General features: G+C 51.6%; 103 protein-coding genes, 2 tRNA genes, 3 rRNA genes and 3 pseudogenes (1 of these 111 running past the window's edge). 30 read left to right on the top strand and 81 right to left on the bottom strand.

The features are described from left to right. Window positions 1-219 carry the end of a quinone-dependent dihydroorotate dehydrogenase gene (locus ACR64Q_RS00555; protein WP_313733249.1) on the top strand. Its footprint begins 795 nt before the window's first position, so only the last 219 of its 1,014 coding nucleotides appear in the window; its start codon lies off the left edge, out of view; it ends in the stop codon at window positions 217-219. A 128-nt stretch (window positions 220-347) separates the two neighbouring features. Here ACR64Q_RS00555 and ACR64Q_RS00550 read toward each other — a convergent pair whose 3' ends face one another. The 7 genes from ACR64Q_RS00550 to ACR64Q_RS00520 form a co-directional block, all read right to left on the bottom strand. After that, complete coding sequence (locus tag ACR64Q_RS00550; protein WP_313733248.1) at window positions 348-1,109, bottom strand: ABC transporter permease; 762 nt, start codon at window positions 1,107-1,109, stop codon at window positions 348-350. Further along, a complete protein-coding gene (locus tag ACR64Q_RS00545) occupies window positions 1,106-2,050 on the bottom strand; it encodes an ABC transporter ATP-binding protein (protein ID WP_313733247.1) in 945 nt (314 codons plus the stop codon). The genes ACR64Q_RS00550 and ACR64Q_RS00545 overlap by 4 nt, the downstream gene beginning before the upstream one ends. A 108-nt stretch (window positions 2,051-2,158) precedes the next feature. Then, window positions 2,159-3,625 (bottom strand): efflux transporter outer membrane subunit, encoded by a 1,467-nt coding sequence (locus ACR64Q_RS00540; protein WP_313733246.1) that lies wholly within the window; start codon window positions 3,623-3,625, stop codon window positions 2,159-2,161. A gap of 120 nt (window positions 3,626-3,745) precedes the next feature. After that, window positions 3,746-6,832: an efflux RND transporter permease subunit gene (locus ACR64Q_RS00535; protein ID WP_313733245.1), complete on the bottom strand. Its 3,087-nt coding sequence runs from the start codon at window positions 6,830-6,832 to the stop codon at window positions 3,746-3,748. Continuing rightward, window positions 6,829-8,010: an efflux RND transporter periplasmic adaptor subunit gene (locus tag ACR64Q_RS00530; protein WP_313733244.1), complete on the bottom strand. Its 1,182-nt coding sequence runs from the start codon at window positions 8,008-8,010 to the stop codon at window positions 6,829-6,831. The genes ACR64Q_RS00535 and ACR64Q_RS00530 overlap by 4 nt, the downstream gene beginning before the upstream one ends. Before the next feature lie 144 nt (window positions 8,011-8,154). Then, on the bottom strand, window positions 8,155-8,610 hold the full coding sequence (locus tag ACR64Q_RS00525; protein WP_313733243.1) for a PaaI family thioesterase: 456 nt from the start codon (window positions 8,608-8,610) through the stop codon (window positions 8,155-8,157). 96 nt (window positions 8,611-8,706) lie between these two features. Then, window positions 8,707-9,522 (bottom strand): oxidoreductase, encoded by an 816-nt coding sequence (locus tag ACR64Q_RS00520; RefSeq protein WP_313733242.1) that lies wholly within the window; start codon window positions 9,520-9,522, stop codon window positions 8,707-8,709. A 102-nt stretch (window positions 9,523-9,624) separates the two neighbouring features. Here ACR64Q_RS00520 and ACR64Q_RS00515 point away from each other — a divergent pair, with 102 nt between their 5' ends. Next, window positions 9,625-10,068, top strand: coding sequence for a winged helix-turn-helix transcriptional regulator (locus ACR64Q_RS00515; protein WP_313733241.1), 444 nt, complete (start codon window positions 9,625-9,627; stop codon window positions 10,066-10,068). Window positions 10,069-10,160: 92 nt separating this feature from the next. Continuing rightward, window positions 10,161-10,886 (top strand): glutathione S-transferase family protein, encoded by a 726-nt coding sequence (locus ACR64Q_RS00510; RefSeq protein ID WP_313733240.1) that lies wholly within the window; start codon window positions 10,161-10,163, stop codon window positions 10,884-10,886. Here the strand turns inward: ACR64Q_RS00510 and ACR64Q_RS00505 are convergent. Continuing rightward, window positions 10,847-11,803 carry a LysR family transcriptional regulator gene (locus tag ACR64Q_RS00505; RefSeq protein WP_313733239.1) on the bottom strand — a complete coding sequence of 319 codons (957 nt, stop codon included), beginning with the start codon at window positions 11,801-11,803 and terminating at the stop codon, window positions 10,847-10,849. The two genes, ACR64Q_RS00510 and ACR64Q_RS00505, sit on opposite strands and share 40 nt — an antisense overlap. Window positions 11,804-12,233: 430 nt before the next feature. On the opposite strand from ACR64Q_RS00505, the gene ACR64Q_RS00500 reads away from it, so the two are divergent. Continuing rightward, window positions 12,234-12,713, top strand: a complete 480-nt coding sequence (locus ACR64Q_RS00500; protein WP_026603078.1) for a tautomerase family protein — start codon at window positions 12,234-12,236, stop codon at window positions 12,711-12,713. Between the two features lie 102 nt (window positions 12,714-12,815). Here the strand turns inward: ACR64Q_RS00500 and pmbA are convergent, their stop codons facing one another. Genes pmbA through ACR64Q_RS00470 form a run of 6 tightly spaced genes read right to left on the bottom strand, consistent with a single transcriptional unit; the run spans window position 12,816 to window position 18,655 of the window. Next, entirely contained in the window at window positions 12,816-14,147 is a 1,332-nt protein-coding gene (gene pmbA, locus ACR64Q_RS00495; protein ID WP_026603077.1) for a metalloprotease PmbA, read from the bottom strand. A 58-nt stretch (window positions 14,148-14,205) separates the two neighbouring features. Next, complete coding sequence (gene tldD, locus ACR64Q_RS00490) at window positions 14,206-15,645, bottom strand: metalloprotease TldD (protein ID WP_313733238.1); 1,440 nt, start codon at window positions 15,643-15,645, stop codon at window positions 14,206-14,208. 43 nt (window positions 15,646-15,688) lie between these two features. Further along, window positions 15,689-16,153 (bottom strand): hypothetical protein, encoded by a 465-nt coding sequence (locus ACR64Q_RS00485; RefSeq protein ID WP_313733237.1) that lies wholly within the window; start codon window positions 16,151-16,153, stop codon window positions 15,689-15,691. Between the two features lie 2 nt (window positions 16,154-16,155). Then, entirely contained in the window at window positions 16,156-17,022 is an 867-nt protein-coding gene (locus ACR64Q_RS00480) for a 23S rRNA (adenine(2030)-N(6))-methyltransferase RlmJ (RefSeq protein ID WP_313733236.1), read from the bottom strand. A gap of 38 nt (window positions 17,023-17,060) precedes the next feature. Continuing rightward, window positions 17,061-17,411, bottom strand: a complete 351-nt coding sequence (locus ACR64Q_RS00475) for a DMT family protein (RefSeq protein ID WP_036278996.1) — start codon at window positions 17,409-17,411, stop codon at window positions 17,061-17,063. Then, window positions 17,408-18,655, bottom strand: a complete 1,248-nt coding sequence (locus ACR64Q_RS00470) for a multifunctional CCA addition/repair protein (protein ID WP_313733235.1) — start codon at window positions 18,653-18,655, stop codon at window positions 17,408-17,410. Before ACR64Q_RS00470 ends, ACR64Q_RS00475 begins: the two co-directional genes overlap by 4 nt. A gap of 45 nt (window positions 18,656-18,700) precedes the next feature. Here ACR64Q_RS00470 and ACR64Q_RS00465 point away from each other — a divergent pair, with 45 nt between their 5' ends. From ACR64Q_RS00465 to pqqE, 7 genes are all read left to right on the top strand, one after another. Continuing rightward, entirely contained in the window at window positions 18,701-19,537 is an 837-nt protein-coding gene (locus ACR64Q_RS00465; protein WP_483823258.1) for a sulfite exporter TauE/SafE family protein, read from the top strand. Window positions 19,538-19,691: 154 nt separating this feature from the next. Beyond that, window positions 19,692-19,766, top strand: a complete 75-nt coding sequence (gene pqqA / locus ACR64Q_RS00460; protein WP_054760176.1) for a pyrroloquinoline quinone precursor peptide PqqA — start codon at window positions 19,692-19,694, stop codon at window positions 19,764-19,766. Window positions 19,767-19,875: 109 nt separating this feature from the next. Then, window positions 19,876-20,787 carry a pyrroloquinoline quinone biosynthesis protein PqqB gene (pqqB, locus tag ACR64Q_RS00455; protein ID WP_313733233.1) on the top strand — a complete coding sequence of 304 codons (912 nt, stop codon included), beginning with the start codon at window positions 19,876-19,878 and terminating at the stop codon, window positions 20,785-20,787. 11 nt (window positions 20,788-20,798) lie between these two features. Continuing rightward, window positions 20,799-21,527, top strand: a complete 729-nt coding sequence (pqqC, locus tag ACR64Q_RS00450; RefSeq protein ID WP_026603069.1) for a pyrroloquinoline-quinone synthase PqqC — start codon at window positions 20,799-20,801, stop codon at window positions 21,525-21,527. Further along, a complete protein-coding gene (locus tag ACR64Q_RS00445) occupies window positions 21,527-22,090 on the top strand; it encodes a Uma2 family endonuclease (RefSeq protein WP_026603068.1) in 564 nt (187 codons plus the stop codon). Before pqqC ends, ACR64Q_RS00445 begins: the two co-directional genes overlap by 1 nt. Before the next feature lie 33 nt (window positions 22,091-22,123). Further along, a complete protein-coding gene (pqqD, locus tag ACR64Q_RS00440; RefSeq protein WP_313733232.1) occupies window positions 22,124-22,396 on the top strand; it encodes a pyrroloquinoline quinone biosynthesis peptide chaperone PqqD in 273 nt (90 codons plus the stop codon). Then, window positions 22,374-23,498, top strand: a complete 1,125-nt coding sequence (gene pqqE, locus ACR64Q_RS00435; protein ID WP_313733231.1) for a pyrroloquinoline quinone biosynthesis protein PqqE — start codon at window positions 22,374-22,376, stop codon at window positions 23,496-23,498. The genes pqqD and pqqE overlap by 23 nt, the downstream gene beginning before the upstream one ends. Here the strand turns inward: pqqE and msbA are convergent. Then, complete coding sequence (gene msbA / locus ACR64Q_RS00430; RefSeq protein WP_313735058.1) at window positions 23,495-25,279, bottom strand: lipid A export permease/ATP-binding protein MsbA; 1,785 nt, start codon at window positions 25,277-25,279, stop codon at window positions 23,495-23,497. The two genes, pqqE and msbA, sit on opposite strands and share 4 nt — an antisense overlap. A 78-nt stretch (window positions 25,280-25,357) precedes the next feature. Between msbA and ACR64Q_RS00425 the strand changes: the two genes are divergently transcribed. The 5 genes from ACR64Q_RS00425 (at window position 25,358) to ACR64Q_RS00405 (ending at window position 30,081) form a co-directional block, all read left to right on the top strand. Next, window positions 25,358-26,461, top strand: coding sequence for a glycosyltransferase family 9 protein (locus tag ACR64Q_RS00425; RefSeq protein WP_036277739.1), 1,104 nt, complete (start codon window positions 25,358-25,360; stop codon window positions 26,459-26,461). Window positions 26,462-26,551: 90 nt separating this feature from the next. Then, window positions 26,552-27,277 (top strand): glycosyltransferase family 25 protein, encoded by a 726-nt coding sequence (locus ACR64Q_RS00420; protein ID WP_026603063.1) that lies wholly within the window; start codon window positions 26,552-26,554, stop codon window positions 27,275-27,277. Between the two features lie 62 nt (window positions 27,278-27,339). Then, entirely contained in the window at window positions 27,340-28,509 is a 1,170-nt protein-coding gene (locus tag ACR64Q_RS00415) for an O-antigen ligase family protein (RefSeq protein WP_313733230.1), read from the top strand. Beyond that, window positions 28,502-29,251 carry a glycosyltransferase family 2 protein gene (locus ACR64Q_RS00410; protein WP_313733229.1) on the top strand — a complete coding sequence of 250 codons (750 nt, stop codon included), beginning with the start codon at window positions 28,502-28,504 and terminating at the stop codon, window positions 29,249-29,251. The genes ACR64Q_RS00415 and ACR64Q_RS00410 overlap by 8 nt, the downstream gene beginning before the upstream one ends. Next, window positions 29,248-30,081 (top strand): glycosyltransferase family 2 protein, encoded by an 834-nt coding sequence (locus ACR64Q_RS00405; RefSeq protein WP_313733228.1) that lies wholly within the window; start codon window positions 29,248-29,250, stop codon window positions 30,079-30,081. Before ACR64Q_RS00410 ends, ACR64Q_RS00405 begins: the two co-directional genes overlap by 4 nt. Here the strand turns inward: ACR64Q_RS00405 and ACR64Q_RS00400 are convergent. From ACR64Q_RS00400 to hxlA, 29 genes are all read right to left on the bottom strand, one after another. Beyond that, complete coding sequence (locus tag ACR64Q_RS00400) at window positions 30,078-30,500, bottom strand: DUF2802 domain-containing protein (RefSeq protein WP_313733227.1); 423 nt, start codon at window positions 30,498-30,500, stop codon at window positions 30,078-30,080. The genes ACR64Q_RS00405 and ACR64Q_RS00400 overlap by 4 nt on opposite strands. Beyond that, complete coding sequence (locus ACR64Q_RS00395; protein WP_313733226.1) at window positions 30,500-30,664, bottom strand: hypothetical protein; 165 nt, start codon at window positions 30,662-30,664, stop codon at window positions 30,500-30,502. The genes ACR64Q_RS00400 and ACR64Q_RS00395 overlap by 1 nt, the downstream gene beginning before the upstream one ends. A 28-nt stretch (window positions 30,665-30,692) precedes the next feature. Continuing rightward, window positions 30,693-31,166: a chemotaxis protein CheW gene (locus ACR64Q_RS00390; RefSeq protein WP_020483661.1), complete on the bottom strand. Its 474-nt coding sequence runs from the start codon at window positions 31,164-31,166 to the stop codon at window positions 30,693-30,695. 21 nt (window positions 31,167-31,187) lie between these two features. Continuing rightward, on the bottom strand, window positions 31,188-31,919 hold the full coding sequence (locus ACR64Q_RS00385) for a chemotaxis protein CheW (protein WP_313733225.1): 732 nt from the start codon (window positions 31,917-31,919) through the stop codon (window positions 31,188-31,190). Beyond that, window positions 31,916-32,719: a ParA family protein gene (locus tag ACR64Q_RS00380; RefSeq protein ID WP_020483663.1), complete on the bottom strand. Its 804-nt coding sequence runs from the start codon at window positions 32,717-32,719 to the stop codon at window positions 31,916-31,918. Before ACR64Q_RS00380 ends, ACR64Q_RS00385 begins: the two co-directional genes overlap by 4 nt. Next, window positions 32,716-33,597, bottom strand: a complete 882-nt coding sequence (gene motD / locus ACR64Q_RS00375; RefSeq protein ID WP_313733224.1) for a flagellar motor protein MotD — start codon at window positions 33,595-33,597, stop codon at window positions 32,716-32,718. Before motD ends, ACR64Q_RS00380 begins: the two co-directional genes overlap by 4 nt. Before the next feature lie 10 nt (window positions 33,598-33,607). Next, complete coding sequence (locus ACR64Q_RS00370; RefSeq protein ID WP_020483665.1) at window positions 33,608-34,354, bottom strand: flagellar motor protein; 747 nt, start codon at window positions 34,352-34,354, stop codon at window positions 33,608-33,610. Continuing rightward, window positions 34,354-35,448, bottom strand: coding sequence for a protein-glutamate methylesterase/protein-glutamine glutaminase (locus ACR64Q_RS00365; RefSeq protein WP_313733223.1), 1,095 nt, complete (start codon window positions 35,446-35,448; stop codon window positions 34,354-34,356). Before ACR64Q_RS00365 ends, ACR64Q_RS00370 begins: the two co-directional genes overlap by 1 nt. A 9-nt stretch (window positions 35,449-35,457) precedes the next feature. Continuing rightward, entirely contained in the window at window positions 35,458-37,662 is a 2,205-nt protein-coding gene (locus ACR64Q_RS00360; protein WP_313733222.1) for a chemotaxis protein CheA, read from the bottom strand. A 10-nt stretch (window positions 37,663-37,672) separates the two neighbouring features. Further along, on the bottom strand, window positions 37,673-38,395 hold the full coding sequence (locus ACR64Q_RS00355) for a protein phosphatase CheZ (RefSeq protein WP_020483668.1): 723 nt from the start codon (window positions 38,393-38,395) through the stop codon (window positions 37,673-37,675). 17 nt (window positions 38,396-38,412) lie between these two features. Then, window positions 38,413-38,787, bottom strand: a complete 375-nt coding sequence (locus ACR64Q_RS00350; RefSeq protein WP_033193930.1) for a chemotaxis response regulator CheY — start codon at window positions 38,785-38,787, stop codon at window positions 38,413-38,415. A 99-nt stretch (window positions 38,788-38,886) separates the two neighbouring features. Beyond that, on the bottom strand, window positions 38,887-39,633 hold the full coding sequence (locus ACR64Q_RS00345) for an RNA polymerase sigma factor FliA (RefSeq protein ID WP_313733221.1): 747 nt from the start codon (window positions 39,631-39,633) through the stop codon (window positions 38,887-38,889). Then, window positions 39,630-40,463 carry a MinD/ParA family protein gene (locus tag ACR64Q_RS00340; RefSeq protein ID WP_062329866.1) on the bottom strand — a complete coding sequence of 278 codons (834 nt, stop codon included), beginning with the start codon at window positions 40,461-40,463 and terminating at the stop codon, window positions 39,630-39,632. Before ACR64Q_RS00340 ends, ACR64Q_RS00345 begins: the two co-directional genes overlap by 4 nt. 31 nt (window positions 40,464-40,494) lie before the next feature. After that, window positions 40,495-41,901 carry a flagellar biosynthesis GTPase FlhF gene (gene flhF / locus ACR64Q_RS00335; RefSeq protein WP_026603051.1) on the bottom strand — a complete coding sequence of 469 codons (1,407 nt, stop codon included), beginning with the start codon at window positions 41,899-41,901 and terminating at the stop codon, window positions 40,495-40,497. A 15-nt stretch (window positions 41,902-41,916) separates the two neighbouring features. Continuing rightward, window positions 41,917-44,022, bottom strand: coding sequence for a flagellar biosynthesis protein FlhA (gene flhA / locus ACR64Q_RS00330; RefSeq protein ID WP_026603050.1), 2,106 nt, complete (start codon window positions 44,020-44,022; stop codon window positions 41,917-41,919). 19 nt (window positions 44,023-44,041) lie between these two features. Beyond that, window positions 44,042-45,169: a flagellar biosynthesis protein FlhB gene (flhB, locus tag ACR64Q_RS00325; protein ID WP_026603049.1), complete on the bottom strand. Its 1,128-nt coding sequence runs from the start codon at window positions 45,167-45,169 to the stop codon at window positions 44,042-44,044. Next, window positions 45,170-45,946, bottom strand: a complete 777-nt coding sequence (gene fliR, locus ACR64Q_RS00320) for a flagellar biosynthetic protein FliR (RefSeq protein ID WP_026603048.1) — start codon at window positions 45,944-45,946, stop codon at window positions 45,170-45,172. Then, window positions 45,943-46,215, bottom strand: coding sequence for a flagellar biosynthesis protein FliQ (fliQ, locus tag ACR64Q_RS00315; RefSeq protein ID WP_020483676.1), 273 nt, complete (start codon window positions 46,213-46,215; stop codon window positions 45,943-45,945). Before fliQ ends, fliR begins: the two co-directional genes overlap by 4 nt. Window positions 46,216-46,224: 9 nt before the next feature. Further along, entirely contained in the window at window positions 46,225-46,944 is a 720-nt protein-coding gene (gene fliP / locus ACR64Q_RS00310; protein WP_409521203.1) for a flagellar type III secretion system pore protein FliP, read from the bottom strand. A 19-nt stretch (window positions 46,945-46,963) separates the two neighbouring features. After that, entirely contained in the window at window positions 46,964-47,407 is a 444-nt protein-coding gene (gene fliO, locus ACR64Q_RS00305) for a flagellar biosynthetic protein FliO (RefSeq protein ID WP_026603046.1), read from the bottom strand. After that, window positions 47,407-47,859, bottom strand: coding sequence for a flagellar motor switch protein FliN (fliN, locus tag ACR64Q_RS00300; protein WP_409521148.1), 453 nt, complete (start codon window positions 47,857-47,859; stop codon window positions 47,407-47,409). The genes fliO and fliN overlap by 1 nt, the downstream gene beginning before the upstream one ends. A gap of 18 nt (window positions 47,860-47,877) precedes the next feature. Beyond that, the gene (fliM, locus tag ACR64Q_RS00295) at window positions 47,878-48,858 is read right to left on the bottom strand and encodes a flagellar motor switch protein FliM (protein WP_020483680.1); all 981 of its coding nucleotides are present in this window, start codon (window positions 48,856-48,858) and stop codon (window positions 47,878-47,880) included. Further along, window positions 48,859-49,407: a flagellar basal body-associated FliL family protein gene (locus ACR64Q_RS00290; RefSeq protein WP_026603044.1), complete on the bottom strand. Its 549-nt coding sequence runs from the start codon at window positions 49,405-49,407 to the stop codon at window positions 48,859-48,861. Window positions 49,408-49,690: 283 nt separating this feature from the next. Then, a complete protein-coding gene (fbaA, locus tag ACR64Q_RS00285; RefSeq protein ID WP_020483682.1) occupies window positions 49,691-50,770 on the bottom strand; it encodes a class II fructose-bisphosphate aldolase in 1,080 nt (359 codons plus the stop codon). A 103-nt stretch (window positions 50,771-50,873) separates the two neighbouring features. Beyond that, on the bottom strand, window positions 50,874-51,860 hold the full coding sequence (locus tag ACR64Q_RS00280) for a transaldolase (RefSeq protein ID WP_020483683.1): 987 nt from the start codon (window positions 51,858-51,860) through the stop codon (window positions 50,874-50,876). Window positions 51,861-52,144: 284 nt separating this feature from the next. Further along, window positions 52,145-52,825 (bottom strand): hypothetical protein, encoded by a 681-nt coding sequence (locus tag ACR64Q_RS00275; protein WP_313733220.1) that lies wholly within the window; start codon window positions 52,823-52,825, stop codon window positions 52,145-52,147. A gap of 71 nt (window positions 52,826-52,896) precedes the next feature. After that, complete coding sequence (gene tkt / locus ACR64Q_RS00270; protein ID WP_026603043.1) at window positions 52,897-54,912, bottom strand: transketolase; 2,016 nt, start codon at window positions 54,910-54,912, stop codon at window positions 52,897-52,899. Window positions 54,913-55,114: 202 nt separating this feature from the next. Beyond that, complete coding sequence (hxlB, locus tag ACR64Q_RS00265; RefSeq protein WP_020483686.1) at window positions 55,115-55,648, bottom strand: 6-phospho-3-hexuloisomerase; 534 nt, start codon at window positions 55,646-55,648, stop codon at window positions 55,115-55,117. A gap of 3 nt (window positions 55,649-55,651) precedes the next feature. After that, window positions 55,652-56,299 carry a 3-hexulose-6-phosphate synthase gene (hxlA, locus tag ACR64Q_RS00260; RefSeq protein WP_033159179.1) on the bottom strand — a complete coding sequence of 216 codons (648 nt, stop codon included), beginning with the start codon at window positions 56,297-56,299 and terminating at the stop codon, window positions 55,652-55,654. A 433-nt stretch (window positions 56,300-56,732) separates the two neighbouring features. Here hxlA and thpR point away from each other — a divergent pair, with 433 nt between their 5' ends. Beyond that, entirely contained in the window at window positions 56,733-57,239 is a 507-nt protein-coding gene (gene thpR / locus ACR64Q_RS00255) for an RNA 2',3'-cyclic phosphodiesterase (RefSeq protein WP_026603040.1), read from the top strand. A gap of 23 nt (window positions 57,240-57,262) precedes the next feature. Further along, window positions 57,263-57,610, top strand: a complete 348-nt coding sequence (locus ACR64Q_RS00250; RefSeq protein ID WP_026603039.1) for a phenylpyruvate tautomerase MIF-related protein — start codon at window positions 57,263-57,265, stop codon at window positions 57,608-57,610. Between the two features lie 95 nt (window positions 57,611-57,705). On the opposite strand, the gene ACR64Q_RS00245 is transcribed toward ACR64Q_RS00250, so the two are convergent. The 4 genes from ACR64Q_RS00245 to ACR64Q_RS00230 form a co-directional block, all read right to left on the bottom strand. Then, entirely contained in the window at window positions 57,706-58,032 is a 327-nt protein-coding gene (locus tag ACR64Q_RS00245; RefSeq protein WP_026603038.1) for a ComEA family DNA-binding protein, read from the bottom strand. 133 nt (window positions 58,033-58,165) lie between these two features. Next, the gene (gene cmoB / locus ACR64Q_RS00240; protein WP_313733217.1) at window positions 58,166-59,137 is read right to left on the bottom strand and encodes a tRNA 5-methoxyuridine(34)/uridine 5-oxyacetic acid(34) synthase CmoB; all 972 of its coding nucleotides are present in this window, start codon (window positions 59,135-59,137) and stop codon (window positions 58,166-58,168) included. Continuing rightward, window positions 59,134-59,865 carry a carboxy-S-adenosyl-L-methionine synthase CmoA gene (gene cmoA, locus ACR64Q_RS00235; RefSeq protein WP_313733216.1) on the bottom strand — a complete coding sequence of 244 codons (732 nt, stop codon included), beginning with the start codon at window positions 59,863-59,865 and terminating at the stop codon, window positions 59,134-59,136. The genes cmoB and cmoA overlap by 4 nt, the downstream gene beginning before the upstream one ends. Before the next feature lie 61 nt (window positions 59,866-59,926). Next, window positions 59,927-60,574 carry an MlaC/ttg2D family ABC transporter substrate-binding protein gene (locus tag ACR64Q_RS00230; protein ID WP_231499629.1) on the bottom strand — a complete coding sequence of 216 codons (648 nt, stop codon included), beginning with the start codon at window positions 60,572-60,574 and terminating at the stop codon, window positions 59,927-59,929. 139 nt (window positions 60,575-60,713) lie between these two features. Between ACR64Q_RS00230 and hemB the strand changes: the two genes are divergently transcribed. The 8 genes from hemB (at window position 60,714) to ACR64Q_RS00190 (ending at window position 69,599) form a co-directional block, all read left to right on the top strand. Continuing rightward, a complete protein-coding gene (gene hemB / locus ACR64Q_RS00225; RefSeq protein WP_313733214.1) occupies window positions 60,714-61,730 on the top strand; it encodes a porphobilinogen synthase in 1,017 nt (338 codons plus the stop codon). A 22-nt stretch (window positions 61,731-61,752) separates the two neighbouring features. After that, window positions 61,753-62,328: a hypothetical protein gene (locus ACR64Q_RS00220; protein WP_313733213.1), complete on the top strand. Its 576-nt coding sequence runs from the start codon at window positions 61,753-61,755 to the stop codon at window positions 62,326-62,328. Then, on the top strand, window positions 62,315-63,163 hold the full coding sequence (aroE, locus tag ACR64Q_RS00215) for a shikimate dehydrogenase (protein WP_313733212.1): 849 nt from the start codon (window positions 62,315-62,317) through the stop codon (window positions 63,161-63,163). Before ACR64Q_RS00220 ends, aroE begins: the two co-directional genes overlap by 14 nt. 73 nt (window positions 63,164-63,236) lie before the next feature. After that, window positions 63,237-64,517 (top strand): HDOD domain-containing protein, encoded by a 1,281-nt coding sequence (locus ACR64Q_RS00210; protein ID WP_026603032.1) that lies wholly within the window; start codon window positions 63,237-63,239, stop codon window positions 64,515-64,517. A gap of 4 nt (window positions 64,518-64,521) precedes the next feature. Next, window positions 64,522-65,811: an HDOD domain-containing protein gene (locus ACR64Q_RS00205; protein ID WP_313733211.1), complete on the top strand. Its 1,290-nt coding sequence runs from the start codon at window positions 64,522-64,524 to the stop codon at window positions 65,809-65,811. 1 nt (window position 65,812) lies between these two features. Then, window positions 65,813-67,177, top strand: coding sequence for an HDOD domain-containing protein (locus ACR64Q_RS00200; protein WP_313733210.1), 1,365 nt, complete (start codon window positions 65,813-65,815; stop codon window positions 67,175-67,177). A gap of 34 nt (window positions 67,178-67,211) precedes the next feature. Next, window positions 67,212-69,251 (top strand): oligopeptidase A, encoded by a 2,040-nt coding sequence (gene prlC / locus ACR64Q_RS00195; protein WP_313733209.1) that lies wholly within the window; start codon window positions 67,212-67,214, stop codon window positions 69,249-69,251. A 60-nt stretch (window positions 69,252-69,311) separates the two neighbouring features. Next, complete coding sequence (locus tag ACR64Q_RS00190; protein ID WP_313733208.1) at window positions 69,312-69,599, top strand: hypothetical protein; 288 nt, start codon at window positions 69,312-69,314, stop codon at window positions 69,597-69,599. A gap of 63 nt (window positions 69,600-69,662) precedes the next feature. Here ACR64Q_RS00190 and tssJ read toward each other — a convergent pair whose 3' ends face one another. Next, window positions 69,663-70,169 carry a type VI secretion system lipoprotein TssJ gene (tssJ, locus tag ACR64Q_RS00185; RefSeq protein ID WP_313733207.1) on the bottom strand — a complete coding sequence of 169 codons (507 nt, stop codon included), beginning with the start codon at window positions 70,167-70,169 and terminating at the stop codon, window positions 69,663-69,665. 198 nt (window positions 70,170-70,367) lie between these two features. Between tssJ and ACR64Q_RS00180 the strand changes: the two genes are divergently transcribed. Next, window positions 70,368-70,664: an antibiotic biosynthesis monooxygenase gene (locus ACR64Q_RS00180; protein ID WP_026603026.1), complete on the top strand. Its 297-nt coding sequence runs from the start codon at window positions 70,368-70,370 to the stop codon at window positions 70,662-70,664. A 2-nt stretch (window positions 70,665-70,666) separates the two neighbouring features. Next, entirely contained in the window at window positions 70,667-71,863 is a 1,197-nt protein-coding gene (locus tag ACR64Q_RS00175; protein WP_313733206.1) for an iron-containing alcohol dehydrogenase, read from the top strand. A gap of 614 nt (window positions 71,864-72,477) precedes the next feature. Here the strand turns inward: ACR64Q_RS00175 and ACR64Q_RS00170 are convergent. The 22 genes and pseudogenes from ACR64Q_RS00170 to ACR64Q_RS00065 all read right to left on the bottom strand — a co-directional run. Continuing rightward, a complete protein-coding gene (locus tag ACR64Q_RS00170) occupies window positions 72,478-73,116 on the bottom strand; it encodes a hypothetical protein (protein WP_152428861.1) in 639 nt (212 codons plus the stop codon). Further along, entirely contained in the window at window positions 73,106-77,476 is a 4,371-nt protein-coding gene (locus tag ACR64Q_RS00165) for an RHS repeat-associated core domain-containing protein (protein ID WP_313733205.1), read from the bottom strand. Before ACR64Q_RS00165 ends, ACR64Q_RS00170 begins: the two co-directional genes overlap by 11 nt. Before the next feature lie 151 nt (window positions 77,477-77,627). Next, the gene (locus ACR64Q_RS00160; RefSeq protein WP_313733204.1) at window positions 77,628-79,580 is read right to left on the bottom strand and encodes a type VI secretion system Vgr family protein; all 1,953 of its coding nucleotides are present in this window, start codon (window positions 79,578-79,580) and stop codon (window positions 77,628-77,630) included. A 46-nt stretch (window positions 79,581-79,626) separates the two neighbouring features. Then, entirely contained in the window at window positions 79,627-79,875 is a 249-nt protein-coding gene (locus ACR64Q_RS00155; RefSeq protein WP_026603021.1) for a PAAR domain-containing protein, read from the bottom strand. A gap of 55 nt (window positions 79,876-79,930) precedes the next feature. Beyond that, entirely contained in the window at window positions 79,931-80,524 is a 594-nt protein-coding gene (locus ACR64Q_RS00150) for a DUF6931 family protein (RefSeq protein ID WP_020483712.1), read from the bottom strand. 77 nt (window positions 80,525-80,601) lie between these two features. Then, window positions 80,602-81,135: a papain-like cysteine protease family protein gene (locus ACR64Q_RS00145; protein WP_313733203.1), complete on the bottom strand. Its 534-nt coding sequence runs from the start codon at window positions 81,133-81,135 to the stop codon at window positions 80,602-80,604. A gap of 469 nt (window positions 81,136-81,604) precedes the next feature. Beyond that, the gene (locus ACR64Q_RS00140) at window positions 81,605-82,165 is read right to left on the bottom strand and encodes a hypothetical protein (protein WP_026603018.1); all 561 of its coding nucleotides are present in this window, start codon (window positions 82,163-82,165) and stop codon (window positions 81,605-81,607) included. A 36-nt stretch (window positions 82,166-82,201) separates the two neighbouring features. Then, window positions 82,202-84,898 (bottom strand): type VI secretion system ATPase TssH, encoded by a 2,697-nt coding sequence (gene tssH, locus ACR64Q_RS00135; protein ID WP_026603017.1) that lies wholly within the window; start codon window positions 84,896-84,898, stop codon window positions 82,202-82,204. Window positions 84,899-84,931: 33 nt separating this feature from the next. Further along, window positions 84,932-85,987 (bottom strand): type VI secretion system baseplate subunit TssG, encoded by a 1,056-nt coding sequence (gene tssG, locus ACR64Q_RS00130; RefSeq protein ID WP_020483715.1) that lies wholly within the window; start codon window positions 85,985-85,987, stop codon window positions 84,932-84,934. After that, window positions 85,969-87,855, bottom strand: a complete 1,887-nt coding sequence (tssF, locus tag ACR64Q_RS00125; protein ID WP_026603016.1) for a type VI secretion system baseplate subunit TssF — start codon at window positions 87,853-87,855, stop codon at window positions 85,969-85,971. The genes tssG and tssF overlap by 19 nt, the downstream gene beginning before the upstream one ends. 2 nt (window positions 87,856-87,857) lie before the next feature. After that, a complete protein-coding gene (gene tssE, locus ACR64Q_RS00120) occupies window positions 87,858-88,361 on the bottom strand; it encodes a type VI secretion system baseplate subunit TssE (RefSeq protein ID WP_026603015.1) in 504 nt (167 codons plus the stop codon). Beyond that, window positions 88,361-89,167 carry a type VI secretion system accessory protein TagJ gene (locus ACR64Q_RS00115; RefSeq protein ID WP_313733202.1) on the bottom strand — a complete coding sequence of 269 codons (807 nt, stop codon included), beginning with the start codon at window positions 89,165-89,167 and terminating at the stop codon, window positions 88,361-88,363. The genes tssE and ACR64Q_RS00115 overlap by 1 nt, the downstream gene beginning before the upstream one ends. Before the next feature lie 60 nt (window positions 89,168-89,227). Beyond that, a complete protein-coding gene (locus ACR64Q_RS00110; RefSeq protein WP_026603013.1) occupies window positions 89,228-89,710 on the bottom strand; it encodes an Hcp family type VI secretion system effector in 483 nt (160 codons plus the stop codon). Window positions 89,711-89,876: 166 nt separating this feature from the next. Continuing rightward, window positions 89,877-91,364, bottom strand: coding sequence for a type VI secretion system contractile sheath large subunit (tssC, locus tag ACR64Q_RS00105; RefSeq protein ID WP_026603012.1), 1,488 nt, complete (start codon window positions 91,362-91,364; stop codon window positions 89,877-89,879). 3 nt (window positions 91,365-91,367) lie between these two features. Next, complete coding sequence (tssB, locus tag ACR64Q_RS00100; protein WP_026603011.1) at window positions 91,368-91,898, bottom strand: type VI secretion system contractile sheath small subunit; 531 nt, start codon at window positions 91,896-91,898, stop codon at window positions 91,368-91,370. Between the two features lie 45 nt (window positions 91,899-91,943). Continuing rightward, window positions 91,944-92,975, bottom strand: coding sequence for a type VI secretion system protein TssA (tssA, locus tag ACR64Q_RS00095; RefSeq protein ID WP_020483722.1), 1,032 nt, complete (start codon window positions 92,973-92,975; stop codon window positions 91,944-91,946). A 713-nt stretch (window positions 92,976-93,688) separates the two neighbouring features. Further along, window positions 93,689-95,236 carry a type VI secretion system-associated protein TagF gene (gene tagF, locus ACR64Q_RS00090; RefSeq protein WP_313733201.1) on the bottom strand — a complete coding sequence of 516 codons (1,548 nt, stop codon included), beginning with the start codon at window positions 95,234-95,236 and terminating at the stop codon, window positions 93,689-93,691. Further along, the gene (tssM, locus tag ACR64Q_RS00085) at window positions 95,233-98,745 is read right to left on the bottom strand and encodes a type VI secretion system membrane subunit TssM (protein WP_231499628.1); all 3,513 of its coding nucleotides are present in this window, start codon (window positions 98,743-98,745) and stop codon (window positions 95,233-95,235) included. Before tssM ends, tagF begins: the two co-directional genes overlap by 4 nt. Window positions 98,746-98,790: 45 nt before the next feature. Continuing rightward, a complete protein-coding gene (gene icmH, locus ACR64Q_RS00080; protein ID WP_231499694.1) occupies window positions 98,791-100,047 on the bottom strand; it encodes a type IVB secretion system protein IcmH/DotU in 1,257 nt (418 codons plus the stop codon). A 70-nt stretch (window positions 100,048-100,117) separates the two neighbouring features. Continuing rightward, entirely contained in the window at window positions 100,118-101,458 is a 1,341-nt protein-coding gene (gene tssK, locus ACR64Q_RS00075; RefSeq protein ID WP_036276097.1) for a type VI secretion system baseplate subunit TssK, read from the bottom strand. Window positions 101,459-101,537: 79 nt separating this feature from the next. After that, a complete protein-coding gene (gene tagH, locus ACR64Q_RS00070) occupies window positions 101,538-102,905 on the bottom strand; it encodes a type VI secretion system-associated FHA domain protein TagH (RefSeq protein WP_197026973.1) in 1,368 nt (455 codons plus the stop codon). Between the two features lie 397 nt (window positions 102,906-103,302). Continuing rightward, window positions 103,303-103,455 (bottom strand): annotated as a pseudogene (locus tag ACR64Q_RS00065) (IS3 family transposase); the annotation flags it as partial. A 400-nt stretch (window positions 103,456-103,855) separates the two neighbouring features. Here ACR64Q_RS00065 and ACR64Q_RS00060 point away from each other — a divergent pair. After that, a pseudogene (locus ACR64Q_RS00060) lies at window positions 103,856-104,017 on the top strand (IS3 family transposase); the annotation flags it as partial. A gap of 12 nt (window positions 104,018-104,029) precedes the next feature. Next, window positions 104,030-104,197 (top strand): annotated as a pseudogene (locus tag ACR64Q_RS00055) (IS5/IS1182 family transposase); the annotation flags it as partial. Between the two features lie 14 nt (window positions 104,198-104,211). Here ACR64Q_RS00055 and ACR64Q_RS00050 read toward each other — a convergent pair. The 10 genes from ACR64Q_RS00050 to ACR64Q_RS00005 form a co-directional block, all read right to left on the bottom strand. Then, a complete protein-coding gene (locus ACR64Q_RS00050) occupies window positions 104,212-104,616 on the bottom strand; it encodes a hypothetical protein (RefSeq protein ID WP_313733200.1) in 405 nt (134 codons plus the stop codon). Between the two features lie 115 nt (window positions 104,617-104,731). After that, the gene (gene amoB / locus ACR64Q_RS00045; protein ID WP_026603003.1) at window positions 104,732-105,976 is read right to left on the bottom strand and encodes a bacterial ammonia monooxygenase, subunit AmoB; all 1,245 of its coding nucleotides are present in this window, start codon (window positions 105,974-105,976) and stop codon (window positions 104,732-104,734) included. A gap of 89 nt (window positions 105,977-106,065) precedes the next feature. Continuing rightward, a complete protein-coding gene (gene amoA, locus ACR64Q_RS00040) occupies window positions 106,066-106,815 on the bottom strand; it encodes a bacterial ammonia monooxygenase, subunit AmoA (RefSeq protein WP_026603002.1) in 750 nt (249 codons plus the stop codon). Window positions 106,816-106,932: 117 nt separating this feature from the next. Further along, window positions 106,933-107,685: a bacterial ammonia monooxygenase, subunit AmoC gene (amoC, locus tag ACR64Q_RS00035; RefSeq protein ID WP_256606984.1), complete on the bottom strand. Its 753-nt coding sequence runs from the start codon at window positions 107,683-107,685 to the stop codon at window positions 106,933-106,935. A gap of 1,473 nt (window positions 107,686-109,158) precedes the next feature. Beyond that, a complete protein-coding gene (gene grxD / locus ACR64Q_RS00030) occupies window positions 109,159-109,479 on the bottom strand; it encodes a Grx4 family monothiol glutaredoxin (protein WP_026603000.1) in 321 nt (106 codons plus the stop codon). A 132-nt stretch (window positions 109,480-109,611) separates the two neighbouring features. Further along, a 5S ribosomal RNA gene (gene rrf, locus ACR64Q_RS00025) occupies window positions 109,612-109,727 on the bottom strand. A 153-nt stretch (window positions 109,728-109,880) separates the two neighbouring features. Beyond that, window positions 109,881-112,776: ribosomal RNA gene (locus tag ACR64Q_RS00020) — 23S ribosomal RNA — on the bottom strand. Window positions 112,777-113,098: 322 nt separating this feature from the next. After that, window positions 113,099-113,174: transfer RNA gene (locus tag ACR64Q_RS00015), tRNA-Ala, on the bottom strand. A gap of 118 nt (window positions 113,175-113,292) precedes the next feature. After that, window positions 113,293-113,369, bottom strand: a tRNA-Ile gene (locus tag ACR64Q_RS00010). A gap of 60 nt (window positions 113,370-113,429) precedes the next feature. Then, window positions 113,430-114,963, bottom strand: a 16S ribosomal RNA gene (locus ACR64Q_RS00005). The 16S, 23S and 5S rRNA genes sit together here with 2 tRNA genes alongside, the layout of an rRNA operon. Window positions 114,964-115,343 lie beyond the last annotated feature (380 nt).

Here is a 115,343-nt window from a genome sequence, read left to right as displayed (position 1 = left end):
GGTTTGAGTGGTGCGCCGGTCAAGGATAGTTCGACTCGGGTAGTGAAAGGTTTGGCGACGGAATTGAACGGCAAACTGCCGATTATCGCGGCCGGCGGCATTCTCAGTAGCGCAGACGCCCAGGAAAAGCTCGCAGTCGGCGCCAGCCTGGTGCAAATCTATAGTGGCTTAATCTATAGAGGCCCGGCATTGATCGAAGAGATATTGAGCGCCATCTGATGAGTTAGTCAACCAACAGGCGGTAAGCCATTGGTTGCGAACCGGCCCAGCCGAAAGCTACGCGGTGCGTACCCTAGCAAGCTATTTCCTTGGTGGAGTGATCAATTGCCGTCTACGTTGCTTCCGACTTAATGTCTAATCTTGTACCCGGTCTTAAACACCCACCAGACAAAAATCAAACAGACGGTCAGAAAGCCAAACGTCATGCCTATGCTCATCGCCACATCCACGTCGGCCATGCCGTAAAAGCTCCAGCGAAAGCCGCTAATCAAATACACCACCGGATTGAACAAGGTGACTTTCTGCCACAAGGGCGGCAGCATATTGACCGAATAGAACGCGCCGCCCAGGAAAGTCAGCGGTGTCACAACCAACATCGGCACCACCTGCAGCTTCTGAAAACTGTCAGCCCACAGGCCGATAATGAAACCGAACAGACTGAAAGTCACGGCCGTCAGCAGCAAAAAGCCGATCATCCACAGCGGATGGGCAATCTCGTAGGGCACAAATAGACGGGCGGTTCCCAAAATCAGCAGGCCCAACAGCACCGACTTGGTCGCCGCCGCTCCCACGTAACCCAGCAGCACTTCGATCCAGGACACCGGCGCCGACAGCAACTCGTAAATCGTACCCGCCCATTTAGGCATGTAAATGCCGAACGAGGCGTTGGAGATGCTTTCGTTGAGCAAATTCAGCATCACCAGCCCGGGGATAATGAAGGCGCCATAGCTAACGCTGTCGATGTCGCCCATCCGCGAGCCAATGGCTTTGCCGAAGACGATGAAGTACAGCGAAGTGGTCAGCACCGGCGCGGCGATGCTTTGCGCCAGCGTGCGAAAGGTGCGGGCCATTTCGAAACGGTAAATGGCGCGGATGCCGTAGATGTTCATGATTGCGTCCCTTGTGATTGGTGGACCAGGCTGACGAAAATGTCTTCCAGTGAGCTTTCGCTGGAGCTAAGGTCTTTGAAATCGATACCGTGCTCGCTTAGCCGGCGCAGCAGCTCGGCAATGCCGGTCTCTTCTTCCTGAGTGTCGAAGCTATAGACCAAGCGTTGGCCGTCTTCTGTCAGCGTTAACGCCCAGGCGTCAAGCTCAACCGGGATCTCGGTCATGGGCTGGCGCAAAGTCAGCGTGAGTTGTTTCTTGCCAAGCTTATGCATCAGTACGGCTTTGTCTTCCACGACGATCAGTTCGCCCTTATTGATGACGCCGATGCGGTCCGCCATATCTTCGGCTTCTTCGATGTAGTGGGTAGTTAAAATGATGGTGGTGCCATTGGCGCGCAGTTCGCGCACCATGCGCCACATGTCGTGGCGCAACTCCACATCGACGCCGGCGCTAGGCTCATCCAAAAACAATATCGTCGGCTCATGCGCCAGAGCCTTGGCTATCAGCACGCGGCGTTTCATACCGCCCGACAGCGACATGATTTTCGCATCGCGCTTGTCCCACAACGATAAATCGCGCAGCACTTTTTCCACATAAGCGTGGTTGGGCGGCTTGCCAAACAGTCCGCGGCTGAAATTAACCGTGGCCCACACCGACTCGAAGGCGTCGGTGTGCAGTTCCTGAGGCACCAGGCCGATGGCGGCGCGCACGGCGCGGTAGTCCCGCACGGTGTCGTGGCCGTCGGCGATGATGCTGCCGGCACTGGCGTTGACGATGCCGCAGATGACGCCGATCAACGTGGTTTTGCCGGCGCCATTGGCGCCGAGCAAAGCAAATATCTCACCGCGCTTTATGTCCAGGTTGATGTTTTTCAGGGCTTGCAAACCGCCGGCATAGGTCTTGTTTACGCCGCGTATGGAAATAATGGGGTCGGCATTCATGGACAGTTCGAATTTAAGGGTTGCCGATAAGGTTTCGTCATGTGGTTTTCCTGTATATATGTTCTTGAGATGACTTTCGTTGATATTGCTATTACTGGTAACGGCTAGCTATCGAGACCTTGTCGATCCGCCCACCGATGAATCGACCGTCCAACCACCCCCAAAAGCTCGGTAAAGCGACACCATGGCGACGCGCACCGCCGTTTCGGCTTTGGCGCGTTCGTCGCTGATCGCCAGTTTGCTGCGCTGGGCATCCAGGACGGCGAGATAATTCCCCGCTCCGCGACTATACAACGCATCGACCAACCGGTAAGCTTTTTCCGCCGAGGCTTGCGCTTCGGTTAGTTTTCCTAAACTATCGTTCGCGGAACGGTGCGCGACGAATGCGTTCTCGACGTCTTCCAGGGCCAGCAAAAAAGTCTTCTCGTAATTGGCCGCGACTTGCTCCAGCCGAGCATCGGCGGCGGTAATCTGGGCGCGGATGCGACCGGCATTGAAGATAGGCGCCGAAAGGCCCGAGCCCAGCGCATAAACGCTATCGGCCAGACTCGGAAAACCGCCGACCGCCAATGCGCCGACGCCGCCACTGACCGACAGCACCAGCTTCGGATAGAGATCGGCCTGCGCCGAACCCAGGCTGGCTGCTGCCGCACTGACTTCGGTTTGTGCCAGGCGTAAATCGGGACGTTGCGCGAGTATATCGGCCGGCAGCAGATTTGGCATGGTCGGCGCTTGTTTCGGTAACAGGCCAACAGCGGCCAAGCGGCTTCCTAGGCTTTCCGGCGGCTCGCCCAATAAGACGCCCAAACGATGGATCAGGTTTTGCTCGGCGTTGGTCAGTCCCGGCAACGTCGCTTCGGTGCCCTGCAATAACATTTCCTGGCGGGCAAGGTCCGCCTCGTTAGCCAGTCCGGCTTTAACAAATACCTGCAAAGTCCTTAGCCGTTCGCGCTGCAAGGCGATATTGTTTTGCAGAATGCCGGTGCGTTGCTGCACGCCGCGCAGTTCCAGATAATTGGTCGCCACCTGAGCCAGCAGACCGACTTGCGCCGCATGCAAACCTTCCCTGCTGCCTTCGGCTTGCGCGGCGGCGGCTTCCGCTTCCAGATGCCGACTGCCGAACAAGTCGATTTCCCAGCGTGCCGCCAAGCCGCCGCTGACGGCATCGGCGGTAGGTGTAATCAATTTGATGCCCTGCCCGCTTGGTACGCCGACGATGCGGTCGATGCGTTTTTCCCGGCCGCCGAACAGCGAGAAATCGAGGCTGGGATACAGCGCCGCTTCGGCGACGGTGACCATCGCGTTGGCTTCGCGGACGCGAGCGGTGGCGATCTTCAGATCGTGGTTGGCGGCCAAGGCTTGGTCTATCAACTCGTTCAGCAAGGGATCGTTGAAACCTTGCCACCAAGTCTTCAGGTCCGCCGTTTCGGCGGTTTGGGCGGTTTCAGCATTAGCCGCGTGTTGCCATGTTGCCGGGCTATTGAGCACTACCTGGTCCCCGACGCGGGTCGGCGTACAGGCGATTAGACTAGCCAGGGACAGTATGGTCAGTGGTGTTAAATATCGATTATTCATTGTAAAACTCCGTGGCCGCATCGCGCGGTATCCGCGAGGATTATCGTAAAAGCGGGGTTTATTCCTTCTCCCCTTGGGAGAAGGTTAGGATGAGGGCATATAAAACAAAGCCTTATCCCCTCACCCCAACCCTCTCCCGGCGGGAGAGGGAGTTTTTGCGTCGGTACGCGCCACTCTGAACCAAGCCGCATACAACGCCGGCAGGAAGAACACCGTCAACGCGGTCGCCACCGTCAGCCCGCCCATGATGGCGATAGCCTGCGGGCCGAAGAAATCGTTGCGCGACAGAGGTATCATCGCCAGGATGGCCGCAGCCGCGGTCAGCATGATCGGTCGGAACCGCCGCACCGTCGATTCGACGATGGCCGACCAGGTGTCGAGCCCTGACTGTTCGTCCTGATCGATCTGATCCACCAAAATCACCGAGTTGCGCATGATCATGCCGGCCAGCGCCAGGATACCAAGCAGGGCCATGAAACCGAACGGCGCGCCGAACAGCAGCAAGGCGAAGGCTGCGCCGATCACCCCCAACGGCGCGGTGCTGAACACCATGAACGTCCTGGACAGGTTCTGCAACTGCATCATCAACAAGATCAGCGTGACGATCAGTACCAGCGGAATCCAGATTAAAATCGATTTTTGCGCGGTCCAGGCATCTTCCTTGGCCGCGCCAGTCTCGATGAAATAGCCGGCCGGCAACTGCTTTTGTATGGCCTCAAGTTGGGGAACGATTTGCGCCGCCACATCGGGTGCCAGCATGCCGTCGGCCACATCGGCGCGCACCGAGATGGCTGGGAAGCGGTTGCGCCGCCAACGCACGCCGTCCTCGAACACGGTCTCGAACTTGACGAACTGCGACAGCGATACCGACTTGCCATTGGCCGTACGCACCGCGACGTCCGGCAATTCGTCGGCTGCGCTGCGCAATTCGGGGCTGGCCCGCCAGACGATGTCGATCAACTTATCCTGCTCGCGCAGTTGCCCGACCGGTATGCCGGCGTAATGCGCCTGCAAGGCTTGCGACAGGCTGGCGGTCGACACGCCAAGCGCCCGGGCTTTGTCCTGGTCCAACATCAGGCGAAATGAAGGCATGCGCTCATGCCAGTCGTCGTTGACGTCCACGGTATTAGGATTGGCGCGCACGACCTCGGCTACCCGGTCGGCAATGCCGCGCACGATGTTGGGGTTTTCGCCGAGCACGCGGAACACCACCGGATAATCCATCGGCGGCCCGACATTCAGGCGCATCACCCGGCCGCGCACGTTCGGGAAATCCGTGGTTAATGCCCGCCGGACGCGCTGCATCACGCGCTCGCGGGCCACGTTATCCTTGGTCATCACCACCAATTCGGCCAGATTGGTATTCGCCAGTTGCTGCACGATCAGTAGGAAAAACCTCGGCGTACCGCTGCCGACATAGCTGGCGACATGTTCCACGTCCTCGTCCTTGGCTAATAGCGCTTCCATCCGCTTGGCTGCTGCTTCAGTTTGTTCGAAGGAACTGCCCTCCGGCAACCACAAATCGACGATGACTTCCGGCCGATTCGACAAAGGGAAGAACTGCTCGGGAACATGAGCTAAGGTCACGATACCGAGGCCGAACAAAGCCAGCGTGGCGACAATGACTTTTTTGCGGTGTGCTACGCAGGCATCCACCCAGCGGCGCAACCGGTTATAAAAAGGCGTATCGAACAAGTCGTGAACCGGACCGTCGGCGTTGCTGTGTGTCTTGAGGATGAGAAATCCCAAATACGGGGTAAACACCACCGCCCCTATCCATGACAGCAGCATCGAAATACCCACCACCTGAAAGATCGACACCGTGTATTCGCCGGCTTGCGACTTAGCTAAACTAACCGGCAAGAAACCGGCGATGGTGATCAAGGTGCCGGTCAGCATCGGAAAAGCGGTAGCGCTGTAGGCATAGGTCGCCGCACGAATCCGGTCCCAACCTTCTTCCAGCTTACGGGCCATCATCTCAACGGCAATCATCGCGTCGTCCACCAACAGGCCCAGCGCGAGGATCAATGCACCCAAGGAAATCCGTTGCAAATCGATACCGCACAGCAGCATGACCAGCAAGGTGGCGGCCAGCACCAGCGGCACGGTCAGCGCCACCACGGAACCGGTGCGCCACCCCAGGCTCAAGAAGCTGACCACCAACACGGTGGCCAGAGCTTCGAAGAAGGTTCGGCCGAATTCCGCCATCTGGTTTTTCACCACATGCGCTTGATTGGCGACTTGCTCCACGTCCATGCCCAACGGCAATTCGTTTTTGATGCCGGCCAGCGTGTCCTCCAAGTTTTTTCCGAGACCGATCACATTGCCTTTCTTATTCATCGTCACGCCCAGGCCAAGGGCCGGCTTGCCGTTGAAACGCATCTTGAATTCGGCGGGATCGACATAGCCGCGCGTTACCTGGGCGAAATCTTTGACCTTGAAGGTCCGATTTGCGATGCGTACCGCCATATTGGCGACGCTGTCTTCCGAGTCGAACGAGCCAGTCAGGCGTATCGGCAGATTGCGTTGCGCGGAAAACACCGTGCCGGCCGGCGCCATACCGTTCTGGGCCTGCAAGGCCTGGGCAACCGCCGCCGTATCCAAGCCCAGTTCGGCCAGCTTTTTGTCGGAAAACTCGACGAAAATCTTTTCGTCCTGTACACCGATCAGATCGACCTTCTCAACAGCCTTGACCCGCAACAGCTGTTGCCGGACCGAATCGGCCGCCTGTTTCAGATCGGCATAACTAAAACCCTCGCCGGAAAAGGCGTAGATCAGGCTGTAGGTATCGCCGAATTCGTCGTTGAAAAACGGTCCGATGCTGCCAGGCGGTAGCGTCATACGGATGTCATCGACCTTCTTGCGCACCTGATACCAAAGCTCGGGAATGTCCTTGGGCGGCGTATCCTCGCGCGGGGTGACGAAAATCACCGATTCGCCGGGTTTGGAGTAACTGCGCAGATAATCCAGATTGGGCAGCTCCTGAATTTTCTTTTCCAGCCTGTCGGTCAACTGTTGCTCGACTTCCAGCGCGGTGGCGCCAGGGTAGAGGGTTTTAACCACCATGATTCGAAACGTGAACGGCGGATCTTCCTGCTGACCCAGCTTGAAATAAGCGAATAGCCCACCGAGCACCACCAATGCCAGCATAAAGCCGGTGAAGGAGCGATGTTTTAGCACCCATTCGCTGAGGTTGAACGCTTTCATAGTTGTTCCTTGCTGCCGTTATTCTTAGACAATCCCAATCCTTCCGGCAAGCGCACAGCCTGTCCCTCGGCCAGACGTTGCACGCCGGCGCTGACCAACAATTGACCGGCGGCGAGGCCCTCAACGGCAATGCGTTCGCCGGCCAGTGTTTCGCCCAACCGCACCGGCGCTGATTTGACGGTGGCCGCCTGCTCGTCGACCAACCAGACTAAAGGATGATCGGGCTGGTTTTGCGGGGTATAGACGGCGGAAAGCGGGATGGCGATGCGGGAAGCGGTGTTAGCCGCGATATGAACGGTCGCCGTCATGCCTAATTGTGCGGCGTCCAGGCCTTCCAGCAAGCTTGCCTTGACGCGGTAGGTGCGGCTGGCCGGGTCGGCCGCCGAGGCGATTTCGCGGATTTTAGCCTTGAGCACCCGTTCGTCGTCCGACCACAAAGACACGCTAACGTCTTGTTGGCGCTGGATTTCCAGCAGGCGATGCTCGGGCACGTCGAAATGGATTTCCTTTTCGTCGAGCTGGGCCAGCGTCACCACGGCCTGACCGGCAGCCATTACTTGCCCCGCCTCGACAGCCAAGGCCGTGACCACGCCGTCGCGGTCAGCATGCAATTCGGTATAACTCAGCTGGTTGTTCGCCTCGGCCAATTGCGCTGCCAGCGCCGCCGTCCGCTCCCGCGCCGTGGTATAAGCGGTTTCGTGGCGCTCGAACTCCGGCTGACTGATGACTTGCTGGGTCAGCAATTCGCGGTATCTCACCAGATCGTCCCGCAAGAAAGTGCTGTCGGCCTGCGCGGCAGCCAGTTGAGCCTTTAGACCTTGCACGGCAAGGTGGTAATCGTTGCCGTCCAGTATGGCCAGCAGTTGGCCTTTACGTACCGAGTCGCCAACATCAACTTTGCGCTCCAGCAGTTTACCGGCCACTCGGAAGGATAACGGCGTCTCGATTCTTGCCCTGACTTCCCCGGCAAAGCTTCTAGCACCTGCAACGGCATGGTCCTCGATCCGAAACACTTTCACCGGGCGGGCAACCGCTGGCGCTGGTTTGTCCTGGTCGCTGCATCCGACGCTGATCGTCAGTGGCAGCAACAAAACGGCCAAAAACCGGGAATTGGCTGCGCATCGGAACTGAGGCCGGTCACGGCGGGTGGGCATTAACGGGATGTTGGGTTTCGGCATGTTGCTTCCTCCTTCGGCAAAAGGTTCGGTACTATTCGAAATAATCATTCGATGCTGTTTGCTATCAGTATCTCGGCGGCCAACCGGCATCAATAGCCGCGCCGAAATAGCGCTGTAATTGTTCGGAAAAGAAATGGTCATCACTTAGCCTCTTCGCCCGAAGATCAATAATGTCGATGTGGCCGAGGCATAGAGTCGGTCTTCAGCATCAATGAGACGTGCCTCGGCAAAAGCAGCCCGCCTCCCTAACGACAAAACCCTGCCTTCCGCTCTGACTAAGCCCGTGTTCTTGGTCATGGCCTTGTGATAGGAAACCTTCAACTCCAAGGTGGTGTAGGCCTGTCTCTCGGTTAGTCTGGAATGGACAGCGCAGCCGCAGGCGGAATCCAGCAAGGTGGCCGCATAGCCGCCGTGAACGGTGCCCAGAGGGTTATAAGCATGTTCGCCGGGCTTGCCGGCAAACACGGCTTTGCCTAAGTCGACTTCCACCAGCTCAAAATCCAGCGACACCAGTATCCCCGGCTTATGCCCCGAGGCCATCAGCTCCCGCAACTGGTCAAGGCCATTGCGCTCAACATCGGTTTTGATCACTAAATTCATACGGCTACCGTCCCTTCTCCGATATGCAGGATCGCGGCGGTTACGGTCGACGTGGCATTGTTTGAACAATGAATCATGTCCTTATCCTTCCGTTATTCAGACTATCGGCAGCTGGTTAAACTTGCGTAAGCTATTGTCTACCAAGGCTTCCGGGAGGAAACGACGCAGGAAACGCACTTGGCTTGCCTGTTTTCCGGCGGTGTAACGTCTTCTGGGTAGTGCGTCAGTCGCGGCTTTTAATATCGTACTGGCCACTACGTCCGGCGCATCGCCCGCATTCACCCCTTTACGCATCAGTGCCGCCATGTCGCTACGCACAGAGTCATAGATGGCAAGCGGTTGATCGGGCTTGGTTAGGCTTACTTCGAACGCGGTGCGGGTAAACGCCGGTTCAACCAGCACCACCCGGATGCCGAATGTGCGCAGTTCGTGGTCTAGCGATTCGGAGTAGCCTTCGACCGCATGCTTCGTGGCGGCATATAGCGCGTTGTAGGGAGACGGAATCAGACCCAATACCGAGCTGATATTGATGATGCGGCCTTTCCCCTGACTGCGCATGGTCGGCAACACGGCATTAGTGACGCGGGTTATGCCGAACACGTTCACGTCGAACAAAGCCTGAGCCTGCGCGGTGGAGGACTCTTCCGCGCCGCCGAGTAGGCCGACACCGGCATTGTTGACCAGCAGATCGATGCGTCCGGCCTGCTTCATGACCTCGGCGACCATGTTGCTTACCGACGCTTCGTCGGTGACGTCGCAGGTCAACATCGTGATTCCGTCGGCGCTGGCAAGCGTTTTGCGGCTGGTGCCGAATACTCGATAACCTGCTTGTTGCAGGGCCTTGGCGGTTACCAGCCCAATACCCGACGATGCACCAGTGATCAGGGCTACGCCAATGTCTTTATTGCTCATATCAAATCTCCTTGTGGGGTGGATAGTCTGCCGACTAAGTGTTACTATCATTTTGAAAGCAATGTTACTATCAAAATGAAACCAAGTCACTACTAAAAACGTATGAACGATAAAAATATTTGCGCCGACCCTTGTCCGATCGCGCGTTGCCTGACTTTCCTCGGCGACGAATGGAGCTTATTGATCCTACGAGACGCCCATTTCGGTTTAACCCGATTCGATCAATTTCGGAAAAGTCTCGGCATCGCACCGACGATGCTGACCCGGCGCTTGGCAACGCTGACGGAGGAAGGCATGTTGGAAAAACGGCTGTATTCGGAGCGGCCGCCGCGTGAGGAGTATGTGTTGACCGCCGCCGGCCGCGATTTCCTGCCGGTGCTGATCATGATAGGCGCCTGGGGTCGCCAATACCGTAGCGGCGGCAAGCTGGTATATATCGAGGACGCCGAAACCGGGCAGGAAATTAAACCGGTGGCCATCGACGAGGTCACGGGCGCAAAGATAGGTTCTCGGCCGATACGCTTTGTGCTGCCGGAAAATAGCTAATTTTTGGCCGATTTCTCAGTATTGGCTGGCTATGTCTAACATTTCTAAGAGACATGTCGCCGATTTTTAGAGAGGCATAAACAAAGTTCCGCATGATTACGTTGTATCAATTTCCCAGAGCCTGGAACATTCCCAATCCGGGCCAGTTTTGCGTAAAGCTGGAAACCTATCTGCGCATGGCCGGCATCGAATATCGAATCGCCGAAACCCTGCCGCTTTATGCGCCCTTGGGCAAGCTACCTTTCATAGAAGACAACGGCTATAAACTTGCCGATAGCCGGATGATTGTCAGCTATCTGCAACAACATTATGGCGATAGCCTGGATGCGCATCTGTCAGCCGAGCAAAACGCCCTGGCCCTGGCTTGGCAACGCTTATTGGAAGAACATTTGTATTGGGTATGCATGTATAGCCGTTGGCAATACGGAGCGGAGAACTGGCAAATCAATAAGCAGGCGATCTTCCAAGGCCTGCCGCAACCCATGGCGGACATGGTAGCCGCGATCTATAGACTGCGGATTCGCGGACAGATACGCGGCCATGGGATTGGCCGGCTAGCCGCCGCCGACATTTTCGAATTGGGCAAGCACGATGTGGCGGCTCTTTCCGCCGCGCTTGACGGCAAGACGTTTTTGTTGGGAAACCGGCCCAGCAGTATCGATGCCTCGGCCTTCGGCATATTGATCAATCTATTGGCCTGTCCGGTCAGCTCGCCGGTTAAGGACTATGCCTTAACGCAATCTTCGTTAGTCGATTATTGCCGGCGCATCCAGACTCGCTATTTTCCCGAGCTGGGCGAACCGAAGTTTGGCGAATGATGGTCCAGCGCGGCGCAAGCGGCGCGAATTTCATCGCGTAGCCAACGATTGGCAAGATCCTGGTCTTGTAGCGGATGCCAGACCATGACCGTGTCGTAATGCGGCAAATCCAACGGCAAGGGCACCAATTGTAGCGGCAAGTTCCGGGCGAATTGCTCGGCAGTGCGTTTAGGAAAAGCCATGACCATATCCGTTTGCGCCACGATCAACAACGCGGACAGAAAATGCGACACAGTCAGCGCCACACGCCGCTCGCGACCGTGTTCCGCTAACCAGGCGTCTACTTGCCCCGTGCTGGCCCCAGTTCTGGATACCAGAATATGCGGCAGGTCTATATAGTCTTCCAGCACTAATGCCGCAGTGACCCGGGGGTGACCAATGCGAGCCATGCAGACCATGAAATCGTCGAACAAGCGTTCGGAATTTAGATGCTTGGGCGCATTCAGCATCACGTCAAAACCCAGTATCAGGTCTATATCGGCTTGCTCCAGTGCATTGAAAGGAAAACGGCTGCTGGTACGTTTGAAGTGGATATCCACGCCCGGTGCTTGCCTGGCAATACGCGGCGCCAATATGGGCAACAATAAGGCTTCCACGTAATCCGTCGCCGCAATATTGAAGGCGCGCCGGCAAGTGGCGGGATCGAACGGCGCCGGTGCGCGAATCAAACTTTCCACCTCTTTAAGTACCGTCGCCACGGGTTCCACCAGGGACAGGGCCCGCAGCGTCGGCGTCATGCCCGCCGGGGTTTTTACCAACAACGGGTCTTCCAATTGTTGCCGCAAACGCTGTAGTACGTGGCTCATCGCCGATTGGCTAATAAACATTTTTTCCGCTGCCCGCGACACATTGCGTTCCTTCATCAGTAGATCGAAGGCGATCAATAGATTCATATCAAACGTTTTTAAGTTGGCCATGGCTGGGATTCCAAAATGTAAACGCGGGTTATGTTATCGAAAATACCTGGGGTGTTTGGCATCAAATATTTTCATAGGCGCATGAATAGAAAGCATTTTACCGTTTGCCTTCTCAGGCATAGATTTATCCCCGACGCAGCCGCCAACGTTTAGTTTCTACTCAAGGAACCTGCATCAGTTTCCCCCAAGGAATTTGCAAGTTAACGTGGCTGCGGCGTCGCCTCGCTCTCTATCGTGCAGCAAGCGTCTGATATTGCCGGGAGGTATTTGGCAAACGCATTTGCCAATCATGATGTTGAGCCGATGGTCGGAGAAAGGGCGCTCGCAACACATTGACGATAAACGTCGGGTTTTGCCGGAACGCTAATTCAGAAAAACAAGGTGGTCAGTAGGATCGCCAACACTTAATTTCAATTACAGGAGAATCATCATGCCTTTGTGGAAAGTCTATCATCCCAGCGCAGCCTTCAGCGCGGACGACAAACAAGAGCTGGCTGAACGCATCGTAAACATATATGCGGCAGTACCGATCCCAAGGTTTTACGCGGTAGTCATTTTCGAAGAAGTGATTAAAGGCAATTGTTTCGTCGGTGGTGTGCGGAATGACAAGTTTATTCGCTTCAAGGTCGACCAAATCGCTCGAACGCTACCGGGTCCCATCATACGAGAATGGTGGATGCGAACGCTTGACGAAGTCATTGCACCCTTTGTTAAAGAACGCGGTTTCGATTGGGAAATTTCAATTGACGAAACCCCATTTGATCTTTGGTCACTACAGGGCGAATTGCCTCCGCCCTTCGAATCGATAGCGGAAAAGCGCTGGGTTGAAGAAAACAAGGCCAGCCCTTACACGTACCAAGAAAAACTACCCTCAGGTCATTTTTTATTGACCCCAGGCGTAACGGGTTGATTGATGATTAACCCGTGATAAATAGGGCTGGGTAAATAATTCCAAAGGGGGCTGGGGCGCTTGGACATATATTATCGGCCGCACAGACAACCCAGAGGACATTTACTCGCCCGCAATCGCCATCCGCTCCAGCAAGATCGAACCAACCCTGATATTGCCGCGCAAATCCACATCGTTGCCGATGGCGACGATATTGCGCAGCATGGACTTTAAATTGCCGGCAATGGTGATTTCTTGCACCGGATACTGGACTACGCCGTTTTCCACCCAAAAGCCGGATGCGCCGCGCGAATAATCGCCGGTCACCCGATTAACGCCCTGCCCCATCAACTCGGTCACCAACAAACCGGTATCCAGCAATTTCAGCATGCCGGCAAAATCGTGACTGCCGGGCTCGACGGTCAGATTGTGCACGCCGCCGGCATTGCCGGTGGTTTGCATGCCCAACTTACGGGCCGAGTAGGTGCTGAGCACATACGATCTTAAAATACCGTCGCTGACAATATCTCTGGCCCTGGTCGCGACACCTTCGGAGTCGTAACTGGCACTGCCCAGCGCACCGCGCAGGAACGGTTGCTCATGAATCCGCACGAAGTCCGGCAAGATTTGCGTATCCAGCGTATCGAGCAAAAACGAGGATTTGCGATATAAACTGCCGCCGCTGATCGCACCGATCAACGCGCCGATCAAACCGGACGCCATTTCCGACGCGAATAATACCGGACATTGCCGCGTACTGAGACTACGCGCATTGAGGCGGGCTATGGTGCGTTGCGCGGTTTTTTCGCCGACTTGTCTAGCCGATTCCAGGCCGTTGGCATTGCGGGCCACGCTATACCAATAATCGCGCTGCATCGCATCGCCGCTGCCGGCCAACACCGAGCAACTCAAAGAATGCCTGCTGGACTGGTAACCTTGCAAAAACCCCAGGGAATTACCGAATACCCGCGTGCCTTGATGCGTGTTGACCGACGCGCCTTCGGAATTGCTAATCGCCTTATCGTAGCCGCGCGCGATGTTTTCACATTCGATGGCAATGTTTATCGCCTGTTCGGCATTAATGTCCCAAGGATGATTCAAATCCAAATCAGGGAACTCGGTAGCCAGCAACTCGGCATCCGGTAAGCCGGCATAGTCATCGTCGCTGGCGTAACGGGCGATGCTGCAAGCAGCCTTGACGGTTTCTTTCAAGGAATCGGAAGAAATATCGTTGGTGCTGGCGGAACCTTTTTTCTGCCCGAAATAAACCGTGACGCCTATGCCTTGATCGCAGTGATACTCGACGGTTTCCACTTCCCCCAAACGCGCCGACACAGACAGTCCGTTGTCGACACTGAATGCTGCTTCAGCGGCACTGGCACCTTGATGCTTGGCTTCGTCCAACAGCTGCTGAACGACATTTTTTAAGCGATTAATTTCTTCCTGATTTTGCACGGTAAGTCTCTTAGAATTCGATTACATGTGTGGGCCGAAGCATGTTGGCCCGGGGCAATTAAACGCTGGTGCCGCCGACGGTCAAGCCGTCGATTTTCAAGGTAGGCTGACCGACGCCGACCGGCACGCTTTGCCCGTCCTTGCCGCAGGTACCGACGCCGCTATCCAGGGCCATGTCGTTGCCGACCATCGATACTTTCGTCAATACGTCAGGACCGTTACCGATCAGCGTCGCGCCTTTCACTGGGCGGGTAATTTGGCCGTTTTCGATCAGATAGGCTTCGCTGGTGGAAAACACGAATTTGCCGGAGGTAATATCGACCTGGCCGCCACCGAAATTCCTAGCGTACAAACCTTTTTTAACCGAGCGGATAATCTCCTCCGGGTCGCTGCTGCCGGGCAACATGTAGGTATTGGTCATGCGCGGCATCGGCAAATGCGCATACGATTCGCGGCGGCCATTGCCGGTGGGCTTCACGCCCATCAAGCGGGCATTGAGCTTGTCCTGCATATAGCCTTTCAAAATGCCTTTTTCGATCAACACGGTGTTTTCGGTAGGCGTGCCTTCGTCGTCGATATTCAAGGAACCGCGCCGCCCAACTAAGGTGCCGTCGTCGACCACGGTGCATAAATCTGAAGCCACCCGTTCGCCGACGCGACCGCTAAATGCGGAAGTGCCCTTGCGGTTGAAATCGCCTTCCAGGCCGTGCCCGATGGCCTCGTGCAGCAAAATGCCCGGCCAGCCCGGCCCCAACACCACGGTCATATTACCGGCCGGCGCTTCCTGGGCCTGTAAGTTGACCTGTGCCAAGCGCACCGCTTCGCGGCCGTATTCAAAAGCCCGGTCGTTTTCCAGAAAGAAACTGTAATCACTGCGACCGCCGCCGCCCATGCTACCCTGCTCGCGCCGACCATTTTCGACCATAATCACCGTCACGTTCATCCGCACCAAGGGCCGCACATCGGCAGCCAGGGAACCATCCTGATTGGCAATCAAGACACTGTCATAGGCCGCAATCAAACTGACCATCACTTCTTCGATGCGGCTGTCCAGTTTGCGAGTTTCGCTGTCGACGCGTTTCAATAAATCGATTTTTGCTTGATCGTCCAGGGACTTTAAGGGATTCAGCGGCTGATACAACTGCGGCCAGCTCTTGGCGACCTCAATCTGGCGCCGCGCCTGCTGTCCTTGTCTGACAATGGCTTTGACGTTGTTAGCGGCTTCCAGCAAAATCGGCAATTCGATGCGATCACTGTAAGCAAAACCGGTTTTGTCACCGCTGACGACGCGCACACCAGCCCCGTGCTCTATGGAATGACTGCCTTCCTTGATGATGCCGCCTTCCATGGACCAGGATTCGAAATGACTGGACTGAAAGTAAATATCCGCAGCATCGACCGGCACGCTGAGCAGCGCGGCCATCACTCGATCTATATCCTGGGTTTGCAAGCCATTGACGGCAAGAATGGATTGGGTAACTTGTTCTAGTAATGGCATAAGAAAATTAAAAATAAAACGGTTTCGTCAAGGATGCGCACAATCACATCACGAAAAATGATGCGATATAAGCAACAGCCACTGCAGTGACGGCAATAGCCACTTTGTCCCTTATCGTCAGCGACAGCCAATACAACTCTAATTCGGTTTTCCGCCGCACCCAGGTATTCAGCAACATTTGTTTAAAAGATGCCCAAAGCCGGGGTACTAATTTCGAGAGTCGATAAAACCCAAACCAAGCAATGGTGACCAATATATAAAACGTCACCACCTGGCTGCCGTGACGGTCGGACTCGAATAAATACTCGATGATTTCACCGATATCCAAAACGTGGAATACCAGTTCGACCGCTTCTTCAATGCCTAGCTCGACATACTCGAAGGCCACGTGAAATCCTTCGAACACCAGATGCATCAATTCACCCAGCAGCTCCAGCGTCACATCGTACATGACGATAGCAAGTACCACAAAACCGACGATGATCAAGTCGAGATTCTTTCTAATCATGGCTAATTCCCTACCGCACTCGCCGCTATCGACTCCGGCACCTGCCATTCGACTTTCCAATACCCCTTGCCGTCCGCCAAGATTTGATTCAACCAAGGCAACAAGGCTTCCGCCTGGCTATCCAGCTGCCAAGGCGGATTGATGAACAACATGCCGGAACCGGTCATGCCGCGCCCCGGGCCATCATCGGCTATGCAGTGCTCGATCCGCAACTGGCGGGGTATACCGGTTTGCGCCAATTGCCGCATAAAGTTTTCGGTCGCCGCGCGGTCGATGACCGGATACCACAGCGCATAAATACCGGTAGCAAAGTGCTTATGTGCGGTGGTTAAAGCCGCAACGATTTTTTTGTATTCGTCGCGCATTTCGTAACTGGGATCGATCAAGATCAAGCCGCGCTTTTGGATAGGCGGCAACTTCTTGCTCAAGTTTTGCAAGCCATCTTCTTTGGCGACAGCCACCTGTTTGTCGCCGGCAAATAATTGCTGAAGGGCTTCGACATCGCTACTGTGCAATTCCGACAATACCAATCGGTCTTGCGCCCGGACCAAGCGCTTTACCAATTGCGGCGAGCCAGGGTAGCGCACCAGTTGCCGCCCGGTATTTTCCGCGCGCACCGCGGACAGATAATCTTTCAATTCCGGCGGCGCATCCTGAGTGTCCCAAAGCTTGGCTATGCCTTGCTGATATTCACCGGTTTTTTGGGCGAATTCGGATTTAAAAGAATATTTACCGGCGCCGGCGTGGGTATCGATGTAAACAAAAGGTTTATCTTTTTGCTTGAGTGCGTTGATCGCCAGCGTCAGCAGACTGTGCTTTAACACATCGGCAAAATTGCCGGCGTGGAACCCGTGACGATAACTAAGCATGCTGTCTACCCATTTTTATTATTCCAATCCGTTCAAATTCAGCTTAATTTGGCTCTGAACATAAAAAAAACCGCACCCAGCAAACATAAACCGGCCCAGAGATAATCCAGTTTCAGCGGCTCTTTCATGTAGTACACCGAGAAGGGTACGAATACGCTCAGCGCGATCACTTCCTGCATAATTTTCAGTTGGGCGACGCTGCACTGCGTGTAACCAATGCGATTGGCCGGCACTTGTAACAGATATTCGAACAGCGCGATGCCCCAACTGACAAATGCGGCCAGCAACCAGGGTTTGTTATTCAGTTCCTTCAGGTGCGCGTACCAGGCAAAGGTCATGAAGACATTGCTGCAAATTAATAAGCCGGCTGAGATCAGGATGGCATTCATGCTGATTCTACGGTTAGGTGCTGATAGCCTTGCTTGTAATCGCTGATGGCTTGGGTCCGCAACTTCCGGATGGCAAGACCAATCTGTTCGCCTTGCAAGCCTTTCAGCAAAGCCGCCGAGGTATCGACAGCCGAGGCCGCCATGGCCGCCGAACGAATGTATTCAGCTTGCGGGTAGGGCCTGTCTTCGAATCCGGTTCGGCCGCGCGCGTCGGCTTCGCAAGCCTGCAAAAATTCCTCCAAGCGACTATCGGGCTTGAACGCGCCCAGGGTTTGCAACATATCGGTCAAGGTATCCGCACGTAATTCCAAAGCCCTGTGGCAATGTGTGTGATATTGCATGACCTGCGCGCACAGCGATTTAAAATGATTCGGCACCCGCAATCTTTCGCACAGTTTGGTCAGCACCGGCAAACCTTTTTGCTCGTGGCCGTGATGGCTAGGCCAATGCTGGCTGGGCGTCAAGGCCTTGCCTAAATCATGCAACAAGGCCGCGAAGCGCACCTCGGCCTTATCGGAAAGCCGGGCGGCTTGCTCCAGCACCATCAATGAATGCACGCCGGTATCGATTTCCGGATGATATTTCTCCGGTTGCGGCACCCCGAATAAAGCATCAATCTCCGGAAAAACCACCTGCAAGGCGCCGCAATCTCTCAACACCTGAAAAAATGCCGCCGGCGTCCGCTCCAATAAAGCTTTATGTAATTCCGCCCACACGCGTTCTGCAACCAGAAAGTCTGCTTCGCCCGCAGCCACCATCTTGCCCATCAATTCCAGCGTTTCCTCTGCGACAGTGAAGCCCAAATGGGCATAGCGGGCAGCGAAGCGGGCCACGCGTAAGATCCGCACCGGATCTTCGCTAAAAGCGGGGGAAACATGGCGCAAGATGCGGCTTTCCAAATCGCGCCGCCCGGAATAGGGATCGATCAATTCCCCGTCATCGGCCATCGCCATGGCATTGACGGTTAAATCCCTTCGTAACAAATCCTCTTCCAGCGTCACATCTGGCGCAGCATGTATCGCAAATCCCTTGTAGCCCGGGGCTGTTTTACGCTCGGTACGCGCCAAGGCATATTCTTCGTGATCGATAGGATGCAAAAATACCGGAAAGTCTTTGCCAACCGGCCGAAAACCGGCGGCCAGCATGCTGTCCACAGTCTCACCGACCACCAGCCAGTCACGCTCCTTAACCGGATAATCCAGCAAACGGTCGCGAACTGCGCCGCCGACCAGATACGTTTTCATGCCTTACCAACTCGCCTGCTAAATGGATCAAAAGACACAGTATAAATGAGTCGCTATCATAGTGCTTTGCTTATTCCCAAGCCATTATTCATCATGACGGAAATTTTTTTAGCCAGCCTTTTATTGGGCATTCTCGCCGGCATCTCCGCCGGTTTATTCGGTATAGGCGGCGGCGCATTGATCGTGCCGGTCCTGGTCTGGCTCTTTCAATCTCAGCAGTTCCATCCCGAACAAATCATGCTGATTGCCGTCGCCACCTCATTGGCAACAGCGATCTTTACGTCGGCGGCCTCGGTGCGAGCACACCACAAACTGCGAAACATCGATTGGCGACGGGCCTGGCATTTAGCCCCGAGCATGCTGCTGGGCGCCGGCGGCGGGGCGGTGTTAGCCGAATATATCAGCGCGGATTTACTGCGCTGGTTTTTTGTTGCCTATCTGATTTATACCAGCGTACAAATGGCGAGACCCAAGTCGATCAAAGCATCACCCCACCCCGCCAGATCCTTTCTGGATTACCCGATGGGTCTATTGATCGGTGTGTTATCGGCCATTTTAGGCATCGGCGGCGGCACCATGACCGTACCTTACCTGGCGAGCAACGGTCTGATCATGAAAAACGCGGTCGCCACATCCAGCGCCTGCGCCATCCCTATTGCCCTGGCGGCTGCAACCAGTTACGCGGTATTAGGTTGGCAAGATGGTCAATTACCCGCCGGCAGCCTAGGCTATCTGTACCTGCCGGCATTTGCCGGCATCGTGCTAACCAGCGTATTCACCGCACCGTTGGGCGCCAAATTGGCCCACCGTTTGCCGGCGCAAAAATTGAAACGTTACTTTGCGATTGTGCTGTTGGCACTTGCGTTAAAAATGGCTTGGTAAGCTAGGGAACTAAAGCGCCAAGACACAGCTCACACCACTGCTAGTTTCGGTTTGATTGCTCTGTTGCGCAAAGAAAAACTTCATCGTATACTTCGGCGCAGCTTTCTCGATCAAGCTATCGCACACAACAACAAAACCTCTGGAGGGTATATAAATGAAATGGGAAACACCAGCTTATAACGACATGCGTTTCGGTTTTGAAGTTACCATGTACATCTACAACCGTTAATCCTTAGGGTTGACGATAAGAAAGGGGCATTTTCCTGCCCCTTTTTTTTGCCTGGCGTTTTTTAATCCCGTATCATGCCTCGCTCGTTCACCAACCCTTATAAGCGAACATGAAGATAAGAGTTCTCGGCGCCGGTGCCGGCGGCGGCTTTCCGCAATGGAACTGCAACTGCGATAATTGCCGACGCTTGCGCAACGGCCAATTCAACGGCAAAGCTCGCACCCAATCGTCGATAGCGATCAGCACTGACAACCGCAACTGGCTGCTGTTTAATACCTCACCGGACATCCGCGCTCAATTGGAAGCCTTTCCGGCCATCCAGCCCAAAGAAGGCATCCGCGATACCGGCATTAAAGCCATTCTGTTGATCGACAGCCAAATCGACCATACCACCGGCATGCTAATGCTGCGCGAAGGTAAACCGTTGAACGTGTATTGCACCGAGATGGTCAAGCAGGATTTGACCAGCGGCTTCCCGCTGTTCAACATGCTGAAAGACTATTGCACCGTCAATCATCATCCGATTGCCTGCGACGAAACGCCCTTCGAGATTCCCGGCATTGATGACATCCGCATATACGCCCACGCCTTGAAAAGCAAAGCGCCGCCCTATTCACCGCACCGCCACGACCCGCACGACGGCGACAACATCGGCGTGATCGTCGAGCAGATTTCCACCGGCAAAAAACTGTATTACTCACCAGGCCTGGGCGAAATCGAGCCACATGTTTTGCAAGCCATGCTGAATGTAGACTGCCTAATGGTAGATGGCACGTTTTGGACCGACGATGAAATGGTGACGCGCGGCATTAGCCACAAGCATGCTCGGGAAATCGGCCATCTACCGCAATCCGGCCCTGGCGGCATGATTGAAGTTTTGAATGGCGTACCAAACGCCCGGAAAATTTTGATTCATATCAACAACACCAACCCGATTCTCGACGAAGATTCGCCGGAGCGTAAAACCCTGGATGCCAACGGCATCGAAGTGGCTTACGACGGACTGGAAATTGACTTATAAAAAGGTGTTACATGACTGCTGATAATCAACCCTGGAGCCGCGAAGAATTCGAAGCGAAACTGCGCGGCATGGAAAAGTTCTACCACATTCATCATCCGATGCACACGCTGATGAACGAGGGCAAACTAACCCAACAGCAATTGCAGGGTTGGGTCGCCAACCGCTTTTACTATCAGGTGATGATTCCGATCAAGGACGCCAACATCATGGCCAATTGCCCGGACCGCGAAACTCGCGCCAAGTGGGTACAACGCATTCTCGACCACGACGGCCACCCTGGCGACCCAGGCGGCATCGAAGCCTGGATACGTTTGGGCATCGCAGTTGGGCTAACCCGCGAAGAGATCACTTCGCTGGAACACGTGCTGCCCGGCGTGCGTTTTGCAGTCGATGCCTATGTCAACTTCGCCCGCCGCGCCGAATGGCACGAAGCCGCCAGTTCCTCTCTGACGGAACTGTTCGCCCCGAAAATTCATCAACAACGCTTGGATAACTGGCCCGACGTCTATCCATGGGTGGAACAAGAGGGTTACACTTACTTCCGCAAACGCCTGACCGAAGCCCGCCGCGATGTCGAGCACGGTCTGGAACTGACGCTGGACTGGTATAAAACCCGCGAGCAGCAAGAACGCATGGTGCAAATTCTGAAATTTAAACTGGATGTGTTGTGGAGCATGGCCGATGCGATGTATCTGGCTTATGTTGCCGACATGCCGCCGTATTTCAATATCGAGCAATAATGCAGACAGCCGAACAGCTTCGTTTTAACGCTACCGATTTTCTAGCTTGGGAAGAAACCCAAGTCGAGAAGCACGAATTCGTGGCCGGTGAAGTATTTGCGATGACGGGCGCTCGGCGTGAACATGTTGTCGTCAGCCTAAATATTGCCTCGGCCTTGAAAGAACGCTTGCGCGGCTCATCCTGCCAAGCCTATATCGCCGATCTGAAACTACGTGTCGAGGCCGCCGACGCTTTCTTTTACCCGGACGTGATGGTGTCCTGTCACCCGGAAGATAACAAAGCCAAACAATTTATTTCGCAGCCGACATTAATTGTCGAAGTACTGTCCGATTCAACAGCAGACTACGACAGAGGCGGCAAATTCGTCGCTTACCGCAAGCTGGAGTCGCTTCAGGAATACCTGATCGTCGACATCGACGCCCGCCGAGTTGAATGCTTCCGCCGCACTCCGGACAACGATTGGCTGTTGCACGATTACCTCGGCGAAGTCGATTGCCAACTGCATAGTTTGAGCCTAAGCCTGCCGCTGGCGGAAATTTTTGAAGACATCGACGTTGCTTGAATCTGCAGCCGTTTGCCTAAACACCGGAACTCTATGACCATCACCCCCGATCAACTTATCCAGTTCTCGCCGCTGCATCGGCTGCAATGGGAAGAAGCCCAGCAAAAGTACGTGATTCTTTATCCCGAGGGCATGGTCGAGTTGAACCAAAGTTCTGCGGAGATACTCAAGCTGTGCGACGGCAGCCGGATATTGGAACAAATCGTCGCCGAATTGGAAGAAAAATTCGCCACATCCGGCCTGACCAACGACATCACTAACTTTTTGAACGTAGCATTACAAAATGGCTGGATCAAGCAAGCTTAATATCACCCCGCCGCGCTGGCTGTTGGCCGAGCTGAGCTACAAGTGCCCACTGCAATGCCCTTATTGCTCCAATCCGCTGGATTACGCTAAATACCCCAACGAATTAAGTACCGAGGAGTGGAAACGCGTATTAAGTCAAGCACGTAAAATGGGCGCGGTGCAGCTGGGGTTTTCCGGCGGCGAACCGCTGACACGGCAGGATTTGACTGAATTGGTCAGATACGCGCGCGAGTTGGGCTATTACTCCAACCTCATCACCTCCGGCTACGGCTTGAACGAAGAAAAAATCGTCGAATTAAAGCAAGCCGGTTTAGACCATATCCAGATCAGTATCCAGGCCAGCACCCAGGAACTGAACGATCATATCGCCGGCACCGCCACCTACCAACACAAGCAGGACGTGGCGAAACTGATTAAAAAACATGGCTATCCGATGGTGCTTTGCGTGGTAATCCACCGCGAAAACATTCACCAAATGCCGGAAATTTTGCAGATGGCCGAGAACCTCGGTGCCGATTATCTGGAGTTGGCCAACACCCAATATTACGGCTGGGCGCATCTGAACCGGGATGCCTTGCTGCCCACCCGCGAGCAATTCGAAGAAGCGGAGAAAATTGCCCAGGCTTTTAAAGAAAAAGTCGCCGGCAAGATGAAGATTTATTACGTGGTGCCGGATTATTACGAAGACCGGCCAAAAGCCTGCATGAACGGCTGGGGCACCACCTTTTTGACCATCGCCCCCGATGGTACCGCTTTGCCCTGCCATTCAGCCCGCGAACTTCCTGGCCTGGATTGCCCAAACGTAAAGGATTTCAGCATCGAGCAAATCTGGAACGAGTCGAAGACTTTCAACTTTTTCCGGGGTACGGAATGGATGCAAGAGCCTTGCCGCAGCTGCGACGAGAAACTCAAGGACTTTGGCGGCTGCCGCTGCCAGGCCTTCTTATTCAATGGCGATATGTACAGCACCGACCCGGTGTGCAGCAAATCGCCGGAACGGTACCGAATTGACGCGGCGATCAATTCAGCTCGCGAACTAGCCTTGTCCGACCAGGAAAAGCCGCTGATATTCCGTAACAGCAAAAATTCCAAACAATTTTAAATACCTATCTCAGTCGGCGCAGCAAGGCTTGCCGATTGCTCCACTGGCGCAGTTTGACCAACATCCTGAAACTGCATCTTGTGCAATTTGGCATACGCGCCATCGCAAGCCAAGAGTTCGCGATGCGAACCTTGTTCGACTATCCGGCCCTTATCCATCACCAAAATCACATCCGCGCTTTCTATAGTGGATAAGCGATGCGCCACAACCAAGGTAGTCCGGCCTTGCATCACCCGATTCAGCGCGGCCTGGATGTAGCGTTCGGATTCGGTATCCAGCGCCGACGTGGCTTCATCCAGTATCAAGATAGGCGCATCCTTCAACAATGCCCGCGCCAGCGCCAAGCGTTGACGCTGGCCGCCAGATAGCTTTACACCGTTCTCACCGATTTCGGTTTCCAGGCCTTGCGGCATTTTGCTGACAAAATCCATCGCATAAGCATCGATGGCGGCCTGCTCTATCTGCTCTCGGGCCGCACCTTGCAAAGCCCCGTAGGCAATGTTATTCGCGACAGAAGCATTAAATAAGGTGACGTTTTGCGTGACCAAGGCAATCTGCCGACGCAAACTGTCCAATCGGTAACGTTTTAACTCCACGCCATCGATCAAAATCTCGCCCTGCTCGTACTCGTAAAAACGCGGCAACAAGTTAATCATCGTGCTTTTGCCGCCACCCGAAGCCCCCACCAACGCAACGGTCTGACCGGGCTCAATAGTCACATTGATATCGTTTAAGGCCGGGGTTTCGCTGCCGGGATAACTAAAACTCAGATTCTTGAATTCGATGCGGCCTTGACTGCGCTCGACCTGATAATCGCCTCCGTCGATTTCGGCCGGCTCGTCCAACACTTCAAACAACGACTCCGCCGCCGCGATACCGCGCAAGATCTCGGAATTCGCATCGCTTAACTGGCGAATCGGTTTGGGTAACAAAAACGCCGCCGTAAAAAAGCCGACAAATTCTCCCGGGCTGGATGACTTCATCATGATTAAGGCCAGATACATCATGCCGGCCAGCGCGAAAGAAATGACCAGTTGCATCAGCGGGTTATTCAGGGACACCGTCATGATCAGTTTACGGTATTGGGTTCGGTTATCCAGGCTGGCTTTTTTGAAACGCTGGCGCTCGTAATCCTCACCACCAAAACTTTTGACGATGCGATTACCGGACACCATTTCCGAGGTGATATGCGTCAAATCGCCGACCGTATCCTGCATATTGCGGCTCAAGCGTTTCAAACGCTTGCCGACATAACGCACCATGACCGCCACTACCGGCGCAATCGCCAAAAATACCAGCGATAGCTGCCAGTTGGTATACGCCAGATAACCCAGCAAGCCTACCGCAGTGAAACCTTCTCGGACGAACGACCGTATCGAATCGGAGGTAGCACGCGTGACTTCGCCGATATTATTGGTAATCCGCGAAATCATGTAACCGCTGTTATGCGCATCGAAATATTGCACCGACAAGCGGGTGTACTGATTAAAAATCTCGCAACGCAGCTTGTGAATCAAATTGCCGGAAATCCGTGCCAGATAGTAATTGCCCAAAAATGAGCCTATACCGCGTACCAAAAACAACACCACGAAGGCCAGCGGCAAATACTGAATATCACTTCTGTCCGGCGCCCCAAAGCTGTCGATGATGCGTTGAATAATCATCACCACCGCCGGCTCGGTGGCGGCGTAGATCGCAAAACCGATGGCGCAGACCACAAATAAACGCCAATACGGCACCACAAACGCCAGCAAACGCTTGTACACCTGGCCGTCCGTCATTGTTTTGCGCGAATTTTCTAACGTGTTCAATACTGTTTACCTTTAAAATGTACAGCCATGTTGATCAGCCAACGCTCCATGCCCAACCAAAAACCGCTCAATATACAACCTAAACGCATTTTGGTGATAACCCTGCGTTATTTGGGCGATACCCTACTGGTGACGCCATTAATTTCTTCGCTGAAGCAAGCCTATCCGGATGCGGAAATCGATGTTTTATTGCCTGCAAGTAACGCGGGCATGCTGGAAGGCAATCCCGACGTCAAGCAGTTGCTGATCTTGGAAGGCAAGTCCAGCGGGCTGGCATTCGCCAAACTGTTATTTAACCAGTTTCGCCGATACGATTTAGCCATCTCCACACAAGCCGGCGACCGACCCACGTTACTTGCGGTGATAGCTGGCAAGACCAGCATAGGCTTTGTGCCTGACGATACAGGCAAGGCTTGGTGGAAGAAAGCACTACTTAACCGCTGGTTGTTATTTAGGACCGATTACGGCCACGCCGTCTTGGAAAATTTGCGCTTCTGCAAGCTACTCGGAATAGCCCCTTACTATCGCCTGACTCCGCCGCAAAGCTCGACACCGATACCAGCCATAACCACCCCATACGCCGTACTGCATATTATGCCGCAATGGCGCTATAAACAGTGGCATGCCGACGGCTGGCGGGAGCTCGTCGCCTTTTTAGGCCGGCAAGGCCTCCAAATCGTATTGACCGGCAGTGGCAACCCCGCCGAACTCGACGCGTTGCGAGAATTACAGCAACGACTGCCATCGGATGTAATCAATCTTGCCGGTCAACTGTCACTCGGGCAATTGTCCGCCTTGATCGGCAAAGCCAGATTATTCGTGGGTCCCGACACCGGTATCACCCACTTGGCTGCGGCCACCGGCACACTGACTTTTGCCTTGTTCGGCCCCACCGACCCGGAGAAATGGGCACCCTGGCCGTATGGATACAGTGAGAATAAAACGCCTTTCCCGTCTCGTGGTTCGGGCCAAGTACATAATGTGTATCTGCTGCAAGGCCAAACCGAACAAAATTGCCTACCCTGCCAACTGGAAGGTTGCGATAGGAACCGCAATAGCCACAGCGCCTGCCTCGATCAGTTATCCGGGGCCCGGGTGATTGAGGTAATCGCGCAAACATTGCAAGCCAAACAGCCATCCGCATCGCGATGATTACCGGACAACAGTAATGACGTTGATGTTATTTTCCACAAAACCGTCGATAATCGCGGCTTTTCGTCAGCTACCTGATTCCAAATTCGCATGATGCTATCGCCAAGCCTTGACCGCATTTTGGTTTTGAATGTTAAGAAATTCGCTCAACGCCGTATTTTCATGGAACAACAGTTGCGCAAATTCGGCTTATCGGCCGAATTTATTTTCGACTGGGACATTGAAGACTTGACTGACAGCGTAATGGCCGAATTTTTCCGCGACAACCAGCTTACGGCCGGCCAACAATCCTGCGCATTAAAACATGTGGCAGCTTTACAAAAAATTGCCGATGCTGGCGGACAGGGCTATTCATTAGTGCTGGAAGACGACGCGGTGTTTGGCAAGGATATTAAGCTTGGTTTAGAGCGGGCTATCGCCCAAAGCGCTCGCTTTCCGGGTGACAAAGTGATCTACATTGGCTCCGGCGGTAATTTTTTTACCCCCAAGAGCCAACGCGAACCCGGTCAATACCTTTATCTAGGTCATCGCGGTCGTTTTGCCGACTCGTACTTGATCGATGCCAGTACCGCTCGCCGGCGACTGGACTGGATTAAAGCTCACAAAATCGCTGAACCGATAGACAATCAATTCGAAAAGATCGACAAACAGCTCGGCATTCAAATGATTTGGCTGGAGGACCCGGTCATCGAACAAGGCAGCAAAAACGGCTTATTCAAAAGCGCATTGGAAGCCGATCCGCCCACCTGGCTGAAAGGACTGTTTTTCCGCTGGGAAAAACTCAAGCGTAAACATATCTACCAATTATGGCGTTAAGACCACAAAACATGTTTGCATCCCCCCTGACGTCCGAGACATCACTCAATATCTGTCGCAGCATGACTATTGTTGCAGCCATCGCCGCGCCCATTTCCACGGCCATCGCGAGCATAGCCAGTGTGGCTTTGTTAGTATTCTGGCTACTCTCCGGCCAAGCAGTGCAGACCCTCAAGCTATCTTGGCGGCAACCTCTCGGAAAAATGATCTTGCTATTCATTGCCTGGTTGATAATTGGCACTCTTTACGCGGATACAGACTGGCACAGCAAATTGGAGACATTATCCAGCTGGAAAAAGCTGCTATATGTGTTCCTGCTAATCGGCATTTTTCAGCAACAGGCTTGGCAAAAACGGTTTGTCTACAGCTATTTCATCGCCATGGTTGGAGCTGGCATTATCGCCATACCACTTTGGGCTTTCGATCTTGTAGTGAGACAAGACCGTGAAGTCGGCATTTTCATGACCAATCACGCCACCCAGAGTACCGCTTTTGTGGCGGCCCTGCTTTGCGCCATCTTCCTGGTGCGGGAACCCCTCGACCCCCTGCAAAAATATGCGGTTTGGGCAGGAATAGCCATCTTTCTATTCAATATTTTCTTCATTAGTACGGGTAGGAGCGGCTATTTAGCCGTACCCATCGCTGCGGTTTTTGCATTTGGATCGATATATGGGTATAGCAAACTACCGCAGATTATTGGGATAGCTGCCATCGCGCTAGTGGCCTTTGGCCTAAGCTCCAGTACGTTGCAAGAACGATTCAGACTGGCTTGGGACGAACAAGCCAGTTATCAAAGCAGCAAGGATTTAACTTCGGTAGGCATTCGGGTGGTCTTTTACAAAAACACCGTGGAACTCATCGAGAAATCGCCTTGGTTTGGGTATGGCACCTCGTCGTTCAAACCGACCTACAGTAATTATGCCTTGGCCAAAAGCCAGGGATGGCAGGGCACCAGCACCAGCGATCCTCACAATCAATACCTGTTCATTTGGCTGGAAAACGGCTTGGTCGGCTTGCTGCTGTTTTTTGCTTACATTTATGTCGCATTGCGCCAAGGTATGAATAACCTACCCTACGGTCCGATTGCCGCCAGTTTTTTGGTGGCAATTTGTGCTTCAAGCCTGTTCAACTCGCATTTCAAAACCTTTGCGGAAGGTTATTTGCTGGCGTTTTTTCTCGGCGCGTTGCTAAGTCATCCTGCCGATTCCACCCTTCGTCAGGCCAATGCTTAGCGTTATCGTCATCACCAAAAACGAGGCGCAACATATCGGCCGCTGTCTGGCATCAGTTGCCTGGGCCGATGAAATCATCGTTCTAGACTCAGGTAGTAGCGACGAAACCGTCGCAATTTGCCGACAATTTACCGATAAAGTATTCATCACAGACTGGCCCGGATTTGGCCCGCAAAAGCAGCGGGCATTGGATAAGGCAAGTGGCGACTGGGTGCTGTCTATCGATGCCGACGAGGAAATCGGCCCGGCATTAAAGGATGAAATACAGCACGCCATACAGAAAAACGAGGCCCATGGCTTCGAAATCCCGCGTTTATCCAGCTACTGCGGCAAGCAAATCAAGCATGGCGGTTGGTGGCCTGATTACGTATTAAGACTGTTTCGCCGCGATGCCGGGCGTTTCAGTAACGAAGTAGTGCATGAGCGTATTGAAGTTAAGGGGACTATCCGTCAACTTAACAATCCACTTTTGCATGAAGCCTTCGTAGACCCGGCGGAGGTACTGCGTAAGATCAACGCTTATTCTTCCCTGGGCGCCGAGAAACTGTTCGCTAACGGTAAGCGCGCCAGCTTGGGCAAAGCCATCGGCAAAGGCCTGTGGACCTTCATCCGCACTTATTTCGTCCAGGCAGCTATTCTGGACGGCGCGGAAGGCCTGATGTTGGCCATCTCCAACGCCGAGGGTAGTTATTACAAATACCTGAAACTACGCGAGCTTTGCCGCAAAGCAGCAAGCAAATGAACGGCTTGATCTCGGTCATCGTTACCACCTATAACTGGCCGGAAGCGCTTTCCGCCTGTTTACTCGCACTGATGGCTCAACATGATAGCCGGTTTGAAATCATCGTCGCTGACGACGGTTCCGGCACGGCAACGCAGGAACTGATCAAAGACTTTATCGCAACCTGCGAAATTCCAGTACGCCACGTTTGGCATGAGGATAAGGGATTTAGGGCCGGCACCATTCGTAACAAGGCGGTTGCCGACAGTCGCGGCGATTATCTGCTATTTATGGACGGCGATTGCGTAGCGCTACCGGATTTTATTAGTCATCATCGACAATTGGCCGAAACCGGTTATTTCGTTCCGGGCAACCGGCTATTATTGAACGAAGCTTACACATCACTGGTATTAGGGCAAAAAATACCGCTGCATGAACAATCCTTTGGCTTTTTTTTATGCCAATGGCTGCGAGGCCGCATCAATCGTCTGTTGCCTTTGCTGTATTTACCGCTATACGACTGGCGTTATTGGCAACCGCAGAATTGGCAAAAAGCCATGACCTGCAATCTGGCGGTCTGGAAAGACGATTTCCTGGCAACAAATGGTTTTGATGAAGTCTTCGAAGGCTGGGGATATGAAGACTCGGATCTGGTGATCCGTTTGATTCATTACGGCGTCAAACGCAAGGAGGGCCGCTTCGCGGTGCCTGTGTTACATCTTTGGCACCGACATAACGATAGAAGCCAACACGATGAAAACTATCAGCGTTTATTACAGCGAGTTGCGGATACAACGATGATGCGCGCGGAACTGGGGGTGGATCAGTATATGGAAACGATCCGCAGCTAACCCAAGCCGGAACGCTTACCGCCGCCATGTAAGCGCATCAATAAAACCGCTTCGTCGCGGGTTAGCCCGCAATCCCTGACCAATTCTTCAATACCGACGCCATTGCGGATTTTTTGGATCACATCTTCATAGCCGCTTGCGGGGATAGGTTCTGCGGGCGCGACGTTAGTAACAGTTTGCCGCTGCGTATTGACTTGATCCACAATGCTGTTCAAGCGCGAGTCGTTAGCAGCTAGCCGCCGATCAACAGCCACGGCGGCGGAACAAAGGCCGGCGACGTCATCGTTGCTGCGCTGTACTCGCTCCTCAAGGAGTTGAAATTGTTTTTTTAGTGTCTGCTGCTGGCGCAACAACCAAACCAAAATCGCTAGTACAAATACGACTATACCCGCCAAAACCAGCAATAAATATTCGCTCATCACACTATTTCGTCAACATGCTCGGCAGGCTGTTTATTGTCTTTGTTTGGGTCGGGTTTGGTCTGCGGTCGTTTTTGTGGAGGGCGTTTTTCACGTTCTTCCCGCTCTACCTTGTATATGGTATGAACGGGAGAAAAAGGCGTGATCGGTGTAATCTCGGTCATGTTGCACCTCGCATGCCTAATTAGGCAATCAAAACATATCCAGCTCGGCTTTTTCGTCGTCGCTAAGGAATTTATTCAAATCCACCAGAATTAACAAATGATTGTCGCGACTGGTGACGCCTTGAATGTATTTTGAGCTTTCTTCGTTGCCGACGTTGGGCGCGGTCTCAATCTCGGAAGCCCGCATTTCCACGACTTCAGCAACGCTATCCACCAAAATACCGATGATATGCCGGTCGGTTTCGATGATCACTACCCGCGACGCATCGTCCGTGTCTTTGGAAGGCAAGCCGAAACGGTTACGCGTATCGATGACGGTGACCACATTACCGCGTAAATTGATGATCCCCAATACGTAGGAAGGCGCGCCGGGCACCGGGGCAATCTCGGTAATACGCAACACCTCTTGCACTTGCATGACATTGATGCCGTACTTTTCGTCGCCTAGACAAAAAGTCACCCATTGCATGATAGGGTCGCCTTGTTTTTTATCTTCGCTCATTTTGCTGTATCCAGATGCTGTTTAACTATTTTTTCTATGCGGTACTAGCTGTTTAACATCGATAATCGCTGTCAACTCGTCTATTACCGTACCGATTAACCATGGCTTTTTTTGTCTGGCCGTTCGCCATCTGACCCCATCGGGCTTAACTTTTCCGATGGAGAGAATTTCATCACACACCAAACCCCATTTTTTATCCTGGGTTATTAAAATGCGCTCGAACGGATATTCTTCACTATCGGGCTGCAAGCCTCGGCTTTTGCCGAAAATCAACTGCCGAGTATCAAGCACGCCGATACGGCTATCATGCTCGTCCAGCAAACCCAAGAACCAAGAAGGTTGTCCGGGAATTTTCGTGGGTTTGCGATCAATTTTGATAGTTCTCGACAACTCGATCAGCGGCGTTGCCAATATCAGCTTATCAACCTTAAAAAACAAAGCCTGAAACTCGTACTGCGACCAATCCGGCATTATAGACAGTGCCTGTAGTTTAGCCGGGATTTCCGGCTCTACAAGCTTGGTTTGTCGGTTCCTAACCAGTGATTTGGAAGTTGATTTCGGACTGCCGGTCACGACCGGAACAGGATCCGGCAACTTGATCGGCTCCTCAACGACAAGCCGTTCCAGCGCTATCGCCGGTTTTACGCTAACAGCTTCCTCTGCCTCGGGCACCTCATCCAACAGAGTCTGCAAATAAACATCGAGCGCTAACTGTTGATGAACGATACTGGGGGGTGGTTTGGCCTGAGTCATTTATGCGGCGCCAAGTTTTTGTCTGGACTCTTATCAAGCAATAACAGTTCCAACAATTCGGCATACGCTTCCGCTGCACGTGCACTTTTGTCATACAGGGGTAATGGAATACCGGCCTGGCTGGCATCCCGCACTTTAGTATCTACCGGTACCACCGAACTCCAGGCATTGTCCGGGTACTGCTGATGTAACGCCGCTAAACTGTCACGGGCCGCCTTGGTGCGTTTGTCAAACATGGTCGGCACGATAGTGAATTTAGGCGGCGTTTTCCGGGAATGGAACACCATTTTTATGGTGTGCACCATTCTATCCAGACCTTTTAAGGCCAGAAATTCGGCTAAAACCGGAATAATTAAATGATCGCAAGCCGCCAGCGCATTGATCATTAAAACCCCCAACATCGGCGGACTATCGATAATCACGTAATCGTATTGGTCGGCCACTTTGTTTAATGCGGTAGCAACTACCAAGCCCATGCCGCCGATTGCGGCGACCTGTCTATCCAAAGTGGCGATAGCAGTCGATGCGGGCAAGACATCGATTCCATCAAAGTCGGTCTTGGCGATATAGACCTGAGGATCGATGTTTTTCTTTTTCTCGCTGGCATCGAGAAATAAATTGTAAACACCAAGCTCGATCTCATCCGGATTCATCTTGAAATAGCTGGTCAACGAACCGTGCGGATCCAAATCGACCAGCAGAGTCCTAAACCCCCAGGAAGACAGCAAGCCACCGAGCGTCACCACGGTAGTCGTTTTACCGACTCCGCCTTTTTGATTGGAAACTGACCATATTTTCATAACTGAGCCGGCGGTTCCGGCGTCTTTTCAACTGCGGTTTCAGGTGGCGAGCTGGGCTGCGACGGCGCCAAATTCAGCACTTTCGCGCGTTCGTCGTCAGTCATACCGTAACGAGCAAAGGCTTGCGACATCAGCACTAATACAACTCGCCGATTCTTAAAGCGCCCTTCTTCGTCTTTGTTATCGGCGATCGGATGAAATTCTCCATAGCCCACCGCCGATAATCGTGTCGCCGGAATATTGTTTTTTACCAACTCCTTGACCACGCTGGTCGCTCTGGCCGAGGATAAGTCCCAATTGGACGGGTAAAAGCCAGTGGAAATAGGCACGTTATCCGTGTAACCCTCCACGTTAATCACATTAGGCACATCTCGTATCACTTCCGCGACTTTTGCCAGCACGGGGAGCGCTTTAGCGGACAGTTCGGCCTTGCCGCTGGCGAACAGCAATTCGCTGTTCATTTCCAATTCCACCCAGAAATCGTGCTTTTTAATACCGACGAGCTTGCTTTCGACATAAGGCTGCAAAGCGCCTTGAAACTGTTCGGAGACTTCGCTAAGCCGCTGCTTTTCTTGCAAAATCTCCTCGCTTAGTTCACGTTCTTCGGCTGTAGCCAAATTAGGCAGCTCGATAGGTTGGATCGTAGTAGGAATCACACCGATCTGAATCGGCTCGGCTTCCTTTTGAATCTTCTCGTTGTGAAACAGTGCCTGGTCCAGCGATTCGGAGAATGTTTCGTATTTACCCTTATTAACCGAAGAAATCGAATACATCACCACAAAAAAGGCAAAGAGCAAGGTCACAAAATCAGCGTAAGACACCATCCAGCGATCGTGATTATCGGCCTCTTGCAATGGCCTGCGTCTGCGCCGACTCATAAGGCCTCCATTATTTTTCCAATAAAAAACCGGATAACTTCAATTCGATATTACGCGGGTTTTCGCCCTCGGCTATCGAGGAAATGCCTTCTATCACCATCTCCCTGGCTTGCGATGCTTCGAAAATCAGACTCTTCAGCTTATTGGCTATGGGAATAAACAATAGATTGGCTAGGCCGACACCGTAAATAGTCGCGACGAAGGCTGTCGCGATGCCGCTACCCAACAACTCCGGTTTGGCTAAATTCTGCATGACATGAATCAAGCCTATTACCGCACCAATAATGCCGATAGTCGGCGCATACCCGCCCATTGCCTCGAAAACCCTGGCAGCCTGGATATCCAGATGCTCTTTTGTCGTTAGCTCAACCTCAAGGCAATCGCGTATCACTTCCGGCTCGTTACCATCGACCAGCAACTGCAAACCTTTTTTGGCAAAACTGTCTTTTTCGGTTTCGATAACGGATTCCAACCCCAGCAAGCCTTCCTTGCGCGCCAGAGAGCTCCAGCGTACGATCTTGTCGATTTGCTTTTTAAGCTGCAAATTTTGCGGCACAAAGATCCAACTCAAAATTCGTAAACTGCGCAGAAATACCTTGGGCGGAAATTGCAACAGCGTGGCTCCCAGCGTACCCCCCACCACAATAATGAAGGCATGAAAATTGATTAGGGACCCGAGCTCTCCTCCGCCCATTAGGTTACCGCCGATAATCGCGGAAAAACCTATCAACACGCCCAAAATACTGAGAATATCCATCAATGTAATTTTTTAAATTGGTTGGCAATCTCTTCCAGAGAATAAATATGATCCGCCAGACCGGCTTCTGCGATGGCTTTAGGCATGCCATAGATAGTACTTGTCGCCTCGTCCTGCGCCCAGATTTGCGCGCCGCGCTGCCTTAACTTCATAGCACCAGCCTTGCCGTCGGCCCCCATGCCGGTCAACACCACCGCCAACACATGCCCGGCGAACACCTGGGCAAGCGAGTCAAAAGTAATATCGACGCTGGGACTATAAATTTCCCCGCTTTGCTTGGCCCTCAATGCAATCCGCCGCTCACCGGCTACTTGCTTTACTTGCATCTGCATTGCCCCTGGCCCTAATAATGCGGTACCCGGCTGCAATACGTCACCATCTCGCGCTTCCCTGACATTAATGTTGCACAGCAAATTCAAGCGTTCGGCAAAGCTTTTGGTGAAATTAGGCGGCATGTGTTGCACCAGCAATATGGGTATCGAACACTCAGCCGGAATTTTGCTCAGCACGTATTGCATGGCGACCGGACCGCCGGTCGAGGCGGCAACCACTAAAAGCTCGATTTTGCCGCTAGTTGCTGTCTTGGACCACGCCGACGCAGCGCGTATCGGCTTAGCTGCGGGGCTTTCTGCGGTTGAGCTCTGATGCTCTTCTAGGCTCGTGCGCGCCAGAGGTCTAAGGGAAGTCATTCTAGTAGCCTGAGAAGCCACCATCCTCACCCGATATCTCAGCAAGTAGCGGGCCGTTTCACGATTAGCATCGATGTCTTCCAACTGCTTGGGCAAAAAGTCGATAGCGCCGGCATTTAACGCATCCAGAGTGGCTTGAGCGCCGACTTGTGTCATTGCCGAAAACATCAGAATCGGACAGGGCCGGGTGCCCATGATTTTTTTGACTGCCGTGATACCATCCATGATTGGCATCTCCACGTCCATGGTTATAACATCCGGTTGCAGACTTGCCGCAAGCTCTATGGCTTCGCGACCGTCATGGGCGACGCCTATCACTTTAAACTCTTGATCCTCTTCTAAAATTTCCCGAATTCTTTTACAGATAAAATTGGAGTCGTCGACGATCAGCACCCGAATGGTCATATTGCCGCGTCACATCGCATACTTCTTCATCAGACCCGGCACATCGAGTATCAGCGCTATCTTGCCGTCACCGGTAATGGTGGCTCCCGCCAGCCCTTCCAATCCATGTAACTTGGCACCCAGCGCTTTAATCACCACCTCTTCCTGACCGATCAATTGATCCACCACAAAACCAACATGCCTGCCGCCGGCGTTCACCACCACCACATGATTGGTCGGCTGCGTTTCGCCCGTGAAATAAGAACCTCTGACCAGCCATTCGCTTAAATAAAACAGCGGTAAGGCCTTGTTTCTGACCATTACCACCAATTGACCATCTACCTTATTGGTTTTACTCAAATCCAGATCGAGTATTTCCAGAACGCTGGCCAAGGGCAACGCGAAAGCCTGTCCGCGCAGCTTCACCATAAGGGTCGGCATGATAGCCAAAGTCAGCGGCACCTTGATCAGAATAGTGCTGCCCTTGCCTTCCACAGAATCGATTTCCACCACGCCGTTCATTTGCGCGATACGGGTCTTCACCACGTCCATGCCGACACCGCGACCGGATACGTCGGAAATTTCGGTTTTGGTGGAAAAGCCGGGTAGAAAAATCAGGTTGTAACATTCCTTATCGTCAAGACGGGCGGCGCTTTCTTCATCCATCAAGCCTTTTTCCACTACTTTGGCGCGCAGTATGTCGGGGTTCATACCCTTGCCGTCGTCTTTGATGGACAACTGGATATGATCGCCTTCCTGAGAAGCTTTCAATATCACCACGCCTTCCCGAGGTTTGCCGTTGGCTTCGCGCTCATCCGGAGATTCGATACCGTGATCTACCGCGTTTCTGACCAAATGCACCAAAGGATCCGCCAGGGCTTCGACCAGATTTTTGTCGAGATCGGTTTCTTCACCCACCAACTCTAGCCTGATTTCTTTTTTCAGACTTCTAGCCAAATCGCGTACCACACGCGGAAAACGCCCGAAGACTTTTTTGATAGGCTGCATCCGCGTTTTCATCACCGCCAGTTGTAAATCGGCGGTCACCACATCCAGATTGGAAATAGCCTTGGACAACTGTTCGCCAGCTTCGGCATTGGCTTTAAGGGTTTGGAAGCGATTGCGTACCAGCACCAACTCCCCGACCATATTCATAATATCGTCCAAAATCTGGGTATCTACCCTGACCGTGGTATCGGCTTGCGGTGTTGCGGCTTTACTTTTGTCGGAAACGGAATCTACTACCGGCGCTACTTTGCCGAGGTTATTTTCGGGTTCCACATCGGCGGGCGGTTTCTCGACCGGCTCGGGTTTAGCAGCCACGACCGGTTTCTCGACAGGCGCCGCCACATTTTTAATTGGTGCTTCTTTTTCACCCGCAGCTTGCTCATCAATCTTGCCCAAATTGGCAGCATCGAACTTACCTTTACCGTGTAAAGCATCGAGTACTTTATCGAACTCTTCGTCGGTAATATCGCCCGAATCGTTGGATTGAACTGGCGCCTCGGCTTTTACCGAAAATTTGCCTTTGCCATGCAACTCGTCGAGTAAATTTTCAAACTCGTCTTCACTGATTTCGTCATCCGCCGCCGGGGCTGCCGATTGCGGCGCTATGTGTACAGTAGGAGAACCACCTTTACCATGCAAAGCATCTAGCAAATCCTCAAATTCCTGTTCGGTAATTTCGTCGGCATCTTCCGTGGCGGATTCGCTGGCCAATAACTCCTCGGGATCGAGCATCGCATCGTAATCTTGAGCTGCGGATTCTTGAGGGGATAATTGATGAGATTCCGGAGTTTCATTCACTATAACCGTTTCTACCGTAACCTCAGCAGCGGTAGCTTCAGCCGGACCAGCGTAGGCTTTCAAGCGTTTTAAAAGGCCTTGATCGGCCGATTTTGGCGTATTGCCTGAACGGACTTGCCCGAACATCTCGTTGACGATGTCCACTACTTGCAAAATCACATCCATCAAATCCGGGGTGACTTGGCGATCACCCTGCCTGAGCACGTTAAAAACGTCTTCGGCGTTATGACAAACATCGACCAGAGCGCTGATAGCCAGAAAACCGGCACCGCCCTTTATGGTGTGGAACCCGCGAAATATCGAGTTGAGGAGATCAAGATCGCCGGGTGATTGCTCCAGTTCTACCAGTTGTTCACCCAGTGAATCGAGAATCTCCCCGGCCTCGACCAGAAAGTCCTGCAATATTTCGTCGTCCAGATCGATCGCCATGTTGTTTTCCTCAGAAACCTAGACTAGACAGTAAATCATCAACATCGACCTGACTTGTGGCGACATCGCCGGCTCTGTCATCTACTCCGGGGACAACCGGTCCGGGCACTTCGGGCTGCAACGCCGCTCCGCTGCTTGGCGTAATTTTGCGACTGGAAATTTTGATCAGATTAACCATGCTGCCTTCTAGATCCTGCACCAAATCGATAACCCGGCGGATAATCTGCCCGGTAATATCTTGAAACCCTTGCGCCATCAAAATATCGTTTAAACCCGCCTGGATTTTTTCCAGAGACACTTGCGATTGCTCAAAATATTGACTGAGGTCGGCGCTCATCGCCTTAAACTCGTCGAACGGCATTTCCCGATCCAAAAAGCGATTCCATTGCGCCGACAATTGTTTAACCTGCCCGTTCAGCTCATCCGATACCGGCAACAACTCTTCAACGGCGGTTAGCGTCTGATCCGCGGCTTGTTCGGTCATGGCGATCACATAATGCAGGCGCTCCTTGGCGTCCGGGATATCGTGCTCAGCCATGGCCGCTATTTTAGAATCGACGGAAAAACTAACCATGGTGTCGTGCAATTGGCGAGTTAAGCGGCCAATTTCTTTAAACAATTGTGTTTCTCTTAATCCGGCTACTTGATCGAGAATTTCGTCGGCAGCCGCTTCGTCGCATTTTTCTAATGCTGCGACCAAATCTCGGGCCAAACTCAGCAGGTCAGTATTCATCGTAATCTCCCTGTGCTTCAGCCGTCGATGCGTTCAAAAATCTTTTCGATTTTCTCTTTAAGCGTAGCAGCAGTAAAAGGCTTGATGACATACCCATTTACACCGGCCTGCGCAGCCATAATGATTTGCTCGCGCTTGGCTTCGGCTGTGACCATCAACACCGGCAGATTGGCCAAACTGGGAGTAGACCTGACGGCCTTCAATAAATCGATGCCGGTCATACCCGGCATATTCCAGTCAGTAATCAAAAAATCGATACCGCCTTTTTCCAAAATAGGCAGTGCCGTTTTACCGTCGTCAGCTTCCACAGTGTTGGTAAAACCCAGATCTTTCAACAGGTTTTTTACTATTCTCCGCATTGTCGAAAAGTCATCGACAACCAGAATACGCATATTTTTATCCAAGGATAATCTCCACCCAGATTACTTTATTGTTAAGAAACCTCTAATTTGTGGCTAATAATTGCGAAAAATTCCTGCAATAACCACATATTAGCTGCACTTTTCATTATCTTTCCCTTCCACCCAATCCGCAAGTCTAGCGCGTAAGCGCAACATCGCCTGACTACAAATTTGGCTAACCCGCGATTCGCTCACATCGAGTACCTTGCCAATCTCACGCAAATTCAGCTCTTCGTCGTAATACAGCGATATCACCAAGCGCTCCCGTTCCGGTAATTCCGAGATGGCCTTGGCCAGGGCTTTTTGAAAATTCTGTTGGACCAGCACCTCATCCGGCTGCTGATTGCCGTGCACATCGTCAATGACGCTGTCTTCGCCTTGCACCAATTCTTCGACGCTAAAGGTCTTGCAAGACACCGCGTCTTGCAGAATATGATGGTATTCGGTCAGATCGATACCCATATGCCCGGCCACTTCGGTATCCTTGGCGTCGCGTCCCAGATGGTTTTCAACCTCGCGTATCGCCTCCGCCACCATCCGGGCTTTCTTGTGCACCGAACGAGGCGTCCAATCGGAACGGCGCAATTCATCCAGCATAGCCCCGCGAATGCGGATGCCGGCGTAAGTATCAAAGCTCGCCCCTTGACCGGCGTCATAATGTTTCAGCGCTTCCAGCAAACCCAGCATGCCGGATTGAATCAAATCATCGAGCTGCACTGTGTCGGGCAACCGGCCCATCAAGTGGTAGGCAATGCGTTTTACCAGCGGCGCATGTTGAATGACTAGGGCATCAACATTTCCAGCCTGCACGGCAGCATACATTGCCGCTCCGCTCATGCAACATCCTCTTTCGCGCTGTACTGAATCATCCGTTCGACAAAAAATTCCAGGTAGCCGCCGGCTTTAGGCTTGATCGGCCAGCTGTCGATTTTTCGGGCCAAATTCTTTATCGCCAGTGCCGCTTTACTTTGCGGGAATGCTTCCACCACCGGCGTTTGTTTTTGCACGGACTTTTTCAAATATTCGTCCTGCGGCACTGCGCCGACAAAATGCAAGGCCACATCCAAATAACGGTCCGTCACTTTACTCAGCTTATTGAACAAAGCCTGTCCGTGCTCCGCCGACTGCACCATATTGGTAATGATGTGAAAACTGTTGAGCCCGTAGTCTCTGTTTAACAACTTGATATACGCATAGGCATCAGCCAGCGAGGTCGGCTCGTCACAAACCACCACGATAATTTCCTGGCAAGCACGGGCAAAATTCACCACGCTTGCCGAAATACCGGCAGCGGTATCGACTATCAACACATCCAACTCTCGGTCGATTTCGCTGAAAGCGCGTATCACGCCGGCTTGCTCGATACTCGACAAATCGGACATCCGCTGAATACCCGACGAAGCCGGAATGATTTTTAGCCCGGAAGGCCCGGTCATCATGATTTCCTTCAGACTTTTTTCGCCGCTCAATACATGCGACAAATTGAATTCGGGAAACATCCCCAACAAAATATCGACATTAGCCAAGCCCATATCGGCATCGAGTATCGCCACGCGCCTGCCCATTTTGGACAGCGCCACGCCGATATTCACGGAAAGATTGGTTTTACCAACCCCACCCTTGCCACTTGTTACAGCGATTACTCGCACCGGTTTCATATGTCTCATTTGTCTAATTCCAGCTGCCTGATCGAATGACTTATGCATGGCTTTCCGCCAGCCAATCTTCAACATTCACGTCGTCGCCATAGCCATGGTCCTGATCGACATTTTCCATACACTGCTGAATCAAACCGTTGGCATCGGGTAAGTAAATATCCTCTGGAACCTGCTGACCGTCAGTGATAAATGACAATGGCATTCGCCGCTCGATAATCGCCGACAACGCGGTACCTTTGCTAACTGCCTCATCAAACTTCGTTAGTATAGTCGCTTGTGGTTCGAGTATTCGGAACGCGTCCATAATTTCCAGCATTGCTTTATATTGCGTGGTGGCGGACATCACCAAATAGGAGCGTATAGGCAAATCGCCATGTTGCAAGGTTTTCAGCTGCTCCGCCAAGCGCATATCGCGCTGACTCATGCCGGCGGTGTCGATCAAAATCAGGCGTTTGTCGGAAAAACTATTGATATGCCTGCGCAATTCCTCCGCATCGCCCGCCACTCTGACCGGCACATCCAGGATTCTGCCGTAAGTATTGATTTGCTCGTGGGCACCGATCCGATAATTGTCCGTGGTAATCAGCGCAATCTGCCGGGAGCCGTGTTTTAAAATAAACTGAGCGGCCAACTTAGCGACTGTCGTGGTTTTACCAACGCCGGTCGAGCCGACCAATGCAGCAATACCGCCTTGATCCAGCAAGTTGTCATCGGCTATCGGCACGAGTCTAGCTAACATTTCCTGGGCTTTGCCGATGGCCAAATCGAATTGTTTATGACTACCAAGCCGGTTGGCTATCTTGCCCGCCAAATTTTTCGAGAAGCCGCACTCCAGCATCCGATCACGCAAATCGTCGTGTAAAGGTAGTCCGTGTTGGGGCATTTGCATGACTATATTCGACAGCTTACTATCCAACATGGTCCGCAGTTCTTTCATTTCCGCACGCATTTCGTCGATGAATTTATCGCCATTGTGCGCTTGCACCGGACGCGGCTCGGTCAACGGTTTTAATTTTGGATCGGCATTCGCCCACGCTGGTTTTTCGACTTGGCGAACTTTTTCGGAGATTTTCTGCGCGTTGTTATGACCGACCTGGAGTTTTTCGGCATAACCGACGTATTGATCCAGATTACGGCGTATCGGATTTTCCGGAATACTGCCTTCTGCGCCGCGTTTTCTGGCGCTGCTTAAAACATGCAACGATTTTTTTTCGGCTTCGAGATCAGGCAAATCGACTTTTTTAACTTCATTAGGCGGCGATTTTTCATCTTCGCGTTGCTTGAGATTTTTATGAATGACCTGCTCGTCAAAGTCGCGGGCCGCCACGATTTCCACGCCGCCATCCACCGAACGGTTGGACATAATCACTGCATCGGCGCCCAATTCTTCTTTGACCATGCGCATGGCCTGCCGTATGTCTGCTGCAAAAAAGCGTTTAATTTTCATCGCGCAACCTCTGTTTTATTGTCCACGCTGTCCCACTGTGGAAACCACTCGGATCTGCCGATCTTGCGGGATTTCATTATAGGCCAGCACATGTAAGCCGGATATCGAATGACGAACGAAGCGAGCCAACCAGGGGCGGATATAAGAGGACACCAACAATACTGCGGTTTGTCCTTCCATTTCCATCCTTTGCGCACTTTCCTCCAGGGATTTGTGCATCTGCTCGGCCAAGCCAGGCTCTAAACCCGCACCACCTTCGCCCGCCGTCTGCAATGACCTATGCAATATCTGTTCCAACCCTGGATCGAGCGTAATAACCGGGATTTCCGTCTGTACGCCATTGATTTCATGGACAATTGAGCGCCCCAAGGCCGCCCGTACCGCCGAAGTCAAGATGTCCGGATCTTGACTCTTCACCCCGTACTCCGCCAAAGTTTCGGCGATGGTCCGTAAATCGCGAATCGAAACCCGCTCTTGCAGCAAATTTTGTAAAACCTTCACCAAAATACCCAAGGGCAAGGTTTTCGGTACCAGATCCTCGACCAGCTTCGGTGCCACTTTGGACAAATTATCCAGTAACTGCTGCGCCTCTTCGTAACCAAACAATTCGTGCGCATTGCTTTGCAGAATATGACTGAGATGCGTGGCAACCACGGTGCTGGGATCGACTACCGTGTAACCCAGAGTTTGCGCCTGGTCTTTTTGATTGGCATCGATCCAGATAGCATCCAAGCCAAAAGCCGGGTCTTTACAAGGCGCGCCTTGCAATGTGCCGAACACCCGGCCTGGGTTAATCGCCATTTCTTTCTCGGGCATGATATTGGCTTCGCCGACGCTCACCCCCATCAAGGAAATCCGGTATTCGGTAGGCGACAAATCCAGGTTGTCCCGAATATGCACCGAAGGAATTAGAAACCCCAGCTCTTGCGACAATTTCTTGCGCACGCCCTTGATGCGCGTCATTAATTGCCCTCCCTGATTTCTATCTACTAGCGGAATCAAGCGATACCCCACTTCCAGACCAATCGCATCGACCGGCATCACATCGTCCCAGCCTAATTCCTTGATCTCGGTTTTCGCCAGCTGTTGCGGCGAGACGATGCGTTCCATTTCCAGGGCTTTTTCTTCCTCCAGCTTACGGCGTCTGTCGATAAGATAAGCACCGCCGACCAGTGTCAACGCCAGCAAGATGAACACTAGATTCGGCATGCCGGGAATGATGCCTAAGATGCCCATAACCGCCGCAGTGACCAGCAGCGTGCGCGGATCTTCGAACAGTTGCGAACTCAACTGCTTGCCGATGTCCTGCTTGCTGCCGCGAACCCGAGTGACCACCATCGCGGCAGCGACCGATAATAATAGCGATGGAATCTGCGCCACCAATCCGTCGCCGATGGTCAGTAACACATACACATTGGCGGCATCGGCGAAGCTCATGCCGTGCTGGCCCACGCCTATCGCCAAGCCGCCTATCATGTTTACGAACAAAATGATGATGCCCGCTACCGCGTCGCCGCGCACGAATTTACTGGCGCCATCCATCGATCCGTAAAAATCGGCTTCGGCAGCCACTTCTTCGCGGCGGGCACGAGCTTCATCTTGGTTGATCAACCCGGAATTCAAATCGGCGTCGATAGCCATCTGCTTGCCCGGCATCGCGTCCAAGGTAAAACGGGCGCTCACCTCCGCTACCCGTCCGGCACCTTTGGTTACCACCATAAAATTGATGACAACCAAAATCGCAAACACTACGATACCCACCGCAAAATTGCCGCCGATGACGAACGAACCGAAGGCTTCGATCACTTTGCCGGCGGCATCCCCACCCTCATGGCCGCGAATCAACACCACCCGGGTGGAAGCCACGTTCAAGGACAGCCGCAACAAGGTTGCCACCAAAATCACAGTGGGGAAGGACGCAAACTCCAACGGTTTGAGGGTGTAAATCACCACCAGCAGGATAATCAGCGAGAACGCAATATTGAAGGTAAAAAACAAATCCAGCACAAACGGCGGCAGCGGCAAGATCAACAATGCCAGCAACATCACAATCAACAGTGGCGCACCCAAGCCCAAGCCGGTCAATGCTTTCAGTGCGTTGAGTAGTTTCGTAAAATCCATAATTCAGTTCGATACCGGGCTATTGCTTAAAGTCGTCGGGTACTTGCACATCGGTGGGTGGAACCGGTTTGTTCCAGCCGTATTGCGTCGAAGCCCGTAATTGAAAAACGTAGGCCAATACTTGGGCGACCGCTAAGAATAAGCCGCGCGGTATTTCCTGATTCAGGTCGGTGGAATAATATAAAGCTCTCGCCAGCGAAGGGGCTGCGACCAAGGGTACTTGCGAGGCCATTGCCAGTTGCCGAATCTGCGCGGCTACCAAATCGGTACCTTTGGCAACCAGCAAGGGCGCGCCATTGCCGCTCTGATCATATTTTAAGGCTACCGCGAAATGGGTGGGGTTGGTGACGATGACATCGGCACTAGGCACTGCATCCATCATCCGCCGTTGTGCGGCCTCCATCTGCATCCTGCGAATTTTGCCTTTAACTTCCGGATTACCCTCTTGATCCTTGGCTTCATCGCGAACCTCCTGCTTGGTCATTTTCAATTGGCGCTGGTGATTCCACAATTGATAGGGCGCATCCAGCATCACCAACAGCAAAAAGGTAGCGCTTAAAATCACCAAACAGAAGGAAATAATATCGCCGACATGATGGATGGCTTGATCGAGGGGCAAGCGGCTCAAACCCATAAAATCGTCGAAGTACAGTTTGAACAAATTCCAGGAGACAATCGCAACCAGTATGGTTTTGATGATGGCCTTGACCAGTTCGACCAAGCCTTGAATTCCGATGATTTTTTTTATCCCGGTCAGCGGATTCAGCTTGGAAAACTTCACCTCGAAGGCTTCGCTGGTAAAGTTCCAACCGCCCAACATCATCGCCGCAGCCAAATCGGCAACCACCAATACCACCAAAAACGGCAGAATTACCCACAAACCTTCGGCAAACGCCGCCTTCAAATAAATCAAAGGCGTCGCCGGATCGAACACAGCCTCCCGCGACAACTGCAAGGGATGCCTCATCATCTCCAGCATGCTACGCCACATACCTTGCCCGAAATAGAAAAATAGCGCCGAACTGGTAATCAATGTTACAAAGGTGTTGAGTTCCTTGGACCGCGGAACCTGGCCTTTTTTACGTGAATCGGTAAGTCGCTTACCGGTGGGGTCTTCGGTTTTATCTTGACCGGAATCTTCTGCCATTTATTGCAACCTCAACAATGCACCGACCAGCGCGAAGCCGTTGTGCAGCATATCGCTAAAGCCTTCCAGCATGGTCGGCAGGCCAATCCAGATTAAGCCCATACCCAGCATGATGGTGATTGGGAAACCGACACCGAATATCTGTAACTGCGGCGCCGCTTTTGACGCAACGCCGAAACTGATGTTGACGAATAACAATGTCGCCATCACCGGCATGGCCAGCAGCAGGCCGTCAGCAAATATCAGACTGCTCCAACTGATTACCCGCCACAAGTCAGTCTTATCCATACCGATACTACCCACCGGCAAAGTATGGAAGCTTTGCGCCAACATCTCGATCAGCAATAAATGACCATCCACCGCGAGAAATAACAAGCTGCCGCTAATTACAAATAATTGGGCAATCACCGGCACCTGCACCCCAGTTGCCGGATCGACCATGGATGCAAAACCCAAACCCATGCTGTAAGCGATAGTCTGTCCGGCAAACAACATTATGGAAAAAACCATCTGTAGGATAAATCCAGTGGTCAGGCCCAAGGCAACCTGCTGTACCGCCACCAGAAACCCTTGGTAGCCAAACATTTCAATGTCCGGCATCGCCGGCAAAGTCGGCATAATTACCCAGGTAATCAATAGGCTGGCGATTAATCTTACTTTGGCCGGCACCGCTTTGACGCTAAAAACCGGCACGGTGATAAACATGGAACTGATGCGAAAGAATGGCCAGACAAACGAAGCAAGATACCGCAGTAACTCGTCTTCGCCGAAGTTCATCCTATTAGCGTAGGAATATCGCGCATCAAATCTTGGAAATAATCGATGAGCATTTGCAACATGCCGGGACCGGCTATCATCAATACCGCGATAATAGTCGCCAGCTTGGGGATAAAGGTCAGAGTCTGTTCTTGAATCGAGGTTGCGGCCTGAAACATGGACACCAGCAAACCAACAACCAAGGATGCAATCAAGATGGGCCCCATTAATTTTAAGGAAATCAATACGGTGTCCTGGGCTATTGCCGAGATGGTTTCCGGTGTCATCATCGGCTTGGCCTATACGTAAAAGCTGGCTGCCAGCATTTCCATCACCATGGTCCACCCGTCCGCCAGCACAAACAACATAATCTTGAACGGCAACGAGACGATCATCGGCGACAGCATCATCATACCCATGGACATCAATACACTGGCTACCACCAGATCGATGACCAGGAACGGCAGAAAAATCAGGAAACCTATCTGAAAAGCAGTTTTCAACTCACTGGTCACATAAGCCGGCACCAACAAGGAAAACGGCACATCTTCCGGTTTATCGATTTGCTCGCGGCCGGAAATCCGCACAAAGGTATCCAAATCCGCCTCGCGGGTTTGCTTGAGCATGAACTGTTTGAACGGCTCCGAGGCATTTTGCAACGCAGTTACGGCGTCAATTTTTTCTTCCATATAAGGCTGCACAGCAGTTTCATTAACCTTTTCTAACACTGGCATCATGATGAAAATAGTTAGAAATAGCGATAGCCCCAATAACACTTGATTGCTTGGCGCTTGCGCGGCACCTATGGCTTGGCGCAGCAGGCCCAGTACGATCATGATGCGAGTAAACGAAGTCATGGATAATAACAATGCCGGCAACAAGGTCAGCATCGTCATCAACGCTAAAATCTGGATGGTGACCGTGTAGGTTTCGCCGCCTTTAGGGTTGCTGGTCACCGTAATGGCATCTATGCCTACTGCGGCGTAAACAACTTCCGGTAAAAACAGTAAGCTGATCATCAGGCACGAAAAAATCAACTTAATCATGGTGCTTACCTTGCATGACTTGCAGCAATTTCTTGGCAAATACGCTGGTTTCCTGCCCCTCTGCGCTATTCATAAACAAGCGCTGGTCGCCTTCGAGCTCAAGCAGTTTATCGATACGTCCGCTACTAACACCTAACAGTAGCTGTTTCTCACCGACTTTAACCAACACCAATTTTTCGCGCATACCCAACGACAATCCGGCCAACACCGCTAGCTGACTTTTACCGACAAAAGCCAAACTACCGCTTTTACGTAATAGCCACACCGACAGAAAAAATAGCGCCAATACCAATAACAATGCCAACAGCCATTGTGCGACATCTCCGGAAGTCACTACTTTCGCGGTCTGCCTGGGCAACGCAGCGGTTTCGTCAGCCCATACAGCAGGTGCAATTAATACCGAAATAATTTGGGTAGCCAAGCGAGATAAAGACATCAGCCTAGCTTTCTGACCCGTTCCGACGGACTGATAATGTCGGTCAGCCGAATACCAAACTTGTCGTTGACCACCACTACTTCGCCGTGAGCGACTAAAGTACCATTCACCAGCACATCCATCGGTTCGCCTGCAAAACGATCCAACTCCACAACTGAGCCCTGGTTTAGCTGCAACAAATTTCGAATATTGATTTTGGTTCGACCGATCTCCAGCGACACCGTCACCGGCACATCGAGAATGACGTCCAGTTTGACTTCATCATTGCTAGGACCGTTATTTCTGGATTTTTGCTCGCTAAACTCGGGGAACTCGGCGGCGGCAAAACCTTGCTGAGAGCTCTTGGCGGCGTTTGCTTGTTCCTTCAGCGCGTCGCCCCAATCAGCTTCAGCATCGGCTTGCTCGCTCATCGCTGCGGCCCAGTCGTCGCCGATTTCGTCGTTTTCACTCATGCTTATCCTTCCCTGCTGTTAAATATTATCCAGCGTCATTTTTTCTGTAATTTCGATGGCGTAGTTACCATCCGAAAGACCCAATTTGCCTCGAAAAACCGGTACGTCTTCAACTTCGAGTAATACGGTTTCCGGCATTTCTATAGGAATCACGTCGCCCTTTTTAAGTTCAATCACTTCACTGATAGACATTTCTTTTTCTATCAGTTTACTGTTGACGATCACTTCGCTACGCATAATTTCGACTCTTAGCGAATCTTGCCAACGGCCATCGACCTCACCTCGGTCGCTGGTTACCGCATCCAGCAACTCTCTAATCGGCTCAATCATGGAATAAGGCATCGCGATATTGATATCGCCGCCGCCGCCTTCCAACTCCACATGGATAGTGGAAATCACCACTATTTCCGAAGGACTGACGATGTTAGCAAACTGCGGATTCACTTCCGAATTGATATATTCAAAGTCGATATCCATTACCGGCTTCCAGGCTTCAGCCAAATCCTTGAAAATCATATCGATAATCAGCCGAATAATGCGCATTTCGGTTGGGGTAAACTCCCTGCCCTCAACCTTGTTATAAAACTGACCGCCACCGCCGAAAAAGTTATCGACAGCGGTAAAAACCAAACGCGGTTCCATTACGATTAATGCCCGGCCGCGTAAAGGCGACATCCGAATAACATTCAAATTTGTGGGTACGAATAAGCCCTGAATGAATTCAGAAAACTTCTGTACCTGAATCCCGGAAACGGAGATTTCCGCAGCGCGCCTTAAAAAATTAAATAACGCTATCCGGAAATGGCGAGCAAAACGCTCATTGACCATTTCCAAGGTGGGCATCCGCCCCCGGACAATCCGTTCCTGACTATTAAAATCGTAGACTCTAGCCGTGCCCCGACTATAGTCATCATCAACTCCTGTATCGACATCACCGTCGTCCACGCCATGCAGTAACGCATCGATTTCGTCTTGTGATAATAGATCGGCGGTTGACATTTATTGCATTACAAATTCAGTGAAGTACACATCTTTAACGGTATTTTTACCGGCCATTTTTTCCAAAACTTTGCCAATTTCTGCCTGCATCATAGCTTTTAGTTCTTGCTTTCCTTCCAAGGTTTTCGCTTTTTCCGCACCCACCGCACTAATGGCCATCAACAAATTATTGCGTATCATCGGCTCATGTTTTTTCATTGCATCCTTACTCGCCTCGCCTTTCATCAGTATTGTCAGGGAAATTCTGATCACTTTTGCGCCAGAGCCGGCGGGAAAATTAACCAATAAGGGACTTGGTAAATCATAATAAACATCAGGCTCAGCGACTTTTTCATGGTCGGCTTCTTCTTCATGCGCGGCTTCTTCCTTGTGCTCCTCCTTGCCGTGCTTGGCATCACCTTCTTCTTTATGCTCGGCGTCAGCTGGCTTATTCAGAAAGAAATAAGCCCCACCTCCTGCGCCAGCCAAAATCAATATAACCGCGGCGATTATTATGATTATTTTCTTGGAAGACTTCTTACCTTCGTCTTTCCCATGGGCTTCTGCCATTTTCCACCTTTTAAATTTTTACAGCACAATACGCGCCAAAATACTCAAGTTCAATCAGACCACAGCCCTAAAAACAGCTGGATTTGATCATACAAGAAAAAACATCGTTTTAGAATAATAGTATAGCCGTCACTTGAAAGCAGTTAGGCATAAAGCGGAGTTCAGGTATGCAAAATATACCTGGAAGAATTGTAGCTCCTAAGTCAAATTTTTGACTCAGATTGTGAATGTTTTACAGAAAGGACTGCAAAGACCTCATGGCCTTTGCAGTTTTATCAAGATATTACAGCGAATTAACGGCGTTTAATTCTTGGAAGGCTTGCTCTAAACGAGTCACCATGCCAACTTGGCCGGCACGTTGCCAAACCCGTGGGTCATAGTATTTTTTGTTCGGCTTATCAGCACCTTCCGGGTTACCGATTTGGCCTTGCAAATAAGCTTCGTTTTTCTTGTAAAACTCCATCACACCGGCCCAAGATGCCCATTGAGTGTCGGTATCGATGTTCATTTTAACGACGCCGTAGCTGATAGATTCTTTAATCTCTTCTGGAGAAGAGCCGGATCCACCATGGAACACGAAGTTCAATGAGTTTTGCGGCAAGCCGAATTTTTCTGAAACGTATTTTTGCGAGTTAGCCAAAATTGTCGGCGTCAATTTAACGTTGCCCGGAGAGTAAACACCATGAACATTACCGAACGACGCAGCAATAGTGAATCTGTGGCTGATTTTGCTCAGTTGCTCGTAAGCGTAAGCAACATCTTCCGGCTGGGTATACAACGCAGAATGATCCATACCGCTGTTGTCGACACCGTCTTCCTCGCCGCCGGTACAACCCAGTTCGATTTCAAGAGTCATACCCATTTTGGACATGCGCTCCAGATATTTACCGCAGATTTCAATGTTTTCTTGCAAGCTTTCTTCGGAAAGATCCAGCATGTGCGAGCTGAACAATGGCTTGCCGGTTGCAGCAAAGTGCTTTTCACCCGCATCCAACATGCCATCAACCCATGGCAACAATTTTTTCGCCGCATGGTCGGTATGTAAAATAACAGGGACGCCATAATGCTCAGCCAAAGCATGCACGTGATGAGCGCCAGAGATCGCACCAACAATTGAACAACCTTGCCCTTCCAACTTCAAGCCTTTACCGGCAACAAATGCCGCACCACCATTGGAGAACTGAATCACAACCGGCGACCTTACTTTCGCCGCTGCTTCCAATACCGAGTTGATCGTATCGGTGCTGATCACGTTCACAGCAGGTAAAGCAAATTTATTTTCTTTGCAAATTGCAAAGATTTTTTGTACATCTTCACCGGTTACGACACCGGGCTTAACAACATCTAATATTTTTTGAGACATGCCATAAATCCTGCTTAGAAATCGGGTTGCTCAATAAACAGGCAACCCGAGAAATTCGTAATGGAACACTGGCAACAAGAACAACTCGCTGCCAGCTATCTTTTTAAGCTTCCAAACTAGCCAAACGCTCTGACAACAATTTTTCCAAAGCTTCCAAAGCTTTGGCGAAGCCGTCGATGCCTTCAGCCAATTTTTCTTTGGCCATACGGTTTTCTTCGTGCATCCGCTCAAAAGTTGCTTTATCGACAGTGATTTTTTCGATTGCGGCGTTCGCTGCATTAGCAGGATCCAGTTTACGCGGCAGGTCACCTTCAACGGATTGCAGTTCAGCCAACAGCGATGGAGCAATAGTCAACAAATCACTACCGGCCAGTTCGGTAATTTCACCGATGTTTCTGAAACTTGCACCCATTACTTCGGTTTTGTAACCGAACTTTTTGTAGTAGTTGTAGATTTCAGTTACTGACAATACCCCTGGATCTTCAGTCGGGGCATAAGAGTCGCGGCCGGTGTCTTTTTTGTACCAATCCAGAATGCGACCGACGAATGGCGAAATCAGTGTGATGCCGTTTTCTGCGCAAGCAATCGCTTGATGCAAGCCAAACAACAACGTCAGGTTGGTGTGAATGCCTTCTTTTTCCAATACAGCAGCAGCTTGGATACCTTCCCATGTTGCAGCAATTTTGATCAGCACGCGCTCTTTAGAAATACCGGCGGCTTCGTATTGTTTAATCAGGTCCCGGCCTTTGGCAATGGTTCCTTCAGTATCGAAAGATAAGCGCGCATCTACTTCGGTTGATACACGACCCTCGATGATTTCCAGTATTTTTAGGCCAAAAGATACCGCCAAACGGTCAAATGCCAAAGAAACGACATCCGCGGCAGCGGCGGCAGCACCCAAGGTTGCTCTTGCACCTTTCAACGTATCATCAACGATACCTTGATACTGCGGCATTTGCGCGGCAGCGGTAATCAATGATGGATTAGTGGTCGCATCGCGTGGTTTAAATGTTTCAATCGCTTGAATGTCACCGGTGTCGGCAACAACAACAGTCATTTCGCGGAGTTGTTCGAGTAAATTTTTTGCCATAGGATTATCCTCAGATGTGTTGTTAATTTTTCCCCCTCGTTTGAACCGAGCTTTACAAGTAAAAGATGTTCAGCAATTCTTGCAGGAGATTGATTGCAAAAGAGTCCCTGGTGATGAAACTCTATTTTTAGATAATTTGATAAGACTGAATCGCCACTTGGCATATATTCAAAGCCGAAACAAACGCTTTAAAACATACGAAGTGGCGATCATTTAAATCTGCCGGATAAGAGTTAACGCTTAACCCTTAAGTTCCCGCGATCAGCATCATAAATCAGATGCTATTAAGCTTTATCACGTAAATACTTTTCCACGCCAGTCGCTTTCGCAGCGGCAGCTTCCCGATCTCTTACGATTTGCTTTGCCATGTATTTAGCAACGCCTGTAGCAGGATTGGAATCTTGTTTTTCCAAGTATTTGGCAACACCGGTTTTATTCGCACCCATCTTTTCCAAATACTTTTCCACGCCGGTTGCACCAGATGCAACTTGGTAATCATTAGCTGAAGAACCTTTGGCACTTTTAGGCGATTTTTTGTTGTAAATAAAAAATCCTGCTACCGCCAGCAAAACCAAGCCAATGTAGGAAAAATCTGAGGACGCAGCTTTTTCCGTTTGTATAACATCTACCGCTGCTTCCGCAGAAGTTGTGGAGGCAGATGAGCTTGACGATTTAGATGCACTTGGTGCTGCTGCGCTGTGCTTATACTCAGCATCGCTGTATAACACTTTAGGTTGAAAATTCGTTGCAGGGAAAGCTGGATCCGCTTCAACTTCTTTTGCAGCAGGTTTCGCCGCTGGTGCTGGAGTAGCAACTGGCGCCGATTTGCTGTCGTTATATTCAGGATTGGTATAGAGCACCTTTGGCTGATAATCAGCCGCCGGATAATCCGATCCCGCCATAGCTAAGGAACTGGTCAGCATTAGAGCTGCCATCACGCCTTTCGTTAATTCATTTCTTTTCACGTCTATCACCTATGCTGTTAGAAACGTGAGGCTTCGGTCATTTAACCCAAGCCTCACCTAAGTTTACAAAATTAAAGAACGGCTTCCACATTAGCGACGACATTGTCCACGGTAAAGCCGAACTCTTTGAAGAGTTGACCTGCCGGGGCCGATTCGCCGAAACGGTCCAATCCTACGACTCTACCCGCGCTGCCGGCGTATTTCCACCAGCTGTCGGTTACTCCCGCTTCTACTACCACGCGCTTGGTCACACTCGGTGGCAATACGCTGTCTTTGTACGCTTGGTCTTGCGCTTCAAAGACATTGGTCGATGGCAAGGACACCACGCGGATGTTTTTGCCTCTGGCTTCCAGCGCTTCAGCGGCTTTAACCGCCAATTCCACTTCAGAGCCGGTGGCAATGATGATGGCATCCGGGGTACCGGCACTGTCTTTCAGGATGTAGCCACCTTTACTGATGCCGTCAATCTGGGCTTGGCTGCGCGCCATGTGCGCCAGGTTTTGCCGGGAAAAGATCAGGGTGCTTGGTCCATCTTGACGCTCAATCGCGGCTTTCCAGCACACAGCCGACTCGACGGCGTCGCAAGGGCGCCAGACCTGCATGTTCGGAATCATGCGCAGGGTGGCGGTTTGTTCGACGGGTTGGTGAGTCGGACCGTCTTCGCCCAGACCAATGGAGTCGTGGGTGTACACAAAGATGGTCGGGATTTTCATCAACGCGGCCATGCGCAGGGCGTTACGGGCGTATTCACTGAACATCAGGAAGGTAGCGCCGTAGGGTTTGAAGCCACCGTGCAGGGTGATGCCGTTCATGATGGCGGACATACCGAATTCACGCACACCGTAGTAGACGTAGTTGCCATCGAAGCCCGGTTGGTTGACGTCTTTGCAGCCGGACCACAGGGTCAGGTTGGAGCCGGCCAAGTCGGCAGAGCCGCCCAGCAGTTCGGGCAACAAGGGGCCAAAGCCGTTCAGGGTGTTTTGCGACGCTTTACGGCTGGCGATGGTTTCGCCTTTTTCGTTGACAGCGGCGATGAAGGCGTTGGATTTATCCGCCCAATCGGCCGGCAGTTCATTTTTGATGACCCGACGTTCGAATTCGGCTGCCAATTCCGGATGTGCGGCTTTGTAGGCAGCAAATTTGGCGTTCCAGGCGCTTTCCAGTTGGGCACCTTTGGCATTAGCATCCCAACCGGCTTTGATGTCGGCAGGAATGTCGAACGGCGCATGCGGCCAACCCAGGTTTTCACGGGTCAGGGCGATTTCCGCTTCACCTAAGGCCGCACCGTGGCATTCTTCTTTGCCTTGTTTGTTCGGCGAACCGAAACCGATGGTGGTTTGGCAGCAGATAATGCTCGGTTTGTCGGTGACTTTTTTCGCGGCTTCAATGGCAGCTTTGACGGCGTCGGCATCGTGGCCATCCACTTTAGGAATGACGTGCCAGCCGTAGGCTTCGAAACGTTTGGGCGTGTCGTCCAGGAACCAGCCGGCGACGTTGCCATGACCGCGGACTTCGCCGTCGATGGAGATGTTGTTGTCGTCGTAGAAGGCGATCAGTTTGCCCAGCTTCATGGAGCCGGCCAGGGAGCAGGCTTCGTGGGAGATACCCTCCATCAAGCAACCGTCACCCAGGAATACGTAGGTGTGGTGGTCGACGATGTCGTGGCCCGGACGGTTGAATTGGCCGGCCAGTGTACGTTCCGCTAAAGCGAAACCGACGGCATTGGTGATGCCTTGGCCCAAAGGACCGGTAGTGGTTTCGACGCCGTCGGTGTAACCGTATTCAGGATGACCTGGGGTTTGCGAGTGCAGTTGACGGAACTGTTTCAGTTCTTCGATCGGCAAATTGTAGCCGGCCAAGTGCAACAAGGAATAAATCAGCATAGAGCCGTGGCCGTTGGACAGGATGAAGCGGTCGCGGTTGGGCCATTTAGGGTTGCTGGGGTTGTGTTGCAGAAAATCGTTCCACAATACTTCTGCGATGTCGGCCATCCCCATCGGTGCACCGGGGTGCCCGGAGTTGGCTTTCTGTACGGCGTCCATGCTAAGTGCGCGGATGGCGTTCGCTAAGTCTCGGCGCGAAGGCATGTTGGTCTCCTTTTTATTTTGTTATTTTAGTTGCGACATTTGATTACTCAAACATCACTCTGGCTGAGGCTGGTAAATACAAGGAAGACCAAAACCACACTCTCGTTCATTCAGACTGCTGGAATCGGTATCGCCTTGACACCCGAATGTAATGTAAAAAACCCGTGACCGAATTGCTCCGGCCACAGGTTCACACGCTAAGTTATTCCAAATTGGCGTGTCTTGATCTCATTTCTTCTTCTGCAATACCTTTATCGTGGATTACATGCGAAATTGTCGCTTCCAGGAAAAACAAGGTAGATAATTCAAACACAGTACCCATAGGCATGCCTTTGACTTTACCGTATTGTTCGGATCTGCCGATTTGCAAAGTGACATCAGCCATGTCGCCAATCGTTGAATCGTCCTTAGCCGAAATCAACACAATCTTTGCGCCGACTTCTTTGGCTTTTTTGGTAAAGGCAATCAACTGCTCGGTTTCACCGGAGCCGGAAATAATGATCAACAAATCGCCAGCTTTGATGCTTGGCGTAACAATTTCACCGACAACGCTAACGTCATAGCCGCCATGCATCAAACGCATAGCAAAGAAATTGCCGACTAGCTTTGAACGGCCAGCGCCCGATATAAAAATGCGCTTAGCCTGATCCAGCATGTCCACCAAGGTTTTGTCATGCGAGTCGGGTGTCGCTTCCAGAATCCCTGAGATTTTGTCAATAATTAACTGCTGATGCATGACTTATACCGCCGCTGCGTCAACCAATTCACGGATTTCACGAGCTGCTTCAGCAGGTGAAGGAGCACCGTAAATAGCTGCACCAACAACGATGATGTTAGCGCCAGCTTCAACGACTTGTTGTACAGTCGCTTGTTTGATACCGCCGGCAACAGAGATACGCACATTCAAGCCCAAACGAGCGATGTCGTTCAGATCAGTAAACGGTGTGTGACCGGCTGCTTGCGCGTCCAGACCTGTGTGAATACCAACGATTTGCGCGCCCAATTTAACGGACTCTCTAGCGCAGTCTGCTTTGTCGGCAACGTTGATCAAGTCGATTTGAGTTTCAGCGCCATGTTTTTTCGCAGCCTTGATAACGCCTGCGATAGTGGCCAAACCGGATACGCCCAATACGGTGCAGATATCCGCGCCAGCAGCATAGAAAGCGCCGGCTTCGTATTCGCCAGCGTCCATGGTTTTCAAGTCAACCAACAACAATTTGTCCGGGTAACGTTGTCTCAGTTCTTTAACCAAGTTGATACCGTTGTATTTAATGCAAGGAGTGCCGATTTCAAAAATGTCGACATAGGGTGCTACTTGATCTGCCAATGCAACTGTTTGGTTGAAATCCAGTGAATCCAACGCCATTTGAATTAATGGTCTTGCCATGTGATGTGCTCCGAAAGTTTTAATTTTTAGTAATAGCCGATTCTTGCAAATTGCCACAACCCGCTAGGCTTGTCACGTACGTGTGATGCATTTGTAACTGTAAGGTAGAAATGGGATATATGTCAATGCTTAGCAACTACGCGCAGTCTATAGGTTATGCGGACAAATTGTTACTAGACAATTCCGCGACGGAACCTAAAGCTGAACAAACCCACAGGCAAGCCGAGCAAAATTCAATTTCCATTTTAGGATTCACCGCTTACGAGCTGATAAATCTTGATTTTTTTTTGGCGAATTGCCTATCCTCGCAGCAATTGAACAGCATCCTTTAGCCTGATCGCCAGCTCTCGGCACCCAAATCGCAGTATTTTGCCTACCATCGAAAATATGAAAAAGTCATACCTCCATCTAACAACAACCGGAGAAGGACAGCTTGAAACGTCTCTTTTTTGCCTTATGGCCGGAACAAAACGCCAGACAACAATGCGCGGCGTTAATCAACAAACTAAACCGGACCGGAAAACCTGTTAAAGAAGCAAATTTACATGTCACCGTGTTGTTTTTAGGGAGAATTTCTCCAGAACAACAGGCCGTAATCACCGGGGAAGCGGGAAAACTGCCATCGCCGCCGATAACGTTGAGTTTTGACCGCCTGAGTTTCTGGAAAAAACCTGCCGTACTATGCCTGACTGCCTGTCAATTCGATCAAAGCGTGTCGATATTGAACGAAAACTTGGCCCGCATAGCCGAACAACAAGGCATACCCATCGAAAACAGACCGTTCAAGCCGCATGTCACTTTAGTTAAAAAGGCTAATTCGGCAATCGATCTCGATTTCGCCCCCATTCTTTGGCGGTCAAACGGCTTCTGCTTGGTAGAATCCTGCTCAGGTTCGGATGGTGTTGAATACCGGATCATTCAACGCTGGCCGACAATCTAGCCCCAAAAAACAGGAGACTAATCATGCCTTTTTTAAAATTGAACACCAATTCAACGCTCGACACGGAACTGAAATCAAAATTGCTAGGCGAACTATCGCAACTAGTGTCCAAAGAGACAGGCAAGCCGGAGCGCTACGTCATGATTAGTATTGAGGAACACAACGCCATGCTGTTTGCCGGCAACACATCGCCCTTGGCATATCTGGAATGCAAGAGCATTGGCCTGAGCAGCAGCCAAGCCAAAAGCTTGTCCGCATCAATATGCCAATTGCTCAATACCCGGCTTTCAATCCCTCAAGATCGGATTTATATCGAGTTCAGTAACTGTCCGGCTGATTTTTGGGGCTGGAACGGCTCGACATTTGGCTAAACTACCCGGACGTCGAATAAATACGAGCGCGCATTTCAGACAAAACAGACTCAATGAGTTGGCGAGCCAATACCAAGCACGCCAACTCAGTCGCCTTATTTTGATTTTTTGGCTTCTTGGAGTTTTTCCGGCTTCTCTGGCTTATCGGCTTTCACGGCAGTAGCGGGGGCTGGATCGCCAATCAAGATATTCTTTTCATTCTGCTGGATGGTTTTCTCACCAATTCCCGGCACATTTTCCAGATCTTTCAATGATTTAAAATCACCATGCTCTTTCCTGTATTGGACCACGGCCTCGGCCTTCTTCGGACCTATGCCGGTCAGCGTCTTGGCAATAGTGTCAGCATCGGCTTGGTTGATATTGATAGGATCGGCCAAAACGACAAAAGAACACAGCATTAAAAGCATAAATAACTTTTTCATGGATTTTCTCCGACTGTAAGATAAATAAAGAACGCCCGGACTAATCAGCGCATGAAAAATCAGCTGATCTTGTGAGCTAGGCAATCTTAGCCCTTTCTTTCAATTTTACAATTCAAAAACAAAAATCCACTGATTAATCGACGCTAGCCACAATCACAGCCCGAACCGGCGCCGGCAAGCCTTCGCAAGTCACATCCGGAGAATGCGGATCGAGAAAATCTGCCAAGGAATGAAACCGCATCCATTCGGTACTGCGCTGCTCCTCAAGAGAGGTTTTGGAAACATCCGCTAGGCGAATATTTTTAAACCCGCAACGACGCATCCATAACATCAAAGCTGCGCAGCTAGGTAAAAACCACACATTGCGCATTTGCGCATAACGCCCCTCCGGCACCAACACTTGTTCCGAATTGCCTTCAACCACCAGAGTCTCCAAAATCAATTCGCCGCCCGAACGCAAACAGCCCTTTAATTCCAGCAAATGATCGATAGGCGAGCGACGGTGATACAACACCCCCATCGAAAACACCGTATCGAACAACCCCATGTTGGGCGGCACATCTTCTATCCCCAGCGGCAACAGATAAATCGGCGCTTCGCCGTGCAGCTTACGGATAGCCTGAAACTGCATCACGCTGAGCAAAGTAGGGTCAATGCCAACCACCAGTCTCGCTCCCGCACCGAGCGTGCGCCAACAATGATAACCATTGCCACACCCGACATCCAAAACCAGTCGATTCCGTAGTGGTGCAATCTGTTCTTTCACCCTATCCCATTTCCAATCCGAGCGCCATTCGGTATCGATGTCGATGCCAAATATCCGATAAGGCCCTTTCCGCCAAGGATGCAACTGCATCAATTGTTCGCGCAAACCGGCCCGCACCTCTTCGGAAATATCCTCTGCCTGACCTATTCTGACACTCTCCAACAAATCGACACTGGACGGCATCAAGTCCGGCAAATTCTCTACCGCCTGTTGCCAGCGCCTTAGATCGCCATGCGACGAATCCGCAAAAGCCGCCGCCAATTGCTCAGGCAAACGGTTTACCCAGACTTCGTCGCCGGCCGCCGCCAATGCTTGATAAAGACCTTGGTATAGCGTCATTTCAATGCAATCATCGAAGCGAAGTTGAAATACTGAAACCAAACTTCCGCGCTGGCAAAACCCGCCGCTTTCAAGCGCTGTTGATGCGCAGCAAAGGTTTCCGGCATCAACACATTCTCCAAAGCGCTGCGCTTTTGGCTAATTTCCAGCTCGCTATAGCCTTGGGCTTTTTTAAATAAATGATGCATATCAATCTGCAAAGCCTGCTGTCGAGCATCGTCGAACGCCAGCTTTTCGGACAAAATCAAAATCCCGCCCGGCAACAAACCGCGATAGACCGTGGTCAAAAAAGCCTGCCGATCAGCCAACGGGATAAACTGCAAGGTAAAATTCAGCACAACCACCGAGGCATTGCTAATCGGCATGTCGCGAATATCCGCACATATGATTTCTATCTCGGCTCCTTCGGAGGCAACCGACAGATTTTTCCGACATTGCTCGACCATTGCGGCGGAATAATCCACAGCAACGATTCGGCAATTCTTAGTAGTGATTTGCTGGTGCATAGCTAAGGTTGCAGCACCCAACGAACACCCCAAGTCGTAGCAAACACTATCTTCCTTGGCAAAGCGCGCCGCCAATAAACCGATCGCCGAGATGATAGTGCTGTAACCGGGAACCGAGCGCTGAATCATGTCCGGAAAGACTTTGACGACAGCGTCGTCGAAGGTAAATGCTCTGATTTCGCCCAGCGGACTGGCGTAAAGAGAATCTTTAACGGATTGCATACTGATGATCATTCCCGGCTGCCCTGAACGGCACAACCGGGAACACTAAGAGGGGAAAAGCTTATGAATTATTCTTGCTGTTTAACGCTTCGGTATTGCGCTTGGCCAATTGGTTGATAACCTCTTGCAACGAACCGGTGCGCTCCACTTCGTTTTTGAAGCTGGTGCGATAGTTGGTCACCAAACTTACGCCTTCGATCATGATGTCGTAAGCTTTCCATTGGCCTTTGACGTTCAGCATCCGATAGTTAACAGCGATAGGCTGCAAACCGGGTTGCAGCACTTCGGTTTTAATCAGGACTTTTCTTTCATCTTCTTCCGGGGTGATCGGCAAAAATCGCACGGACCAATCTTTAAATTCAAAGAAAGCTCGGGAATAGGTCCTGATCAATAACACCTGAAACTCTTTTTTAAAGCTTTCTTTTTCGGCCGGCGAAGCGTCCTTCCACATTTTCCCCAACACCAGCGAAGAAATCAGATCGAAATCCACATTTGGATAAATCACTTCCTGGACGAAGGCATTGATTTTTTGGAAATCATGCGGAAAGGCAGGATCCTGCAAGCGTTGCTTCAACTTGTTGGACGCCTCCTCAATAGTGCGTTGCGGCTCGCTCAGATCAGCCGCGGCAGCAGGCAAAGACAAAAACATGCCGGCAAACAAGCTAAAAACCACTACAAATATAAAATGCATATGACGTTTGATATTCATAAAAACCATCTCAAAAAAGTATCGCCGGCTAATTTCAACCGCCTTCATTCGATACACTGCTAAAATAAAGGCCGAAGCACTAAACCGGCTCCAGATTCTAGCCAGCCCACGGGGCCGGCAAGTACCCCACTATATTACTATGGAAGAGATGTCATACCCTAACGACTTTTTCCCGGCCACCCGGATGCGCCGGATGCGTTATCAGGCATTTTCCCGACGGTTGATGCGGGAAAATCGCTTAAGCAGCGACGACTTAATCTGCCCGCTATTTGTTATCGAGGGCAATAATAAACAAGAACCTGTCGCTTCAATGCCGGGCGTCAATAGATTATCCATCGACCTGGTGCTACGCGAAGCCGAAACCTTATTAAATCTGGGCATACCCGCCATTGCCCTATTCCCGGTGACCGATCCAGACAAAAAATCCTTAAGCGCGGAAGAAGCTTATAACCCTGACGGCCTGGCACAACGTTGCGTTCGGGCTTTGAAAGATACTCTGCCGGAATTGGGCGTAATCACCGATGTGGCGCTAGACCCTTTTACCTCACACGGCCAGGATGGATTGCTGAACGGCCAAGGCTACGTCGTCAACGACGAAACTGTCGAAGCTCTCTGCAAACAGGCCTTGTCGCATGCCGAAGCCGGCGCCGACATCGTCGCCCCTTCCGACATGATGGACGGCCGCATCGGTGCAATCAGAACCGCCCTGGAGTCGCATGGTCATAGCAACACCCGAATTCTGGCCTATTCGGCAAAATACGCCTCCAGCTTCTACGGCCCGTTCCGCGATGCGGTTGGCTCAGCGGGTAATCTCGGCGGCGGCAATAAATACAGCTATCAAATGGATCCGGCCAATTCCGATGAAGCGTTACGGGAAATTGCGCTCGATTTACGCGAAGGCGCCGATATGATCATGGTCAAACCCGGCATGCCCTATTTGGACATCATCCGCCGCGCCAAGGATCAATTCGGCGTACCGACCTTTGCCTATCAGGTCAGCGGCGAATATGCGATGCTGAAAGCGGCATCGCAAAACGGCTGGCTAAATGAACAACAAGTGGTGATGGAATCCCTGCTGGCATTCAAGCGGGCCGGCTGCGACGCCATACTGACTTACTACGCGAAATCCGCTGCCCAGTGGCTAAAACAACAATAACAACTACACAAATGGACTCGGCATGAACGAAGACTTAGATTTCGATGACAACAACTCGACCGACGAACCGCCTGAACAGCGCCGACGTTACTTCGGCCTGGAACAGGCGGTATTTATCCTGCTGGTTGTTTTGTCGCTGCTTGGCATCGCTATCACCGAATTCAACCCACACGATGGCTATGGCTACTGGCTATTCATGGTGATCGTGTTTGGCATGCTATCTATTTTCGTGTCCTGGCTACAAACCAGAACCAACGACAACGACTTTGGCGACATCGTTAAAGCACAGGGCCTACATTGGTTGCACACTCTGGTAGTCGTGATTGCAGCCGCATTACTTAACAAATCCGAAGAGTTGTCCGACAGAAGCGCCAGCTTGGTGATTTTGTTGATCCTGGCCCTGGCGACGATGCTGGATGGCATACGCATCGGCTGGCAATACAGCTTACTCGGCTTTTTCCTCGCGACCTGCGCGCTGATCGTCGCCTATTTTGAGAATTTTATGCCTATCAGTATAGGACTGGGTGTGCTGGTGACAGCCTGCACCTTCCTCTGGGAATATTGGCGCAGCAAATACAGTACCGATGATGAAAATTGATAATTACGCGGTATTCGGCCAGCCGATCAGCCACAGTAAATCACCGCGCATCCATAAATTATTTGCCGAGCAAACCGGCCAACTCATGGACTACGTCGCCCAGGAGGTCCCTGCGGAAACTTTTGCAGCGGCTACCACCCATTTTTTCACCGAAGGCGGCAAAGGCCTGAATTGCACCGTCCCGCTCAAGGAACTGGCTTGGCAATATGCCGACCAACTGACAGAGCGCGCTCGTCAAGCAAAAGCCGTCAACACCTTAGTCCGCCAAGCGGATGACAGCATTTTGGGCGACAACACCGACGGCATCGGCTTGCTTAACGACTTAACAATAAACCATGCCATCACGCTGAAGGACGCCAAGATTTTGATTCTAGGGGCAGGAGGCGCCACACGCGGCATCGTCCCTCCCCTACTGGAACAACGGCCATCGACATTGGTCATCGTCAATCGCAATGCGGGCAAAGCCCAAGCTATTGCCGAGGATTTCGCGGAACTAGGCGAGGTGCAAGCTTGCGATTACGCTAATCTTATAGATCGCCAATTCGATTTGATCATCAACGCCACGTCGGCCAGCCTCAGCGGCGATTTGCCGCCCTTGCCCGCCGCGCTGTTGAAAGCGGGCGGTAGTTGCTACGATCTGGCTTATGCCAACCAAGCCACCGCATTTGTGACATGGGGCTTGGCGAATAACGCCGCGCACAGCCTGGACGGCTTGGGCATGTTGGTAGAGCAGGCCGCCGAAGCGTTCTTTATTTGGCGAGGCGTGCGTCCGCACACATCGCCCGTAATTGGCCTGTTAAACGCCGAAAGAGAATTGCACAACACGAACGGATGAAATTATTGACCGGGGCGATGTCCATGGTAACAATCTCCCCAAACCGCCCGCAATTAACGTTTACTGGAATACTATGAGTGGAATTAGAGCTTTTTTTGAAAAATCCCAAGCTAAAGGCAAACCGCAGAGCGGTGGGCAACGCATTACGCCGGAAACTCTAAAACAGTTATTCCCCATCAGGAATTTAAGCGACGAGATATTACAAACTTTCGCCACTGAAAATCACGTCGAAACCCTGCCAGCCGGCAGCACCTTGTTCAGCGTCAATCAGCAGGCGACTTGCGCAATGTATTTGTTGCGCGGCACAGTGATCCTGGCCGACCACAACGGCAAAAGCTATGAAATATCGGCAGGCAGCGCACAAGCCAAATTCCCGATATGCAGCGGTATCAAGCACACCGCCACCGCGACCGCCAAAACCGAGATAGACCTGTTGCGGGTATCCCTGAAAATCATGCTGACGCCGAGTCGCCAAGACCACGGCAAACTATCTATCCCGGAAGAGTTGCATCACAATCGGCTATTGAGCTTATTCGTCGAACACTTCGAAAATAACGACCACGAGATAGAAATCCCCTCATTACCCGAAGTGGCGATCAATTTACGCAAAGCCATCCAAAAAGATGTCAACATCGACGAAGCCGTCAAAATCATCCAACTGGACCCTGCCATCTCCGCGAAATTGATCGAAGTCGCCAATTGCCCGTTATATCTGACCAACGTACCAGCGAAAAACTGCAAAGACGCTGTCGTGCGTATCGGCTTGAATGCCACGCGCAACCTGGTAACGGCGCTGAGTATGAAGCAGATTTTCAAAAGCAAATCGCCGCTGATTAAAAATCATTTGGAAGATCTGTGGAAGCAAAGCCTTTATCTGTCCGGCCTGTGCCATGTGCTAGCCAGCCACAGCATGCAGCAAAATCCTGAGAATGCCTTACTGGCCGGATTGGTCTGCGACATCGGCGTGATTCCCTTTCTGAGTTTTACCGCCAACTTACCCCCCGAATACCATAACGACGCCGAAATCATGGAAGCCATGCCCATCATCAAAGGCCCGGTCGGCGCAGTGGTGTTGAAAGAATGGGATTTTGCCGAAGAATTCATCGACGTGGCCAAGTCGTCCAGCGACTGGTTTCAAAACAGCGGCGATACCTTGACGGTGACCGATATAGTGGTCCTGTCCAGACTCCATGCCCTGATCGGCAAAAAAGCCACCGCCGATCTGCCGGCGATTACCGCCATCCCCGCCGCGGCCAAATTGAAAAACTTCTCTTTGTCTCCGGAAAATACGCTGGCAATCTTGCACGATGCCAAAACTAAAATTCACGAAGCATTGAGCATCTTTTCGTCCTAGCCGCATGATCTGGAAATTTTTAAAAAAATCACCGGACAAAACGCCGACAGAGAGCACGCCCCCCGCAGCAACCGTCAACCAATTGCCCTTGAGCTACCTGCAAAAGCTCATCCCGCTGGGAGACTTGCCGGCGGCGGACTTGTTGGCAATACCGGTGACCATGCGGAACTTCAACCCCGGCGACATCATATTTAACCGCGGCGCCGAGGCCGAACAATTAAGCTATCTGTACACCGGCAACGTCTATCTGGAAGCGAATAATGGCGCCGGTTATACGGTCGAAGCCGATACTTTTAAAGCCTGTTATCCGCTGGCAACATCCGGCGAACACGCCTTCAGCGCGATTGCCAAATCACCGACCCAAATCATCTACATGCCGCTGTCCAACTTGCAGCACAGCAGCAAACCCGTCAACAATCCGCTGATCAACCCGGAGAGCATTCCGCCCAAGCTGCGAGACAGCTTTTTTTTCGACAGCTTTTGCGATGCGTTCAGAGCCGACAATCTGCATGTGCCCAGCCTACCGGATGTTGCCTTGCGTTTGCGCAGCGCCTTGCAAAAAGACATCAGCATCGCCGATGCGGTCAAAATTTTAAACCTGGACCCGGTTATATCCTCCAAATTGATTCAGGTGGCCAATAGCCCGATCTACCGCGGCAGCAACCCGATCACCAGTAGCCATGATGCAGTGAACAGGCTGGGGTTTAAAACCACGCAAAACCTGGTGACCAGCATCAGCCTGCACCAGTTGTTCAGAAGCCGCAACCGGCAATTGAACAACATTATTCAGACACTTTGGAAACAAAGCATCCAGATTGCCAGCCTCAGCCACACCTTGGCCGGACTAACCCGAAAAGTGAACGCCGACGAAGCCTTACTGGCCGGGTTAATTCACAATATTGGTGCTTTACCTATCGTCACCTTTGCCGAAAGCCTTGATATTTCAAAGTATACCGAAGAAGAATTACAGGCCAGCATCGCCTGTCTGCAAGGTTTGTTAGGCACCTATATTTTGAAAAAATGGCATTTCCCCGATAGTTTTCAGCAAATTCCCGTCAATACCACAAATTGGTACTTCGACGACGGCCAGGGTTTGCAGTTGTATGACGTCGTTTTGTTAGCCAAATTTCACAGCCAACTCGGCGGCGCCAATACCCAAAAACTGCCGCCACTCAACACCTTGCCGGCCTTTCAAAAACTGGACGATAGCGCACTGACGCCAGACATGTCGCTGAAAGCGCTACAGGACGCAAAACAACAAATTGCCGAGGCCATAAACTTTTTCAGGACATAAGATGAACTGGTTTTCCAAGCTACTGGAAAAAAATACCGCCGCCAAAAGGCCCACCCCGAGAGCAGTGACACCTGGCGCTGAACGCCCGTATAGTCAGCCAACCGACAGCGCGGCATCCAAACCCAACACCACCCATCAGCAAACTCTTACAGTCGCACAACTGAAAAAATTCGCTCCCTTGCGTGATCTGGATGACGCCGCCTTAAGCTCATTGCCGCATCTCAGTTTGGCCTACGCCAAGGGGGCGATTATTTTTACCCTGGGGCAACCGACCAGCAGCGTCCTGTATTTGTTGGCCGGACAACTGTCTATGCAACCGGATAGTGCTAGCCGCTATCAAATCGACGCCGATTCCACGTTAGCCAATCTGCCGCTGAACAGCGGTAGCCGTTGCGGCGCTACCGCCACGGCGCTCAGCGATGTGCGCATTTTGGAAATCCCTATCCAACTCAACCGTTTGTGGACGGATAAAAGTCAGGAAAGCGCCAATTGCGTGGAACTGGTCGATATTCAACTGCCGGGACCGATTAACGGCAGCCGCTTCTTCAACAGCTTCGCCCAAGCCTATCGGGAAAACAAACTCCGCCTGCCCTCCTTACCTGACGTAGCACTGAAACTGAAAGATGCGGTGCAAAAGGACATCGGTATCCGTGGGGCCGCTGACATTATTCAACTGGACCCGCCTATCGTGGCAAAATTAATCCAGGTGGCGAACAGCCCCTTGTATGCCACAGAAATACCGATCAACAATTGCCATGACGCGGTAGCCCGCATCGGCCTGAATGCGACGCGGAATCTGGTGATGGGCATCAGTATGAAACAATTATTCAGCTGCACCGACCCGGAACTCATGAAAGGCATGCAGACATTATGGAAAAACAGCCTATATGTCTCAAGTTTAAGCTTCGTGTTGGCACAGGAGTGCAGCAACATCAACCCGGAGGACGCCCTGCTGGGCGGTTTGATTGCCGACATCGGCGCGATTCCCTTACTGCATTTTGCCGAACAATTTCCCGACGGCGGCCCCAGCTTTCAGGAACTAAAAACCGCGCTGCCCTATTTACGCGGCCCGGTCGGAGTGCTGATGCTACATACCCTCGGATTTCCCGAACAACTGGGCAACATTCCGCATCAAGCAGAAAACTGGCTGTACGACAGCGGCCCGGAACTAACGATGACCGACATCGTCATCCTCGCCAAATTGCACAGCTATTTCGGTTCCGGCAATGCCCGGGATCTGCCTTATATCAACTCGATTCCGTCTTACAGCAAACTAAATCACGGTAAACTGAACCCTGACTTTTCCTTGATGGTGTTGAAAAAAGCCCAAAACCGGGTCAACGCCGCCATGCATTTATTATCCTAATCATCCCGAGTTTCATATCAGACTGGCTACCGACATGACCAATCCTTTGCTTGAAAACACCGAACTGCCGCAATTTTCTAAAATTCTGCCCGAACACGTGGAACCAGCGATCAATCAGCTGCTTAGCGACGCTCGACAAACCATCGCCCGGCAGTTGGCAGCCGGCGGACCTTACACCTGGCAAAACCTGATCGAACCGATTGAAGCCGCCGAGGATCGCCTCAACAAAGCCTGGTCGCCGGTCAGCCATATGAATTCGGTAGTCAACAGCGAAGCGATGCGCGATGCTTACAATGCCTGCCTCGGCAAACTCAGCGAATATGCCACCGAAACCGGCCAAAACCGCGCCTTGTACGAGGCCTACCAAGCCATCCACGACAGCGCGGACTTTGCCAAACTCGACCAAGCTCAGCAAAAAATTGTCAATAATGCCTTGCGCGATTTTCATTTATCCGGCGTGGACTTACCGCCCGAGCAACAAGCGCGTTACAAAGACATCAACCAACAGCTATCAAAACTAGCCAGCCAGTACGAAGAAAATTTGCTGGATGCCACCAACGCCTGGCATAAACAGATCACCCATATCGAAGACTTGGCCGGACTGCCGGAATCGGCCCTGGCGCAAGCCAAACAAGCGGCCGAAGCAGAAGGCAAGGAGGGCTGGCTGATCAACCTGCAATTTCCATCCTATCTGGCGGTAATGACCTACGCTGATAATCGGGAACTGCGACGCGAACACTACGAAGCCTTTTGCACCCGCGCCTCCGATCAAGGCCCCCATGCCGGACAGTGGGATAACTCGGACATCATGGAGCAAATCCTGGCCTTGCGCCATGAAAAAGCCCAACTGCTGGGATTTAACAACTACGCCGAATATTCATTGGCTACCAAAATGGCCAAATCCACCGATGACGTCGTGAAGTTTCTGGAAGACCTGGCCGATAAATCCTGGCGTCAGGCCCGCCGCGATTTGACCGAACTGAAAGAGTTTGCCGCCGCCGAACACGGCCTCAGCGACTTGCAAGCCTGGGACATCGGTTATTACTCGGAAAAGATGCGTCAGCACTTCTATCAGTTATCACAGGAAGAAGTAAAAGCTTACTTCCCCGACAATAAGGTCGTACCCGGTCTGTTTGCCATCGTTGAAAAACTCTACGGCTTGCAAATCAGCGAGATCAAAGACTTCGACACCTGGCACCCGGACCCCCGCTTTTATCAGATTTTGGACAAGAACGGCCAATTGCGCGGTCGCTTCTTCCTGGACTTGTACGCCCGCGCCAAAAAACGCGGCGGCGCCTGGATGGACGATTGCGTATGCCGTAAAAAAATCGGCGACGCATTACAAACACCCGTCGCTTATTTGACCTGCAACTTTACGCCGCCAACAGGTAGCGATCCGGCTTTGCTGACGCACGACGAAGTGGAAACCCTGTTTCACGAGTTCGGCCACGGACTACATCACATGTTGACCCAGATCGATCACCTAGGCGTATCCGGCATCAACGGGGTCGAATGGGATGCGGTGGAACTGCCCAGTCAATTCATGGAAAACTGGTGCTGGGAAAAAGAAGCGCTGGGTTTGATCTCCGGCCATTATCAAACCGGCGAACCGCTGCCGGATGCGTTGTACGACAAAATGCTGGCGGCGAAGAACTTCCAAGCGGGGATGATGATGGTAAGGCAACTGGAATTCAGTTTGTTTGATTTCAGGATGCACCTGGATTACAGTCCAGCCAAGGGCGGCCAGATTTACAGCGTCCTGAAACAGGTTCGGGATCAGGTGGCCGTGGTTAAGGTGCCGGAATTCAACCGTTTCGCCCATAGCTTTTCGCATATTTTCGCTGGTGGTTACGCCGCCGGTTATTACAGTTACAAATGGGCGGAAGTGTTGTCGGCGGACGCATTTTCCTTGTTCGAAGAGAAAGGCATTTTCGACCGCGATACAGGCGAGTCTTTCCTGCACAACATCCTGGAGCAAGGCGGCAGCAGCGATGCGATGACCTTATTCAAAAACTTCCGCGGCCGCGAACCCAATATCGACGCTCTGCTCAGACATAACGGTATCGCCGCGTAAATGTTTCCTTGATTGCCTTGATGCACGCCATCAAGGCAATCGAGTTTTTCAGGAGCGAAAATGAAAAACTGCCCACAATGCGGCCAGCCCAGGTTGGGCGAGGCATTTAAATGTCCGAGTTGCGACGTGTTTTATTCCCAGCTCGACGAATTGCTGTATGAAGACCAGCAAAAACAGGAAAGTCTAACCCTAAAAGGCGCGTTCAAACGCATCCGCGCCGCCGAAAACCGTTCGCAAGCCCTGCGAGACGAGTTGAAGACCCTGTGGCGCAACACGCCCCTGAAAACCAAGATCGTGATTTGGACGGTAATCGCCTTCGTATTTGTGCTGGTCGTGCCGATTTTTTAAACGCTTTTAGCGATCAGGGACTAAGGGTGTAGAAACCGATAGTCCCGCAAATTTTCTCTCCGGCTAATCTTCTTTAGGTGCCGCAGGCGGTGGCTCGGTTGGCGTATTGGTGACGGTTAAGGTATTCCCATCTAGCGTCAGTTCAACCGCGTTGTTCTGATGAGCCTTCAACTCGGTCAACGTGCGCCAGCCGGCGTTATCCAGTTTACGAAAAGCCGCGAAAAAACCCAGTATCCGCGTATCGGCGGCTGGCTCGATCCGCAAGGTTTTAATCTCGCCGGGTTTTAACACCAACTCTTGCTTACGGACCAAATCCGCGCCCAAAGTGGCCTGCTCTTTATCGAATATGGCAAAAAAATCGGCTCCGCTAAAACCGCTCTGCTCCCTTAACTCATAGACCCTTAACACCACCGGCGACGCTTTGCCGTCGCCGTCAGGGTTAATTGAAGCGGTACCTTTTAGCGTCAACTCGACCACTGTCGGCGGTGGCGGGGCCGGCTGCTCGGGCACGTCGGCACATGAGGCAAGAATGGAAGCAAACAAAATCGGCAGCATTCTGGGTAACAACATACGATCTTCCCTTAAAAACATAAATGAATACATTCTGCCATAGACGGCCTGAGTTGGCGTAAGGATTCGAGCAAACGCACGCACAAACAACCGAATTCAGAAATATTGCAAGATCGGGGCTTGGGCAGCCTGGCGTTGCCATCGCCGCCGGTTTTCGCCTATCCTTAGCGGCTGGTATCACTTCTTCATTCGTTAGCCATGCACGTTACCCTCGTTCACGTCCACGTCAAACCCGATCACATCGACGATTTCATTACCGCCACCCGCCTGAACCACTTGGCTTCGGTACAGGAATCCGGCAACCGCCGCTTCGACGTCCTGCAAGTCCCAGACAACCCCAGCCAGTTTATCCTGTACGAAGTCTACGCAACCGCCGAAGACGCGGCGGCGCACAAACAAACCGAACATTATCTGGCCTGGCGCGACACGGTCGCTGACTGGATGGCCCAGCCGCGCCAAGGCGTTCCTTATAAAGCCTTGTTTCCGGAGGCTTGAGCATGCAGGCTTTCAAACCATTTTATATTGCCCGCTTGCCCAGGATTTTGTTCGGCCGCGGCCGTTTAAACGAAGCGCCGGCGCTGATCGCCGGATACGGCCGCAAAGCATTGCTGATCACTGGCAAACAGTCGTTTTTCGGCACGCCGCGCTGGCAAAGCTTTATTGACGCGCTGGCCGGGCAAGGCGTCGAATGGCGGCATTGCGCGGTGTCTGGCGAACCGTCGCCGCAATTGATCGACGACACGGTGGACCAATTCCGTAACGAGCATATCGAAGTCGTGGTCGCTATTGGCGGCGGCAGTGTATTGGATGCCGCCAAGGCCATCGCCGGCTTACTACCCAGCGGCGACTCGGTGATGGATTATTTGGAAGGCGTAGGCCGCAACAAACCGTATCGCGGCCCCAGCACACCGTTCATCGCGGTGCCGACCACCGCCGGCACCGGCAGCGAAGCCACCAAAAATTCGGTGCTCAGTGTGCAAGGCCCGCAAGGCTTCAAAAAATCGTTCCGCGACGAATGCCTAGTTCCAGAATACGCCATCCTCGACCCGGACTTGTTGGCCAGCTGTTCGCCGGCACTACTCGCCGCCGACGGCATGGACGCATTGACGCAATTGCTGGAATCCTACGTCTCGGCCAAGGCCAATCCGTTCACCGACGCGTTGGCCTGGAGTGGCATGCAGGCCGTCAAAAACGGCTTTTTCGCAGCCTGGCACGGAGCCGAACCGGAAGCCGGCGAAGGCCGCGCCGCGATGGCTTACGCCGCGCTGTTGTCCGGCATCACGTTGGCACAAGTGGGCTTGGGTTCCGTGCACGGCTTGGCATCCCCCCTGGGCGCCTTCTTCCCGATCCCGCACGGCGTGGTATGCGGCACGCTAGTCGCTGTCGCAACCGACGTCAACATCCGCGCAATGCAAGCCCGCGAACCGGCCAATCCGGCCCTCGCCAAATACGCCGCAGTCGGCCGGTTACTAAGCGGCCAAAACGAACTAGACGACCAATTGGCCCGCGACGCATTGATCGCGCTGCTGGCCGACTGGAGTAATAGGCTGAAACTGGACCGTCTTAGCGTCTACGGTATTACCGAGGCCAACTTCCCGCACGTCATCGCCAATGCGCGCGGCAGCAGCATGCAGACCAATCCGATTGTGTTGGCGGATGAGGAGATTGGTGAAATTTTACGAAAAAGACTTTAATTCTGGCTAGCCTTGATGAATGCCGAGATGTGTCAAGCCGAGATGGTCCAGATGGTAGTGGTAGGTGGCCCCGCCGGCTTGGGTGTTGTCCTGTTCGTGCAGCGCCAAGGGCCGGAAGCTGCCGGGTTCGAATAGGTAGGTGCGGCTGCGCCTGCTATCGGTTTCTGCGAGCAGGCGCGGGCCGTCGTATCGAAACAGGGTTTCGCCTTGCGCGGTGTGTTTGGCGATGCGCCGGCCCAGGGCATCGTAGCTGTATTGGGTGATGCCGTTTGGCGTTTCGGCGCGGACTAGGCGGTTGTCGCTGTCGTATTGGTAGCGGGTGACAATGTGGCCGGCCTTGCCGCGTTTTTCTTATATTCGGTTGCCGTCCGAACGAGAACCAAGCTTTCTGATTCAGGGCTTAACTGCGAATCAGTGCACTTCCTTGCGCACGATTACGCTGACGCTAACCGTACCTGCGGGCTGAATGCCTGGCGAGGTGGGGCAGATGGAGGCTTACATAGCTACAATCTGAAGCACAAGGTGAGCCGAATATCCCCTTAGCCTGACAGACACCTATAAAAATCCAGTAACTACCAGATTAAGTTTTAACCACTACAAATTATAGGTCTGAATTAATTCAGCAATGTTCTTACAAGTTCCGGATTACCAAGCACCAAAAACCCGACCTCGCAATCATCAAATTCACCAATTTTCTTAAAAATCAATGCACCCTTATTTTGTAAGGAAACAAGCATTTTAGAATCCTCGTTAAGGTCACCGCTCCATCCCATTTCTAGCACATCTCGAATTCCACAATGACCAGGGAAGGCAACAATATAAGCGCAACGCTCATCCGCAATAGCCTTAATAACATCCTCGATTGCATGTTCATAGAATTGAGTTGCTCCAAAAAATTTCACTTTCCCATTGCTTTCCATGAGAATCTCAAGTGAATTTTCTGAATCAGGTATAACCATTCCCCTAGCTTTCAGTGCTCCCCAAAGCTTTCGATAACGAACAACACGCGTATCGGGCTGCCAAGCGGAATTACCGATCAATAGCCAAACACCGTATTCCGGAATATTTTTCGAAAATAAACCAAAAATAAAGCGCAAAATCATACAAAGCGAGTCACGGGAAGGAACATTCTTAACAGTCCAACTGGCCCCTGCAACAACATGGTCGCTCGGCCATACACCTTCCTTGAAATTAAAAACTTCGTTTTTTTCTGATAGATCATCAGTAACCCCAACCATGATTTCAGTAGTCATAATGGTTACCTGCTTCGTCATTGAAGTGCGCCCCCCGATTTTGAGAGTTGCCAACTCCGAAATCATGACCACCTGCGTCATCACGAATCCTAACGGTTTTAGTACCTCCACCCGATGTGGGAACCTCATATTCGTATATCCGACCTGGTTGGGTGTTACCCCGCCGATCCACATTCGGCAGTACCCGGCTCGGTTGTTGACTCGTAGGAACACCCGATTGACGCTTAGCCTCATTGAAAGCGCCGCTCCGTCCTGAACCACGGGGGCTCATGTTGGGAGGCCTTGTCTCGTTCTGAAGCCCGCAATCCTTTCCGGTCAATCCTAAAGGATCAATCCAGTTCACTGGATTCTGAACATATTGGTAAAGATTACTTCCACCGGCCAACCCAATCGGATCCTGATGAATAAACCGTCCCGCATTAGGATCGTAATACCGGTTCAGGTTGTAATGCAAACCGGTTTCGGCGTCGTAGTACTGGCCTTGAAAGCGTAGCGGATTGTCGATTTCCTCAATATCTGCCAGGGCTAGGTTGCCGTAGGCGCGGTAGCGGGCAGACCAGACGATGTGGCCTTGACCGTCGGTCAACTCCCTAGGGGTGCCGAGATGATCCAGGTGGTAGTGGTAGGTGGTGCCGCTGGCTTGGGTGTTGTCCTGTTCGTGCAGCAACAAGGGCCGGAAGCTGCCGGGTTCGAATAGGTAGGTGCGGCTGCGCTGGCTATCGGTTTCTGCGAGCAGGCGCGGGCCGTCGTATTGAAAACGGGTTTCGCCTTGCGCGGTGTGCTTGGCGATACGTCGGCCTAACGCGTCGTAGCCGTAGTGGCTGACGCCGTTTGGGGTTTCGGCGCGGACCAGACGGTTGTCGCTGTCGTATTGGTAGCGGGTGACGATTTGGCCGGCCTTGCCGCGTTTTTCTTCGATCAGGTTGCCGGCGGCATCGTAGACGTAGTGGCGGTCGCCCATCATCAGCAAGCGGTCGCCTTCGATTCGGCCACCTTCCACGCTGGCACCCAACAGGTTGCCGGCCGGGTCGTGGACGAAGCTTTCCGGGCTGAGGCCTTCGCTACGGATCAGGCGGGCGGCGGGGTCGTAGTGGTATTGGCTGCGGCCCTGGCGCAGATCGTCCAGTTCGCGCAACTTGCCGGCCGCATCGTAGCTGTACTGGCGACCAATGAGCACCGCTTGGCCTTTGAGCGCGGCGCGTTGCCGCAACAATCGCCCCAGCGGATCGTAGTCGTAGTCGGTGTTGAGTTGGCCTTGGCTACGGCCGATTTCCCGGCCCAGTTCGTCGTAGCGGTGGCTGGTGAGGGTTTGACCGTCGAATTCGATGCCGTCCAGGTAGCGCTCGCCGAAACGGTAGTCGATGCGATGCCGGTCCGGGGTTTCGGTGTGGATGCGCCGACCCAGCAGGTCGTATTTGTGGCGGACGATGGCACCGTTCTGGTTTTCCTGGTTGATCTGGCCCAGGGCGTTGTAACCCAACAGCACCAGGCTGTCGGCATTTTTGGCTAGTTGCAAGCGGCCCAGCGGATCGTAGCCGTATTGGCTCAGGCTGCCGTCGGCGGCATGCTTTTTCAGCAAGCGGCCGAGACGGTCGCGTTCGAAGCGGGTGACGCTCCAATCGCCGTCGGCGCCGGGTTGCAGGTAGGCTTCCAGCGCACCGGCGGCGTTGTAGCGGTAACGCTGGATACGGCCGTCGAAGCCGATTTCTTCGATGAGGTTTTCGTCGCGGTCGTAGTTGAGGCTGTAGGTTTCGCCTTTCGGGTTGATCAGGCCGATCAGATTGCGTTCGCTATCGTAACGATAACGCATTTCATGACCCAGCGGATCGATGCGGGCGGTGGGTTGGGACAGGCCGTCGTCGTAGCGATATTCAGTGGTGTTGCCCAGGCCGTCGATGTAATGGGTCAACAAGCCGGCAGCGTTGTAGCGCAATTGCACAGTGCTGCCGTCCGCGTGTTGCACGGCCGTGACCCGACCTGCGGCATCGTAGCCGTAACGCGTGGTGCGTTTGTCCTGATCGACGATGGCGACAATTCGATCGTCATCGTCGTATTGGTAGCGAGTCTTGATGCCGTCGAAGCCGATCTCGCCGACCAGGCGCAACTGTTCGTCCCACAACAGCGAACGCGTCCGGCCCAGCGCATCGATGATACGCACCGGTACGCCTTGAGCATTGTATTGGTATTGGGTGACCGCGCCGTTGGCAGCGACGGTTTCTTCCAAACGACCGCCGGCATCGTAGCGGCGCAGCCAACGCTGATCCAAGGCATCGATTAACTCGACCGGGTTGCCTTGTTTGTCGTACTTGACGCGCTGACTAAAACCCAGCGCATCGGAGACACCGATCAAGCGGCCTTCCTTATCGTAGCTAAAGCGGGTGATGCCGCCGTCCGGCGCCACGGTTTGCGCCAGTTGGTTGTCGGCATTGTAACTGTGGCGGGTTTCCCGGCCTTCCGGGCTACGCTCGGAAAGCAACAGGCCTTGCGGATCGTGCCGATAAATCGCGACGCCGCCGCGCGAATCGATGGCATGACTGACGCCGTCCGGCAACCATTCGAAGCGATAATCGTAAACGCCGTTATCGCCCCAGTTGTGCAGACATTTGCCTTGCGGCGTATCTTGATCCCATTCGAAGTAAAAGTTAAAGCCGCTGGGCAGGGTGCGACGGGCGATGACATGGTTGCGATAGGCGTAGCTTTCGCCTTGCTCGAGCCGGTCGCGAGCACCGATTAAATCGCCTGCGTCGCTATACAGATAGCTCACCAGTGGCTCGCCGGCCGCTTCGAATCCGTTCCCGATACGCTTGCCTGGACGAATCGCGATTATGCGCCGGTTCTGGCGTTCCAGCAGTAAATGCTTGTTCCAGCTGGCGGAGATGCGCTCGACGTCACCGTTAGCGTCGCGATGAAAATACAGGCTTTGGCCCTGGCTGTTGTGCCACGCCCGCAGCGGACAACGACCAACTCTGCCAGTAAAGGTTTTCGCCAAACCGCTTTGATCGATAAGCCGAAATTGGCCATTTTCCCGGTACAAGCGAACCTGTTCCGGCAGATTAATGCTATAGGCTCCGGGCTTGGGCAAGGGCAAATCGATACGCTGACCATCGGCGTTGTAGAACGTCACGCGCTCGCCGATTTCTAGCCATTCGTCCAACGGCGTCAGCCAGCCGTAGCCCAATTGATGATCGACATCGGATTGGCTGCTACGGTAATAACGCCGCCAAGCCAAGGGCAATGGGCCATCCCAAGTAAAGTCGATTTTCTCCAGCATTTCCTCGCCGGTGAGCATGCTGATCGGCTCGCCGGCGGTTTTGCAATCCTTACCCGGACATGCGGTTTGTTTAGAGGTGGAGGCCCCGCCGGCGGCTTCCCCCTCCGCCGCCGCACCCGCGCGTGCCGGCGCTTTACCGGATGCCGATTTGCCGGTTGCTTGCGATGGCGTTACTGCTTCCGAGGCGGCTCCCGATTCGCGGGCCAAGCCTTTTTTTCCGCGTAAAGAACGCACTTTTGCCAATAGTGCGACGAAGGCCGCAACACCGATCACCGCGATGGCGTCCGCCAGATGCGTGGCAGCTTCGTCTAGATCTTGTTCATTGCCGGCAGTGGCCGTGATCGCCAAAAATTCGCCCAAATCGCGGGCGACACCGAATACCGCGAGCCCGAACATCAGGATGCCGCCGACCAGCATCAGAATATCGACGATTTCGCCAACCCCAAACACGTGGGCGCCAGCCCAAATAACCAATGTTGCGGCCATGATCGCCAAGCTTTCCGGACTGAGCAGCGCTTCAAACTCGCGGCGCATACTGCCGGGCAGTTTCGGCGCGGTTAAACGCAAGGCTTCGGAGAATTTGCGCTCCAGCGTCCAGCTCCCCACCGTTTCCACCGGTATCGGCATATGCATGTTAGGCGCAGGAGCCGGTTGGACCACGCTACTACTAGCACTTGCCGGTGGAGGCATCGGCGCAGCGACTTTAGCTTTATCACCCTTCAGCAGATAAAACCAGGTGTCTTTACCGACGATACCGTCAGCGTTAATGCCGACGCTTTGTTGATACTGGCGCACGGCATTCGCGGTAGCCTGAGCAAACCGCCCATCAAGGGCCAGGTTTGGCGACGGACTAAGACAGGCGTTAAGTAAGCTTTGCAACTGCCGAACCTCGGCACCTTGTGAGCCCGGCTTTAATGTCGGTAAACCGCTACGAGTCGGTACTATACGCGGCGCGGCCTTGGCCGGTTGGCCGGGTAATACGCCTATGGGTGCCGGCCGTGGCGAAGCATCGCGAATCGTCGTGCCGGCATCAATGTTGCGCGGCCTGATTTCGGAACCCGTTGGCCTGGGGTCTTTCCATCCGGCCATCTATGCCATCCTCGGAGGCAATACGATAGAGAAGACTGACGAAGTCTTCTCGCGCTCCAGCCTGACGCCGGTCCGGCGCCGCTTATCCCTAAAGTATCCCAGCATAGTCCTTACTCAATCCGTATTATTCTGCGCGGCGGCAAAATGACCATCAGTTAATCATGACCATCCCGCCTTTAAGGGTCAGCATGCCATCACCACTCACCGTGGTCTGCAAGCCCTTCAATTCGGCCTGGGTGTCTGCCTGGATTTTAACGGTCATACCTTTGATCGTTACGCCGCTTTGGTCGATTTTGATGCTGTTGGAGCCCACTTTAAGCTCTATGGACTGCCCGGCTTCCTCGGAAATGCTGCCGGCATTGACTTTGATGGTCCGGTTCCCCTGAGTGACTGTCAAACTATCGTTGCCTTTGTCGATTTCAACGGTGTGATTGCCGGTTTTGACCGTCAATTTATCGTTGCCTTGGTCCAACGTGATGGTGCGATGATTGTAGATGTCCACGGTTTGGTCGCCGGCATCTTTTTTCTCGAAGCCGATTTTTTGCACGTCGTTGTTTTCAACGATACGCGTAAAGTTTTTCTCGGCGTGGATATACAGCTCTTCGCTATCCTTTTTGTCTTCGAAACGAATTTCGTTGAAGTTTTCAGCAGCCCCATTCGGCGTGCTGCGGGTCTTGATACCGCTTTGAGTTTTGTTGGCATCCAAGGCATACGGCGGCATTTGTTGGGCGTTATAAACTCGCCCGGTGATGATGGGGTTATCCGGATTGCCTTCCAGGAAATCGACGATTACTTCCTGGCCGACGCGCGGAATAAACATAGACCCCCAATTATTGCCGGCCCAAATCTGCGCAACCCGCACCCAAAATGAGCTATTTTCATTTTTTGTGCCGAGCCGATCCCAGTGAAATTGCACCTTAACCCGTCCATATTGATCGGTCAGGATTTCGTCGCCGCTTGCCCCGACGACAATCGCAGTTTGCACCCCTTGCACCACCGGCACACGGGTCCGCCGCGGCGGACGGTAGGCATATTCGGTACTGATAACGGAATAGGTACATTGAAACTCGTCCATGCCGCCCGCTTCGGCAATACCATAATCATTATTTTGAATCTGGAATTGGGTGGATACCGTCAGGTATTCGCGGTTTTGATCGGCGCGCGGAAATTCCGACAAGGTGAATTTTTGCCCCACGGCCAGCGTGCGTATATTGCCGAGGGCAACGGTTTGCTCGTGCTCCGCGCGTAGCTCTTCCATACGCAGGCGCGAGTAGCGTTCACCTTCGCTATCCACTTTGAACTCCCCCGGATAATCGTAGACTGTCTTACTGGCTTGAGCGTGTTCGCCAGGCAGCTCTGTGACTTTATCCAAAGGCGCGGTCGTCGCCTCGAAATCGAAATCCTTTAAGCGGTAACTGCCGGAACGAATTTGCCGTCCGAGCCGCCATTGGTAAAAATGCTCCTCGTCGCGTCCGCCCTGATTTGCGGCTGGGTAGTATTTGACCGTGGCCGGTGTCGCTGCCGTCAATTTGGTAATGTCGTCGCATAAAACCAGGGAATGATTACTATCGGTATGCGTGAAGTAATAGTAAATACCTTCTTCTTCGAGCAGCCGGCTAATGAAATTGAAGTCGGTTTCCCGGTATTGCACACAAAAATCGCGGGGCTGGTAAGTGGTGGAAAATTTTGTCGTCACGTCGGTGTAACCGTGCTCGGTGAGGACAGCCTTGACCATGTCCGGTACATTTTTGGTTGCCGGCGACGGCGATAAAACCCGGCAATTACTGGCTTGCGTCAGTAACCACACTTTCGGATGCACAATAGCCCGGTAGAAATACAGATCGCCGAGCATGCCGAATTGGTTAATCTGCGTGACAATGCCGTTGAACGGGCGTAGCGCGCCGTTATCAAGTTGCAATTTGACGGTAATGCTGGTGCCCAACACCGTTTGCAGATCAATATCGCCGTTCTCGCTCAGCAATTCCAACTCGTACTCAAACAAACTGCTCAATTGTTCTTTACCAGTCATCCGATACAGCACAAAGGTATCCGCACCGGCGGCCGTAACCACCGAAGCGGTGCGAGATTCTTGAGAAAGTGGCATGGTGAAATCCTAACGCTAAAACGATAATTTTTTGATAAAGCCGGCGTCAGCCACCGATCAATACCGTAGGGTAACCAAGGACAATGGTGCCGCCATGGGCGCACATATCGCCCATCCTGGCGGCCGGCATATTGGCTATCAAAACCGTCGCCGAGCCTTTGGCAATAGTATCCGGCGGGCCGACGCACGTCGCCATGTCGGTAGCGCGTGCTGCCGGCATTTTGCCTATCATCACCGTGGGCGCACCAGGAGGCAAAATCGGGCCACCGACGTGCGGCACGGGGCCGGTAAACATTGGACAAACATGCATATCAGTTATACGTGCAGCTGGCTGTCCCATCGCAATCTCCTTAAGCGGCCTGCCAAAGTCGGCCGTTACCGCCGTTGGCAATATCAATAGCCTGATCGATAAAAAACTGGTATTTCTCATAGGCTTTTTCCGGCTGGGTCAATACCGCCGCCAACATCACCGCACCGGCCACCGCCTTGGCCGTCAGATTGTCCGCCGGAGGAACCGATGGTGCATCTTCCGGCGCCATGCTGCCATCGCTCCAAAACGCCGCCATGGCTGCCCATGCGGCAGGATTTTCGAAAGACGCACTGTGCGCGGCCGCGTTGGCGGCCCGGCGATTCGGTTCGGTTGGCTTAAATACCCATAACTCCGCAGCATCAAGCGCTTTAACGACTTCAGGGGCAGTTTGCGGGCTAACCACACTGCGCGCAGAAAGACAGGCCCACCAGGTCGCTTCCCGCTTGGGTAGCGCTCTGGCCAAAAACCGCACTGCATCGGGATAAAGTTTCTGCTCGAGCAGCGTATTCAAAAAGTCAACCGGAGCAGGATCGGCAACCAGACCTGCAACTGCCTGCTGATCCAATTGAATATCCCGGCAAATCGCCGAAGCTTTAGGAATTGATACTTTTGTTAAAGATGCCGCGCCTGCCATGTATTCCCCACTTTCCGTTCACCTTATCGATACAAATCTGAAAACCATTCGCTAAATTCACAGTGTCTACGGCTCTTTTACCTTTTTTGGTGTGGCTGGCCCTTCCTACGTATCAATGCTCTATTTCCCCACATTAACTTAGTGTTGAAATCATTTAGCGACATCCGAGAGTTTGGCGCATTTTCCGGATCGTGGTAGATCACTTGATTCTTATCAGTGTCCACACCGATGACAACGGAAACATGTGCTCCGGGAGCTCTCCATGACATCATCAAAGGTCCATATTCTTTAAGCAATTTAGCAAGCTGCCAACCTTTCCATTTTTTGTCAGCGGGCTCTGGAACTTCTTCCAATCCTTCGTTCTGCATCATTTTCAATTCAGCAGCGCCGCCGATAGGAAAATGACCAACATCTGTGCCGTGTATATTTTTATCGAGCGGCTTATTAAATAACTCAGGATTACCTAAACGAGGGCCTGCTTCAAAGTAATAACCCACCATACATAAACTAGCATACCAGCACCCAGTAGGGTCATCTCTGGCTGTAGCAGGATCGACATGTGCGCCAATGCCGAGTTGCGTTACAAAAGGTACATCTAAATAAAATGACATGGCAGTTCTCCAAATTTATAACAAAACTAATGGGGATTGCCCCAGTTGGTTTGGCCCCAAAAATAGCCTTATCGGCTACCCATAAAAAACGGAATTAAGCCTTAAGGCGGTTTCACAACAGCAAATCGTCATCCAACCCAAAATAAATCGATACCGTCTGAGCAAACAGCCGGAACAAATTGCCGCCAGCCTATCCCCAGGTGGATTGTCGTACGGCGAATCCTCCATACGACCGTTTTCAAAAATTTGCACGGGGCTAGCGGTTTTTCTGCATGTATTCAGCATGCGTGCCTCGAAAAGACATTCCTCCAAGCTAGGTAGAAAATCTCATGCTATCTGCTTTTGTTTCGGAATGTGCCGGGGCCCCAGTTCTTCGAAAACATCTTGTAACTAATGCATATAAAGCCTGTTAGGCGAAAACGATCTGCCAATCAGCCCAATATGCAACCCTAAATAAAAAACCAAGTTGTTATACCAATTTGGTTTTGCCGTCTATGTAACTTTGGGATGAGGGAAAGTGCGTCACTATTTGAGCGTTGGCCGCACCACCGCCGGACTCAATCGCCACGGCGATATAATTACAAGCCGTGGCGGCTCCTCCGTTTCCGTAAAGGGTCTGTCCGCCGTAACCATCCGGGAACGTTATAGCAACAACAAATCGTGTCGCGGTACCTCCTTCCCGGAATTCACCAGAACCTTTTGAAGCCTCCCCCAAGGCATGGCTAAGAAGCTTCCAACAATCATTTATGTCGACAGGATGGTATGAGGTCTCTATCGTCATTTCATATTGCTTGAGCTTCTTGGGCGTAGGTCTTACATACAACACATCGTTATCCGTCTTTCTGGTCCACTTTTCCTTGACCTCTTTTCTCCAGTAGTAGCCACACACCGGTTTGTGATTCAAGGCAGCAATCGCGTTCTGCTTACTCCAATGACTCTTGTCATGGAATTTGGCATTATTGGCTACAGCATTGACAGAGCCGTTAAGCGCCTTGGCTGCCGCGATTGCATCACTTTTAGATACTGGCATCTCAAACTCCCCTATAAAAAACTCTTAGTATTCGCATTACAAAGATTCAAAGTCATAGCCAAACTCCCCACCAATAACCTGTACATGTACCCGTCCAATCTCGCGGCCCTCCATCATCCTTGTCAAAAACTCCTCGCTAATCTTCGGCAACACAGTATTGGTCAGGATCGCGTCTATCATCCGGCCACCGCTTTCCAACTCGGTACAACGGCTGGCGATAAGTTTGATGACCTCGTCGTCGTAAGTGAACGGTACTTTGTGCGATTCTTCGACGCGCTTTTTGATCCGGCCCAATTGCAAACGGGCGATTGCGCCTATCATTTCGTCGTTGAGCGGGTAGTACGGAATCACTACCAAACGGCCCAGCAACGCAGGCGGGAACACTTTTAACAAGGGCTCCCGAAGAGCCTTGGCAATGCCTTCCGGCTCCGGCATTAAATCCGGGTCTTTGCACAAGTTGGCGATTAGGTCAGTGCCGGCGTTGGTGGTCAGCAAGATCAAGGTATTTTTAAAATCGATGACCCGGCCTTCGCCATCTTCCATCCAGCCTTTGTCGAACACCTGGAAGAAAATCTCGTGCACATCGGGATGGGCTTTTTCCACTTCGTCCAGCAACACGACGCTATAAGGCCTGCGGCGCACCGCTTCGGTCAACACCCCGCCTTCGCCGTAACCGACATAGCCCGGAGGCGCACCTTTCAAGGTGGAAACGGTATGCGCTTCCTGGTATTCGCTCATGTTGATGGTGATGACATTTTGCTCGCCGCCATATAAGGTTTCGGCCAGCGCCAGCGCGGTTTCAGTCTTACCCACACCGGAAGTACCGGCCAGCATGAATACTCCAATTGGCTTGTTCGGGTTATCCAGGCCGGCTCGGGAAGTCTGGATGCGCTTGGCAATCATCTCCAGCGCATGGCGTTGGCCAATGATGCGTTGCTCCAGCAAATCCGGCAGTTTCAACACGGTTTCTATTTCATTTTTGACCATGCGCCCAACCGGAATGCCGGTCCAATCTTGCACGACCGCACCTACCGCCTGTTGATCGACGGTTGGCAAAATTAGCGGCGACTCGCCTTGTTGCGCATGTAATTGGGCCTGCAAGGCTTTCAATTCAGATAGCCAGGCATCGCGGTCATTGGCCGCGGCATCGGCATCTCCGGACGGTTCGGCTGCATCAACGGCATGCCCAGCCGATCTGAGTTTGCCGCGCAATTCCAAAATTTTTCCGACCAACTCTTTCTCAGCATTCCAACGCTCTTCCAAACCGCTTAGGCGCTGTTGTTCAGCTGCCAGTTTTTCATTCGCCACCTGCTCCCGCACAGTCACTTCGACACCTACTGCTTTTTCCCGGCCGATGATCGCTAACTCGGTTTCCAAGGCTTCTATGCGTTTACGGCAGTCGTCCACTTCGGCGGGCACCGCGTGTTGGCTAATGCCAACCCGGGCACAGGCGGTGTCCAACAAACTGACGGCCTTATCCGGTAATTGCCGGGCAGGTATATAGCGGTGGGATAGTTTGACGGCAGCTTCCAGCGCTTCATCCAGAATCAACACCTGGTGATGTTTTTCCTGCACTGACACCACGCCGCGCATCATGCCTATCGCTTTGGCTTCACTAGGCTCCAACACTTGCACGACTTGAAAACGACGGGTCAAGGCCGGGTCTTTTTCGATATGTTTTTTGTATTCTGCCCAGGTCGTGGCCGCGACGGTGCGCAATTGCCCACGCGCCAAAGCCGGTTTTAATAGATTGGCTGCGTCGCCGGTACCGGCCGCGCCGCCGGCGCCGACCAAGGTATGGGCTTCATCGATAAACAAAATGATGGGTTTGGGCGAGGCTTGCACTTCTTCAATCACTTGCCGCAGGCGGTTTTCGAATTCGCCTTTCATACTGGCGCCGGCCTGCAATAAGCCGACATCCAAGGTGCGCAAGCTCACATCGCGTAGTGACGGCGGTACGTCGCCGGCGACGATTTTCAAAGCAAAACCCTCGACGACCGCAGTTTTGCCGACGCCGGCCTCACCGGTCAGAATCGGATTATTCTGCCGACGGCGCATCAGAATATCGATGACCTGTCGAATCTCTTCCTCGCGACCGACGATAGGATCGATTTTGCCGTTACGCGCCTGCTCGGTCAGGTCGACCGTAAATTGTTTCAGCGCTTCCTGCTTACCCATCGCCGCCGGCGCAATCGCGCCGCTGGCTTCACCGGGGGTAGCACCGACCAACGAACCATCATTGGCAACCAAACCGTCTTCCGGTGAACCCGACACAATCTTCGGCAGCTCGTCGGAAACGGTATCCGGTTTGAGTTTCTCAAACTCTTTGGAAATGCCTAGCAACTCGTTGCGCAAGGATTTGGTTTTCAACATACCGACCAACAAATGGCCGCTACGTACTTGGGCTTCGCCGAACATCAGCGTGCCGAATACCCAGCCACGTTCGACGCTATCCTCGATATGCGGTGAGAAATCGGAAATAGCCGTGGAACCGCGCGGCAGGCGGTCCAGGGCGGTCGTCACGTCCTTGGCAATCACCGAGGCATCCAAACCGTAATGTTTGACCAAGCGGTGCAAATCGGAGTCTTGCAGTTGCAACAGTTGGCTCAACCAATGCACCAGCTCGACATAGGGGTTGCCTCTCAGTTTGCAAAACACCGTCGCGCCCTCGACGGCTTTGTAACAAACCTTGTTCAATTTCCCAAACAACTTGACTCGGCTAATTTCCGCCATGGTGTTTATTCCTCGCTAAAGTTTAAGTGTGGTTCAGCAGGCAGCATCAGCCTGTATAAACGGATTAAGCGTTAAATCATCGGCATCGCTTTCATCGCGACGCGGCCCCAACCAAGTACTCCAACCCAATTGAGCATCACCGTTCATGCTATTCGCACCAGTCGTTTCAGGTTTTCCTAAGGCCAGCTCTTCCGGTACTTCGGTTTTTTCCAGAATCAATTGTGCGTCCCAGACCATTTCGTCACCGGCATAATTACGGACAATAGCCACCAATTTGGGCAACAGCGCCCCTCCCGGCAGCAACGCCAAATACAGGCTACGGCGCAACGGCCCTATCACGACACGAAATTTATGTTGGCAACCCCAGACGCTGGCGCCGATTACGACAGAGCTCCCCAGAGAACAGGTGTCTGTGCTCCAGCCCAAACGCGTTTGCTCACGGGGCTGAATGTCCATCCACTCGCCAACGAATTCAGCAACGCGGACCGGCACTTTAAAAATATCCGAGACAATGGCCTGTAAACCTTCAGGATGTTTGGTCTGTGCGGCAAAATGCCCGGCATAAAACAATTTCCCCCGGTCTGTCAATGCGTCCCGATTCTGAAACGGCGCACCGGAAAGACCCAGCATGGCCCCAACGTAAAACCCGAAGCGATCGGAGTCCGGCCGGTCGTAATGCACTTCAGGCCGGGCGTTGGCCCAAGCCCGGTAAAACAAACTAATCATCCGATGATGGAATACATCGGCGAAACGAGAGAAAGTCGGATCGTGATGGTGGCGCTGTCGCTCCCGGGCGTATTCGGTCAAATGCAGCGGCAACGGACCATTGGGACCGAACAACCCCATAAAATTGACTGCCAATCTCGGTTTAGCCGAACCGATGCCGGCTGGAGAATAGTAATCGACTGCGGTAGCAGGAAATTCCAGCTCCGGCTCCTGGGAAAAACGCACTGCGTCATCAACCGCTTTGACGCTGGTACCGAAACGCGGTTTGTCCCTGTTCATGCATTCGATCAAGCGCACCGCCTCAAAAAAATCGAAGCGCGACGCATCCTTCGTCAATTCACCGATTAAATCGTGTGCCGACATCCCATCCTCGCAGGCCAGCGCGCCACTTCACCGCGGTCGGTGGTACGAACCACCGTCTCGACGAAAGAATTGATCGATACATACCGAGCGAAAAAGCGCTCCAATACCGTTGCCAACAGAAAATAGCCGCCACCTTCAAACGCCGACTCGTCCAGCGTGACAGTAATTTCCAAACCGCGCCCGAACACCATCGGCCCCTTGGCATCGATGCGTCTGACTACATTTTTGGAGGCTACGGAAATCACGCCCTCGATCTGCTTCTTGATGGCCGGTTCACGTTGATCGGCATACAGGCCCAATAATTCCCGCAATGCCGCCGCGCCGGTCTTGGCATCGGTATCCAGCAGCGACAGATAGTTCAGTGACAAATGATTGATTAGCCGCCACACGGTATCCGCCTCATAAGCAGCGGGCAACGGCCGGGTCGGGCCGGCGATGCAACGTATCGACTTCACCGGCGCACTAACCTGCAAAGTAAAGTCGGTATCACCTTGACCGACAGGCATCACCAGCGGCAAATCACGGTTAGTGCATAATGTTTCCAAACCCAATTGCGCCAATTTACTGGAATAAGGTGTCTGAGCCGCATCGACCAACGACACAAAAACTTCGCTGCCGATATAACTGGAACGTACGCCCTTGCGGCGCTGATTGGATGACAGCACCCGATTCACGCGCCGTAGACTGAAAAATGCGGTTTCACCTGCGTGTTGGTAGGACGCTTTAGAGCCGTAAAAGGGCAAAAAGACCTGCTCATTACCCTGATCAGCACCAAAACCAGTGGCTTCATTGACACTATGCACTTCGTAATCCATCGGCCGGCTGCGATCCACCACAACGTGATATTCAGACTGACGCTGGTCGATATGGATCCGGTCGGCACGTTTAGGGAACAAGTTGATAGCCGGCACGCAGAACAAAGCCAAATTGTTCTGATCCAATACGTTAATCAGTTGCGGCTCGCTGCGGTCAAACAGCACGAACAACTCAATTTGTTCGCTATCGCAGGCGGCCGCCAGATCGCCGAGTCCGCTAAGTTCGACAAATAGATAACGATCCGGGAAAGCGAAATATTCCTGCAATATTCGATAACCGTCGAACGAGCGCGGCGTCTGTCTGAGTAAAGCCTCGTCCGGTTCGAAACCCAGCCCGCGTATTGCGCCAGCAGATAGCGCACGAATTTCCGTCGAGGCACCGTTATGGAAACTGCCGACGATGCCGCTGGCATTCGCCAGCAGTTGTTCGTACAAGCGATACGGGATATTACCGACACCGCGCAGAAAGAGCGGCAGCCGGTCCAGGGCAATTTCGTTGAACTTTAAACCGCCGACACTGTTCAGGACGATACGTAATGCCGCCTTGACCGGTCTGCGAAAATGTTTGGCCGTCAAGCCGCGACTGGAAACGGCGGCCAAACTCGGCAGATATTCAATTTGGCCTATTTGCAACGGCAACAGTTGCACGTCTTGCGACGTACGGTACTCGCAGGCGGTTTGTTCGCCTCTGGCGATCTGGCTGCGCAACACCGTATCCTTGGTTATCGTGACCCCCTCTGCCAGAGCCGCTTCGGCAAAATCCGGTTTTAACTCCACCACGGTCATCGAAGGCGTAGCCGACAAATAGTGTGGATAGATAATCTGCAATAATTGCTGGGTAAAGTTGGGGAATTCGGAATCGACCTTCAATTGCACCCGAGCAGCCATAAAGGCAAAGCCTTCGAATAAGCGCTCTACGTAGGGGTCGGAACATTCGAACGTATCCAACCCCAAGCGATTGGCTATTTTCGGAAACTCTGCGGCAAACTCCGCGCCTACTTCACGGACGTATTGCAATTCGCGGTTATAGTATTTAAGCAGCCGGGGATCCATCGTTAACCGTCCAGTTCCTTCACGCTGATTTCGCCGGTTTCCAGATCCAGATCGCTGCGAATGTATAAATGTATTGGCAACGGCTGCGCCCACAAATCGCCTTCGATACGAAACGACAGCGCCTTGTGATTCATTTGATCATCGGCTTTTGCCAATTCCACCGACAGCGAATCCGCCAAGATTCTCGGCTCGAAATCGTTAATCGCCTGCCTGACTTTGCGTTCGATCTTTTTAACGTCGATCCCGGTCAGCGATACGCCGGAAAGGACCGGCGTTCCGTAATTCAGTACCGAACGCGCTACAAACGGATAGTCGGCCAAATTGACCATGCTCTCGAACGCCGCGGTATTAAGCAGCCAGCTTAAATCACGTAATACGCTTTGCCGCAACTGGCGTAAGGACATCACGCGTTGCTCGCGGGTTTCCGCGCGTTTGTCGGGAGCTTCATCGGTCAACCGATCCAGCAAGGATGGTTGAAGACGTTCCGCATGCAGTAAATCGGCCATTATTCAAGCCCTGCCGGCGCATTGAATTCTATAGTACGGACATCCAGCAACGCGTAATCGTCGACGTCGGTGGCCAATAAGCGTTGTCCCTTACCATGCATTACAGCGTCGGCGACTTCGTTCCATTCGGTTAGACGCGACAGGCGGATGCGAGCGTCCGAGTCGGCTTCCGAGCCCGGATATCGGCAAGGTATCAAGCCGCTGGCTTCGCCGCCATTGATCCAGGTAAATTGCGCCGGTATCCATACCAAATCGCGTAAATCGGTGGGTTTTTCCAGCTGTATCTTGCTAATCTGCATAAACGGCACCCAGTAATAGCGGCCATTGACGATGGCCTCCAACACCGGCCCCAAACGGCTATCAGCGTCCGCTAACCACTCAAACGGCGTACCGTCCAGCGCTCCGGCAGTAGCCGGTGCCTGCTGCAAAGCCTCTGTTCGTAACGCTGCGGCCTGCTGAAAATCACCGCTGTTTTCCCGTATTAGGGCTTCTAGCAGTAAAGCCAACCACGCTGGCGGCTCGCCAAAAATCAGCGGCGTTTTGCGTGCGGCAAACACGTCCTTGCGCAACGCTTCGCAGAGTAAAACTTGTTCGTAGGTACTAACCATCAATAAGGTGGAGGCGTCCAAGTCGCGCAGCACATTAAGCTGATTTAGCGCCTTGTCCCATAAGCCCTGCACGCAATACAGCTGAAACAGCAGGATCCGAGATTTAGGATCGGCCGGATTTTGTCTGATGTGCTGCTGGGTCTGCTGCAATGCCGCGTCCAGCTCGCCTTCGGCGATAAGACGTGAAACGTCCTGCATACGATTCTCCGATGAGTGTAAAAATAACCCCAGTGGTGTTGGTTCCACCGGGGTCGGGGATTACACGGTTTCGTTTTTCATCAAGTTCCAGCCTTTGAATGCGCCGGCGGCTGGTGCTTCGCCTTCGCCGAAAGTGTTGTACTTCATTTTTATTTCGTTGAAGTTGATGGATATGCTCTCGTGAGGGCGGTCACCGCCGCTGGATTGGCTGTAGCCGCTGATGATAGCGTCGGCCAGTTCGATTTCCAGATACACTTGACCCTTGGCATCTGCGCCGCCGGTTTGAATGAAATGGAATGTTGCTGTGCCTAAGCTTTTGCCGCAGATAGACTGCATCCACAGGTCCACGGACGCGATGTCCATGCTTTTAGTCAGGGTGACTTCGGAAAACGAAGGATTGCTGGTATCGCGGTCTTTGCCGACGCCGCTGGTGGAAATAGAACGACCTACGCCCATTTGCAAACTGTCTACGGTAATCCAGTCCGTATGGCTGGCTACGGTGCTATCGCCTTTAATTTCTGTCGCGAATTTTAATAAGATCATAATGCTCTCCTTTCGAAGTTAGTGATAAAAATATAAACGGGTATCCACCCACAGATTTACAGCTCCGGCAAGCCGGGATATAAAACGACTTACCGCCACTGCCGGGAATTTCGTATTACTACCCCGGCAACTAGCGTACTTCCTAGCCTTATTCAACGAATAGGACCTAACCTTTTTGCGACGGTAATTTAGATGTCAGTCGCAAGGAAACCGTCAACCCTTCCAACTGATAGTGCGGCCTCAGGAAAAACTTAGATTGATAATATCCAGGATTACCCTCGACTTCCTCGACCACCACTTCCGCACCAGCCAATGGTCGACGCGCTTTATCTTTTTCGGTGGCCACTGCCGGATTGGTCAACACGTATTGGCTGATCCAGGTGTTCAACCACGCCTGCATGTCTTGGCGCTCCTTGAACGAGCCGATTTTGTCTCGAACGATGCATTTCAGGTAGTGCGCAAACCGGCAGGTAGCAAACAAGTAAGGCAGACGCGCCGCCAGATTGGCGTTGGCGGTAGCATCCGGATCAGTGTATTCAGCCGGTTTTTGCAGCGATTGCGCACCGATGAATGCGGCGAAATCGGTATTTTTTTTGTGCAACAAGGGCATGAAACCGCTTTTGGCCAATTCCGCTTCACGGCGGTCGGTAATAGCGATTTCGGTCGGGCACTTCATGTCGACGCCGCCTTCATCGGTCGGAAACGAATGCACCGGTAATCCTTCCACTGCGCCACCCGATTCAATACCGCGAATCTGCGAACACCAACCGTAATATTTGAACGAGCGATTGATGTTGACTGCCATCGCGTAAGCAGCATTAGACCAAGTATATTTACTGCTATCGGCCCCAGAGGTATCTTCCTCGAAATCAAACTCTTCGACCGGATCGGTTTTCGAGCCATAGGGTAAACGGCTCAGGAAGCGCGGCATAGCCAAACCGAGGTAACGCGAATCTTCGGACTCCCGCAACGAGCGCCACGCCGCGTATTCCGGCGTTTGAAAAATTTTGGTCAAATCGCGTGGATTGGCCAATTCAGACCAACTTTCCATTTGCAGCACCGATGGCGCCACGCCGGAAATGAACGGGGTATGCGCGGAGGCGCTGATTTTTGCCATCTCGCCCAACAATTCCACATCTTGCGGACTGTGATCGAAATGGTAGTCGCCCACCAAGCAACCGAAGGGTTCGCCGCCAAACGTGCCGTATTCTTCTTCGTACAATTTTTTGAACAGGGGGCTTTGGTCCCAGGCAGTACCTTTGAATTTTTTCAGCGTTTTACCCAGCTCGTTTTTGGTGATATTCAACACCCGAATTTTCAACATTTCGTCGGTTTCGGTGTTGTTGACCAAGTAATGCAAGCCGCGCCAAGCGCCTTCCAGTTTTTGAAAATCGGGATGGTGTATGACGAGATTCAATTGTTCGGTGATTTTCTGATCCAGGCTGGCGATAATCGACTGGATCGTTTTAATGGCATCGTCGGATACTTTGGAAACATCCTGCAACGCGTATTGCGCCAGCGTTGTTACTGCGGTATTGACCTGATTGGCTGCCTCGGTGCCTGGTTTGAACTCCTTGGATAATAATGCGGAAAAATCGTCCAATTCCAGGGTTTGGGTAGCGCCTTGTCCGCCTTGGGTTTCTAATTCAGCCATGGCTTACTCCCCTTTTCCTTCAGCCGCATCACCGCCTGCTTCCGCCGGTTTCGCCGAAGCAGCCAAGGTTTGTAACAACGCGGGGTCGTTAACTAACTTCGCGATTAATTCCTCTGCGCCGGTTTTGCCGTCCATATAGGTAATCAAATTGGACAACTGGGTTCTGGCTTCCAACACTTTGTCCAAACCTGCCACTTTTTTGGCAACGGCTGCCGGAGAAAAGTCATCCATACTTTCGAACGTAATGTCGACGTTCAAATTGCCTTCACCGGTCAAGGTATTGGCAACTTGAAACGCGACCCGCGGTTTCATCGATTTCAATCGATCATTGAAATTATCGACATCGATTTCCAACAATTTACGATCAGCCACCGGTGCCAACGGTTCAGCCGGCTTGCCGGACAAATCCGACATGACGCCCATCACGAACGGCAACTGCACCTTTTTCTCGGAACCATAGAGTTCGACATCGTATTCAATCTGCACCCGGGGAGCCCGGTTTCGTTGTATAAACTTCTGACTACTTTCAGCCATTGTATTCTCCGCTTGACATTAAGAAGGACTACCAAAAATCAGTTTCTAACTCGGGTCGGGACCCTTTATCGCAGTTATTTGGGAAAGCGCATCCGGCATTAAGTTTTGGACGATTTCCAGGAAATCCGCGTTTGCCAGATGCTTGGCCCGGCGCAACAAAATGGGCACGGGACTAGACGGCTCGTAATCCGCATAATATTTACAAAGCGCATCCAAAGTTCTCACCACATCTTGACGCGACTCAATAGCACCGCCCACTGCTTTGGATTTGACTGGCTTTACATCATTACCTGCCTCGGCGGTGCTGCCATCGTCGATTGCCTCACTCTCGACATCGCTAGACAACCGCGACCCGGCGTAATGATCGAAATCATCCCGGACTTCCTTCAGTAAAGCTTTCAACGGCGTCAATACCGCGCCTTGGCTGGCTCCGACTTTTTCGTTAACGAAAGCGTCGATCCGCTCGACAATTTTGATGCTATCAAGTACCGCCTGATAATTATCGGTTAACGCCGCGTCATCCATATCCAGAAAAGCCGCGTTGATAGCGCCATTGTCTGGCTTTGCAAGGCCCTTGGGCACTTCCAGCCGGTCGGTTGCATACTGAATGTCACGCAAACAAAACCTGCCGATTGCTTTCGACTCAACCAGCACCGCCAAACTTAGGGGCCTGATTATCAGGTCGAAGCTGGCAAGCTCTTCCAAAATATTGATTCGCGACGTCGGATCCATACCGTCGTCGGGATCAAGCTGAGGGTGTATGGAATCCCAATAACGAGTCAAAGATTCTTCCAGAAAGCCCAGTCCATCGCGAAAACCTCTCCAACCTTCAACGTTGATCAGTGTCCGGATCAAGTACAAAATGACTTGCAAATCTTTGGAACGTTGCAACAACGCCAAGGCCTCTTTATAGACCTCGCGCCAGTTAGGCGGTAGCGCTTTCTCTCCAGAAAACTGATTTTCCGGGGTCCCTAAAATATTGGTGTCCAACGCCACTCTGGCATTGTCATACTCAAGGTTATCGCCACAAGGCTGCTCGGCCGAAACAGGTTCTAGTAATCCGGACAAATCCGCCATTTTTACGCCTCTATGGTCATGCAATTGTTAACATCAACCGATTGAAAAGCTGCAACGAAACCTTGTGCCTGGCGCCCCGTTTCTTACAATCGACCCAATTCTATACTGCCCCGGACTTGTTACGCCTTTATTAAGCCCAAAACTAATTCGCATTAGTCTAGTCGGTTTTTCATGTCACGCTTTAAACTAAAACAACCCTAAATGTCGCAGAATCTTATACCTATCAATTTGCATTTGCTCATCAATAGGTAACTCATCTTTATCATTTAACATGCCAACTTATGAACCCATCGCCAAGCAAACTATAAGACATTGAAATAAAATAACTTACAACTGAATCAGCGTATTAAATCGCAACATGGACACACCATTGCAAAGACAAGTCGGCACGATATTTCGTAACGGATACGATATTCGGTACTTGCGGATGGGCTACCGAGATGGGAAATACCGTTTTCCATTGAGAAAATCCGTCTAGTGTTTCGTGGCGCTAAAACCTCGCGGTCTTAGCGTCGCCAAATGATCACATCGGCTTCTTCACGTCATTTGGTCTATCTGCACTAAGCACTCATTGACAGACATTACCCAAAGACACCACCGAACACCGCCGCCCGTTCGGGAATTCACGCGTTTATACAATTGTTGAATCGTATTTTCCCAAAGATGCTTGAAACCTAAGATTCCGGACTTTAGGACAACATCCTGATTTCGGCTTAACCACTAAATTCGGCGACTAATACGGTAATGTTATCTCGGCCGCTTCTGCTTAACGCCTGGTTAATCAGGGCTTCGGCGGCCGACTGACAACTTCCTAAGCCCATCAATTCCGCAATCTCGGCTTCCGATAACTCTTTATCCAAGCCATCGCTGCATAGCAGATAACGATCACCGCCGGCCGCCTGAAAGCGCAGCACATCCAATGCCAGCGTCAATTGCCCGCCCACCGCGCGGGTAATCACATTCGCGCCAACTTGTTGGGCCGCGACTTCCCGGGTCATCACACCGGAATCCATCAATTCGTCAATTAAGGTATGGTCGCGGGTAATCTGCGTAAACTCGCCTTGGCGCAATTGGTACAAGCGACTGTCACCAGCCCAAATCGCCGCGCACTTGTCCCCCTTAGCCAGTAAGGCCACTACCGTGGTTCCGACAATACTGCCTTGCTGAATGCCCGAGGCAAAGCGGCATAAATCTTCGTTGATCTTATGTAATTTGCGGGAAACCTCTTCGACCTGATTATCCAGGTTTTCGGTAAATTCCAACGTCGATAGAGAATCCACCACCAAGCGGCTGGCAACATCGCCGGATTGATGCCCACCCATGCCATCAGCAACCACCCATAAGCCCAGTGACGGGCAATCGAGCAAGGCATCTTCATTATGCTTGCGCTTATTGCCGACCACTGTAACCCCGTAGGACGCCCACATTGTCGAGTTAGGCGGCGTTAAGACCTGACTCGCCGCAGCGCCTACCGCAGATGCACTTGGCTCGCTCTCGATTTTTTTGACACTTTGGTCTTGCCGATAACTCTGCACATGCCAAGATCTGCCAGCCTGCGGCATACCCTGCAAAAAACTCGCATAAGCATCGATAGGCGGCAAACCTTCGCAAACCAGCAAACTCGGACGATTCGTCTGGCCGCCTTCACTCGCCCAAATGCTGTAACCGGGCATAAAGCGTTCCAGCAAACTCTGACTCAAGCGTGGAAACACTGCATCCGTCTGATCCAGGCCCTCCAAATCGAAACGAAACGCGGGCTTGCCGTTGGATGCAGCCAAGCCGCCGTTAGAATCAGCTTGAAAACGCTGCGGCGTCAGGCTGTCAGCCGAACCGATTTCCATCAGCCCCTTATCAAACCGATCCAGATCGCAGGACTCGTTCAACACCGATAGCGCGGCGTCTTCCAATTGTGCAAACCAATCCGATTCCGGCGAAAACAATGACAGCAACGATTCCGCACTTACAGCTTGCGCCAAAGTCAACGGATAATAGCGGCCCACCCTATCGACGCTGGGCATCATGACACCGGCCCAGGCACTCGCACCGCACACACCCGGTCTCAGAGCGAAACGCCAAAGCGGGCTAACCAAAAACAAGGATAACCAGCTCTCTCCTAATGTTTCCTGGCTGGAACGCATAGAGGCTTGTAACCAATTATCCCATGGCTCGATAAAGTGCCTGGGCAAGCGCCGACTGACAAAATCCCCCAATCCCGGTACTTTCCCAAAAAAGCCGACGCTCAGCCCATCCATAGAATTCATAGCGACTCCGGGCAACGGAAACTTTGATATTCACTGATGCCAAATGGATTATTGACGCTGGCTGCGCGCAATTCGAACTTAGCGGTATAGCCCTCCAGTTGTACGGTCAAATTAAAGCGGTCCGGCAAGCCGGTAGGCTGGATATTGAACTCGTCGAACATTCTAAATAGTGCCCAAGCCCCTTCCTTGGACTTGCTAAGCTGTTTGCCATCCAAACCTTCAAACACCACTCTGACACCGGCACTGTTATTGGTGCCGGGCCACTGAAACTTGGTAAGTTGCTCAGGACCGTGGCGATAAACCAACTCCTGGCCTTCGACATTTAATCTGAAGGTACTGACTTTGTCGTCCAATGCCAAGGGTTTTAACTCGAATTGCACTTGCGGCACCGCGCCACCACCGGGAAAAAATGCGTCACGAATTTTCGCGGCGATCTGAAACTGGCGAATACTGGCTGCCGATAAACCTAAAGCCTTATCAGAGCTGAGTTCCTGCCATTGCACCGCTGTAGTATCGACAAATGCCTTGAGATTCGTGTTAAAAAATTGATCGACAATCCCGTTAGCGGCAAACACTTTGCCGAAATCAGCCATCAACACGTCCTGCTGAGTATTTTTTGCAAACGGATAACGGCCGGCCAAAGCGCTTTTGCAGGGCATCGTCACCGCGGTTTTCAACATTTCATTGAGTTGCCCTTTCGCGCCGGTTTTGATTTGTTGTCCGCCCGTGCTGGTCAACGCGTTCAGTGAGGCTGCAACCGGACCAGGTAAACGGGCAAATTCCATTTTTGCGGATTGCAAAGGATCGACACCACCGCCGGCAAACCGCGCCGCCTCAGTAGACAAGGCTTGGCCACCGCTATTGGGTGCCGAACCAATCTGCATCAGATAATCGTGCAGATTTTTGATACTCGCCATCGTCGCATTGATCGGAGCCGGCCTATCGGCTGCACCCCGCACTTGCATATTGTAAGGTTCGAAGTAAGTCTCCAAGGCCTTGACCGGGTCAACACCGCCGTCACTTTGCTTAGCCATTGCCAACAGTTTTTGGGTAGCGGCTTCCGGAACCGCCAAGGCGCCGCCTGTGGATTTTGCCAACGCATCGGCCAATTCGGACGAGAGCTTGCTTAACGCGGTATTTTTTTCGACCAGTTCCAATAACAACTTCAATGGCGAATCTGGACGCGACAGCAGATCCAGCGTATCTACCAGCTGATTATTGTTGAGTTGCGGACGGAATTTAACCGCCGTCAGCACGCCATCCCAGGTCTTTTGATAATCCCCCAAATACAGGCGTTTGAAATCGCTATATAAACGATCCATTTCGACAGGCGTACTTGCTCCGTTTACGCCGAGCACCCAATTCTGTTCACTGACTTCCTTGACGTAAACCATGCCTTTTTTCAGAAACAACTCCGTATAACCGTAACTGCTAAACAGACCGGGCACAACCAAGGTATCCAATTCCTTGCCGTTCGCAGTAAACACTCGGCCGCCGTTCGGTGCCAACTGCCCGGCGACCGAAATGTCGTGACTGCGATCAAATAGCGCCTCGCTTTTAAAGCGGCTATACAGTTGATTGACCAAGGGAATTTGCGTCAATTTATTGCGCACCGCGTCAACAAAGCTGCTGTCTAGTGCGGCCGGATCCAAATTCAAAGCCAACAAATTATCCAGATGTAACTGCAATTTGGCTTGAGTCTCCGGGTCGGTGGCAAACATTTGCTCCCAATCCAATTTCACCCAAGGCTGCGCAACCTTGGCGTCCATCCGTTGCGGCTCGCCGAACATCAAATAGACGCGCAACAGTTGATAGAGTACATCCAGATTCTTGCCTTCATCGCTTTGCATACGTTCTTTCAAGCGCAGCGTAATCAAGGCCTGAAAATTTTCGCGAAGTAAGCGTTGATAGGCAATATCGATAGCAGAATCGATTTTATCGCCCTGATATAAGCCAAATCCGCTGCTCCAGCCGGTTTGAGCATAAACATCCTTGGCGGCTTGCAGGGCATTTAGCTTCGGCAGCAACGCCAAGAAGCCGGAACGTGAATCTGTTGGAGAAAGATTACTGGCTCGGTAAATTTCTATCTGTTTTTCGACATCGGCAATCGCCGACTTATTGGTGGCAAAACTGACCATCCACATCACTACAGCTATCGCCACAATCACAAAGGTGGCAGCAAAGCCGGCTAGGTTCATCAAACGAAAACGCCGCTCGACCTTTGGATCCACGCCAACCAATTCGGCTTCGGGAAACACTACTTGCTTCAGAAGCTTAGTCAGAAAATAGCTTTTACCGCGCCCGCTCATTAACGGTGTTGCTTGCCTTTCCAATCTAAAGCTTGAGGCCAACGCCGCCATCACCCGGTCAATCGGTGTCCCTTCCTGGGTGCCGCTGCTGAAATACACGCCGCGTAACAAGAAAGGCTCTTCGTAGCGATTGGTGGAAAACGCGGCATCCAGAAACCCGATTGCCACCGACTTAAACAGCATCATTTGTTGCGGAAAGTCGAAAATAGCCGTACGCCGCTGCACATCGCGCTCTTCCTGGATACGCTTCAATCGGCGTTGTACCAACCTTTCGGTCAATTCGTCATAGGCCTTTTCAAATTGCAGTAAGTGAGCGGCCAGATCTTCTTTATCGTTATCTGCACGAATAAACGTCTCACCCCACACCTGGCTGCGCTCGTCTTCCGTTAAATTGGCGAAAAAATCGCTAAACCCCGCCACGAGGTCGACTTTCGTAAACAATACATAGACTGGCAATTGCACACCCAGTTGCGCATTAAGTTCCGTAATCCGCCGCCGAATTGCTGCGGCATGTTGGCGTGATTCTTCCTCAGTCTGCTGGATTAAATCGCTGACGCTCACCGCCACAAATACCCCGTTCAGAGGGCGGCGTGGTCGGTATTTTTTTAACAGCTGCAAGAAACCGTGCCAGGCCGTAGCATCCACTTCTTGATGGCTATCTTGGGTGGTATACCGACCGGCGGTATCCAATAACACCGCTTCGTCGGCGAACCACCAATCGCAATCCCGCGTGCCGCTGACGCCTTTTACCGAATGCTTGCCCAAGCGTTCGGCCAAGGGGAAATGCAATCCGGAATTGATTAGCGCTGTGGTTTTGCCGGAGCCCGGTGCACCGATAATGGCGTACCAAGGTAATTCGTAAAGATACTGCTTCCGGCCGCGCTGTTTGGAGCTGGTGGTTTTCAGTAATGCCAAAGCCTCATCGAACCCCCGACTCAACACATCCAGCTCGGCTGCGGAGGCCGTTTGCGCATCGTTTGCATCGGCTCCGCCAGCCAAATCGGCCATTAAACGCTGCTCCCGCTTACGCGATAACAGCCACGCGACCAACCGGTAAAGCAACCAACATCCGAATATGAAGCTTATGGTTATAATCCGGCTTAAATCGGTTTCCAAGGGCACACTGCTGGCAATTGCGATTAAAGGCCCGATAAACCAAATCAGTACCGACAAAATCACGATACCGATCAGTTCAAGCACCCACTTTGTTATAAAAAAACTGATTATCCGTTCCACGCGGTATTCTCACTTTATCAGGATGTCGACGCGCCGATTTAAGGCTCGATGTTCAGGAGTGTCATTCGGTGCCAAAGGCTCGCCGTCGGCCCGGCCTTCAGCTCTGGCCGAACCTTTTAATTGGGCGGATGCGGTCAAAATCGCCAATACGTTTTTAGCGCGTGCCGCAGACAAATGCCAATTGGACGGAAAGCGGGCGGATACGATGGGTTTATCATCGGTATGCCCCGTTACCAAAATCGAGTCTTGTTCATTCTCAAGTTCCTTGGCGATTTTTTTCAACATGGGCAGAAACTCCGGTTTGACTTGATCGCTACCCGATGGGAAGGAATTACGAACGCGAATGATGCTATCGTCCACCACTTCAACCATATTTTGGGAAATTTCATCGCGCAATAAAGGTTTAAAGCGTTCCAATCTGTTGGCAATATCCGGTGCAGGTGCAGGTGCAGGTGGCGCTATCGTTGCGGCCGCTGCAACCTGCACTGGCTCCTTGGCCAGTTTTAGCAAATCCCGATACGCCGGATCGGATGCCGAATTAATAAAAAACGCAAAACCTAAATAACAAAGCAACAATATCCCGCCTGCCACGCTGGCGAACACCCATAGCGGCACTTGCGTGATCAACGAGCTATTTCCGCTTTTTTGCCCATGCCAGCGCGGCGACAGCTCCGCTGGAAAATCTCCTCTTACTCGCTGAATCAATTGGTACAACTCAAGCCGTTGTTTTTCCAATTCGTTGGCGCCATTGGCCATGACCCGATATTTGCCTTCGAATCCAAAACTTAACAACACATAGCAAAGCTCGATGAGCGGTAAATTTTGCGCGGGTTGTTTCACCAGATGTTCGAGTATTTGGAAAAAGCGTTCGCCGCCCCAGGCTTCTTTATGAAAAAGGATAAGCAGGCTTTGATGCCCCCAATTACTCTGCGAACCCCAAGGCGTGTTTTGGATAATTTCATCCAGAAAAGTACATAAATCGTAGCTCGCCATTCGCATAGTTTCTTGCTGAAACCCTGCATTCAACCCACGGTTCTCAAATTCCCTGACCTCTTTAGCCAACTTTTGCTTTAGTTCATCAACCCCTGAATAGCTAACGGTTGTTCTTAGTCTAGCTGCCAAGGACAAAATACCCGCTGATAGGGTCAGTAATGAACCGCTATCCGCTCCGGAAAGCAAACTGAGCGCGGGAATATTGATATTTGAAGTCGGCTGCTGGGGCGGCGGGGATGGCGGTATTTGCGTAACTGAAGGCTGCTGCGGCATTCTTCCACCAGGCGAAGGCCGTAACACTGTTTTGTCGTCGTCGCCGAAAGGTCCTTGTTGCACCATGTCATCACCCTTTTTTTATTGCCCAGAATTCCAACTCCAATCCCGGAAAATTACCACCAATATGAAACGCAAAACCGCCGGAATCCATCATCTTCTTCCAGTACGGGCTTTGCTTATCCAATTCGAAATAAGAGCATCCGGCGTGATACGGCAATTGCCTGGGGGCAACGGGCAAAGGATGAATTGAAATACCGGGCAGTGCAGCAGTGACCAACTGCGTGATCTCTTCCACCGGACCAATTTTCACCTGCGGAGGAAAATGCGTGCGCAACATCTCCGAAGATACTTGCGCGCTGGCAGCCAAGATGTAAATTGCCTGCTCCAATAATTTCACATCGGGGCGACCCGAGTAATAAACCGACTGACTATGTTTGGTTAAAGGAATTTGGATCGCATTTTGTTCAAGCACCATGCTTAGCAGGCGTCGTAGCTCATCAATTAACGGGATAAAGCAAATACGCAAGTCGTCATGTCTATATTCGGGCAGCACTGCGGGTCGTTTATTTTGACGGTAGAAGGTCGCTAGATCTCCCATCAACTGCAAGCACAACGAAAACAATGTTTCCGGATGCAACAGCGCATCTCCAGCCAAATGTGCCAGCAATGGCTCATAACGATTAATGGTTTGCAGCAACATAAAGTCTGCAACCTCCGCCACCCCGGCACCTTGCGACGTTCCCGCCACTCGGGCCGCCAACGCCTCCCCTCTGGTATGCAACAGGCCTTGCAGTTCCCGGACGAAGCCGTTCAAAATATTACTGGCTGACGATTGCAACACTACGGGAATGTATTTGTCATCCAGTACGACTGTTTTGTCGGCGCGCACCTCAATGATATTGGCGACCCCTAAGCACAGATAGCCTGATCTTTCTTGGTTGCCAAGCATAAGTCTCGGACGAATGCTGCCTATTTGTACTGGATAACGAGCGTCGTAACCCGCATTGTTGTCTCTGACGTCCCTATGAGTAATTCGATATCTCGCCAATCCATCGGGGTTTTGATCGCTATCAACTTCGACAGCATCCGGACGACTCAGCGGCAATGCTAAATACACCACTTCATTGGCGATATCTTCTGAGACATCAAGTGGTAGCGGCAGTTCGTCCTCGTCTGGTAAATGGAATGGGGTACCGTCCTGAAAAATCCCCCTAGCAGCCGCCAGAGTTATTTTTCCAATCGCCAATTGCCCACCATCCAGCTTTAACGAAGAAAAACCCCAATCATATGCCCTGATTCCATAACAACGGCCATCAATACGGCTTTCAAGATAACGATCATGTTGTTGAAAGTGCTGAGGTCTAAGGAACATGCCTTCCGACCAAACAATCCTGTTATTGATTGACATACTCTATTAGGTACCGTTTATTATTTAATAACAATGAGTTATGAAAATTGCATTACTAACTCAATTGAGTTGCAAACTTTCACCGCCTCGCAAATAGACGCATCTGCTTTTCATAAGCTTCAGCGAACTCTTCCCCAAAAAATCCTTCAATTGCTTGTGTTTTCAGTTCCGGATATTTTTCGCAAAAAAGCTCCCAACACTTGGCTTTTCGCTGAAACACAATCCCTTCGCCCAGAACTTTTTCGAAAGTGTCAGGATCGAAACGATGCAAAATCTCCCCTAATGCGGCCTGTATACCCGCCGTCATCGCCAATTGATGAAACTTAACATCCTTGAACGCTTCAGTTACCGCATCATTTGAATTTATAAACGCGGGATTATTCGGCGCGAGCATCAGCTTGAGTACACTTTCCACATCAGGATTGAATTTTAGCGGGTTATTGTCAAATGAGCGGATTGTGGTGACAGAAACTCGAAATTCACTTTTCATTTCTGCGCGTGCGCGTAAAACATCCATCAAGCCTTCGATCAAATTTCGGAATAACACACCGCTCGCTTTCATCGCCTCCGGCCACTGCTCTTCTGTCAAAAACGATTGATCTTTTATTCCCGCACCATCCAGAAACATCTTCATGAGCGCCGCATCACCCGATTTAGGACTGATATATGGCTCCTTATTCGGTGTTAGCGCAATCCCTACATCGGCTTGCGGAGCTTTCGGCTCATCCTCGCGCTCAATATTAGACGTATTTTGGAATAGGTCTTTAGAGTCTAAGGCGATGTTCGAAGAACTAGGCTCGGATAAATTTATTGCTTCCGAATTCGGGAACTCTAACTTGGGAGGCGCTGTGAATGGTGTATCCAACGCACCTAAGGAATCTAAGCCTTTTAAGAATTCGGCAATATCTTTACCATCGCTCTCGGGAGATAACACCTCTGGCGCCGCAAAGTGATCGTGAAAAGGGGAAGCAGGGGGGCGCTCTCCGAAGGGAGAACTCGCTGCGTTATGGGGAATCGAGAAATTCAGAGGTTCGTTGACTATTGACTGTTGGTCATTTTGAAACGATTCGGCGAATGGTGAAGGCGAAAGACTCTCAATGCTAATGGGTGAAACTGGAGATATTTCGCCTGATGACAGTTCCACAATAATTTCATATTCGCCGATGCGCAAAATTTCACGATCTAGCAATCTTGCTTGAGTATCATTTATATTCAGTCCGGCATTTGATAAATATGTACCATTTTTGCTTGTGTCCTTTATCAAATAACCACCGTCCTCATAAATGATTTCAGCATGATGGCCTGATACAAAGTTTTCCGCATCAGGTAACACCAAGGTATTTCCTGCTTTTCTGCCTATTGTTCCGCCTAACTGACCGAATTCGGCACTCAATTCAGCAGGTAATGGCAAACCTTTGTAAGAAAGTACTTTCAAGATAATTGGCACGATTGTCGTCCTACCGTTAGCATTAGTTAAATAGCTTAGCAACTTACATCAGCTTTTATCTAAAAACTTGGTTATTTTAGCAGTCTAACCTTGATCTTACCCCCTAACTCCAAGGCACCCAGCTAAGAGAGTAATCTCGCAACCTGAGGAGCCTTATGAAAACCAATCAATCCAAGCCATCATCACTCAAGCGAACTCAATTGTAGTGGTTCAATAAAAATTGACACCAAAATAGATTGATAAACTATCCACCGTCAGGGTGGAACGAATGAAACGAGAAAGGCAAAGTTTTGATGCGGCGTTCAAGCTGCAAGTGGTAAATATTTTCCAGGAGCAAGGGCTGAGGTTGGATCAGGTTTGCCAGGAACTCAAACTGGGTGGGACTGCGGAGGTGTCAGACATGCTCCATTTTTAAATTGAGAAAGAAGCGCCCCATTACCGGATTATCCCAGCAGCTGCCCTCACGACTCATGCTGCCTTGAAAGCCGTAGCGCATCAGTAAATCCCGTTTCTCTTGACTGGCGTACTGGCTGTCACGGTCGGAATGCACTTATTCAGGCCTGGCGACTGCCATAGCATTGACCGATGGCTTCGAACGGACTGCGCAAGCGAACCCGCGTGCCGAAAGGCGTTTTGGGCTGATGAATTCGCCTCCGAGCCGCATAAAATCCCGAACGGCTGACGCCCAACAACTGGTAACCCTGCTGCACCGTGACGACCTTATCTGCCGTTAACTAGTGGATCACTTGGTGTTTCATCGCAGTTCCTTGGCAAAGATACCCACAGGGCATAAAAGGCCGAAACCGTTTTTAGTACTTAGTTATCCGTACGCAGTTGACAATTTTCTTGTTCCAACGGCCGAAAACGCTGCTGATCCGGCATTAACGGCTTGCCAATGCCCGATTGACCGGATTGTTCAGACTGCACCTGCTTCAGCCAAAAACGTACCGCAGTATGCCAACCACAGCGGGGCTATCCGCAACATCACCGACTATATCGTCAATTTCTACAACAGTCGGCGCTTGCATTCGTCATTGGGCTACCTTCCGCCCAATGGCTATGAAATGAAAATGGCAGAACAACAATCTATTGGTGTGTCCGAAAAAAGTTGACCACTCCACATTGGCAATGATGCCGTGGATTGGTGGCTCTATAAGTATCACCACCTGGTTGAAAATGAATTTGCTAGACTGAAACATTTCAGAGCCATTGCAACACGGTATAACAAACTGAAACGCAATGTTGGAAGCGCCATCGCTTTGGCTTGTGCTTTTATATGGCTACCAATGTGAAACGGCAACAGCCCCTATTTTGCATTTTTCAATTTTTCCTCTCCGCCAGTCACTAAACCGGACATACATTCGACTACGCTTTCGACATAATTTGAATGTGCTTCTGCGAGCTCTTTAGCTGCACCGAAACTTTCTCGTAATTCGATTAAGGTCTTTTGTGGATCCGTTGACTTATTAAGATCTAACATCTTCGCGTAATTTTTATATGCTTTGCGCCTTTCAGGATCTAATAGGAACAACCCTGGCATATCATTAGACGAAGTATCGACGACACATTTTGTCATTACTTCCGGCTCAATTCCGTAGTCCTTAATATCTTTATCTTGCTTCATCTGCTCTAAGACTACGGACTGATATTCTTCCTTCTCCGAGCAACCGCTTAGTACTAATACTCCTACAATTACTAACATCTTTTTCATTTTTTACATCTTCCTGCATTTTCAAAGCGTATTTTCCAAAAAAAACCCCCGCTATCTTTCAATAGCGGGGGTTTCAATTTCTTCCTAAGTATTTCGACTTAGAAAACTTTCAGTATTAGATGAAAGTTGGAATCAGAGGAGCATCAACTGTTACCAATTGACGGTTACCTTTTTCATCCCAGAAGAACAACAGACCTGCGAAGCGGCTGTCTGGATCGTAGATCAAGTCAGCTAAACGATATACTTCCCAAGCAGCATCAGAAGCAGTAACTTCGACAGTGCGTGTTTCGCCTGGAGCCAGAGGGCTGTTATCGCTAACAGTTAAGCCTTCTTCAGCCAACAAATCATCTGGGTAAGCAGTATCATCTTCATGAACCGCTGGATCTAAGAAACGGACACCTGCTGTGTTGAACTCACCCAAACGAACAGCTGAATCGCCGTTGTTTGTGATGGTCAAAGTCATTTGCATTGCACGACCTGGAACACGGTATGTAGCATCATCAACTTTAACTGAAACGTTAGCTTCAGGCATTTGATAAGTTTTCATACCACGCAACAAACCAGCTTGCAAAGGAGTAGTTACAGGATATTTTTCGTTGGTAGCGCCCATAGAAGCAGCAACGATAACCATAGTACCTACACCGAACAGCATACCGATTTTTTTGTCGCCGGCTGAGATCAGAGAATCTGCTTTGCCAGTGCTAACAGCGATATGACGTGGAACGAACAATGGACGTTTGATCCAGAACAACAACCATGCGAACGCGATTGCGAACCATACTGCGTGCCAGAAATAAACGTTGTCCAGAGCATAGTTTTCCAAGTTAATTGTTTGACCAGTCAAAGTTGTAACTGGGTTAACAAACTCGCTCATAGAACCAGTAATGGTTACCCATTTGCCTGGGCCGATGATAGGGCCACCGCCTTGTACGTTCATCATAGAGTGAACGTGCCAGTCGCCTGGACGACGAGCTTTCAACAGAACTTTAAACTCGTAAACTTCGCCCAATTCCAAAGACACTGAACGAGGAACCAATTGACCGCCGATCCAAGAACCTGCACGGATAAATACAGGACCAGGGATACCAACGTTCAAAAATGAAACTTCTGGTTTATCAACAGTTTCTGGCCAGCCTGCGAATACCAGGAATTTACCAGAAATTGTCATAGTTTCATTAACAGGCACTTCTTCTTTTGACCAGTTCAGGTCAAACCAGTGAATCGTCCGCATACGCATGAACGCAGCCTGTGATTTTTCACCATGAGCAGATGCTGTTGGAGCATAGAACATCGCTGCTGTCATTGCGACCAACAGTGCGACAAAGGACAGTTTTGCAACTTTGTCTTTTATTATTTTCATATTTCCTCCTCTATCACTAGAGAATTTTAATTAAGACTTTCTGGCAGCTATCTAGAACCACCAGGTTCATTTTCTTACTATTCTTCTAATTAAGACGCGTCGTCAGCGATGAAGTCGGTTTTAGCGAACCATCTGCCGAAGAAGTGCCACAAGAAGTAAATAATGATAGAAACGAATCCAGAGAAGAACGCTGATACTGGAGCAACGTCTTTACCGAAAGTTCTTAATGTACCTTTCTCTACCATACGGATGTACTCAGGTGTACCGGTACGAACATAGTGGTAACCTTGTAAGTCAGCCAAAGTCATCATCATGCCGTTGTATTCTACAGGCACGTGCAACGGAGCGATAACAGGCCAGTTACCTGGGTAGAACAACAGGCCATAAGCCAAGCCACCAACAACAGCGGTCAGAGTCATGCTGTTACCCATCATCAGGATAACGTCAAGAACGATCGCACCTGGCAACAGGTTAGATGGGAAGCAAATGTTTACTGGGAAGTAAGTCCAGCCCCAGAAGTTCATGTAACGGTTAATCCACTCACCAACCATCAGAGCAACTACAGAAAGAGTTGCGCCAACTGGCAAACGGTATCTCCACCACAAGCAAGCTTGAACAGCCGCAGGGAATGTAATAGAAACGATAGGAGCTACGGTTACCCATAGACGTCTATCTTTCCAGTCGGTCCAGAAATCCCAGTCACCGCCAGTCAACATATAGTGAATGTGATAACCGCCCAGAACCGCTGTGAACAGTGTAAAAAGAATCATCCAGTCGAACGTACGGGAAACTTGTACCGCTTCCGCACGTGAACGTACAGCTGATTGAGATGCGCTCATTAGCTTACCTCCTAAAGAATTAAAATTATATTTTTTTCACTTCTCTTTATCCTACCGCCACTTGAAAAAAGCAGCGGCAGGAAAGGAGATAGTATTTTTACTTTTAAAGATAAGCTATTAAGCCAAATCTTTTTTCAGCAATTTTGCAATTGCCATTACTTCGGTGTTCACAACACCCATTACAGCCAGAGCAGCCCAACCAAAGAATACGAAACCGTAATGCAATGGAGCAACGAACAACTCTTCCATAAACCAGAATGTGTGACCCCACTCATTCAAGCCTACGTTAGGCAAGATCATGAATGGACCGATAACCGCAATCAGATACATCAAGTGCAGACCTTCGTGGTATGTAGGCAATCTTGTTTTTGCATACATGAAAGAAGCTGAACCAGTGATGATGTAGATTGGGTATGACAGGTAGAACTCGATGATGTGACTTGGAGTAAAGTCAGTATCACGAACGATAGTTTGGTGCCATGTACCGTCTTGCTCTGTGAAGTAAGAAGCACCCCAGTAGATAGCCCAGCCGTAGCAAACCAACCATGTCCAGTGTGTAAAGTGTCTTCTCAACTCTTCACGTGGAGTGATTGACATAACTTTACGGTCACGAGTTTTCCAGATATAGCCGTTGATACCAGCAAACAACAGTACTTCGATAACGATCTCGATATACAGCATGTTCATCCAGTATGTTTCAAACTCTGGAGCAAAAGAGTCTAAGCCAGCTGACCAGCCGTAAACACCTTCGTACCAACGAATGAAAGAATAAAAAACCAGGTATAAGCTGATGCCAGCCCACAGGTTTTTTTGATTTAAAAGCGGTGCTTCCGCAGCATCAGCCTTAACTGATTCAGTTGTAGCAGCCATTTCTACCTCCTAAAAGATTATCTAAATCCCCGATCAAATCGGGAGTTCTTTGTTTTTCCATGTTATTTAGCCTTCGTATCGAAGACACCCCGGTCCCTTGAGGTGCGTGGCAGTCTACCACTTGCCAAATCCTTGTCAAGATAAATTAAGCTATTTTATCTGAGCGCTTGAGTCTGTAGTGATCAACTTTTTTCGTACACCGAGATAGGTCGATACCCATCACTCTTCAAGGTGGAACGAATAAAACAAGAAATAAGGAATTGCGATGAGGTATTCAAGCGGCGATTCGTGAAGATGATCCAGGAGCAAGGCCTGAACAGTGACCCTGGCTTGCCAGGAACTATAGCTGGGCGATAAAGGAGTGCGTCGCTGACTAAAGCATGTGTAAGCCGAGTAGTTGAGCCAACCCGTTAACCCTGGAGAAGCAGCGTATTCGGCTACTGGAACAGAAAAGTTGGCAACTGCGGGCGAATAACGAATTACTAAAACAGGTTTTGGCCTATTATGCACCATGGATATCTTTGCCAGGGAACAGCAATGAACATCAAATGATTCGGACGTAAACAGGGGAGAAGACCATCTCGGCGCAACAGGGTTCTTAGCTGTTGGACAAGCCTTCGGGATTTTATGTGGCCCAGCAGCTAGTTCGTTAGCCTAAAACGACCTGCATCACGCGGCTTCAGCTGGGCAGAGCGTTCGGGGCTAGTAGTCAGTCATATGGTAGCCGCCTACTTCGCAAGGCATTGGCAGAGCAGAGCATCAAGATCCGGCGCTATCGTTTGCGCCGGCTGATGAAGGAACTTCAGCTCGATCCAAGCTCGAAGCCTTAGTTCGGGCATACCCCGACAGCAACCAAAGCCTGCCGCTGTAAGATGATGCGCTGGACGCCAGTCTGAGCAAGTAGCCGCTAATCGAGCCAGACTTTCAGACATCAATTGCACGCGGACACTGAGTGGTTGATCTAGTCCCCTTGGGTATATTTGGCGGCCGTGTTAGACCTGTATTCGCGTAAATTCGCCGAGTGGACTGGTGCCCACCATGCCAGCAGAGCTGGCTTGCAGGTCTTCTTGCGGGTTACCATTGCCTGGTTTCGTCCGCAGGGGCTGTCAATAGCTAGTCACGAGTACCAGGATTTCCTAAGCCGCCATGAGATTCAAGGCAACATGAGTAGCAAGGACAACTACCGGGATAATGCGGTCATGGCACGATTCTGACTCAATCTAAAAATAGGGCGCGCCTAGCGCCTCCAGCATGCCAATCACGCCGAGACTATTCGTGCGTGACTTGACCGAATATATCTTCAATTTCTACATCAGTAAGCCTTGCATTCATCATCCGACTAACTGAGTCCCAAAGGCTTTGAGATAAAAATGGCAGACAACGGCCTATACTTATTTCGCCTCGCGGATTTTTAGCGCTGGATGCTCAGAATAGCGTTTCCTATAAACGGAGCACAGAACTAAGACTGCACACCTATTGCGCTACGGTCACGTTAGCCAGCATATTATTCAGTTCACCTTTATTAAACAGATCGATAACGATGTCGCAGCCGCCAACTAATTCGCCGTTGATGTAGAGCTGGGGATAGGTAGGCCAGTGCGAGTATTCTTTCAAGGCTTCACGCACTTCAGGATCTTCGAAGATGTTGACGTGAGCATAATCAGCGTTGCAAGCATCCAAGGCTTGCACCACCCGACTGGAAAACCCGCATTGGGGGAAATCAGGGGTGCCTTTCATGTACAAGACGACGGGATGACTGGCTAATTGAGCTTGGATTCGGTCTATTGCACTCATGATTTTTCTCGCTAGACATTGATGAGATGGGATTCTAACAACCACTACTGCAAAATTGAAGCGTGATTATCTGAATGGGATTTTGATACAAAAAAAAGCCCTGCTATTACTAGCAGGGCTTTTGGGATAGGCGCTTGGCGATGACCTACTTTCACATGGCAACCTGCCACACTATCATCGGCGCTAAGCGGTTTCACTTCCGAGTTCGGGATGGGATCGGGTGGTTCACGCTTGCTATGTTCACCAAGCAAACTGGTTAGGCTGTTGTTGCAGCCGTCATGCGCAGGTTTTAAGCGTTTCGCTTTGACCTGCTTTCATGGAAATCTGTATTGAGTTTGTCGTTCTCTTGCGTGTTCAGCTACTGTTGTCTTTTGACTTTACCCAAACGCATTGGGTGTTATATGGTCAAGCCTCACGGGCAATTAGTACACGTTAGCTTCACACATTACTGCGCTTCCACACCGTGCCTATCAACGTCGTAGTCTCCGACGGCCCTTCAGGGGACTTAAAGTCCCAGTGAGATCTCATCTTGGGAGGGGCTTCCCGCTTAGATGCTTTCAGCGGTTATCCTGTCCGAACGTGGCTACCCGGCAATGCCATTGGCATGACAACCGGAACACCAGAGGTTCGTCCACTCCGGTCCTCTCGTACTAGGAGCAGCTTCCCTCAAATCTCAAACGCCCACGGCAGATAGGGACCGAACTGTCTCACGACGTTCTGAACCCAGCTCGCGTACCACTTTAAATGGCGAACAGCCATACCCTTGGGACCTGCTTCAGCCCCAGGATGTGATGAGCCGACATCGAGGTGCCAAACACCGCCGTCGATATGAACTCTTGGGCGGTATCAGCCTGTTATCCCCGGCGTACCTTTTATCCGTTGAGCGATGGCCCTTCCATACAGAACCACCGGATCACTAAGACCTACTTTCGTACCTGCTCGACTTGTCCGTCTCGCAGTCAAGCACCCTTATGCCTTTGCACTCATTGCCTGATTTCCGACCAGGCTGAGGGTACCTTCGTGCTCCTCCGTTACTCTTTAGGAGGAGACCGCCCCAGTCAAACTACCCACCAGACACTGTCCCTAACCCGGATAACGGGTCGAGGTTAGAACTCCAAACATACCAGGGTGGTATTTCAAGGTTGGCTCCACGAGAACTGGCGTTCCCGCTTCAAAGCCTCCCACCTATCCTACACAAGTAGGTTCAAAGTCCAGTGTCAAGCTATAGTAAAGGTGCACGGGGTCTTTCCGTCTAGCCGCGGGTACACTGCATCTTCACAGCGATTTCAATTTCACTGAGTCCCAGGTGGAGACAGTGTGGCCATCGTTACGCCATTCGTGCAGGTCGGAACTTACCCGACAAGGAATTTCGCTACCTTAGGACCGTTATAGTTACGGCCGCCGTTTACTGGGGCTTCGATCAAGAGCTTCTCCGAAGATAACCCCATCAATTAACCTTCCAGCACCGGGCAGGCGTCACACCCTATACGTCCACTTTCGTGTTTGCAGAGTGCTATGTTTTTGCTAAACAGTCGCAGCCACCGATTTTTTGCAACCCCCTTCCGCTCCAGTCGCGAGGACCTTCACGTAATGAGGGCATACCTTCTCCCGAAGTTACGGTATCATTTTGCCTAGTTCCTTCACCTGGGTTCTCTCAAGCGCCTTAGAATTTTCATCCCACCCACCTGTGTCGGTTTAGGGTACGGCCACTAGTAACCTGAAGCTTAGAGGTTTTTCCTGGAAGCAGGGCATCTATCACTTCGCTGTTCTTTCGAACCGCTCGTCATCACGTCTCGGCATAAAGCACCCCGGATTTGCCTAAGATGCATGCCTACCTGCTTAAACTGCCACTTCCAACCGACAGCTGATATAGCCTTCTCCGTCACCCCATCGCAGTTACTACTGGTACAGGAATATTAACCTGTTTTCCATCGACTACGCTTTTCAGCCTCGCCTTAGGTGCCGACTAACCCTGCGTCGATTAACGTTGCGCAGGAAACCTTGGGTTTTCGGCGAGGGGGTTTTTCACCCCCTTTATCGTTACTTATGTCAGCATTCGCACTTCCGATACCTCCAGCCCACTTCTCAATGAACCTTCGCAGGCGTACGGAACGCTCCTCTACCACTCACGCTTAACGCGTAAATCCGTAGCTTCGGTACTATGCTTAGCCCCGGTAAATCTTCCGCGCAGACCGACTCGACCAGTGAGCTATTACGCTTTCTTTAAAGGATGGCTGCTTCTAAGCCAACCTCCTGGCTGTCTGTGCCTTTCCACATCGTTTCCCACTGAGCATAGATTTGGGGACCTTAGCTGACGGTCTGGGCTGTTTCCCTTTTCACGACGGACCTTATCACCCGCCGTGTGTCTCCCGTGCTTGCACTTGCTGGTATTCGGAGTTTGCATCGGGTTGGTAAGTCGGGATGACCCCCTAGCCGAAACAGTGCTCTACCCCCAGCAGTGATACACGAGGCGCTACCTAAATAGCTTTCGAGGAGAACCAGCTATCTCCGAGCTTGATTAGCCTTTCACTCCGATCCACAGCTCATCCCCGTCTTTTTCAACAGACGTGGGTTCGGCCCTCCAGTTAGTATTACCCAACCTTCAGCCTGGCCATGGATAGATCGCCCGGTTTCGGGTCTACACCTTGCGACTAAACGCCCTATTAAGACTCGCTTTCGCTACGCCTCCCCTATTCGGTTAAGCTTGCCACAAAATGTAAGTCGCTGACCCATTATACAAAAGGTACGCAGTCACCCCACGAAGGGGCTCCCACTGCTTGTACGCATACGGTTTCAGGTTCTATTTCACTCCGCTCTCCGCGGTTCTTTTCGCCTTTCCCTCACGGTACTAGTTCACTATCGGTCAGTAAGGAGTATTTAGCCTTGGAGGATGGTCCCCCCATATTCAGTCAAAGTTTCACGTGCTCCGACCTACTCGATTTCACTAAAAAAAGGTTTTCGTGTACGGGGCTATCACCCTGTATCGCCGGACTTTCCAGACCGTTCCACTAACCTTATCCTAGCTTAAGGGCTAGTCCCCGTTCGCTCGCCACTACTTAGGGAATCTCGGTTGATTTCTTTTCCTCCGGGTACTTAGATGTTTCAGTTCTCCGGGTTCGCTTCAGTGAGCTATGTATTCACTCAAAGATGACGTGCTGATGCACGCCGGGTTTCCCCATTCGGACATCTCTGGATCACAGCCGGTTTGCAGGCTCCCCAAAGCTTTTCGCATGCTACAACGTCCTTCATCGCCTCTTACTGCCTAGGCATTCACCGTATGCGCTTATTCACTTGACCATATAACCCGAATACGTCTGTACTTTGGTTATACTGTCAGCTGACATTTTCGCTGATTTTTTCTGCTTGAGAACGACATGCTGTTTGCTTTCCGCCTTTCTCCTTCGAGAATGACTTTATTCAAACCGCAACTCGTTTTAGTTTTGATCATTGCTGATCATTACTATAGTTACAGATTTCCATATTGTTAAAGAGCTATCGGTACGAATACCAATGCTATAAAGTCTTTATCTCTTGATTACGATAAAACCTCATAGCGCTGATGTTCTAACATCGACTATCTACTGGTGACGTACTGGTTTACCCTCAGCGTTCAGCGTGATGGTGGAGCCAGGGAGGATCGAACTCCCGACCTCCTGCGTGCAAGGCAGGCGCTCTCCCAGCTGAGCTATGGCCCCTAAAACAGACTAAAGACCAAGACTCAAGCCGAAACCCAACTATGCACAACCCTACCTATTTCTAACCAGGAGTGTTGTCTGATCGTTTTCCGCCTTATTGCTTTCGCCTTTTATGCGTTGGTGGGTCTGGGAGGAGTTGAACCTCCGACCTCACCCTTATCAGGGGTGCGCTCTAACCAACTGAGCTACAGACCCAGGTGCGTCTTTCAATCGAAATAATTTGTTGTGAGTACGTGTAACGGTGTGCCGTCTTTGTAAGGAGGTGATCCAGCCCCAGGTTCCCCTAGGGCTACCTTGTTACGACTTCACCCCAGTCATGAATCACAAAGTGGTAAGCGCCCTCCCGAAGGTTAAACTACCTACTTCTTTTGCAACCCACTCCCATGGTGTGACGGGCGGTGTGTACAAGGCCCGGGAACGTATTCACCGCGGCATTCTGATCCGCGATTACTAGCGATTCCGACTTCACGCAGTCGAGTTGCAGACTGCGATCCGGACTGGGACCGGCTTTTTGGGATTCGCTTACTCTCGCGAGTTCGCAGCCCTCTGTACCGGCCATTGTAGCACGTGTGTAGCCCTACCCATAAGGGCCATGATGACTTGACGTCGTCCCCACCTTCCTCCGGTTTATCACCGGCAGTCTCCCTAGAGTTCCCGGCATGACCCGCTGGCAACTAAGGATAAGGGTTGCGCTCGTTACGGGACTTAACCCAACATTTCACAACACGAGCTGACGACAGCCATGCAGCACCTGTCTCAGAGTTCCCGAAGGCACTCCGCTATCTCTAACAGATTCTCTGGATGTCAAGGGTAGGTAAGGTTCTTCGCGTTGCATCGAATTAAACCACATGCTCCACCGCTTGTGCGGGCCCCCGTCAATTCATTTGAGTTTTAGCCTTGCGGCCGTACTCCCCAGGCGGTCAACTTAATACGTTAGCTCCACTACTAAGTTCTTTAAGAACCCAACAGTTAGTTGACATCGTTTACGGCGTGGACTACCAGGGTATCTAATCCTGTTTGCTACCCACGCTTTCGTACCTCAGCGTCAGTTTTAGTCCAGGGAGCCGCCTTCGCCACTGGTGTTCCTTCAGATCTCTACGCATTTCACCGCTACACCTGAAATTCCACTCCCCTCTACTAAACTCTAGTTGCCCAGTATCAAATGCAGTTCCCAGGTTAAGCCCAGGGCTTTCACATCTGACTTAAACAACCGCCTACGCACGCTTTACGCCCAGTAATTCCGATTAACGCTTGCACCCTCCGTATTACCGCGGCTGCTGGCACGGAGTTAGCCGGTGCTTCTTGTATAGGTAATGTCAGTCTACCGGGTATTAACCGGCAGGTATTCCTTCCTATTGAAAGTGCTTTACAACCCTCAGGCCTTCTTCACACACGCGGTATTGCTGGATCAGGCTTTCGCCCATTGTCCAATATTCCCCACTGCTGCCTCCCGTAGGAGTCTGGGCCGTGTCTCAGTCCCAGTGTGGCTGATCATCCTCTCAGACCAGCTATGGATCGTCGCCTTGGTAGGCCTTTACCCTACCAACTAGCTAATCCAACATAGGCTCATCTATTAGCGCCAGGTCCGAAGATCCCCAGCTTTCCCCCGTAGGGCGTATGCGGTATTAGCGTGAGTTTCCCCACGTTGTCCCCCACTAATAGGCAGATTCCTATGCATTACTCACCCGTCCGCCACTCGTCAGCGCCCGAAGGCCTGCTACCGTTCGACTTGCATGTGTTAAGCATACCGCCAGCGTTCAATCTGAGCCATGATCAAACTCTTCAGTTTAATTTTAACTTGTCTCTAAATAAGATTAGTGACCAATCTTGGCTCGACTACAGAACATCTTTTCTTGCGAATTGACGTGGTTTCTGTGTCGACTATTTTTAAACAGCACATAGTCGCTACACATACCCACACAAATTATTTCGATTTCGTTTGTTAAAGAGCCAGAGCATTTCGCCCTGTTGAGCCGACATATTCTACAGCGTTTTCAGTTCCTGTCAAATTTATTTTTAGATCATTTCAAAAAACCGAAACACTCAAAACAAACCCGCCACTCACAACCTTAAACCCGCCGAACCCAGCCGACTCCTTCACCGCCAAACCCAAAAAGCTAAAGCAGTGAAGAGCCGCGCATTTTAATCACCCATACACCCCGCGTCAAG

It is taken from the genome of Methylomonas sp. 2F7 (assembly GCF_057126975.1).
This window is presented reverse-complemented; position numbering and strand designations above follow the sequence as displayed.

What these genes read in the sequence shown, in the direction of transcription:
- ACR64Q_RS00550 (WP_313733248.1), bottom strand. Translation starts at nt 1,109, where the DNA reads ATGAACATCTACGGCATCCGCGCCATTTACCGTTTCGAAATGGCCCGC.
- ACR64Q_RS00545 (WP_313733247.1), bottom strand. Translation starts at nt 2,050, where the DNA reads ATGAATGCCGACCCCATTATTTCCATACGCGGCGTAAACAAGACCTAT.
- ACR64Q_RS00540 (WP_313733246.1), bottom strand. Translation starts at nt 3,625, where the DNA reads ATGAATAATCGATATTTAACACCACTGACCATACTGTCCCTGGCTAGT.
- ACR64Q_RS00535 (WP_313733245.1), bottom strand. Translation starts at nt 6,832, where the DNA reads ATGAAAGCGTTCAACCTCAGCGAATGGGTGCTAAAACATCGCTCCTTC.
- ACR64Q_RS00530 (WP_313733244.1), bottom strand. Translation starts at nt 8,010, where the DNA reads ATGCCGAAACCCAACATCCCGTTAATGCCCACCCGCCGTGACCGGCCT.
- ACR64Q_RS00525 (WP_313733243.1), bottom strand. Translation starts at nt 8,610, where the DNA reads ATGAATTTAGTGATCAAAACCGATGTTGAGCGCAATGGCCTTGACCAG.
- ACR64Q_RS00520 (WP_313733242.1), bottom strand. Translation starts at nt 9,522, where the DNA reads ATGAGCAATAAAGACATTGGCGTAGCCCTGATCACTGGTGCATCGTCG.
- ACR64Q_RS00515 (WP_313733241.1), top strand. Translation starts at nt 9,625, where the DNA reads ATGAACGATAAAAATATTTGCGCCGACCCTTGTCCGATCGCGCGTTGC.
- ACR64Q_RS00510 (WP_313733240.1), top strand. Translation starts at nt 10,161, where the DNA reads ATGATTACGTTGTATCAATTTCCCAGAGCCTGGAACATTCCCAATCCG.
- ACR64Q_RS00505 (WP_313733239.1), bottom strand. Translation starts at nt 11,803, where the DNA reads ATGGCCAACTTAAAAACGTTTGATATGAATCTATTGATCGCCTTCGAT.
- ACR64Q_RS00500 (WP_026603078.1), top strand. Translation starts at nt 12,234, where the DNA reads ATGCCTTTGTGGAAAGTCTATCATCCCAGCGCAGCCTTCAGCGCGGAC.
- tldD (WP_313733238.1), bottom strand. Translation starts at nt 15,645, where the DNA reads ATGCCATTACTAGAACAAGTTACCCAATCCATTCTTGCCGTCAATGGC.
- ACR64Q_RS00485 (WP_313733237.1), bottom strand. Translation starts at nt 16,153, where the DNA reads ATGATTAGAAAGAATCTCGACTTGATCATCGTCGGTTTTGTGGTACTT.
- ACR64Q_RS00480 (WP_313733236.1), bottom strand. Translation starts at nt 17,022, where the DNA reads ATGCTTAGTTATCGTCACGGGTTCCACGCCGGCAATTTTGCCGATGTG.
- ACR64Q_RS00475 (WP_036278996.1), bottom strand. Translation starts at nt 17,411, where the DNA reads ATGAATGCCATCCTGATCTCAGCCGGCTTATTAATTTGCAGCAATGTC.
- ACR64Q_RS00470 (WP_313733235.1), bottom strand. Translation starts at nt 18,655, where the DNA reads ATGAAAACGTATCTGGTCGGCGGCGCAGTTCGCGACCGTTTGCTGGAT.
- ACR64Q_RS00465 (WP_483823258.1), top strand. Translation starts at nt 18,701, where the DNA reads ATGAGTCGCTATCATAGTGCTTTGCTTATTCCCAAGCCATTATTCATC.
- pqqB (WP_313733233.1), top strand. Translation starts at nt 19,876, where the DNA reads ATGAAGATAAGAGTTCTCGGCGCCGGTGCCGGCGGCGGCTTTCCGCAA.
- pqqC (WP_026603069.1), top strand. Translation starts at nt 20,799, where the DNA reads ATGACTGCTGATAATCAACCCTGGAGCCGCGAAGAATTCGAAGCGAAA.
- ACR64Q_RS00445 (WP_026603068.1), top strand. Translation starts at nt 21,527, where the DNA reads ATGCAGACAGCCGAACAGCTTCGTTTTAACGCTACCGATTTTCTAGCT.
- pqqD (WP_313733232.1), top strand. Translation starts at nt 22,124, where the DNA reads ATGACCATCACCCCCGATCAACTTATCCAGTTCTCGCCGCTGCATCGG.
- pqqE (WP_313733231.1), top strand. Translation starts at nt 22,374, where the DNA reads ATGGCTGGATCAAGCAAGCTTAATATCACCCCGCCGCGCTGGCTGTTG.
- msbA (WP_313735058.1), bottom strand. Translation starts at nt 25,279, where the DNA reads ATGACGGACGGCCAGGTGTACAAGCGTTTGCTGGCGTTTGTGGTGCCG.
- ACR64Q_RS00425 (WP_036277739.1), top strand. Translation starts at nt 25,358, where the DNA reads ATGCCCAACCAAAAACCGCTCAATATACAACCTAAACGCATTTTGGTG.
- ACR64Q_RS00420 (WP_026603063.1), top strand. Translation starts at nt 26,552, where the DNA reads ATGATGCTATCGCCAAGCCTTGACCGCATTTTGGTTTTGAATGTTAAG.
- ACR64Q_RS00415 (WP_313733230.1), top strand. Translation starts at nt 27,340, where the DNA reads ATGACTATTGTTGCAGCCATCGCCGCGCCCATTTCCACGGCCATCGCG.
- ACR64Q_RS00410 (WP_313733229.1), top strand. Translation starts at nt 28,502, where the DNA reads ATGCTTAGCGTTATCGTCATCACCAAAAACGAGGCGCAACATATCGGC.
- ACR64Q_RS00405 (WP_313733228.1), top strand. Translation starts at nt 29,248, where the DNA reads ATGAACGGCTTGATCTCGGTCATCGTTACCACCTATAACTGGCCGGAA.
- ACR64Q_RS00400 (WP_313733227.1), bottom strand. Translation starts at nt 30,500, where the DNA reads ATGAGCGAATATTTATTGCTGGTTTTGGCGGGTATAGTCGTATTTGTA.
- ACR64Q_RS00395 (WP_313733226.1), bottom strand. Translation starts at nt 30,664, where the DNA reads ATGACCGAGATTACACCGATCACGCCTTTTTCTCCCGTTCATACCATA.
- ACR64Q_RS00390 (WP_020483661.1), bottom strand. Translation starts at nt 31,166, where the DNA reads ATGAGCGAAGATAAAAAACAAGGCGACCCTATCATGCAATGGGTGACT.
- ACR64Q_RS00385 (WP_313733225.1), bottom strand. Translation starts at nt 31,919, where the DNA reads ATGACTCAGGCCAAACCACCCCCCAGTATCGTTCATCAACAGTTAGCG.
- ACR64Q_RS00380 (WP_020483663.1), bottom strand. Translation starts at nt 32,719, where the DNA reads ATGAAAATATGGTCAGTTTCCAATCAAAAAGGCGGAGTCGGTAAAACG.
- motD (WP_313733224.1), bottom strand. Translation starts at nt 33,597, where the DNA reads ATGAGTCGGCGCAGACGCAGGCCATTGCAAGAGGCCGATAATCACGAT.
- ACR64Q_RS00370 (WP_020483665.1), bottom strand. Translation starts at nt 34,354, where the DNA reads ATGGATATTCTCAGTATTTTGGGCGTGTTGATAGGTTTTTCCGCGATT.
- ACR64Q_RS00365 (WP_313733223.1), bottom strand. Translation starts at nt 35,448, where the DNA reads ATGACCATTCGGGTGCTGATCGTCGACGACTCCAATTTTATCTGTAAA.
- ACR64Q_RS00360 (WP_313733222.1), bottom strand. Translation starts at nt 37,662, where the DNA reads ATGGCGATCGATCTGGACGACGAAATATTGCAGGACTTTCTGGTCGAG.
- ACR64Q_RS00355 (WP_020483668.1), bottom strand. Translation starts at nt 38,395, where the DNA reads ATGAATACTGACCTGCTGAGTTTGGCCCGAGATTTGGTCGCAGCATTA.
- ACR64Q_RS00350 (WP_033193930.1), bottom strand. Translation starts at nt 38,787, where the DNA reads ATGCGTATTCTGGTTGTCGATGACTTTTCGACAATGCGGAGAATAGTA.
- ACR64Q_RS00345 (WP_313733221.1), bottom strand. Translation starts at nt 39,633, where the DNA reads ATGAGCGGAGCGGCAATGTATGCTGCCGTGCAGGCTGGAAATGTTGAT.
- ACR64Q_RS00340 (WP_062329866.1), bottom strand. Translation starts at nt 40,463, where the DNA reads ATGAGACATATGAAACCGGTGCGAGTAATCGCTGTAACAAGTGGCAAG.
- flhF (WP_026603051.1), bottom strand. Translation starts at nt 41,901, where the DNA reads ATGAAAATTAAACGCTTTTTTGCAGCAGACATACGGCAGGCCATGCGC.
- flhA (WP_026603050.1), bottom strand. Translation starts at nt 44,022, where the DNA reads ATGGATTTTACGAAACTACTCAACGCACTGAAAGCATTGACCGGCTTG.
- flhB (WP_026603049.1), bottom strand. Translation starts at nt 45,169, where the DNA reads ATGGCAGAAGATTCCGGTCAAGATAAAACCGAAGACCCCACCGGTAAG.
- fliR (WP_026603048.1), bottom strand. Translation starts at nt 45,946, where the DNA reads ATGAACTTCGGCGAAGACGAGTTACTGCGGTATCTTGCTTCGTTTGTC.
- fliQ (WP_020483676.1), bottom strand. Translation starts at nt 46,215, where the DNA reads ATGATGACACCGGAAACCATCTCGGCAATAGCCCAGGACACCGTATTG.
- fliP (WP_409521203.1), bottom strand. Translation starts at nt 46,944, where the DNA reads ATGATCAGCTTACTGTTTTTACCGGAAGTTGTTTACGCCGCAGTAGGC.
- fliO (WP_026603046.1), bottom strand. Translation starts at nt 47,407, where the DNA reads ATGTCTTTATCTCGCTTGGCTACCCAAATTATTTCGGTATTAATTGCA.
- fliN (WP_409521148.1), bottom strand. Translation starts at nt 47,859, where the DNA reads ATGAGTGAAAACGACGAAATCGGCGACGACTGGGCCGCAGCGATGAGC.
- fliM (WP_020483680.1), bottom strand. Translation starts at nt 48,858, where the DNA reads ATGTCAACCGCCGATCTATTATCACAAGACGAAATCGATGCGTTACTG.
- ACR64Q_RS00290 (WP_026603044.1), bottom strand. Translation starts at nt 49,407, where the DNA reads ATGGCAGAAGCCCATGGGAAAGACGAAGGTAAGAAGTCTTCCAAGAAA.
- fbaA (WP_020483682.1), bottom strand. Translation starts at nt 50,770, where the DNA reads ATGTCTCAAAAAATATTAGATGTTGTTAAGCCCGGTGTCGTAACCGGT.
- ACR64Q_RS00280 (WP_020483683.1), bottom strand. Translation starts at nt 51,860, where the DNA reads ATGGCAAAAAATTTACTCGAACAACTCCGCGAAATGACTGTTGTTGTT.
- tkt (WP_026603043.1), bottom strand. Translation starts at nt 54,912, where the DNA reads ATGCCTTCGCGCCGAGACTTAGCGAACGCCATCCGCGCACTTAGCATG.
- hxlB (WP_020483686.1), bottom strand. Translation starts at nt 55,648, where the DNA reads ATGCATCAGCAGTTAATTATTGACAAAATCTCAGGGATTCTGGAAGCG.
- hxlA (WP_033159179.1), bottom strand. Translation starts at nt 56,299, where the DNA reads ATGGCAAGACCATTAATTCAAATGGCGTTGGATTCACTGGATTTCAAC.
- ACR64Q_RS00250 (WP_026603039.1), top strand. Translation starts at nt 57,263, where the DNA reads ATGCCTTTTTTAAAATTGAACACCAATTCAACGCTCGACACGGAACTG.
- ACR64Q_RS00245 (WP_026603038.1), bottom strand. Translation starts at nt 58,032, where the DNA reads ATGAAAAAGTTATTTATGCTTTTAATGCTGTGTTCTTTTGTCGTTTTG.
- cmoB (WP_313733217.1), bottom strand. Translation starts at nt 59,137, where the DNA reads ATGACGCTATACCAAGGTCTTTATCAAGCATTGGCGGCGGCCGGCGAC.
- cmoA (WP_313733216.1), bottom strand. Translation starts at nt 59,865, where the DNA reads ATGCAATCCGTTAAAGATTCTCTTTACGCCAGTCCGCTGGGCGAAATC.
- ACR64Q_RS00230 (WP_231499629.1), bottom strand. Translation starts at nt 60,574, where the DNA reads ATGAATATCAAACGTCATATGCATTTTATATTTGTAGTGGTTTTTAGC.
- hemB (WP_313733214.1), top strand. Translation starts at nt 60,714, where the DNA reads ATGGAAGAGATGTCATACCCTAACGACTTTTTCCCGGCCACCCGGATG.
- ACR64Q_RS00220 (WP_313733213.1), top strand. Translation starts at nt 61,753, where the DNA reads ATGAACGAAGACTTAGATTTCGATGACAACAACTCGACCGACGAACCG.
- aroE (WP_313733212.1), top strand. Translation starts at nt 62,315, where the DNA reads ATGATGAAAATTGATAATTACGCGGTATTCGGCCAGCCGATCAGCCAC.
- ACR64Q_RS00210 (WP_026603032.1), top strand. Translation starts at nt 63,237, where the DNA reads ATGAGTGGAATTAGAGCTTTTTTTGAAAAATCCCAAGCTAAAGGCAAA.
- ACR64Q_RS00205 (WP_313733211.1), top strand. Translation starts at nt 64,522, where the DNA reads ATGATCTGGAAATTTTTAAAAAAATCACCGGACAAAACGCCGACAGAG.
- ACR64Q_RS00200 (WP_313733210.1), top strand. Translation starts at nt 65,813, where the DNA reads ATGAACTGGTTTTCCAAGCTACTGGAAAAAAATACCGCCGCCAAAAGG.
- prlC (WP_313733209.1), top strand. Translation starts at nt 67,212, where the DNA reads ATGACCAATCCTTTGCTTGAAAACACCGAACTGCCGCAATTTTCTAAA.
- ACR64Q_RS00190 (WP_313733208.1), top strand. Translation starts at nt 69,312, where the DNA reads ATGAAAAACTGCCCACAATGCGGCCAGCCCAGGTTGGGCGAGGCATTT.
- tssJ (WP_313733207.1), bottom strand. Translation starts at nt 70,169, where the DNA reads ATGTTGTTACCCAGAATGCTGCCGATTTTGTTTGCTTCCATTCTTGCC.
- ACR64Q_RS00180 (WP_026603026.1), top strand. Translation starts at nt 70,368, where the DNA reads ATGCACGTTACCCTCGTTCACGTCCACGTCAAACCCGATCACATCGAC.
- ACR64Q_RS00175 (WP_313733206.1), top strand. Translation starts at nt 70,667, where the DNA reads ATGCAGGCTTTCAAACCATTTTATATTGCCCGCTTGCCCAGGATTTTG.
- ACR64Q_RS00170 (WP_152428861.1), bottom strand. Translation starts at nt 73,116, where the DNA reads ATGACTACTGAAATCATGGTTGGGGTTACTGATGATCTATCAGAAAAA.
- ACR64Q_RS00165 (WP_313733205.1), bottom strand. Translation starts at nt 77,476, where the DNA reads ATGGCCGGATGGAAAGACCCCAGGCCAACGGGTTCCGAAATCAGGCCG.
- ACR64Q_RS00160 (WP_313733204.1), bottom strand. Translation starts at nt 79,580, where the DNA reads ATGCCACTTTCTCAAGAATCTCGCACCGCTTCGGTGGTTACGGCCGCC.
- ACR64Q_RS00155 (WP_026603021.1), bottom strand. Translation starts at nt 79,875, where the DNA reads ATGTTTACCGGCCCCGTGCCGCACGTCGGTGGCCCGATTTTGCCTCCT.
- ACR64Q_RS00150 (WP_020483712.1), bottom strand. Translation starts at nt 80,524, where the DNA reads ATGGCAGGCGCGGCATCTTTAACAAAAGTATCAATTCCTAAAGCTTCG.
- ACR64Q_RS00145 (WP_313733203.1), bottom strand. Translation starts at nt 81,135, where the DNA reads ATGTCATTTTATTTAGATGTACCTTTTGTAACGCAACTCGGCATTGGC.
- ACR64Q_RS00140 (WP_026603018.1), bottom strand. Translation starts at nt 82,165, where the DNA reads ATGCCAGTATCTAAAAGTGATGCAATCGCGGCAGCCAAGGCGCTTAAC.
- tssH (WP_026603017.1), bottom strand. Translation starts at nt 84,898, where the DNA reads ATGGCGGAAATTAGCCGAGTCAAGTTGTTTGGGAAATTGAACAAGGTT.
- tssG (WP_020483715.1), bottom strand. Translation starts at nt 85,987, where the DNA reads ATGTCGGCACACGATTTAATCGGTGAATTGACGAAGGATGCGTCGCGC.
- tssF (WP_026603016.1), bottom strand. Translation starts at nt 87,855, where the DNA reads ATGGATCCCCGGCTGCTTAAATACTATAACCGCGAATTGCAATACGTC.
- tssE (WP_026603015.1), bottom strand. Translation starts at nt 88,361, where the DNA reads ATGGCCGATTTACTGCATGCGGAACGTCTTCAACCATCCTTGCTGGAT.
- ACR64Q_RS00115 (WP_313733202.1), bottom strand. Translation starts at nt 89,167, where the DNA reads ATGCAGGACGTTTCACGTCTTATCGCCGAAGGCGAGCTGGACGCGGCA.
- ACR64Q_RS00110 (WP_026603013.1), bottom strand. Translation starts at nt 89,710, where the DNA reads ATGATCTTATTAAAATTCGCGACAGAAATTAAAGGCGATAGCACCGTA.
- tssC (WP_026603012.1), bottom strand. Translation starts at nt 91,364, where the DNA reads ATGGCTGAATTAGAAACCCAAGGCGGACAAGGCGCTACCCAAACCCTG.
- tssB (WP_026603011.1), bottom strand. Translation starts at nt 91,898, where the DNA reads ATGGCTGAAAGTAGTCAGAAGTTTATACAACGAAACCGGGCTCCCCGG.
- tssA (WP_020483722.1), bottom strand. Translation starts at nt 92,975, where the DNA reads ATGGCGGATTTGTCCGGATTACTAGAACCTGTTTCGGCCGAGCAGCCT.
- tagF (WP_313733201.1), bottom strand. Translation starts at nt 95,236, where the DNA reads ATGAATTCTATGGATGGGCTGAGCGTCGGCTTTTTTGGGAAAGTACCG.
- icmH (WP_231499694.1), bottom strand. Translation starts at nt 100,047, where the DNA reads ATGCCGCAGCAGCCTTCAGTTACGCAAATACCGCCATCCCCGCCGCCC.
- tssK (WP_036276097.1), bottom strand. Translation starts at nt 101,458, where the DNA reads ATGTCAATCAATAACAGGATTGTTTGGTCGGAAGGCATGTTCCTTAGA.
- ACR64Q_RS00050 (WP_313733200.1), bottom strand. Translation starts at nt 104,616, where the DNA reads ATGAAAAAGATGTTAGTAATTGTAGGAGTATTAGTACTAAGCGGTTGC.
- amoB (WP_026603003.1), bottom strand. Translation starts at nt 105,976, where the DNA reads ATGAAAATAATAAAAGACAAAGTTGCAAAACTGTCCTTTGTCGCACTG.
- amoA (WP_026603002.1), bottom strand. Translation starts at nt 106,815, where the DNA reads ATGAGCGCATCTCAATCAGCTGTACGTTCACGTGCGGAAGCGGTACAA.
- amoC (WP_256606984.1), bottom strand. Translation starts at nt 107,685, where the DNA reads ATGGCTGCTACAACTGAATCAGTTAAGGCTGATGCTGCGGAAGCACCG.
- grxD (WP_026603000.1), bottom strand. Translation starts at nt 109,479, where the DNA reads ATGAGTGCAATAGACCGAATCCAAGCTCAATTAGCCAGTCATCCCGTC.